The organism is Tsukamurella sp. PLM1, from assembly GCF_023168325.1.
GTDB lineage: Bacteria > Actinomycetota > Actinomycetes > Mycobacteriales > Mycobacteriaceae > Tsukamurella.
This window is the reverse complement of sequence record NZ_AP025688.1, coordinates 3581319-3693674: the sequence shown is the minus strand read 5'-3', so window position 1 is coordinate 3693674 and position 112356 is coordinate 3581319. Positions and strand designations below refer to the sequence as shown.

Below are 112356 nucleotides of genomic sequence, written 5' to 3'. Positions count from 1 at the left end.
CGACACGGGGGGCGCGTTCATGATGAACCACCAGGAGCAGAATCCCGTCTTCGCGTCGATCCCCGCGCGGATGCAGTGGACCTGCGATGACCCGCGCACGCTCGAGGATCTCGGCCTGACGTTGCTCGAGAGCCGGAGCTTCGGGCAGCCGCAGAAGGCCGTCGCCCGAACCTGGCCCTGGAAGTACCGACTTCTCCTGAGGCCGGCCGCTCGCACGCCGATGGTCTCGGGCTACCGCATGAACCTGTTCCAGGCCTGACTGCGCGCACCGTCGATCGACGGTGCTGTCGTCAGAACGTGCGCGTCTCCTCCGCGCCCCACGGGACGAGGTCGGCACCGTCGGGACGCATCTCCGTGAGCCGGCCGAGGTAGACCCCCGCGCCCGCCTCCGCGAGCAGCGCGTCGTGAATGGGTACCGCCGCGCCGGGACGCACCTCCCGGAAGAAGTCGATCGTCTCGCTGATCCGGCACCACGGGGCGCTGACCGGCAGGCCGAGCACGTCGACGGGCTCGTCGGGCACGAACAGCGCGTCCCCGGGATGGTAGAAGCGGCCGATGCGCTCCTCGTCGCCGAGCAGGAACGACGTGTTGTCGATCGTGGGGATGTCCGGATGGATCACGGCGTGCGTGCCGCCGACCGCCCGGGCGATGAGGTTGCCGATGCCGAAGTCGTGCCCCGGTACCGCGGCGATCCAGCGGTCGCCGCGGCGCGAGGCAGTGGTCGGGTCGGCGAACAACTGCGCATCGGGGTTGGCCTCGACGAGGGCGTCGATCCGGTCGGGGTCGATGTGGTCGGGATGCTGGTGGGTGACCACGATCGCGTCGAGGCCCGTGAGCCCCTCGAAGCCGTGGGAGAAGGTACCGGGATCGAACAGGACCCGCGTCTCGGACATCTCCACGAGGACGCAGGAATGGCGGAAGTGGGTGAGTCGCATGCGCCCAGTATGCGCCGGTAAACTGACCCGCGGAGCGCGATCGACACCCGAGCGCGCGGTCGAATCGAGAGGGAGCCGCAACGTGGCACGGATTGTGGTGGACGTGATGCCGAAGGCCGAGATCCTGGACCCCCAGGGGAAGGCGATCGTGGGCGCGCTCGACCGCCTCGGGTTCGCCGGTGTCGCGGATGTGCGGCAGGGCAAGCGGTTCGAGCTCGAGGTCGACGGGGATCTCAGCGACGAGCAGCTGGAGAAGATCGCGGCCGACGTTCTCACGAACACCGTGATCGAGGACTTCACCGTGACGCGGGTGAACGCATGACGCGGGTCGGCGTCATCACTTTCCCCGGCACCCTCGACGACGTCGACGCGGTGCGCGCGGTGCAGCGGGCGGGCGGCGAGGCGGTCGCGCTGTGGCACAAGGACCACGACCTGCAGGGCGTCGACGCGGTGGTCGTGCCCGGCGGTTTCTCCTACGGCGACTACCTGCGCGCCGGCGCCATCGCCTCGCTCGCCCCCGTGATGACCGAGGTCGTCGAGGCCGCGAACAAGGGCATGCCCGTGCTCGGCATCTGCAACGGCTTCCAGATCCTGTGCGAGGCGGGCCTGCTGCCCGGCGCGCTGACGCGCAACGAGGGCCTGCACTTCGTGTGCCGCGACCAGTGGCTGCGCGTCGAGGCCACGAACACCGCCTGGACCTCCCGCTACGAGCCGGGGGCCGAGATCCTGGTCCCCGTGAAGAACGCGGAGGGCCGCTTCCAGGCCTCGGCCCCCGTGCTCGACGAACTCGAGGGCGAGGGCCGCGTCGCCTTCCGGTACGTCGGCGGCAACCCCAACGGCTCGCAGCGCGACATCGCCGGCATCGCCTCGGCGAACGGCCGCGTCGTCGGCCTCATGCCGCACCCGGAGCACGCCACCGAGGCGCTCACCGGCCCGTCGGACGACGGCCTCGGCATCTTCTACTCCGCGCTGGACGCGGTGCTGTCGGCCTGATGGCGGACTCGGCGGCAGCGGCCACTGCGTCTCCGGAGGGCCTGTGCGCGTTCGTCGACGCCTCGCCGTCGCCGTTCCACGTGGTGGAGACGGTGGCCGCGCGGCTGCGCGAGGCAGGGTACACCGAGCTCGCCGAGGGTGACCGGTGGCCGGCCGCAGGGAAGCACTACGTGGTCCGGGGCGGGTCGGTCGTCGCGTTCGACACCTCCGGCGCCGGGAGCGCAGCGAGCGGGCCGAATCGTTCCGGCGCCGGGAGCGCAGCGAGCGGGCCGATTCGTGCAGGGTTCGGGACCGACGGTGCCTTCCGCATCGTCGGCGGGCACACCGACAGCCCCAACCTGCGGGTCAAGCAGCACCCGGACCTCGAGTCCGCGGGCCTGTCCCTCGTCGGGCTCGAGCCGTACGGCGGGGCCTGGCTCAATTCCTGGCTCGACCGCGACCTCGGGATCTCCGGTCGGCTCGCGTACTCGGGGCCCGACGGTGCCGCCACCGTCCTGGTGCGCATCGACGAGCCGATCCTGCGGGTACCGCAGCTGGCCATTCATCTGTCCGAGAACCGCAAGGGCGTGGAGCTGGACCCGCAGCGGCACGTCAACGCGATCCGCGGCGTGGGGTCCGCGGCTCCGTTCCTGGACGTCGTCGCCGAGGCGGCCGGCGTGGATCCGGCGTCGGTGCTCGGCTGGGAGCTGATGACGCACGACCTGGCCCCGTCGCGCGTGGTCGGGGCCGATGGTGACCTGCTGTCCGCGCCCCGGCTGGACAACCAGGGCACCTGCTACGCCGGCACGGAGGCCCTCGTCGCCGCCCCGCCGGTGGACGGCGTCACCCCGGTGCTCGCCCTGTTCGACCATGAGGAGGTCGGCTCGGGCTCGGACCGTGGAGCGGCCTCGGATCTGCTCCTGACGGTGCTCGAGCGCATCGTGCTCGCGGCGGGCGGCGACCGCGAGGACTTCCTGCGCGTGATGAGCCGCTCGGTGTGCGCGTCGGGCGACATGGCCCACGCCACCCACCCGAACTACCCGGACCGGCACGAGGGCGCGCACCGCATCGCGGTGAACGGCGGGCCGGTGCTCAAGGTGAACCAGAACCTGCGCTACGCCTCGGATGCGGTGGGGGAGGCCGTGTTCGCGGTCGCGGCCGAGCAGGCGGGTGTGCCGCTGCAGCGCTACGTGCACCGCGCCGACCTGCCCTGCGGCTCCACGATCGGGCCGATCACCGCGGCCCGCACCGGCCTGAGCACCGTCGACGTGGGCGCGCCGCAGCTCGCGATGCACAGCGCCCGCGAGCTCATGGGCTCCGCCGACGTGGGGATGTACTCCGCGGCGCTCGCCGCCTTCCTGGCCCCGGCGTAGTCCGGCTCAGCCCCGGAAGTCCAACAGCACCTTGCCGGACGCGGCGGAGTCGCGGGCGATCGCGAAGGCGTCGAGGGCATCGGCGGCGGGCAGGACGTGGGTGACCACACCGCGCACGTTCAGGGTGCCGTCGGCGAGGGCGGCGATCACGTCGTCGATCTCGTCGTTGAACCGCAGTGACCCGCGCAGGTCCAGCTCGCGGGTGATGGCCTGCGCGGCGGGGAAGTCGATGTCGCCCGCGCGCTGCAGGCCGAGCATCACCACGACGCCGCCGCGCGCCGCCGCGTCGATCGCGGCGTGCAGCCCGGGCTCCGTGCCGGACGACTCGAGCACGACGTCGGCGTGCAGTGCCGCGATCGCCTCGCCCTCCCGCGCGTCCAGCACGCGGGCGGCGCCGACGGCGAGGGCCCGCTCGCGCGGACCGTCGGCGATGTCGGTGGCGATCACCTCCGCGGCGCCGTGGTGCAGCGCGACGGCCACGGCCAGTAGGCCGATGGGGCCGGCGCCGATCACCGCGACGCGCTTGCCCGCGACGTCGCCGGCCCGGTCCACGCCGTGCCAGGCGACGGCGGCGGGCTCGATGAGCGCCGCGTCGCGCGGGTCGATTCCAGCCGGCAGCACGCGCAGCATCCGGGTGGGCAGCGCGACCCTGCGCGCGAACGCGCCCTCGCAGTGCGGGAAGTGCGCCGCCGAACCGAGATACGTGGACGCGGGCGCCAGGTTCGGCCGGTCCGCGGGGTAGGGCACCCCGTCGACCTCGTGCGGGGTGCCCGGGTGCACGGCGACCGGCGTGCCGGGCGCGGGCCCGGAACCGTCTGCGGCGGAACGGATAACCGTGCCGATCACCTCGTGACCGAGCAACATCGGCGCACGCAGGATCGACGCGCCGGCCGCGCCGTGCAGCCAGTAGTGCAGGTCGGACCCGCAGACGCCCCCGTACTCGATCGCGACCACGGCCTCGTCGACCGCGGGGCTCGGCTCGGGCAGCGCCTCGACGCGCAGATCGTTGGCGGCGTGGGCGACGACGCCCAGGTTCTCGGTCATCGTGACCACCTTTCCTACACGACCGCGGTCATGCCGCCGTCGACGTACAGGATCTGCCCGTTCACGAACGATGAGGCGTCCGAGGCGAGGAACACCAACGGCCCCACCAGATCCGCGACGTCGCCCCAGCGCGCCGCCGGGGTGCGGCCGGCCACCCAGGCCGAGAACTCGGCATCGTCGACCAGCGCCTGCGTGAGCTCCGTCGCGAAGTATCCCGGGGCGATGGCGTTGGCGGTGATGCCGTGCGGGGCGAGCTCGGCGCACAGCCCCTTGGTGAGCATGACGATGCCGCCCTTGGTGGCCGCGTACGGGGTGATGTTCGGCCGGGCGAGCTGCGACTGCACCGACCCGATGTTCACGATCCGCCCGCCGCCCCGCGCGATCATCCCCGCCGCGACTCGCTTGGACACCAGGAACGCACTTGTGAGGTTCGTGGCGATCAGGGTGTTCCAATCGGCCGTGGGGAATTCGGTGAACGGGTGCCGGATCTGCATGCCGGCGTTGTTCACCAGCACGTCGACGGTGCCGGGGCCGGCCTCGATCGCCGCGATCCCGGTGTCGACCGCGGCCTCATCGGTCACGTTGAATGCCGCGGCATGCGCGGGATTACCCGTGGTAGTGCCGATCTCGTCGGCGACGGCGGAGGCGGACGCGGCATCCCGACCGTGCACGATCACCGTCGCACCGGCGGCCGAGAGGCCCTCGGCCAGACGCCGCCCGATGCCTCGGGTGCTGCCGGTCACGAGGGCGAGGCGGCCGGTGAGGTCGAACGCGGAGGTATCGCTGGGCATGACGGCCTTTCAGTGCGCGGCGGGTGCCGCGGGTGCGGCCGCCGGGGTGGCGGAAGGTGCTGCGGGGACGGGGAAGTCGAGCGTGCTGAGTGCCGCCGTCCCGGGCACGGCGTAGCCCTCCCCGGCTTCGGAGTCGGAGACCTTGACCGCGTCGTCGGTGCGGGTGAGATCGCGGCCCACGGTCTCCGGGACGAGGAACGTGCTCGCAGCGGTGATCGTGGCGAGCGTCGCCATGTAGAGGCCGAGGACGAGCCAGTTCCCGTCGGTCACCTTGATCAGGTAGGCGCCGAGCACACCGGCCACGCCGCCGGCGAGGACCGCGGAGATCTCCCGCGCCATCGCCACGCCGAGGTAGCGGTGCCGGGCGCCGAACATCTCGGGGATCATCGCGCACTGCGGTCCGAGCATCGAGTTCACGCCCAGGCCGATGCCGACGGCGATCACCGCGACCGCGATGCCGTGGTTGTGCAGGGTCAGCAGCCACCACGCGGGCAGCGAGTAGGCCAGCAGGAACAGCGCGCCGAGCCGGTAGACGATGCGCCGGCCGTACCGGTCCGACAGGTGGCCGGTGAACGGCACCGAGAACACGCCGATCAGTGAGCCGATGGTGACGCCCCAGGTGAGCACGCCCTTGTCGGCGCCGGGCCCGGTGACACTGACGAAGAACGACAGGGCCAGTGCCTGGAACATGTACGAGCCGCCGTTCTCGGCCATCCGCAGCCCGATGCCCACGAGCACGCCCGGGAAGCCGTGCTTGAACAGCTCGCGCACGGGCTTGTCGGCCACCTGCTCCTGCTTCTCCAGCTCGACGAACGTGGGCGTCTCCTGCAGCTTCATCCGGATGGCCACGGCCAGCAGAATCAGCAGGAACGACGCCAGGAACGGCACCCGCCAGCCCCAGCTGAGCATTGCCTGTTCGGGAAGCAGGCTGATCAGGGTGAACACCAGCGCGGCCAGCAGCGTGCCGGCCTGGATGCCGATGAACGGCAGCGCGGAGAAGAAGCCGCGCCGTTTCACCGGCGCGTACTCGGCCATGAGCACGGTCGATCCCGCCTGCTCCGCGCCGGCCCCGAAGCCCTGCAGCAGCCGCAGGATCACCAGCATGATCGGCGCCCACATTCCGATCGTCTCGTAGGTGGGTAGCAGGCCGATCAGCGTGGAGGCCCCGCCCATCAGCATGATCGTGATCACCAGGACGGCCTTGCGCCCCACCTTGTCGCCGAGGCGGCCGAAGAACAGGCCGCCGAACGGCCGGGCGGCGAAGCCGACGCCGAAGGTGGCGAACGCGGCGACGGTGGCCATCGCCGGATCGCCCTGCGGGAAGAACAGCACGTTGAAGATGAGTGCCGTCGACAGGCCGTACAGCGCGAAGTCGAAGTACTCGAGCGCGCTGCCGATGCTGGATGCCAGGGTGGCGCGCTTGAGGTTCGCGGCGTACTCCGGATCCTGCTCCGCCGCGGTGGTGGGTGTCGTCACGATGTCTCTCCTTCGGCCTCCCGGAGGTGACTCGCGTCACATCCGCTGTGTCGACGGTAACACTGGAGCGAACGCCGTACAACAGGTTGAACGATTCTTGGAGCGGGTCAGTTCGTGGAGACCTGCTGGCGCCACGGGTTGCTCAGCCGGGCGGCCGCCTCCACCAGCGCGGTCCCGACGGTGGCGATGCGCAGGTCATCGGCCTGATCCGCCGGCATTGCCGCGCCGAGGCCGAGCGGCGGATCGCCCGGTGTCCAGGCGGGCAGCGCGACGGCGATCCCGGTGACGCCGAGCGTCCCGTGTCCGCGATCGACCGCGTACCCGCGCTCACGCACCCGGTCCAGCTCCGCCCGCACGTCGGCCTCGGTGACCTCGCTGCCGTCGGCCGCGCTGCGCGCCGGTACCGCGTCCGCGAGGATCTCGTCGAGCTCGTGCGGCGGCAGCGCGGCGAGCAGCGCGTGCCCCGTCGCGGTGAACACGGCGGGCAGTCGCGAGCCGAGCGGGGTGCCGAACCGGTACGGCGCGCGGCCCTCGTGGCGCGCCAGGTAGAGCGTGTGGGCACCGTCGAGCATGGCGATCTGGACCAGCTCACGGTGCAGCGTGGGCGACGCCGCGATCACCGGGAAGAACTCCCGGACCTGGTTGAACTGCAGCGCGTACGCGCCGCCGATCTCCGCGGTGCGGCGGCCCAGCGCGAAGCCGCCGGGGACCCGCCGGATCATGTCGCCGTCCTCGAGCGCCTGGCACAGGTTGGTGCAGGACGATTTGGCGATGCCCAGGCCGCGGGCCAGTTCGCTCAGCGACATCGCCGGCGCCTCCGACTCCGCCAGCAGGGTGAGGATGCCCAGCGCGCGGGTGACCGCGGGGGCCGGGGTGCGCGATCCCTCCGGCTCGGTCATCAGTAGAACTCCACCGTGTCCACGACGTTCGTCAGCGGCGCACCGTCGAGCAGGGCGGTGGCGTTGCGCGCGAACAGCCGCGCGATGCGCGTCGACTCCTGCCGGCTCAGCGCCGCGGTGTGCGGGCTGGCCAGCACCCGCGGGTGGGTCCATAGCGGGCTCGACTGCGGCAGCGGTTCGGTCGCGAACACGTCGAGCGCGGCGAAGCCGATCCGGCCGTCGTCCAGGGCCGTGAGCAGCGCGTCCTCGTCGATGACGGTGCCGCGCCCCACGTTGGTGAGGAGGGTGCCGGGGCGCACGGCCGCGAAGAACTCCGCGCCGAGCAGCTTCTCCGTGGACGCCGTACCCGGCAGGGTCACGACCACGGCGTCCACCTCGGACGCGGCCTCCACGATCTCCTCCAGCGGGACGATGCGGTCCACGTGCTCGACCGGGCGGCCGCTGCGCGAGGTGCCCCACACCGTGGACCCGCACGCGGCGAACCGGGCCGCCGTCGCCGCGCCGATCCCGCCCAGGCCCACGATGAGCACCGTCATCTCGTCCAGGTGTCGCATCTCCCAGCGCTCCGGCCAGACCTTCGCGGCCTGGTCGGCCTCCAGCCGGCGCAGGTCCTTGGCGCCGGCGAGGATGCCGAACAGGGCGAACTCGGCGAGCGTGGAGCCGTGCACCCCCGCGCTGGTGGTGAACGCGACGCGCTCCAGCTCCGCAGCCGTGAGGCCGGCGGCCTTGACCTGGCCGCCGCCGCCGCGGCCGTGGTGTGCACCCAGCGCAGCCCGGGGTTGGCGCGCACCGCCTCGGCGAGCAGCGCGGGCTGCACGTCGGGAATGCCGAACAGGGCGTCGGCCCCGGCGAGGAACTCGGCGTACGCGGCCTGCTGCGCGGGCGTGCGCTCGAAGGTCGGGTCGCCCTCCCAGTCGGCGTTCCAGCGAGCGGGGCGGTAGAGCGAGTGGTCGCGCGCCAGCTCCACGCGGGGCTCGAGACGCTCGATCAGGAGGCAGTCGGATTCGGGCAGGTCGACGGCGAGGGCGACGCGGAGCGTCTTCGATCCGGATGTCATGGCCCCACTCTAGAAGATCGCACAACATATCGAACGCCATTCGTTAGGCTGGACGGATGAATCAGGCTGCGGATCCCGTCGTCGGCGTCATCGGACTGGGCGCGATGGGCGCCCCCATGGCGCGCCACCTCGCGCGAGCACACGGCGCCGTCCACATCACGGCCCGCAGGCCCCGTCCGGACCTCGTCGCCGACGGTGCCGTGTGGCACGCCGACGCCGCGTCCCTCGCGCGCACCGCCGACGTGGTGCTGCTGATGCTGCCCGACCTGCCCGAGATCGAGGAGGTGTTGGCCGACGGCCTGCGCGACGGGGACCGCCCGCTGTTGCTGGTCATCGGGTCCACGTCGTCGGCGCCGGGCGTCCGAGCGCTCGCGGACCGCCTGGACCGCGAGACGTCCGGCCGGATCCGCGTGGTCGACGCGCCCGTGTCCGGCGGCGAGGACGGCGCGATCGCGGGCACCCTGTCGATCATGATGGGCGGCGCGGAAGCCGATTGCGCCGTGGCCGCGCGGGTGCTCGCGCCCTGCGGCACGCCCGTGCGGCTGGGCCCGCTCGGCGCCGGCGAGGTGGCCAAGGCGTGCAACCAGTTGGTGGTCGCGTCCACGATCATGGCGCTGGGCGAGGCGACGGTGCTGGCCGACCGGTCCGGCATCGACGTGCGCGCGATGTGGGAGCTCCTCGGCCACGGCTACGCGTCGTCCCGGTTGCTGGACACGCGCGCCGAGAAGCTGATCACCGGCGACGATGCGCCGTCCGGCATGGCGAAGTACCTGCTCAAGGACCTGCGCTCGGGCAGCGAGGTCGCGGCTGCCACGGGTACCGACGCGGTCCTCGTCCCGGCCCTGCTCGCGGCGTTCGAGGAGCTGGTCGGGGCCGGCCTCGGCGACCGCGACATGGCCGTCACGCGCCGATTCGTGGCCGACCGCGGAGCCCGCGCCGCCGCTCCCGAGTGAATCGAGGCTCACCGAGGTGATTAGTGTCGGAACCCATGACAACGTCACCGGAGGCACCGTCGAACCCGGACGAGGGTGAGCACCTGACCCGCGCCCTGAGCAACCGCCACATCCAGCTCATCGCGATCGGCGGCGCCATCGGCACCGGCTTGTTCATGGGATCCGGCAAGACCATCTCGGTCGCCGGCCCCTCGGTGATCGTGGTCTACATGGTGATCGGCTTCATGCTCTACTTCGTGATGCGCGCGATGGGGGAGCTGCTGCTCAGCCGCACCGGGTACCGCAACTTCTCCGACTTCGCCGGCGACCTGCTGGGGCCCTGGGCCGCGCACTTCACCGGCTGGACCTACTGGTTCTGCTGGGTGGTCACGGCCGTGGCGGACGTGGTGGTGATCGCGTCGGTCTACATCACCTTCTGGGCGAAGGACATCCCGCCCTGGATCCCCGCGGTCGCCGTGATCGTGCTGCTCATCGGCCTGAACCTACCGACCGTCCGGGCGTTCGGCGAGACCGAGTTCTGGTTCGCCATGATCAAGATCGTCGCCATCGTCGCGCTCATCGTGGTGGGCGCGGTCCTCATCCTCACCGGCTTCGAGCACGACGGTGCCCGCGCCTCCCTGGCCAACCTGTGGGAGCACGGCGGCGTCTTCCCGCAGGGCTTCATGGGCTTCGTGGCCGGCTTCCAGATCGCGGTCTTCGCGTTCGTCGGCATCGAGCTCGTGGGCACCGCGGCCGCGGAGACGAAGAACCCGGAGCGGAACCTGCCCCGCGCGATCAACGCCATCCCGATCCGCATCCTCCTGTTCTACGTGGGCTCGCTGATCGTGCTCATGTCGGTCGTGCCGTGGGACCGGTTCAGCAAGGACGAATCGCCGTTCGTCATGCTGTTCACCCTCGCCGGGCTCGGCGCGGCCGCGCACCTGGTGAACGCGGTGGTGCTGACCTCGGCCATGTCGTCGGCGAACTCGGGCATCTACTCCACCTCGCGCATGGTCTACGGCCTCGCCACCGAGGGTGATGCGCCGAAGGTGTTCGCGCAGCTCTCCGGTCGCAAGGTACCGCAGAACGCACTGTTCCTGACCGCGGTGATGCTGCTGTCGTCCGTGGTGCTGCTGGCGTTCGGGCTGGACAAGTCGGCCGGCTTCACCGTGGTGACCACGGTCTCGTCGCTGTGCTTCATGTTCGTGTGGACGATCATCCTGGTGAGCTACCTGGTGTACCGGCGGCGGCGCCCGCAGCTGCACGAGGAGAGCGCCTTCAGGATGCCGCTGGGCCGCGTGATGCCGTGGGTGGTGTTCGCCTTCTTCGCGTTCCTGCTGTGGGCGTTCACCCGCGAGACCGACACCCTGCAGGCCATGCTGGTGACCCCGATCTGGTTCGCGATCGTCGGCATCGCGTACGCGGTACTCCGCCGCACGCCCGAGCACCGGATGGCTCGCGAGGAGTTCGCCGCCAGGCGGGCCGCCGAGCACGACGCCGCCGCGCGGTGGCACCTGTCCCGATAACCCTCCCACTCAATCCTGTTCCGCCAGGATCGGCGCGTCCGGACCCAGCGGGCGGTGCAGGAGCGCGCCCCGCGTCACCGCCGCGCGACCGAAGCGGCCGCGGAGCGCGTCGAGCGCGAGGTCGAGATCGGCGTCGTGCTCGCCACCGTCGAACGGGAGCGTGAGCTGCACCGCGCCGTGGTTCTCCAGGTTCGCCAGCGACAGCCCGATCAGGGTGCAGCCTCGCTCGCGGATCAGCGGCATCGCCTCCTCGAGCAGGGCCCGCGCGGTGGCCAGCACGATCGCGGTGAGGTCGGTGGGCTCGCGCAGTGACCGGGACCGGGTGACGGCCGTGAAGTCGTCGAACCGCAGGCGCAGCTCGACGGTGCGCGCGACCCGCCCGGCGGCCCGCACCCGCTCGCCCAGCCGGTCCACGATCGCCAACAGCACCGCCTCGATCTCGGCCTCGGACCTGACCCGCCGGCCCAGGGCGCGCTGCGCGCCGATCGACTTGCGGCGCCGGCCCGTGTCGACGCGGCGCGGGTCGTGCGCCAGCGCGAGCGCGTACAGGTGCCGCCCGGTGCCGCGGCCCAGGAGTGCGGCCAGACGGTGCTCGCCCAGCTCGGCCATCTGCCCCACCGTGGTGATCCCGGCGTCGTGCAGCCGCGCCTCGGTCTTCGGGCCCACGCCCCACAGGCGGCGGACCGGCAGCGGATGCAGGAACTGCAGCTCCGTGCCGGGCGGGACCTCCAGCAGACCGTCGGGCTTGCCCACCTGGCTGGCCACCTTGGCGAGGAACTTGCTGCGCGCCACGCCGACGGTGATGGGCAGGCCCACCTCGGCCTTGACCCGCTCGCGCAGCCGCTGCGCGATCCGCACCGGGGTGCCGTCGATGTGGCGCAGCCCGCCGACGTCGAGGAACGCCTCGTCCACGGACAGGCCCTCGACCAGCGGGGTGATGTCCCGGAAGATCGCGAAGACCCGCTTGCTGGCCTCCATGTAGGCCTCGAACCGCGGCGGCATGGTGATCGCGAACGGGGCGAGCGCGAGCGCCTCGCGGTGCGGCATGGGGGAGCGGACGCCCTTGGCCTTCGCCTCGTAGCTGGCGGCCAGCACCACGCCGGATCCGACAAGCACCGGGCGGCCCCGCAGCCATGGGTGGTCGCGCTGTTCGACGGAGGCGTAGAACGAGTCCAGGTCGGCATGCAGGATCGACGCCTCGGTGCGCTGCTCCATGCCCATGACCGGAGTATGGACCGCGCGTCCGACAGGTTTTCCGGGCCGGATCCACAGCGCACCGGACGTGTCCCACATCACACCGGGGTGCGGGTAAGTCAACCGCCTTCCAGCGCGGATCCATGAGGGTAAGGGGCCGGTAAAAGCGCTGCTGGACCGACGTACGAAAATCGGTTCCGGAGTGACTCTCAGGGTGTGGTAAGGCGATGTCCAGGAAGATCGATTGACGCCGGGAACGGGCGGCGTTACGTTGCGGCCGTTCCTGATTCGAGCAGCGGAACAGGGGCGTTCACCACAGCCGATCGCGCCGTTCGGGCGCCGGACGTAAGGGGCTTATCCATGGCCGAGATGATTTCCAAGGTGAACCGGAGCGCTGTCCTCGCGGAGATCTCCGCGGACATCGACCGACCCGCGTACCTGGGGGCGACCGCCCCGGTGACCAGCGTGGGATTCGCGGCAGGTGGCGGGGGTGGTGTCGACGTCGCGGGAATGGGCGCCGACGCGAACTTCGCCGCCGCGGCAGGGCCTTCTGATCCGGGAGGCACGGTTGCGGCCCGCGGTCAGTCGTCTCGGCGCCCTCGACGGTGCCGAGCGGCTGGCCGCGGTCTGCCACGCGATCGCGTCCGCCGAGTACCTCGCCCGCGAGATCGACCGCGGTCCAGGAGGATTGGCGGACTGGTCGATCGACCGCGACGAGTTCCTGGCCCGTTCGCCGCGACTCGGCCGCATCGCCAATGCGGTCTCGGGGCGCGGGGCCACCAGGGCGATCCACGTACTGCGGCTCGCCGCCTCCGCAGCGGTGCTCGCCCCGTCGCCGCGCGCCGTGCGCCTGGCCGCCGATGCGGCACTGGCGATCTCGTCCGCGGCACAGCAGCCGCGCAACCGCTTCGGTGCCGACGGTGCCGATCACGTCTCGTTCCTCGTGTCCTCCACGTGCGCGCTGGCCCGGGCGGGGCAGCGCGATCCGCGGCTGGTGGACGCGTGCCTGTGGTATCTCGCCGCGCAGGCGACGCTGTCGTACACGGCCTCGGGCTGGGTGAAGGTCACCAGCCCCGTGTGGCGGTCGGGCCGGGCGGTCCTCGATGTGACCCGCACGCGGACCTACGGTGATCCCTTGGCCTGGAGGATCTTCCACGATCACCCCCGGCTGACCACCGTCCTCGAGCGCGGCGTGCTGGCCTGCGAGTGCCTGTTCCCGGTGAGCCTGTTGTTCGGAGGGCGGCCCGCACCGCTGTTCGCGGCGGCGATGGGCGGCTTCCACCTCGCCAACACCCGGGTGATGGGACTGGGGCGCTTCCTGTGGGCGTTCACCTCGATGTATCCGCCGCTCCTCTACGCGACCGACCCTCGCCGGCGGGCGGGCGTAGACGACGCCGGTGATCCGCCGCGGAGCGGAGCCTTCCCCCGCACTGTGGGCCTGGCCGCCCTCGCCGGCGCGGGCCTGCTCGCGGTCGAGCACCTCCGCCGCCGACGCCGGGTGCGGGCCGGGCGGGGCGATGAACGGACACTGCTCACCCGGGCCGGCGAGATCCGCTACCGCGACCTGGGCGCGGCGTCCGATACCGCTGCGCCCGTGGTGATCCTGGCCGGAGGGCTGGGCGCGGTGCCAGAGGGCTGGGAATGGATCGCGGCGGACCTGGCGGGCGATCACCGCGTCGTCGTGACCGATCGCGCGGCCCGGCCGCCGGACACCGGCGGGCCCGGGCTCGTCGGCGACGTGCAACGGATCGCGGATCTCGCCGCGGCGCTCGGGGGCGGGAATCCCGTGCACGTCGTGGGGCATTCGATCGGCGGCTACCTCGCGCTCCGCGCGGCCGAGGCGCAGCCCGCGATCGCCGGCGTGACCCTTCTGGACGCGAGCCACCCGGGCCAGTTCCGGCGCTCGCAGGTCCAGGCCCGGGGACGGAGCAACTGGGCGCGGCGCTGGCGATCATCGCGTGGTCCATGCGGTGCGGCCTCGGCCCGCTGGCGCAGCGCCCCGCATCGCTCGGCCTCCTGCCGGCGGCGGTCCGGGCGCTGGCCCTGGACCGGTTCCGGGAACCGTCGCTGTGGACGGCGGCCCGGCGGGAGTGGCGCGCGCTCGGGCAGGACGTCGCCGACGGCGGCGGTGTCGCCCCCGCGACGGCCGTCCCCCGCCTGGTGGTCACCGCGTCGGTGAGTGAGGACAACGATCCCGTCCACGGCGAGCTGCAGGACGAGTACGCCGCGGCCGGTGTCCGCGCGCGGCGCGCGGTGATCGACGGCGCGGATCACGACCAGCTGCTGTACGACCGCGAGCACGCCACTCGCGTGGCGGCGCTGATCAGGGAGTTCGTGGCGGCGGAGGCGGCGACGGGAGGCGGGCGTGTCCCCGCGTGAGCGCGCCGCGTGGGCGCGCACCGTCGAGTGGGGGCTCGCGGGCGCTCTGCTCGTGACCGCGGCCGGACAGCACCCGAACCGCATGTTCGATCGCGTCCGGCGCGCCGACCGGCTGGGGATCCTCATTCCCAACTGGCGGTTCTTCGCGCCCGAGCCGGCGCGCCACGACTTCCACGTGGTGCACCGGGTGGTCGCGGCGGACGGGAGCGTCGGGGAGTGGCGGGACACGGCACCGTCGGAGCCCCGGCGGTGGCGGCACGCCGTGTACTTCCCCGAGCGCCGACGCGACAAGGCCCTGTCCGACATCTGTACTGAGGTCGGCGTCCGGGCGTCGCGCGGCGACGTGCGCGACGCGACGGTGTACCGCCTGCTCCGGGAGTTCGTCCGGGCGCAGGTCCGGCGGGACCTCGCGGCGTGGGAGGACGGCGACGGTGCCGTCGGCCTCCAGTTCGCCGTGATCCGGTACGGCGGTTACGACGATTCCGAGGAGCCGCAGCACATCCTGGTCTCGGAGCTCGTCCCGCTGCGGGACGGCGCCGGCGACGCGGATCTGTAGCAGTGGTCATGAAGCGGCTGACGGGAGGGTGCGCCGTCGTTACCATCGGGACATGGAGTCATCAGTTCCATCCGGTGCTCCTGCGACGATGAGGGCCGTCCAGCTCGTCGGGCACGGCGGGCCGGAGAACCTCGTCTACCGCGAGGACGTCCCGGTGCCGGCACCCGCCCCCGGCGAGGTGCTCATCGACGTGCACGCGTGCGGTATGAACAACACCGACGTGTGGGTGCGCGAGGGCGCGTACGGCACCGAGACCGACCCGGGGTCGGTCTCCACCGCGCCGGGGCCGCTCCACGCTGGTCTTCCCGCGGATCCAGGGCGCCGACATCGTCGGCCGGATCGCCGCGGTCGGCGACGGGGTCGACGCCGCCCGCGTCGGCGAGCGGGTCATCGTGGATTTCAGCATCTACAACCGCCCCGAGGGCGACGAGAGCCTCGCGGACATCGACTACATCGGGCACGGCCGCGACGGCGGCTACGCGGAGTACGTCGCCGTTCCGTCGGAGAACGCCCACCGCACAACGGCTTCCATGAGCGACGCCGAGCTGGCCACGTTCTGCTGCGCGTACCTGACCGCCGAGCAGATGCTCGACCGCGCGCGGCTGGCGGGCGGGGAGAACGTCCTGGTGACCGGCGCGTCGGGCGGCGTGGGGTCGGCGATCGTGCAGCTCGCCCGGGTGCGCGGCGCGGTCCCGTACGCGATCTCGAGCCGCGGCAAGGAGGAGGCGCTCCTCGCCATCGGCGCCGAGCGAGTCGTCGTGCGCGGCGGCGATGATCTGGTGCGCGACGTCGAGGCCGCGGTCGACGGCCCCGTCGACGTGGTGGCCGACCTGGTGGCCGGGCCGATGTTCAACGACCTGCTGCGCATCCTGCGCCCGGAGGGGCGCTACACGACCGCGGGCGCGATCGGCGGCGCCGTGGTGCAGCTCGACCTGCGGACGATGTACCTCAAACAGCTCGAGCTGCACGGCTCGTCGCAGGGCACGCGGACGGCGTTCCGCCGCCTGCTCGGCCGCATCGAGAGCGGCGCGGTGCGGCCCCTGCTGCACGGCACCTACCGGCTGTCGGACATCCACGCGGCGCAGCGCGCGTTCGTGGGCAAGACGCACATCGGGAACCTCGTGGTCGTCCCCGACCGGCACTGGGCGGACGTGGGGGCGCCGCATGCTGCGGCGTGAACGGTCGCTCGAGCTGATCGACACCCAGTCCGGCGGCGACGTCAGCCGGATCGTCGTCGCGGGGATCGGCCCGATCCCGGGTTCGACGGTGCGCGAGAAGGCCCGGTACCTGCGCGACGAGGGCGACGGCCTGCGCCGGCTGCTGCTGTCCGAACCGTACGGCGACCCGGCCATGTCGGTGGACCTGATCGTGGAGCCGGGGCGCCCGGAGGCGCAGGCGGGCTACATCATCATGGAGGCGATGGGGTATCCGATGTACTCGGGCTCCAACACGATCTGCACGGCGACCGCGCTGCTGCAGAGCGGCGCGATCGCGATGCGGGAGGGGCGGCAGAACGTGGTGCTGGAGTCGCCCGCGGGGCTCGCGCGGATCGAGGCCGTGGTCGACGACGGGCGGGTGGAGTCGATCACCACCGAGGGCGAGCCCGCCTACGTGGCGCGGGAAGGGCTCACCGTCGAGGTCCCGTACTACGGCCGCGTCCGGTTCGATCTGGTGTGGAGCGGCGCGTATTACGCGGTCATCGACGCCCGCGACCACGACTTCACGCTCGGCCCCGAGGAACAGATCGCGCTGACGGCGTTCGGCGACGGGTTCGTGCGCGCCGCCGGGCCCGACCTGCTCCAGGAGCACCCGGACCTCGGCGACGTCGGGCCGCTGTCGTTCGCGCACTTCACCGGGGCGGTGCGCAGGACCGGCGACGGCCGGTTCGAATCCCGGTCGGCGACGTACGTGCACCCGGGGGTCCTGTGCCGCAGTCCCACGGGGACGGGGACCTCGGCGCGGCTGGCCCTGATGCACCGGCGCGGCGAGATCGCACCGGGGCAATCGCTGGAGACGGTCTCGCCCCGGGGTAACCGGTTCGTCGGCACGGTCCTGGCCGCAGTGCACGTGGGCGAGTACCCCGCCCTGCGGTCCGCGATCACCGGGAGCGCGCGACTGATCGCGCATTCGCGACTGGTGGTGGACCTCGAGGACCCGCTCGTGGACGCGTCGGATCTGGAGGGGCTGCTCACAGCGGTGTGACCGCCCGTTGCGCAGAACTGACTTTGAGTAAGGTTACTGAAAAGTCAGTTGCTGAGAGCCTCACCGAGGAGTCGCACGATGAGTACCTACCTGATCACCGGGGCCACCGGATTCCTGGGCCGCCGGATCGTCCCCGAACTGCTGGAGCGGGACCCGGACGCCGTGGTGCACCTGCTGGTACGCCCGTCGTCGGTGGGCAAGCTGGACGAGTGGCGCGAGCGTTGGGGCGGCCGGGTCGTGCCGCTACCCGGCGACCTGGAAGCCCCGGGCCTGGGCCTCGCCGCCGAACCCCAGGGTGTGGACGCGGTGCTGCACCTTGCCGCCGTGTACGACATGGCGGCGAGCGAGGAGGTGAACGACCGCGTCAACGTGGAGGGGACGCGCGCCGTCATCGCCCTGGCTCGGAGGCTCGGCGCGCAGCTGCACCACGTCTCGTCGATCGCCGTCTCGGGCGACCATCGCGGCACCTTCGCGGAGACCGATTTCGACCTGGGGCAGGGCTTCCCGACGCCCTACCATCGCACCAAGTTCGAGTCGGAGAAGCTCGTGCGCGAGGCGGACGGCCTGCGGTGGCGGGTGTACCGCCCCTCGGTCGTCGTGGGCGATTCGCGGACGGGCGAGATGGACAAGGTGGACGGGCCGTACTACTTCTTCCGCCTGTTCGGGATCATGGCGAAGATGCCGTCGATGCTGCCGGTGCTGATCCCGGACACGGGCGATACCAACGTGGTCCCCGTGGACTACGTGGCGGCCGCGCTCGTCGAGCTCATGCTGCGGCCCGGGAACGACGGTGCCGTGTACCACCTGGGCAACCCCGAACCGCAGAGTGTGCTCGAGCTCTACCGAGCCATCGCGCGACCCGTGGGCGCCCCGATCGCGGTCGGCACCGTGTCGCGCCGGGTGGTCGGCCCCGCGATCCGGCGCAGCGGTCGTGGCCGGGTGAAGGTCCTCCGCGACACGGCCCTCAAGCAGGCCGGCGTGCCGCCCCGGGTCTTCGAGAACCTCGGATTCACCGCGGACTTCACCACGGAGCTGACCCGGAAGGCGCTGCAGGGGACGGGGATCGAGCTGCCCCGGCTGGAGGACTACGGGCCCCGGCTGTACGAGTACTGGCGCACCAACCTCAACCCGGACCGGCTGCGCCGCGGCCATTCGGTCTCGGGGCGCACCGTGGTGATCACAGGCGCCTCATCGGGCATCGGCCGGCAGACGGCGATCACGCTCGGCGAGCTCGGCGCCCGGGTGATCATGCTGGCGCGCAACGCCGCCGAGCTCGAGGCCACGGCCGCGCAGGTCCGCGAGGCCGGCGGCGCGGCGTATCCGTACGTGTGCGACGTGACGGACGCGGACGCCGTCGACGCGGTGGTCGCGCGGATCCTCGCCGAGCACGGTCATGTCGACTATCTGATCAACAACGCCGGCAGGTCGATCCGCCGTTCGGTGAGGGCCTCGACCGGCCGCATGCACGACTTCGAACGGACCATGGAGGTGAACTACTTCGGCGCCGTCCGCATGATCCTCGCGCTGCTGCCGCACATGCGGGAGCGGGGATTCGGGCACATCGTGAACGTCTCGAGCATTGGTGTGCTCGCGCGCGGCCCGCGCTTCTCCGCCTATGTCGCGAGCAAGGCCGCGCTCGACGCGTTCACCGACATCGCGGCCACGGAGACACTCTCGGACCACGTCACGTTCACCAACGTCCACATGCCGCTCGTCCGCACCGACATGATCGCCCCGACCGAGGCGTACGACGACGTCCGTGCGATCAGCCCCGAGCACGCGGCCCGGATCATCGTCCGCGCGCTCCGCGACCGGCCCACGCGGGTGGACACCCCGCTCGGCGCCCTCGGCGCGCTCGGCCGCACCTTCACCCCGCGCATCACCCGTCGGATGCTGCACCAGGACTATCTCGCCTCCGCGGATTCCGCTGCGGCCAAGGGAGTGTCGGCGTGAGTCGCCGGGATCAGAGCCAGCGGTAGCGGATCTCCGGGCGGCCGCGGCCGCCGTACTCGGTGACCCGCTCGCACAACCGGTCGTCCGCCAGGCGTTCGAGATAGCGCCACGCCGTGACCCGCGAGACCCCGGTGCGCGCGGCTACGTCCGCCGCCCCGAGCGGCGAATCCGCATGGCGCAGTGCGGAGGTCACGGCCTCCATCGTCGACGGTGCCATTCCCTTCGGTGCGGAGGTGGCCGACGGTGCCTCGCGGAGCGCGGAGAACGCGGCGTCGACCTCGCGCTGGCCCACCTCGTCGCCGCTGAGCGCCTCCCGGAACGAGCGGTAGCGGGCGAGCCGATCGGCGAAGGCGGCGAACGTGAACGGCTTGATCAGGTACAGGATCGCGCCGCTCGCCATCGCGCCGCGGACGGTGGCGATGTCGCGTGCCGAGGTGATCACCATGACGTCGGGGCGCGGGGTCACGTCCGCGAGGTCCGCGGCCAGGTCGAGGCCGCTGCGGTCGGGCAGGCCCACGTCGGCGAGCACGAGGTCCACCGGGGTGCCGGCGGCGGCGTACCGTCGGACCCGCGACAGGGCGGCTGCGGCCGTACCGGCCACCCCGGTCACCGTGAACCCCGGTATCCGGGTGACGTATTCGGCGTGGGCGCGGGCGATCTGCGGCTCGTCCTCGACCACCAGCACGCGCACCGCGGTCATCGCGCCCCTCCCGTCGTGCCGGTCATGGTCACCGTGACCGTCGACGGTCCGCGGTGCGCGGCGATCGTGCCACCCGCCTGCCGGACCAGCTGGTCCACCAGCGCGAGCCCCAGCCCGCCGCCGTGCGCGCGGTCGCTGCGGTCCTTGGTCGAGTATCCCCGGGTGCGCGCCCGCGCGAACTCCTCGGTCCCCATGCCGGGCCCGCTGTCGGCGACGGCGAGCACCCAGGCACCGTCGGCGATGCCGGCGCTCAGCTCGACCCACCCGCCGGGACCGGCGGCGTCGATCGCGTTGTCCACCAGGTTGCCCACCAGTGTGAGCAGTTGCGCGTCCGGGAGGCCCGACGCGGCGAGGTCGGTGCCGGCGGCGACCGTCAGCTCCACGTCCAGCGCCGCCGCGGCGGCGGTCTTGGCCACCAGCAGCGCGGAGGTCGACGGGGTGGCGTCGCCCGCGAGCCGGTCGATCAGGCCCTGCGACGCGGTGCGGTCGGCCACCGCCAGCTCGGTCGCGGCCGCGCCCTCACCCAGCTCGATCATGGTGATCACCGAATGCAGCCGGTTGGCGTGCTCGTGCGCCTGCGCGCTGAGGGTCTCCGCCAGGGAGCGGGCGGTGTCGAGTTCGCCCAGGACCGTCTGCAGCTCGGTGCGGTCGCGCACCGTGAGGACGGTGCCGAGCGGCCCGGTGGGGCCGGTCACGGGCCGCCGGTTCACCAGGAGCACCCGCGACGCGGTCACGTGCAGTTCGTCGGTGAGGTCGTCCTCGCCCTGCAGCGAGGGCGGCAGATCGGACCGGACCACGGCACCGCCGGGCAGCTCCAACAGGCGGCGGGCCTCGTCGTTGACCACGCGCGCCGGACCGGCGGGCGCGTCGGCGTCGAAGACGACCAGGCCCTCGGACAGTGTGTGCAGCACGGCGTCGTGGTGCTCGTACAGGCCGCGCAGGTCGTCCGAACTGAGGCCGAGGGTCTGCCGGCGAAGGCGGCGTTCGGCGAGGAACGACAGGGCCACGAGCACGACGAGCCCGGCGATCACGACGGCGAGGATGCGGGGGAGGGCGTCGCGCACCTGGTCGCCGAGGCGCGCCCGCGTGACGCCGGCGGACACGAGGCCCACCAGGGTCCCGGACGCGTCGTACACCGGCGTGACGGTGCGGATCGACGGGCCCAGGCTGCCCGCGTAGGTCTCGGTGAAGGTCTCGCCGGCGAGCGCCCGGTCGATCGTGCCGGTGAACTTCCCGCCGATGAGGTCGGGGTTCGCGTGGCTCAGGCGGGTGCGGTCCGGGCGCATGATCACGACGAAGTCGAGTCCGGCCAGCCGCCCGATGCGCTGCGCCACAGGCTGCGCGATCGATGCCCCGTCGGGCGCAGCGAGGGCGGCCACCGTCGAGGGCGACGACGCCAGCGCGACCGCGGCGGCCCGGGTCTGCGCGCGGGCGGTGCGATCCCCGTCGTCGCGCGCCTGCGTGATCACCAGCCACGACGCGCCCGCGGCGATCACCAACAGGACCGCGACCTGGGCGAGGAAGGACTGCGTCGCGACGCTGCGGGTGCGGGTTCTCACGACTAGCAGGTTTACACAATGAACAGAAGTTGTGCCGCAGGTCACAGTTCTCGGAGTATTCAACGTGCAGCTCGGAACCGATCCAAGGAGGAACTCGTGGCGGATATCGCGGCGGCCGCGCCGGCGGCGAAACACAAGCGCGACAAGACCCACTGGCTCTACATCGCCGTGATCATCGCGGTGATCGCGGGCGTCGTGGTGGGCCTCGTCGCCCCCGAGTTCGGCAAGAGCCTCAAGCCGCTCGGTGACATGTTCGTCGACCTGATCAAGATGATGATCAGCCCCGTCATCTTCTGCACCATCGTTCTGGGCATCGGCTCGGTCCGCGCCGCGGCGAGCGTCGGCAGGATCGGCGGGCTCGCGCTCGCGTACTTCATCGGCATGTCGACGTTCGCGCTCGGCATCGGCATCGTGGTGGGCAACCTGCTCAAGCCGGGAACGGGTCTGGGCATCCACCCGGATCCCGCCGTGGCCGCGAAGTACGCCGATCAGGCGCACGCGGCGGGCGGCACGTGGGGCTTCATCCGCGGCATCGTGCCCGAGACGCTGTTCTCGGCCCTGACCGCCGGCAGCGTGCTGCAGGCACTGTTCGTGGCGCTGCTGGTGGGCTTCGCCCTGCAGGCCATGGGCCCGGCCGGTGAGCCCGCGGTGCGGGCGATCGCGGTGCTGCAGAAGCTCGTGTTCCGCGTCCTGGTCATGGTGCTGTGGCTCGCGCCGGTGGGCGCGTTCGGCGCCATCGCCGCCGTGGTCGGGGCGACGGGGTTCGACGCCGTCATCCAGCTGGGCTGGCTGATGCTCGCGTTCTACATCACCTGCGTGCTGTTCGTGTTCGTGGTGCTCGGCACCATCCTACGGCTGGTCACGGGCCTGTCGGTGTTCAAGCTGGCCCGCTACCTGGCCCGCGAGTACCTGCTGATCGTCGCGACGTCGTCCAGCGAGTCGGCGCTGCCGCGGCTGATCGCGAAGATGGAGCACGCGGGCGTCGAGAAGACCACCGTGGGCATCGTGGTGCCCACCGGCTACTCGTTCAACCTGGACGGCACCGCCATCTACCTCACGATGGCGTCGCTGTTCATCGCGGACGCGATGGGCTCGCCGCTGAGTTACGCCGAGCAGTTCTCGCTGCTGCTGTTCATGATGATCGCCTCGAAGGGCGCCGCGGGCGTCACCGGGGCGGGCCTGGCCACCCTGGCGGGCGGCCTGCAGAGCCACCGTCCGGAGCTGCTGGGCGGCGTGAGCGTGATCGTGGGCATCGACCGGTTCATGTCCGAGGCCCGGGCGCTGACCAACTTCTCGGGCAACGCGATCGCCACCCTCCTCGTCGGGAAGTGGACGCACACCGTCGACCTGGCGCAGACCCAGCGCGTCCTCGACCGGCAGGACCCCTTCGACGAGGCGACCATGGTCGACGACCACGTGGAGGCCCCGCCCGCGGAACCCGCAGCGGCGCACTGACGCGCGCCGACGGCTCACGCCGTCCTGACCGCCGCTCGCGGTCAGGACGGCGTGAGCGCTTCGCGAGGTCGCGGGCCTGTTGCTCGGTGAAGTCGGCCGCGAGCTGGATCGCGCCGTTCCTGATCGGGTCCGCGATGATCGGTGCCGAGAGGACCCGCGCGTCGACCACCATCGCGAGCTGCTTGCCGACGTTCCCGGACGTGGCGGTGGCGAGTGCGGCACCGTCCTCGTCGGTGAGCTGGATGTTCACCACCCACCTGCCGCCGCTCTGGTCGGCGCCGGCGGCGCGCACCGGTGCGTGCGCCACCGACCGCCCGAGCCGGAACAGCATCGGGCCGGTGCGCTCACACAGCTCCGCCGGCGCCGACGGTGCGGGGCCGGCCGTGGGGCAGGGCGCTCGCCCACGGGCTCTGCCGACGTCACCAGGCGCAGCTGGAGCACCGGCGCCGCGGGTGCGGGCGAGGCGGGACTCTCCTGCCCGGCGTCGCCGGGCCGGCCGCACGCGGCGGTCACGGCGAGGGTCGCGGTGAGGGCGGCGGCGGTGGTCGCGATCCGGGTTCCTCCTCGATGTGCCATGTCCTCACAGGGTAGGGGCTGTCGACGGTCAGCGGGCGAAGTGCGCGCGGACCGCATCCTCGGCGAGGCCGTAGTCGGCCAGCGAGTACGTGTGGTTGGGGCGGCGGGCGCCGGAGCGGCTGGCGTCGTGCATGGCCGACATCGCCTGCCGCGCATCGTCGGTCAGGTCCAGGCCGAACGATCCGTAGATGGTCCCGACGGTGCCGAGCGGGTCGGCCACCAGGTCGCGGTAGTCCACGTCCACGAACTGGGCACCGCGGCCGGCGGCGGTGTGCCGCGCGCGGGCCTCGTCGAAGGCGGCGAGCCCGCGGGCCCACGTGTCCAGCTGGTCCGCGCCGATGGTCGCGCCGGTGAACGCCGTCGACCAGCCCTCGGTCGCGTGCTGGGCGAGCGAGCAGACCGAGGCGATGATCGTCTCGGCCGGCCGGTGGCACTGCACGACCAGGGCGTCCGGGTACACTTCGAGCACGGCGTCGAGCGCGAACAGGTGGCTGGGATTCTTGAGCACCCACCGCTTCTCGGGCTCGTTCATCCCGATCAGCTGCAGGTTCCGTCTGTGCCGACGGTACGCTGGTGCCCAGTCCTGCGCGGCCAGCCAGGCCGCGTACGACGGGACGTGCGCGAGGCACTCGTAGGACACGGAGTGCACCGACTGTCGCAGCAGTTGCCAGCACTCCTCCACCTCGGACGCCGACATGTAGTGCAGCCCCATGAATTCGGGGTGCTCGGTGTGGTGCTGCGCGTACTGCTCGTCGAGCATCCGGAAGATCGGGTTGTCGGCCCAGCTCGCGCGCGGGGCCGCGGCTGGGGACCTCCGCGAGCCACATCTGCAGCCCCTGGTTGCCGGGGTCGGCGTCGAGGAGGCGGTGCAGCGCAGTGGTTCCCGAGCGGGGAGGCCGGTGACGAAGATCGGCCGTTCGATCGCCACGTCGGCGTGCTGCGGGTTCGCGGCGAACGCGGCCTCGCTGATCAACCGGGCCGACAGCGCGCCGCGCAGGAATACCCGGGAGAGCTTCGAACCGAGCTCGGTGAGCGCCGCCTCGTCGCGGTAGGAGTCCAGCAGGACCTGCAGCCCCTCGCGATAGCCGTCCGACGGGTCGCCGAAGTCGCTGAGGCCGGTGCGGCGCATCGCCGACTCGTGCAGGTCGTCGACGGTTCCCACCCGGGTGCCGGCGAGGTCGTGGCTCTTAGACATGGAACTCTCCGCAGTTGACGTCGAGCGTCTGGCCGGTGATGCCCGACGCGCGGGGTGAGGCGAGGAACAGGACGGCGGAGGCCACCTCGTCCTCGGTGGGCAGGCGCCGCAGGTCCGAGTTCTTCGCCGCGTCGGCGTAGTCCTCCTCCACCGTGACCCCCTTGGTGCTGGCGCGGTACTCGAAATAGGCCTTGAGCGTGTCGCCCCAGATCCAGCCCGGCACCACGGAATTGATCCGGATACCCTCGGGGCCGAGCTCGGTGGCCAGCGACTGCGCGAGCGCGAGCTGTGCCGTCTTCCCGGCCTTGTATCCGCCGTAGCGCAGGTCGGAGTGGCGGATCACCATCGAGTTCACGTTCACCACGGCGCCGCCGCCTTCCGCAGCGGCGAGCGCCTCGCGGAAGGCGAGCACGGTGCGCAGCGCGCCGAGCGCCATGAGGTCGACGCTCTGCAGGATGTGGGCGGGATCGGTCTTCACCAGGCGCTGCATAGACGGATACGTGAACGCGTTGTTCACCACGGCATCGACCCGGCCGAACCGCTCCTGCACCTGCGTCGCCAGGGAGGCGAGCGACGCCTCGTCGGTGATGTCCGCGGGGATCGCGACGGCACCGTCGATCTCGGCGGCCATGGCCTTCAGCCGCTCCGCGTTCCGTGCGACGAGGACGACCCGCGCGGCCTCGTCGGCGAACTGTCGGGCGAGCACCGCGCCGAGGGCCGGCCCGGCCCCCGCGATGACGACGACCCTGCCGTCGAGTCCCAGCCCGGCCATCAGCCGACCATCCTTTCTCCGATGAGCCGCGCCCGCTCCGCGATCCGGGCGCGCCACGCGGCGCCCTCGATGCGGTTGGCCGCATAGTGGGGGAGATGCTGCGCGACGTCCGCGAGCGGGGCCACCTGCGCGGTGGGACCATCGGCGGCCGAAAGCGGAGAAGCGGTGCGCTGCCAGCGGAACTGGAGGTAGCCCCGACGGTGCCCGAGCGTCTCGACCCAGTTGGTGACGCCGGGATCCTTCTCGGACACCACGATCCGGATCATGCCGTCCGGATCCACCTGCGCCTGCGCGCCGTTGAGCGAGGTCTGGTGGTGGATGTAGTCGAGCGAGATGTACCAGAGGCTGCCGAGCTGGAAGCCCAGGTACGGCGCGTCGCCGCGGGGCACGGTGATGATGAGCGCCTGGTCGTCCGCGAGGTCGTAATGGCCGACCGCCGAGTACTGCGTCGCCAGCCCGCCGGGCGTGAGCCGCGGGGCGGTGAGGGTGTTCACCGGCAGCGGGTCGTAGAACCACTTGGGGAACTGCAGCCAGGTCTTCACGCGGTTCACCAGCTGCTTGCCCGCGGCGGCGTAGCGCTTGGCCATGAGCTCGGGTGTGACCGGCGGCGGGGCGGTCCCGGCGGTGTCGGCGCGGGCGATGGCGAAGGTGCTGCGCTGCGCCGCCCAGTCGTCGAAGACCTCGCGGATCACCAACTGCGCCTTGCCCGGTGGCAGCCGGTAATAAGACCCGGGCACCGGTTCGCCGGGGCCGAACCGCACCTCGAAGCGGCCGTCGGAGCCGATCGTGAGCTCGCGGTCGTCGAAGGCGACGGTGCTGGCCGGCACGTTGTCATCGGTGTACTCGCCGCCGCCGAGCACCTGAAAGCTGATGTCGGCCGTGGTGCCGCGGCGGCCGGTGACGACGTACTCGTGCGCGCCGTCGACGCGCGCACCGAAATACAGCGTGTCCGGGTTGTCGAGCCCCATCTTGGTGAACGGCCCGGTGCCGCTGAGCAGGAACGGGTGATCCTTGTCGAACCCGAACGCGCCGTGCACGCAGGCCGCCACTCCCTGCGCGAGGTATTGCAGCCCCTCCAGCAGGTCGGCCTCGGTCTCGATGTGCGGTGCCGCGGCGACGAGGCCCTCGGCCTCGGTGATCGCCGCGACGAGCGGATCGCTGTACATCCCACCTCCGATAGTGGTACAAATATGGACCAATTCGGTAGAACCTGTTCCAGACCGTAGGCGCAGGTGTCGCGGAGTGTCAAGGGAGTGGCGATGACGAATGTGGTGGGGGAGCCCGCGGAGCGGGCGCGATGAGCCGGACCTCGCCCCCGACCGAACGGGTGGTCGCGGTGCTGGAGTTCCTGTCCCGTCACGAGCGCGAGCGGTTCGGCATCTCGGAGCTCGCCCGGCGCGTGGGGCTGAGCAAGCCCACCTGCCTCGGCATCGCCGCCACGCTGGTCGAATCGGGCTACCTGATCCGCGACGACCGGGACAAGACCTACCGCCTCGGCCCCGCCCTGATCCCGCTCGGGCGGGCCGCCCGCACCTCGCTGCGGGCGGATCCCGCGGGCGGTGACATCCTGGCCGGGCTGTGGGAGGCGTTCGGGCATCCGGTCTCGCTGTCCGGCGTGGTCGGCGACCGAGTGACGGTGCTCGACGTGGCCGTCGACCCCGGCCGACCGGCGATGGTCAAGGTGGGCGACAGCTACCCGTTCACGCCCCGATCGGGCTCATGTACGTGCTCTGGGACCGCACCGGGCGGCTCGAGCGCTGGGTCGCACGCGACCGGGTCCGCGCCGACGGGGACCGGCTCGCGCGGGTCATCGAGACCTGCCGCGCCGACGGCTACCTCGTCGAACTCCTGACCCTGCGGGGCAACAGTTGTACCGGCTCATGGCCGGCGTGCCGGGCGACATCCCGGCGGAGCTGCGGGCGCTGCTCGGCGAGGTCGTCGCGGGCATCGGCGACCGGGTTCACCTGCGGGGCGAGACGGACGAGCCCGGTGCGACGCGGAATGTCAGCGTGATCTCCGCACCGGTCTACGACGGCGACGGCGCGCAGGCGATGGTGGCCAGCCTGTACGTCAGCGCCGAGCTCGACGAAGCGGGGATCGCGGAGCGGGCGGCCGCGCTCATCGCCGCGGCCGACCGGGTCACCGTGCGGATCGGGGTCGCAAGCCCGGGCGCTGACGGGCGTCGACGGGCGTTGACACGTGGCGAGAACGCGTTCTAATCTCGGAACAGAAATGGACCAAAGCAGTCCAAATATGAACCGGAGGTTGGAGTGGTGGAGACGACGGTCGCCGCGGATCATCTGCGGGTCCTCGAGGCAGAGGCGGTGTACGTCTTCCGGGAGGTGGCCGCCACCTTCGAGCGGCCCGTGCTGCTGTTCTCGGGCGGCAAGGATTCGGTGGTCATGGTGCACCTCGCTGCTAAGGCCTTCTGGCCCGCCGCGATCCCGTTCCCGGTGCTGCACATCGACACCGGGCACAACTTCGACGAGGTGCTCGCGTTCCGCGACCAACTCGCCTCCGAACGCGGGCTGCGGCTGGTGGTCGGCAGCGTGCAGGACGACATCGACTCGGGTGCCGTCGTCGAGCCCACCGGCCCGGGCGCCACCCGCAACCGCCTGCAGACGGCGACGCTGCTCCGCACGATCGGCGAGCACCGGTTCGACGCCGCCTTCGGCGGGGCGCGCCGCGACGAGGACAAGGCGCGCGCCAAGGAGCGGATCTTCAGCTTCCGCGACCGGTTCGGCCAGTGGGACCCCCGCGCGCAGCGCCCCGAGCTGTGGAACATCTTCAACGGCCTGCGCGGCAAGGACGAGCACATCCGCGTATTCCCGCTCTCCAACTGGACCGAGCTGGACATCTGGCAGTATGTCGTCGCCGAGTCGATCGCCCTGCCGTCGCTGTACTTCGCACACGAGCGCGAGGTGATCGAGCGCGACGGGATGCTGCTGTCCACCGGGCCGCTCGTCGCGCCCATGCCCGCTGAGAGGCCCGAGCGCCGGACCGTGCGGTTCCGCACCGTCGGCGACGCGACGTGCACGGGCGCCGTCGAATCGGACGCCGCCACCCCCGAGGCCGTGGTGGCCGAGGTCGCCACCACCCGGATCACCGAGCGCGGTGCGACCCGCGCCGACGACCGGATCTCGGAGGCCGGCATGGAGGACCGGAAGAAGGAGGGCTACTTCTGATGGAGATCCTGCGCATCGCGACCGCCGGCAGTGTGGACGACGGCAAGTCGACGCTCATCGGACGGCTGCTCTACGAGTCGAAATCCGTGCTGGAGGACCAGCTGAGCGCGGTCGCCGCCACGACCGCCGCCCGCGGCGAGGAGGGCGTAGACCTGGCGCTGCTCACCGACGGCCTGCGCGCCGAGCGGGAACAGGGCATCACGATCGACGTGGCCCACCGTTACTTCGCCACCGCCACTCGTAAGTTCATCCTCGCCGACACCCCCGGGCACGAGCAGTACACCCGGAACATGGTCACGGGGCGTCCACGGCCGACGTCGCGCTGATCCTCGTCGACGCCCGGCACGGCCTCACCCGCCAGTCCCGCCGGCACACCTTCCTGACCTCGCTGCTCGGCGTCGAGCACATCGTGCTGTGCGTCAACAAGATGGACCTCGTGGGCTTCGACCGCGCCCGCTTCGACGCGATCCGCGCCGAGTTCGCCGAGTTCGCCGCGAAGCTCGAAGTGCACGACGTGGAGGCCATCCCGGTCTCCGCGCTGCTCGGAGACAACATCACCGAGCGGTCGGGCAACACGCCCTGGTACGACGGCCCGTCTCTGCTCTACCACTTGGAGAACGTGCACGTGGTGAGCGATAAGAACCTCATCGACGCCCGCCTGCCCGTCCAGTACGTGATCCGCCCCCGCGACAGCGACTTCCGGGGCGTGGCCGGCACCGTCGCCTCCGGGGCGTTCGCGGTCGGCGACGACGTGGTCGCGCTCCCGTCGGGCTTCACGACGACGGTGGCCGAGCTCTACCGGCCCGGGGAGTGAAGGCGGACCGGCTGGAGGCCGGTGAGGCCGCGTGCGTTCGGCTCGCCGACCATCTCGACGTGGGCCGCGGCGACGTGCTGTGCCGGCCGGCAAACCGGCCGCAGTCCGCGACGGACCTCGACACCGTGCTGTGCTGGTTCTCCGGCACCGCGACGCTGACCGCCGGCGCCGAGTACCGGATGCTGCACGCCCACACCGCCGAGCTCGTGCGGGTGGAGGCGCTGGACTACCGGCTGGACACCAGCACGCTGCACCGCGAGCAGGACGCCGCCGAGCTCGGTCTCAACGACATCGGCCGCGTGCAGCTCACCGCGCGCCGCCCGGTCCTGTTCGACCCGTACCGCCGCAACCGCACCACCGGCAGCTTCGTCCTGGTCCACCCACACACCAACGAGACCGTCGCCGCGGGGATGATCACCGGCCCCACCCTGAAGGCCAGCGCGGTGGTGTGGCACGGCGCGGCCGTGCGCCGCGAGGACCGCGCGACCCGCGGCGGCACCGTCTGGCTGACGGGGCTCTCCGCGTCGGGCAAGTCGACGGTGGCGTGCGAGCTCGAGCGCCTGCTGGTGGCCCGGGGGATCCCCGCCTACCGGCTCGACGGCGACAACCTGCGGCACGGCCTCAACGCCGACCTCGGCTTCACGCCGGAGGACCGCGCGGAGAACGTGCGCCGCGTGGGCGCCGTCGCGCAGCTGCTCGCGGATGCGGGGACGGTGGCGATCGCGTCGCTGATCAGTCCGTACCGCGCGGACCGCGACCGGATCCGGGCCGAGCACGAGAAGGCGGGACTGCCCTTCCTCGAGGTCTTCGTCGACACCCCTGTCGAGGTGTGCGAGCAGCGCGACCCCAAGGGCATGTACGCGAAGGCCCGGGCCGGCGAGATCGCGGAGTTCACCGGGATCAGCGCGCCCTACGAGGCGCCGCAGCGGCCCGAGCTCGTGCTGCGGCCGGCCGACGGCGAGCCCGCGGAACAGGCGCTCGTGGTGCTGGACCGCTGGCTGAAAGTCCGCCCGTGAATCCCCCGTCTAAACTGGGCGGGTGCACGTAGACACGGTCTCCCACGCCGCCTCCACGCCCGATGTCGACCAGCCGTTCCGTGAGCTCGGACTTAAGGACGACGAGTACCAGCGGATCCGCGAGATCCTCGGCCGCCGCCCCACCGACGCCGAGCTCGCCATGTACTCGGTGATGTGGTCGGAGCACTGCTCCTACAAGAGCTCGAAGGTGCACCTGCGCTACTTCGGCGAGACCACCACCGACGAGATGCGGTCCACCATGCTGGCGGGCATCGGCGAGAACGCGGGCGTCGTGGACATCGGCGACGGCTGGGCCGTGACCTTCAAGGTCGAATCGCACAACCACCCGTCCTACGTGGAGCCCTATCAGGGCGCGGCCACCGGCGTCGGCGGCATCGTCCGCGACATCATGGCCATGGGCGCCCGCCCGATCGCCGTGATGGACCAGCTGCGCTTCGGCGCGGCCGACGCGCCCGACACCCGCCGCGTGCTCGACGGGGTGGTGCGCGGCGTGGGCGGCTACGGCAACTCGCTCGGCCTGCCCAACATCGGCGGCGAGACCGTCTTCGACGCCTCCTACGCGGGCAACCCGCTGGTCAACGCACTGTGCGCCGGCGTGCTTCGCGCCGAGGACCTGCACCTGGCGTTCGCCTCGGGCAAGGGCAACAAGATCATCCTGTTCGGCGCCCGCACCGGGCTCGACGGCATCGGCGGCGTGTCCGTGCTCGCCTCGGAGACCTTCGAGGAGGGACAGAAGCCCAAGAAGCTGCCCGCCGTGCAGGTGGGCGACCCGTTCACCGAGAAGGTGCTCATCGAGTGCTGCCTCGACCTGTACCGGGAGAAGCTCGTCGTGGGTATCCAGGACCTCGGCGGCGCCGGGCTGTCGTGCGCCACGTCCGAGCTCGCCGCGGCCGGCGACGGCGGGATGCTGATCGACCTCGACCAGGTGGCGTGCCGTGCCGAGGGCATGACCGCGGCGGAGATCCTCTCCTCCGAGTCGCAGGAGCGCATGTGCGCCGTCGTGACCCCGGAGAACGTGGACGAGTTCATGAAGGTCTGCGCCAAGTGGGACGTGCTGGCCACCGTGATCGGCGAGGTCACCGACGGCGAGCACCTCGTCATCACCTGGCACGGTGAGACCGTGGTCGACGCGCCCGCGCGCACCATCGCCCACGACGGCCCTGTCTATGAGCGCCCCGTCGCGCGCCCGGCGTTCATGGACGAACTGATCGCGAACACCACCGCCGGCCTGCGCCGGCCCGCGTCCGACGACGAGCTGCGCGCCACCGCGCTGAAGATGCTCGCGTCGCCCGCGCTGTGCTCGCGCAAGTTCATCACCGAGCAGTACGACCGCTACGTGCGCGGTAACACCGTCCTCGCGGAGAACGCGGACGGTGGCGTCATCCGCATCGACGAGACCACGCAGCGCGGTATCGCCCTGTCCACCGACGCCTCGGGCCGCTACACCTACCTCGACCCGTACACCGGCGGGCAGCTCGCGCTGGCCGAGGCCTACCGGAACGTCGCCGTCACCGGTGCCACCCCGAAGGCCGTCACCGACTGCCTGAACTTCGGCTCGCCGGAGGACCCGGGCGTGATGTGGCAGTTCCAGCAGGCCGTGCACGGCATCGCCGACGGCTGCGTCGAGCTCGGCATCCCCGTGACCGGCGGCAACGTGAGCTTCTACAACCAGACCGGGGCCACCGCCATCCTCCCGACGCCGGTGATCGGCGTGCTCGGCGTCATCGACGACGTGCGGCGTCGTATCCCGACGGGGTTCGGCACCGAGCCCGGCGAGACCCTCTACCTGTTGGGCGAGACCCGCGACGAGTTCGACGGCTCCATCTGGGCGCAGGTCGAGCACGATCACCTCGGCGGTGTGCCGCCGAAGGTCGATCTGCAGCGCGAGAAGCTGCTCGCCGACGTGCTGACCGCCGCCTCGCGCGACGGTCTCGTCTCGGCCGCGCACGACCTGTCCGAGGGCGGCCTGTGGCAGGCCGCCGTCGAGGGCGCCCTGGCCGGCGAGACCGGTCTGCGCCTGCTGCTCCCGGAGGGGGCGGACGCCTTCGTGCAGCTGTTCAGCGAGTCGACGGGCCGCGTGCTCGTCGCCGTGCCGCGCAGCGAGGAGACCCGGTTCGCGGCCATGTGCGCCGCCCGCGAGCTCCCGGCCGTCCGCATCGGCGTGGTCGATCAGGGCAGCGACTCCGTCGAGGTCCAGGGCCGGTTCAGCGTGACGCTGGCCGACCTGCGCGCCGCGCACGAGGGCACGCTGCCCGCGCTGTTCGCCTGATGGCGGCACCGTCGGGCGAGAGCACCGGAGCGGCCGCGGCGTCCGATCCCGGCCTGCACGCGGGGCTCCGCGCCCGGCACCTGATCATGATGAGCCTCGGCTCCGCGATCGGCGCCGGGCTGTTCGTGGGCTCCGGCAAGGGGATCGCGCTGGCCGGGCCGGCGGTGCTCATCGCGTACGCGGTGGCGGGGCTCGTGGTGATCGCCGTGATGCGGATGCTCGGCGAGATGGTGGCCGCGGACCCGAATCCCGGCGCCTTCTCCTACTACGCGGGGCGCGCGCTGGGGCCCGGCGCGGGCTTCGCCGTGGGTTGGCTCTGGTGGGTGCAACTGTGCCTGGTGGTGGCCGCGGAGGCCGTGGCGGCAGCGGCCATCCTGAACGGACTGCTGCCCGGCGGGCCGCCGGTGTGGCTGTGGGCGCTGCTGTTCATGCTGGCGCTGACCGCGCTGAACCTCGCCGGGGTGCGCGGCTTCGGCGAGTTCGAGTTCTGGTTCTCGCTGATCAAGGTCGTGTTCGTCGGGCTCTTCCTGGTCGTGGGCGTGGGCTTCCTGCTCGGCTGGACGAGCGCACCGTCGCCTGGGCTGGGCAACCTGACCGACTTCGCACCCCAGGGGATCAGCGGTGTCGTGGCCGCGCTGCTGGTGGTGGCCTTCGCGTTCGGCGGGATCGAGATCGTCGCCGTCGCGGCGGCCGAGACGAAGGACCCCGAGCGCACCGTCGGGCGTGCGATCCGCGCCACGGTGTGGCGGATCCTGGTCTTCTACGTCGGCAGCGTCGCAGTGATCCTGCTGGCCCTGTCGTGGGACGACCCCGCGGTGGCGCAGGAGCCCTTCGTCGCCGTCCTCAAGGCCGCCGGGCTACCCGCGGTCGGTACCACGCTCGGCGTGGTCATCGTGATCGCGCTGCTGAGCTCGCTCAACGCGAATCTGTACGGCAGCTCGCGGATGCTCTACTCGCTCGCCGAGCGCGGCATGGCGCCCGGGATCTTCGGGCGCGCGAACGCCTCGGGCGTACCCGTGCTCGCCGTGCTCGCCAGCTCCGCCATCGGCTTCCTCGCCGTCCCCGCGACGTACGTGTGGGGTTCCGAGGTCCTGGACCGGCTGCTGGCGGTGGTCGGGTCCACGCTCATCGTGACCTGGCTCGCGACCATCGCGTCGCAGATCGTGCTGCGCCGCCGCGCCGACCGCGACGGCACCCGGCTCCCGCTGAAGATGTGGGCCTACCCGTACCTGTCCTGGGCCGTGCTGGCGCTCCTGCTGGGCATCGTGGCCCTGGCGGTCGCCAACGACGACGTCCGGGACCAGGTGCTCTCGACGGCCGCCGTGGTGCTGCTGCTGTGGGTCGCGGGCACGGTGCACGCGCGGGTGCGGTCGCGGCGTGCCTCCGTGGAGCGGTAGAGCCCGGCGAAGCGTTTCGCCACCGCGAACGACGTGCCGGCGACGATGCGGCTGCCGCACGCCCTACTGCTGCGTGCGGTCACGAAGGCGGAGCAGCGCAAGCGGAAGGAGATACAGGCTTGCGGCGGCGGCCCCCACGACGATCGGGCCGGTGGGACCGAGGGACGATGCGAGGGCGACTCCGGCGATCGCGGATCCGGCAGCGGTTCCGGCGTTGAACGCGGATGTGCTCAGCGCGGAGGCCAGAGTGGGTGCGGCGGACGCGAATCCCACGACCTTGCCGATCAGCACCGGGTTGGTGGACATGCCGAACAGCCCGAGCATCGCGATGAGGATCACTGTCGGGATCGCGAAGTTCGAGAGGAACAACAGCCCGACGAGGACGGCGAAGGTCATCGAGGAGGACACGAACAGCACGCGGTACGGGTGCTCGGCGCCGATCCGTCCGCCGAGGTAGGACCCGGCGAGGGCGCCGAGGCCGTAGACCACCAGCAGTGCGGGGACGGCGCTACTTGGTAGGCCGGTGTTCTCGGTGACGATCGGGGCGATGAAGCTGTAGACCGAGAGGGACGACGCACAGACGATCGCGCATCCGGCGAGGGCGAGCCAGACCCGGGTGTCTTTGAGCGCTGCGAACTCGGTGCGCAGTGAAGGGGTGGACGTCGGGTCGGTGTCGGCGCCGACGGAGCGGAACACGACGGCAGCGCCGACTGCGGCGATGACCGCGAGAACCCAGAAGGGGCCGCGCCAGCCGACTGCCTGGCCGGTGAACGCACCCAGTGGGACGCCGAGGACGTTGGCGAGCATCCCGCCGCCGAGGACGATGCCCAGTGCACGAGAGGCGGCCTGGGGGCCCGCAGCTTGCGCGCCGACGACGGCGGCGACGGCCCAGAACGCTCCGGTGGCCAGGGCGGTGACGAATCGTGCGCCGAGGATCACCGGAAAGCTCGTCGACACCGCCACGATCACGTGGCCGACGGCGAAGATCAGCAGAGAGAGGCTGAGGGTGACTCGTCGCGGCAGGCGGAGCGTGAGCACCGCCATCAATGGTGTTCCGACGATCATTCCGACGGCGAACACGGTGATCATGAGCGCGGCGTGGGAGACGGTGATGCCGAGGTCGGAGGCGATCTCGGGCAGGATGCCGGCGACGACGAACTCGGTGGTTCCCATCAGGAAGGTACCCGCGGCGAGGACGAACACGAGCAGGGGCAGGCGATCAGACGTGCGCTTCTGGGGTTCGGTGGAGATCGACATATCACCTACTAGACCAGCGGTTCCGGCCCCGGACAGTCCCGCTGAATGGAGGTACCGGCAGGGACCCCATCGCGTGGCCGGTTCCACGCTGTCCGGATCGGCTCAGTGATCTGCGCGGCGGTCGGCGCTCTCGGCGGTGCCGTACTCGGATGCGGCCCAGGACGCGAGGAGCTGCATGCGTTCGGCGGACGGGGAACCGGGTTCTGCGGTGTAGATCGTCAGCGTCAGCCCGGGCTCCGCTGCCATCTCGAGGCCCTCGAAGGCGAGCATCATTTCTCCGACGACGGGGTGGCCGAAGGTCTTGAACCCGGTGCCATGGTGGCGTACGTCGTGCCGGCCCCATCGCTCTCGGAAATCCGCCGAGCGGGTCGACAGTTCGCCGATGAGGTCGTGCAGGTCCTTGTTGTGCGGATCGCGGCCGGCCTCGGTCCGCAGGATCGCGACGGTGACGTCGGCGAAGGCCTCCCAGTCCGGGTGGAATTCGGGCGCTCGCTCGTCCAGAAAGACGAACTTGGCCAGGTTCGGCGGCGCGCCGGGCATGTCGTAGACGGGGCTGTAGAAGGCTCGAGCCAGCAGATTGGCTGCGAGCAGATCCATCCGGCCGTTCCGAACGAACGCGGGACCGCCGGTCACCGCGTCCAGGGCCCACTGCAGGCTGGGATGCGCCGCCCATCCTTTCGGACTGCGGCGCCGCGGCGGGCGGGCCACGGGGCTGGCAGCGTGAGCCAGGTCGAAGAGGTGGGCGCGCTCGGCGTCATCGAGCAGGAGCGCCCGGGCGAGCGCACTGAGCACCTCGGGAGAGGCTCCGCTGATCCCGCCCCGCTCGAGCCTCGTGTAGTACTCGACACTGACGCCGGCGAGGGTGGCGACCTCGCTGCGCCGTAGCCCTGCGACCCGGCGGTTGGTGCCCGTGGGCAGTCCCACCTGCTCCGGGGTCACGTTCGCGCGGCGTGACGTCAGGAACTCGCGAACCTGCGCTCGATTGTCCATGGGCCCGAAAATAGTCGGTCGCGCGTCGGAAAGGAGGCACTGCGAGTGCCTCCATCGAGAGGGACTCCCGCACCTGAGCAACGTCGGCGAGCATCGAGAGCAGGACCACCAGTACCGATGGAAGGAGCGCCGAGATGCGCGCTGTGTTCATGGACGCCGCGGGCGAGATCACCGTTGGGGAGCGTGAGGACCCGCGGATCATCGATCCCACCGACGCCGTGATCCGGCTGACCGCCACCTGCATCTGCGGTTCGACCTGTGGCCGTACCGCGGGGTCGAGCCAGTGGACCACACCCCGATGGGGCACGAGTACGTCGGTGTCGTCGAGCAGATCGGCGACGCCGTGACGACGGTGAAGCCGGGCGATTTCGTGGTCGGTTCCTTCGTCATCTCGTGCGGTGAGTGTGCGATCTGCCGGTCTGGCTACCCGTCACGATGCGTGCACGGCCAGTTCGTGGCGCAGACCGTGGGCACGCAGTCCGAACGCGCTCGGATCCCCTACGCCGACGGCACCCTCGTCGCCACCCCCGGCATGCCCGCCGACGATCTCATCCCGTCACTGCTCGCCGCCTCCGACGTACTCGGTACCGGCTGGTTCGCGGCCACGGCCGCCGAAGCCGGCCGGGGAAGACCGTCGCCGTCGTCGGCGACGGCGCGGTCGGCCTGATGGGAGTCCTCGCCGCCAAGCAGCTGGGCGCCGAGAAGATCATCGCGATGTCCCGCCACGCCGACCGGCAGGCACTGGCCCGCGAGTACGGCGCCACCGACATCGTCGCTGAACGCGGCGACGCCGGGATCGCCCGGATCAAGGAGCTCACCGACGGACTCGGGGCGCACTCGGTCATCGAGGCGGTCGGCTCGCAGGAGTCGTTCTTGCAGGCCATCGGCGCCACCCGCCCCGGCGGGCACATCGGCTTCGTCGGTGTTGCCCACGAGGGTGTGGACATCCCCGCTGATCAGCTGTTCTTCTCGCAGGTGCACTTGCACGGCGGCCCGGCACCGGTACGCCGGTTCCTGCCCGACCTGATCCAGCTCATCTGGGACCGGAAGATCAATCCCGGCAAGGTCTTCGACCTCACACTTCCACTCGACGACGCTGCGGAGGGCTACCGCGCCATGGACCAGCGCCGCGCCACCAAAGTGCTCCTGACCCTCTGATGCCCTGCCTGCCCCACCTGACCCGGAACCGACCTCACGAGGACCACTGATGACCCCGACGCCCGACCACTCCTCCGCCGACGACAGTTCTCCGCGTATGAACAGGCGCGGCATTCTCCGCCTCGCAGGCATCGGCGCCGCGAGCGCAGGTCTGGTAGGCGTGGCCGCCTGTTCCTCCGCGGAGCCCACCGGCACCGCCGCCCCGTCGGGCAGAGCGGCGGCGACCAGGGCACCGTCGGGCGACCCGACCTCCGCACCGGCAACACTGCCCCGCCCCGACACGAGCCTCCCCGCCGGTGACACCTCCCGCGGTGCCGACAACTTCTACATCAGCGAGCGGCTCGACGCGCGCGCCGTGACCTTCCGGAATCAGTTCGGCGACCGCGTATCCGGCAACCTGTTCGTGCCCGACGACATGAACCGCGGCACCCGCAACCCGGCCATTGTCGTCAGCCATCCGATGGGCGCCGTCAAGGAGCAGTCGGCCAACTTGTACGCGCAGAAGCTGGCCGAGCAGGGGTTCGTCACCTTGTCGATCGACCTGCCGTACTGGGGCGCCAGCGAAGGTGAGACCCGCAACCTGGTGGCGCCGGACAATTACGCCGAGGGGTTCAACGCCTCGGTCGATTACCTGCGGACCCTGGACTACGTGGATCGGGAACGGATCGGCGCGCTCGGAATCTGCGGCAGCGGCAGCTGGGTGATCAGCGCCGCCAAGATCGATCCTCGGATCAAGGCGGTAGGCACCGTCAGCATGTACGACATGGGAGCGGCCAACCGCTTCGGTCTCGGTCACTCGGTGACTCTCGCCCAGCGTCGACAGATGCTCGACCAGGCCGCCGCCCAGCGCGACGCCGAGTTCGCCGGCGCCGACCTCGAGTACACCAGCGGCACCGTGCACGAGCTCACCGCTTCATCCACTCCCGTTGAACGCGAGTTCTACGATTTCTACCGCACCCGGAGGGGCGCCTTCACGCCGGATGGCGCAACCCCGCGAACCACCACGCACCCCACGCTGACCAGCAATCCGCGGTTTCTCAACTACTTCCCGCTCGAGGAGATCGAGACGATCTCGCCGCGGCCGATGATGATCGTCACGGGCGAGAACGCACACTCACGCGAATTCGCCGAGGACGCCTACCGCCGTGCCGCGGAGCCGAAGGAACTCGTGCTGGTACCCGGTGCAGGCCACGTCGACCTGTACGACAGAGTCGAGCTGATCCCGTTCGACCGGCTCGCCGCCTTCTACCGGCGCATGGCGCGGTGAACCGCGGCGGGTTCACGTCTCCCAGGTGTGCACGGGGTCGCCCTCGTGCATGAGCTGCACGTAGTCGGCCAGCATGCCGCGCAGCGCCTGCGCGCGGGTCTCGCCCGCGGCCTCGCGGTTCGCGACGGCCTGCCGCTGCCACGACGAGCCGGTCTGGCGCTGGACGCACCTGCCCTCGAGCACCTGCATGTAGCGCTCGCGCGATTTCGAGCCCACGCCGTACGCCTTGAGGCCGGAGTCCATCAGCGGCAGCAGGCGGCGCAGCACCAGCTCGTCGGGGCGGATCCAGCCGACGTTCGGCCAGTACAGGCCGGCGTCGAAGGCGTCGCGGGCACCGGAGTGCAGGTTCTCGGTGGCGGCGTCGAAGCTCATCTGCGTCCAGATGGGGCGGTCGGCCTCGACGAGCGCGCGGACCACGCCGTAGTAGAAGGCCGCGTTGGCCATCGTGTCCACCACCGTGGGGCCGGCCGGTAGCACCCGGTTCTCCACCCGCAGGTGGGCGTGCCCGTCGACCACGTCGTAGACGGGGCGGTTCCAGCGGTAGACGGTGCCGTTGTGCATGCGGAGCTCGGGGAGCTCGGGGAGCGGCCCTGCGCCACCTCGTCCAGCGGGTCCACATCGCTGCACACCGGCAGCAGGGCGGGGAAGTAGCGGGTGTTCTCCTCGAACAGGTCGAACGTGGAGGTGATCCACCGCTCGCCGAACCAGACCCGCGGCCGCACGCCCTGGTTGCGCAGCTCGATCGGCCGCGTGTCGGTGGCCTGCTCGAACAGCGGGATCCGGGTCTCGTGCCACAGTGCCCGCCCCGCGAGGAACGGCGAGTTGGCGGCGATCGCCACCTGCACGCCCGCGATGGCCTGGGCCGCGTTCCAGTGCGCCGCGAAGTCCTCGGGCGCCACGCGCAGGTGCAGCTGCAGCGAGGTGCACGCCGCCTCGGGGAGGATCGTGTCCGACGTGATGTCGAGCCGCTCGCCCACCACCGCGCCGGGGAGCGGCGCTCCTCGATGTCGATCTCGATGTCCTCGCCCCGGGCCGCGAAGACCTGCTCGTTGAGCAGGTCGTAGCGCGGGTTCGCGGAGAACCACTGCTTGCCGAAGTGCACCTCCTCGAGGGTCGGGAGCATGCCGATCATCACCAGGCTCGAGCCCGCGGCGCGGGCGCGCTCGTCGGCCCGGTTCAACGACTCGCGCAGCGAATCCTCGAGGTTCTCGGTGCTCTGGTCGACGAACGGCCTTGGCGCAACGTTGATCTCGATGTTGAACTGGCCCAGCTCGGTCTGGAAGTCGGGGTCGGCGATGGCGTCGAGCGCCTCGGCGTTGGCCATCGCCGGCTCCATCTCGTCGCCGACGAGGTTCAGCTCCACCTCCATCCCGAGGAGCGGTTCCGGCGGTGCACCGTCGTCCGTGAACAGCCCCTCGGCCAGCATGCGGGCGATCGCGTCCGTTCCGCGCTGGACCTGGCGCCGGAACCGCATGCGGTCCTCGCGCGTGAACACCCTGGCATCGACATCCGCACCCATACGCCGAAGCCTGACAGAACGGGCGGCCGATGCGCGGCGGAACCGGGCATCTCGTCCGGCGGCTACAGTCGCAGCAGCGGCAGGTACTGGGCGATCTCGCCCGCCCGGGAGCCGCTGGCCGTCAGGTCGGCGGCTTCCGTCGCTTCGGCGACGGTGATCAGGCCCGTCGCCAGCCGTAGCCACACCCGCGGCGCGCACTCCACGACGTTCGGCGGCGTTCCCCGGGTGTGCCGCGGACCGTCGATGCACTGGACGGCGACGAACGGCGGAACCCGCACCTCGACGGACCCGCCGGGCGCGTCGTTGGCGAGGGTGCGCGCCGTCGCCCGGACCGCGTCGGCGACGGTGCGCCGCGGGGGTTCGGGTGCCGCGTCGTCCGTCAGCCACTCGCGGACCGCGAGCACCGCGGCCCGCATCTGCGCCGGATCGATCGACTTCGCCACGGAAGAAACCTACTCGCCGATTCGTTTGAACCGTCGAATCGGTCCTACAATCGGGAACAGGCCCGCCCCCAGCCCCAGGAGTCAGCCGTGCAGCAGCTTCCACTGACCGTCGTCAATTCCGCGAACACGCCCTGGACGACGGTGAGGAGCGCGAGCCCCGCGAGGAGTGCGGCGTCTTCGGCGTCTGGGCCACCGGCGAGGACGTGGCCAAGCTCTCGTACTACGGCCTGTACGCGCTGCAGCACCGCGGCCAGGAGGCCGCCGGCATCGCGGTCGGCGACGGTCAACAGGTGCTGGTGTTCAAGGACCTCGGCCTGGTCAGCCAGGTCTTCGACGAGCAGACCCTGAGCTCCATGCCCGGCCACGTGGCGATCGGTCACTGCCGGTACTCCACGACCGGATCGACCACGTGGGAGAACAGCCAGCCGATCTTCCGCACCACCAGCGCGGGCAACGGCGTGGCGTTGGGCCACAACGGCAACCTGGTCAACACCGCGGAGCTCGCGGACAGGGCCGTCGAGCTCGGCGTGGCGGGCGGCCGCCCGGGGAACGCCGCGACCTCCGACTCGGACATCCTCACGGCGCTGTTGGCCCACGCCGCAGCCGATCGCACGCTGGAGCAGGCGGCGATGGAGCTGCTGCCCACCGTCAAGGGTGCGTTCTGCCTCACGTTCATGGACGAGCACACGCTGTACGCCGCGCGCGATCCGCACGGCGTGCGCCCGCTGTCGCTGGGCCGCCTGGACCGCGGCTGGGTCGTCGCCTCCGAGACCGCCGCGTTCGACATCGTGGGCGCGTCGTTCGTGCGCGACATCGAGCCCGGTGAGCTGCTCGCGATCGACGAGGACGGCGTGCGCTCCACCCGGTTCGCCGAGCCCACCCCGAAGACCTGCATCTTCGAGTACGTCTACCTGGCCCGCCCGGACTCGGTGATCCACGGCCGGTCCGTGCACTCCACCCGTGTCGACATCGGCCGTCGCCTGGCCCGGGAGCACCCGGCCGCGGGCGACCTGGTGATCCCGGTGCCGGAGTCGGGCACCCCCGCGGCAGTCGGCTACGCGCAGGAGTCGGGCATACCCTACGGCCAGGGCCTGATGAAGAACGCCTACGTGGGACGCACGTTCATCCAGCCGTCGCAGACCATCCGCCAGCTGGGAATCCGGCTCAAGCTGAACCCGCTGCGCGAGGTGATCCGCGGCAAGCGGCTTGTGGTGGTGGACGACTCGATCGTCCGCGGCAACACGCAGCGCGCCCTGATCCGGATGCTGCGCGAGGCCGGCGCCGCCGAGATCCACGTGCGCATCGCGTCGTCGCCGGTGAAGTGGCCGTGCTTCTACGGCATCGATTTCGCCTCCCCGGCCGAGCTGATCGCCAACGGCGGCGGCGCCGACTCGATGGAGGCGATGGTCGAGTCCGTGCGCGCCGCGATCGGCGCGGACAGCCTGGGCTACATATCCCTGGACGAGATGACCGCCGCCACCGAGCACGCGGGCGAGAGCATGTGCCGCGCCTGCTTCGACGGCGTCTACCCGATCCCGCTCCCCGAGGCCACCTCGATGGGCAAGGCGGTCCTGGAGAACATGCTCAAGGCGGGCGCACCGTCGGGCGATCCACTGCGCGCCGAGAACGACAACGCCTCCGCGCTGCGCCGCCCCTGACTCGCCGGGCGCAGGTCGACCGCGGGTCCGGTAGCCTATGACCCCGTGACGGATTCCAACACCCAGCCGCCGCAGGGCGCCTCGTACGCCGCAGCAGGAGTCGACATCGAGGCCGGTGACCGGGCCGTCGAGCTCTTCAAGCCGCACGCCAAGCGCGCCACCCGCCCCGAGGTCCTCGGCGGCCTCGGTGGCTTCGCCGGCCTGTTCGCGCTCAAGAAGTACCGCGAGCCGGTGCTGGCGGCGTCCACGGACGGCGTCGGCACGAAGATCGCGGTGGCGCAGGCCCTGGGCAAGCACGACACCGTCGGCATCGACCTGGTCGCCATGGTCGTCGACGATCTCGTGGTCACCGGCGCCGAGCCGCTGTTCCTGCAGGACTACATCGCAGTCGGCAAGGTGGTCCCCGAGACGGTGGCCGAGCTGGTCGGCGGCATCGCCGAAGGCTGTGTGCGCGCCGGCTGCGCCCTGCTCGGCGGCGAGACCGCGGAACACCCCGGGCTCATGGCGGAGGGCGAGTACGACCTGTCCGCGACCGGCGTCGGCGTCGTCGAGGCTGACGAGGTGCTCGGCCCGGACAACGTGCGCGCCGGTGACGTGGTGATCGCCATGAAGAGCTCCGGCCTGCACAGCAACGGCTACAGCCTCGCCCGCAAGGTGCTGCTCGACTGGGGCCACATGGACCTCGGTGGCTACGTCGAGGAGTTCGGCCGGACGCTGGGCGAGGAGCTGCTCGAGCCCACCGCGATCTACGCCCTCGACTGCCTGCGGCTCGCGCAGGAGACGCAGGTGCGCACCTTCTGTCATGTGACCGGCGGCGGCCTGGAGGCCAACCTCGCGCGCGTGATCCCGGACGGCCTCGTCGCCGAGCTGGACCGCGCCACCTGGAGCCCGTCCGCCGTGTTCGCCCTCATCGCGCAGCGCGGCCGGGTCGAGCAGGCCGAGATGGAGAAGACCTTCAACATGGGCGTCGGCATGGTCGCCATCGTCGCGCCCGAGGACGTCGATCGTGCGCTGGCCGTGCTCACGGCACGCCACATCGACAGCTGGGTGCTGGGCACGATCAAGAAGTCCGACGGTGCCTCCGCCGGCGCAGTGCTCAGCGGATCGCACCCGAAGTTCTAGGAACGCCGTAGGCACCGTGACCTTCAGGTCACGGTGCCCATCAGCGGGGTGGTGTCGGAGGTGCCGACCGCGTCAGGCGCGGCGCCACTCATCCTCGCGGTACGGGTCGCCCGCGATGTCGCTCCACTCGGGGTGCGAGGCGAGAGCATCGGCCTCGTCGTTCCCGCCACCCGCCAGCTCGTCCTGCAGCCTTTTCAGGTCAGTGCTGGGCGAGCTGTACTTGAGCTCGCGTGCAACCTTCGTCTGCTTCGCCTTTGCCCGGCCGCGGCCCATGGGGGACCCCCTTGCGCAATGAAGGGGCGGCCAGCTACCGGATTGCCCGGCGGGTGGCGGCCCCTTTCTCCGTTTACTAATTCTTCCTGGTGCCCAGTTTAGCGTGCTCGCGTCGATGGTGCTGCCGCCTGGGTGTCAGTCGGCGCGTTGGAGGGCTCTCGAGGCGTCGCGTTCGACCTTCGGGGGCAGGTCAGCGGTGGTGAGGAGGGCCCGGAGCCGGTCCGGCCGCGTCGCCCGGAACAGGTCGCGCACCGTCGCCCCGTGCGGCGGCTCGTGCACGAGCGTCACGGGGTCGCCCGCCGCGACGGCGCCGGGGGTGAGCACGCGGAAGTAGGCGCCGCTGTCGCCGCGCTCGGTGAAGCGTTTGACCCAGTGGTCCTCGCCCGCCCACAGCGCGAAGGTGCGGCACGGCGTCCGCGGGATGGTCACCTCGAGCTCCAGCCGCTCGCCGACCCGGAGTCGGGTCCCGACCACGAGGTCGGTGGTGTCCCCGTCGATGCGCAGGTTCTCGCCGAACCACCCGATCGGCAGGTCCCGGCCGAGCTCCTCGGCCCAGCGCCGCGCCTCGTGCTCGGAGTAGGCGTAGACGGCCTGCTCCTCGCCGCCGTGGTGCCGGGTGTCGCACACGTGGTCGGTGAGCGCGCCCAGCGGTCCCACCTCGACCGGGCCGCCGGCGGGGCGCTTGTCGATGGCGGTGCGCTGCTCGGGCCTGCGGGGGTCCAGCCGGCGTTCCTCGGCGACCACGCACACGGCGAGCACGCGCCCCACCGGCGTGCCGGCCGGGCCCGTCCGGTGTCCCGTCACCGGCCCCGCAGCCGGTCGACGGCGGACCGTCCGGCCTGCTCGCCCGCGTCGGCGGCCGGGGTGACATCGGCGTCGATCGCGGCGGCCGCGCCCCCGGCGTCGAGCTTCGCGTCGTCCGGGATCGAGCGCTTGATCAGCGCCAGCGCGATCGGCCCGTAGTCGGCGTGCTCGACCACCGTTCCCAGGCGCCCGACGGTGCGCCCGTCCAGGGTCACGGGGTCGCCGGTCGCGGGGCGCGCGTCGGCGGAACCGTCGAGGTGCAGCAGCACCAGCCGGCGCGGGGGCGGCCCAGGTTCTGCACCCGCGCGACAGTTTCCTGCCCGCGATAGCAGCCCTTGTCCAGGTGCACGGCGGTGCGGATCCAGTCGACCTCGTGGGGGATGGTCTTGGCGTCGGTGTCGACGCCCTGCCGGGCGCGGGCGGCGGCGACCCGTCGGGCCTCGTAGGCCCAGGTGCCCGCCGGGCGCGCCCCCCCCGACGAGGGCGTCGAAGGTGGCGCGCAGCCGCTCGCGGGGCACGATCAGGTTGACCTCGCCGGGTTCGCTGCGGCGCACGCCCTCGACGCCCGCGGCGAGCTCCTCCGCATCGCGGCCGAGGAGCGTGAGCACCGCGAGGTCGTCCCGCGCCTGCACCTGGACCTGGGAGCGGAACACCATCCGCTGCAGGTAGGTCGCGAGGTCGGGGCTCAGCGGCGCCTCCTTCGGCGCGAGCGCGGCCGGCTCGGTGTCGAGGTAGACGGTGCCGTCCGCGTCGATCAGGTGGAAGTGGTCGAGCACGCGCCCGCTGCCGTCGAGGTTGAGGTCCTCGGTCGCGGTGCGGTCGGGCAGGTGCGTCAGGTGCTGGCTGGTGATGGAGTGCAGCCACGACAGGCGTTCGGGCCCGGTCAGCGTGATCACCCGGCGGTGCGAGCGATCGATCACCACCGCGCCCCGCTCGGCGGCCCGTTGCTCGGCGAACGGATCCCCGTAGTGCCAGGTCACGCCGGCGTCGGGGCTCCCCTCGGGGTTCATGATGCCGGATGCGGAATGTTCTTCGGGCGCCACGCTTCGAGCCTACGCCGGGCGTCCGGACCGTGCCCGAGCGAGGCGTCCGGGCGTCGAATACTGTTTCCGCCATGGCATCCGTGGTGGTCACCCTGGACGGTTCCGTGCGCGCTCCCGAGACGCCGCTGCTGTACGCGGACGACCTGGGCGCGGTGCGCGGGGACGGGTGCTTCGAGACCGTTCTCGTGCGCGACGGTGTGCCGCTGAAGGGGCGAGCGCACCTGGACCGGTTGGCCCGCTCGGCCGCCGCGCTCGGCCTCCCCGCGCCCAACGACGGTGCCTGGTGGGCGGCGATGCAGCGCGCGGCGATGCTGTACGGCGAGGAGTCCGGTGGGGCGGAGGGCGCGCTGCGGCTCGTCTACACGCGCGGCCGCGAATCGCGGCCGGGCACGCCGACCGCGTACGTCTCGGTTGCGCCGGTGCCGGAGCGCGCGCTGGCGGCGCGGCGCGACGGGATCTCCGCGATCACGCTCGACCGGGGCTATTCGACCGCGCTCGGCGAATCCGCGCCGTGGCTGCTGCTGGGCGCGAAGACGCTCTCCTACGCGGTGAACATGGCCGCCGCCCGGTACGCCGCCGAGCAGGGCGCCGACGATGTGATCTTCACCTCCAGCGAGGGCCGGGTCCTGGAGGCGCCGCGCGCCACCGTCGTCATCGCCCGAGGGCGCACGCTGGTGACGCCGCCGGACGAGCAGGGCATCCTCCCGGGCACCACCGTCCGCGCGCTGTTCGACGCCGCGGACGACAAGGGCGTCACCACCGCGATCGAACCGCTGTTCCCGGCGGACCTGGTGATGAACGACGGGGTGTGGCTGATCTCGTCGATCACGCTGTGTGCGCGGGTGCACACGCTCAACGGGCGTGCGCTGCCCGAGGCTCCGATGGATCCGACGGTGCGCTCGCTGGTGGAAGCCGGGATCGCCAGCACTGAGTGACTTCGGCCGATACGGTGTGACCTGGGACAAGTGTCTTGGCTTCTGGCCTGGACCAACCTACTATCGATGCTAGTACTACAACGTGTAGTAACACCCTCGGCCCAGGGAGTGGTACATGAGCGCACTGGACATCGCGCGCTGGCAGTTCGGAATGACCACGGTGATGCACTTCATCCTGGTTCCCCTGACCATCGGCCTCGCGCCCATGGTCGCCACCATGCAGACCTTGTGGCTGGTCACCGGCAAGAACCTGTGGCTGCGCGCAACGAACTTCTTCGGCAAGCTCTTCCTCATCAACTTCGCCCTGGGCGTCGCCACCGGCATCGTGCAGGAGTTCCAGTTCGGCATGGCCTGGAGCGAGTACAGCAAGTTCGTGGGTGACGTGTTCGGTGCGCCGCTGGCCCTCGAGGGGCTGGTGGCGTTCTTCATGGAGTCCACGTTCCTCGGCCTGTGGATCTTCGGCTGGACCCGGCTGCCCAAACTCGTGCACCTGTCCTGCATCTGGCTGGTGGCGCTGGGCGTGAACGCGTCCGCGTACTTCATCATCGCGGCCAACTCGTGGATGCAGCACCCGGTGGGCGCGACGTACAACCCCGAGAAGGGGCGCGCCGAGCTCACCAGCATCTGGGAAGTGCTCACCAACTCGACGACCCTGGCGGCGTTCCCGCACACGGTGTTCGGCGCCTGGCTCACCGCCGGCACCTTCGTCGCCGCGATCGGCGGCTGGTGGATGGTGCGCGCGATGCGCAAGGGCGACCCGGACGCGGTCGAGCTCGCCCGTTCCTTCCGGCCCGTCACGCGGTTCGGGCTCGGGGTCATGATCGTCTCGGCGGTCGGCCTGGGGATCACGGGCGACGCGCAGGCCAAGCTCATGTTCGAGCAGCAGCCGATGAAGATGGCGTCGGCGGAATCGCTCTGCCACACGGAGACCGGCGCGAGCTTCTCGCTGCTCACGATCGGGACGCACAACAACTGCGAGTCCGTCACGCACGTGCTGTCGATCCCGTACCTGACCTCCTTCCTCGCCAACGGCGATCCCAACTCGACGCTCAAGGGCGTCACCGAACTGCAGGAGGAGTACGTCGAGAAGTTCGGGCCCGGGACTACCGCCCCAACCTGTTCGTCTCGTACTGGGCGTTCCGCTTCATGATGGGCTGGTCAGTCGGCTCCGGCCTGCTCGCCCTCGCCGGGCTGTGGGTCACCCGCCGCGGACGGGTGCCGTCGTCGAAGTGGTTCGGCAGGCTGTGCCTCATCGCGCTGCCCACGCCGTTCCTGGCCAACAGCTCGGGCTGGGTGTTCACCGAGATGGGCCGCCAGCCGTGGGTGGTCGCGCCGAATCCGTCGGGCGATCCGACGATCCGGCTCATGGTCTCGCAGGCCGTCTCCGGCCACTCCACCACCATGATGGCCTTCTCCATCGTGACGTTCGCCGCCGTCTACGGCGTGCTGTACATCCTCTGGTTCCTGCTGCTGCGCCGGTACGTCCTCGAGGGACCCGCGCTGCACAGCCCCGTCGACGACCACGACGACGGTCCGCCCGGCGACGACGCCCCGGACGGGGCGGACCGCGCACCGTCGGACAAGCTCTCGTTCGCGTACTAGGAGGCGATCATGGCACTGCCCGAATACTGGTACCTCGCAATCGGGTTCCTGTTCACCGGCTACTTCGTGCTGGAGGGCTTCGACTTCGGGGTCGGCATGCTGATGCCGATCCTGGGGCGGCGCACGCACGCGGACGCGGAGGAACGGCGGCGCGTGCTGCTCAACACGATCGGCCCCGTGTGGGACGGCAACGAGGTGTGGCTGATCACCGCCGGCGCGGCGATGTTCGCGGCGTTCCCCGTGTGGTACGCGGAGGTGTTCTCCGGCTTCTACCTGGTGCTGCTCGCGATCCTCGTGGGGCTGATCACCCGCGTCTGCGCGATCGAGTGGCGCGGCAAGATCAACGACCCGTGGTGGCGCGGCTGGGCGGACGTCGGCATCGGGCTCGGTTCGTGGATCCCCGCCTTCGCCTGGGGGCTCGTGTTCGCGAACGTGGTGCGCGGCGTGGACATCGACGACCAGGGCGGCATGACGAGCGAGGTCTGGGACCTGCTCAATCCGTACGGGGCGCTCGGCGGGCTGGCCCTGCTGGGCCTGTTCCTCCTGCACGGCGCAATCTTCGTGGCGCTCAAGTCCGACGGTGCCGTCCGGCTCGACGCCCGGCGCCTGGCCGGACGGATCTGGCTGCCCGTCACCGTGATCGGCGCAGTGTTCGCGGTGTGGACCCAGCTCGACCACGGGAAGCCGTGGACGTGGGCGGCGGTCGCGGTCGCGGCGATCTGCCTGCTGGCGGCCGGCCTGCTGATCCGCGCCGACCGCGAGCTCGCGGCGTTCGCGGCGACCTGCCTGGTGGTGGTCTCGGTGAGCGTCCTGCTGTTCGGTTCGCTGTTCCCGAACGTGCTCAACGCCACCGACCCGGCGCGGTCGATCACGATCGAGGCGGCCGCCTCGTCGCACTACACGCTGGTCGTGATGTCCTGGTGCACCGTGGTTCTGCTGCCGCTGGTGATGATCTACCAGGCGTGGACGTACTGGGTGTTCCGCAAGCGGATCGGCGTCGAGCAGATCCCGCCGTCGATCGGACTCACCCCGCGTGCCTGATTCCCGGGCGCCGGTCGACCCCCGGCTGCTCCGGTACGCGCGCAGCTCCCGGGGCTGCTGGTCGCGGTGGTCGGATGCGGCGCGGCGGAGACCGCGGCGATCGTCGTGCTCGCGTACTCCGTCGCGACGGCGTTGTCCCGCATGGTCACCGGCGCCGCGGTGGGTACCGGTGTGCTGGTGGCCGCCGCGGTCGCGGTCGCGGCCCGGGTGCTCACCGTGCTCGTGCGCGCGCGCATCGAGCGCCGCGCGGCCGACCGCGTGGTCTCGGAGCTGCGGTCGGCGGCCCTGGCGGCGGTCGGCCCGGGGCGCCTGCCCACCGACCGGGAGGAACTGCGCACCGCGCTCACCCGCGGCCTCGACGACCTGCCGCCGTACCTCACCGGCTACGTCCCGGCGTTGGCGCTCAGCGTGATCGCCACCCCGGCGCTCGTGATCGCGATGTTCGTCGCCGATCCCGTCTCCGGCGCCATCGCGGCGGGAACGCTGCCGCTGCTGCCGGTGTTCATGATCCTGATCGGGCTGCTCACCCGGGAGCGCACCCGGCGGCGGCTCGCGGCGATGGCGCAGCTGTCCGCCCGCCTGCTCGACCTGGTGGCCGGCCTGCCCACACTGCGCGCGCTGGGCCGGGAACGCGGCCCGGAGAAGACTGTTCGCGACCTCGGCGAGCGCAACGCCGCCGAGACGATGGGCGCACTGCGCATCGCCTTCCTCTCGTCCATGGCGCTGGAGCTGCTCGCGACCCTGTGCGTGGCCCTGGTCGCGGTAAGCATCGGCCTGCGCCTCGTGTTCGGCGAGATGACCTTGTTCGCGGGCGTTTTCGCGCTGATCCTGGCTCCCGAGGTGTACCAGCCGCTGCGCGCGGTCGGGGCGAAGTTCCACGCGGCCGAGCAGGGGGTGGAGGCCACCGCGCGCGTCTTCGCCCTGCTCGACGCCCCGGCCCCGGTGGCGGGCGGCGGCACCGCCGCGCCCGGAACGATCACCGCTCGCGGCGTCACCGTGACGGGCCGGGACGGGGCGGCGCCGTCGGGCTTCGACGGGACGTTCGTGCCCGGCCGCGTCACCGTGCTCACCGGGGCCAACGGCGCCGGCAAATCCACCCTGCTCACCGTGCTGGCCGGGCTGGTCCGGCCGGACGCCGGGCGGGTTACCGTCGGCGCTGCGGGGCAGGCGGATGCGCCGCTGGCCGGCGGCCCGGACTGGTGGTCGCACGTGGCGTGGTGCCCGCAGCACCCGTACCTGGAACCCGGCACGCTGGAACACAACTTCACCCTGCTGGGAGCGCCGGCCCCGGCGACGGTGCCCGAGGCGGTCGCCGCGACTGGACTGGACGAGGTGGTGGCGGAGGCCGGGTGGCGCCGGGAGGTCGGGGTCGGCGGCGCGGGCCTGTCCGCCGGGCAGCGGCAGCGACTGGCGCTGGCCCGCACCCTGGCGCTGGGCCGTGCGGTGCTGCTGTTCGACGAGCCGACCGCCCACCTGGACGCGGACCTCGCGGCGCGGGTCCTGGCCGTGCTGCGCGCCCGCGCGGACGCCGGTGCCGTCGTGGTGATCGCCGCGCACGACCCGCAGGTGCTGGCGGCGGCCGACACGATTCTGGAGGTGCGCCGTGCGTGATCTGCTGATCTGCCTGCGCGCGTTGCGGCCCGGCCGGCGGCCGGGCTGGGCGCCGTCGGCGCGGGCGTGCTCACGGCCGGGAGCGCGCTGGCGCTGGCGGGCCTGTCGGCGTGGCTGATCACCAAGGCGTGGACGATGCCCCCGGTGCTCACGCTGTCGCTGGCCGTGACCGCCGTCCGGGCGCTCGGCATCACGCGCGGGCTGATGCGGTACGTCGAGCGGCTCGCGACGCACCGCGTCGCCCTCGCCGGCCTCACCGAGATCCGGGTGGCGCTGTACCGCAGCCTCTCCCGCGCCGCGCCGTCGGCCTCCGTCCGCCTGTCCGACGGTGAGCTGCTCGCCCGGACCGGCACCGACGTCGACGCGCTCGGGGACTCACTGGTACGCACCGTGATCCCGCGGCGACGGCCGCGGTCGTGTCCGTGGCGGCGGTCGGCTGGATGTGGTTCGTCGACCCGGCGGCGGGTGCGGTGCTCGCGGGCTGCCTGCTGCTGGCCGGCGTCGCGGTGCCGTGGCTCGTGGCCCGCGCGACCCGGGAACGGGCGGCCGCCGAGGCCGCGGGCAGCGAGGATTTCGGGGCGGCCGCGTCGGCAGTGCTGGACCACGCCGGCGAGCTCGCGGTGGCAGGCCGGCTCGACGAGGTGCGGCAGCGCGCCGCCCGCGCCGAGGACGCCAGGCGGTCCGCGGTGGACGGCGCCGCGCGCACCGGCGCGCTCGCGGACGCGGCCGTCCCGCTGGCGGTAGGACTCGCGGTGCTGGCGGCGCTGGTCGTCGCCGGCGTTCGGGCCGGTTCGGGCGGGGTCGACGCGACGACGCTCGGTATCCTGGTCCTGCTGCCGCTCAGTGCGTTCGAGGCGGTCTCGACGCTGCCGGACGCGGCGCGGCAGTACGTCCGCTCCGCCGATGCCGCGTCCCGGATCGCGCCGCTGTTGACCCTGCCCGCCGAGCCGGCCGGCGCGGAGCTGCACCGGCCCATCCCGCCCTGCGGCTCCGGGACGTCGAGATCGCGCCGGGCGAGCGGCTGGTGGTGCGCGGCGAATCCGGGGCGGGCAAGACCACGTTCCTGCTCGCCCTGGCGGGCCTGGACGAGCGCGGCGGCCGCGTGCTCGTCGACGGTGCCCCCGCGGGCGGGTTCGCCGACCTGCCGTCGGTCGTGGGGTTCTTCGGCGAGGCGGGGCACGTGTTCGCCACCTCGGTCGCGGAGAACTGCCGCGTGGCACGGGTTCCGCGACGGATGCCGAGATCGAGGCGGCACTGCGCCGGGTGGGCCTGGGGGAGTGGATCGACTCGCTGCCCGCCGGGATCGACACCGACCTCGACCGCGGCGCCGACTCGCTCTCCGGCGGCCAGCGTCGGCGGCTCCTGCTGGCCCGCGCCCTGGTGAGCGTGGTCACCGTCGTGCTCCTGGACGAGCCGACCGAGCACCTCGACGAGGCCGACGCCGCGCGCCTGCTCGCCGAGATCCTCGATCCGGCCGGGCTGTTCCCCGGGCGCACCGTGGTGGTGGCCGGGCACGCGGACCCGCCCGCAGGGGTGCGTCAGCTCGAGATCGAGCGGCTCAGGTCGGCGTAGCGCTCCGGATCGGTCAGGCGCGCAGGATTCCGGCGATCACGGCGTCGACGGCGGCCTCGGCCAGGGGCCACTGCTGCGCGCCGGGCAGGTGGTGCAGGGCCCGCGCAGCGCCATCTCCGCGAAGCCGTGCACCGTCGACCAGCAGGACCAGGTGGCGGACCGTCGGGCATCCGGGCGGAGCAGGCCCGCATGGACCATGAGGTCGAGGGCGTCCGACAACGCCACGTACGGCGGGATGCCGCTGAGGGATTCGGGATCGGGCACCTCGTCGCCGAAGAAGCACACCGAGAACCACCCGGGCTCGGCGAGAGCGAACGCGATGTAGCCCAGGCCCACGGCGCGCAGGCGCTCGAGGGGGCCCTGGTCGGGGCGGATCGGCATTGCGTCCGCCATGCGCTGTTCGATCGCGGTGCTGACGGCGCGCAGCAGCGCGAGCCGGTCGGGGAAGTGCCGGTACGCCGCGTTGGGGCTCACCCCCACCCGGCGGGTGACCTCGCGGATAGTGAGGGCCGTCGGTCCGCCGGCCCGCGTGACCTCGAGTCCCGCGTCGACGAGTGCCTGCGCGAGGTCGCCGTGGTGATACGCCATGCCCTTGTGTCCCCCGATCGGTAAGTGTACGGTGTGAACATAGCAGATGTGGACGCTGTGAACATCACCTGAAGGAGTCGCCATGACCGCCGTACCGCCCGTCGTCGACCGCGAGACCTGGCAGCAGCAGATCGACGAGCTGCTCGTCCGCGAGAAGGCCGCCACCCGCGAGCTCGACGCCATCGCCGCGCAGCGGCGCCGGCTCCCCGTCGTCGAGCTGCCCGAGTACCGCCTGACCGCGGAGGACGGCACCGTCGTCACTCTGGCGGAGGTGTTCGACGGCAAGAGTCAGCTGATCACCTATCACCACATGTGGACCGACGGGAACGAGTGGCAATGCCCCGGCTGCACTGGCGTGACCGCGCACTACTCGCGCACCGAATTCCTCGCGAACTGGGACGCGCGGATGGTGGTGGTGACCAACGGGCCGATGGACGAGATCCTCGCGTACAAGAAGCGGGTGGGGAATCAGATGACGTGGTACTCCAGTGCCGGTTCGGATTTCGGGGCCGACATGGGCGCCGGCCCGGGGGAGGGATTCGCCTACAACACCTTCATCCGTGACGGCGACACCGTGTACCGCCACTGGCACACCACGTCCCGCGGCGCCGAGCAGGTGTCCTACACGTTCGGCCTGCTCGACGTGCTGCCCTACGGCCGGCAGGAGCAGTGGCAGGACGTGCCCGACGGCTGGCCGCAGGGGCCGACCTACTCGCGCTGGGCGACGTCGAAGCAGTTCGCCGACTGGTACGGCGCCGGAGCAGCCGTCACCGCAGGGTGACGGTCTTGGTGGCGGTGAACGAGCCCCCGCCGTCCTGCGTGACGACGATGGTGAACGTGTACACGCCGCGGTTCTTCAGCTCGAAGTAGGTCCCGGGGTCGTACGAGTCGCAGTTCTCGGTGGTCTTCGTCTTCGACGTTCCCCCGCCCGTGACGGTGATAGTGGACGTGCACCCGCCGCGGACCTGCTTGGTACCCGCGTACGACTTGAACTGGATGTAGACGGTGGCGGGGCCGTTCCTCGGGATCGTGTAGGTGTCGTCGCCGACCTTGTCGTAGGCCCAGGAGAACGCCTCGATCCGGTCGATCGTCGTGGAGCCCTCGGCCGCGGGCCTCGTAGTGGTCGAGGGCGCGACGCTGGTCAGGGCGAAGTTCAGGGTGTCGTCTCCCGTCAGTTCGCCGAGCGCGCCGGTCACGCCGGACGCCAACCGGTCCGGGAGGTCGCCGAGCAGTGTGAGCACGGTGCCGACCGTGCTGATGGCCTGCTTCTTGCTCTCCTCGGCCACGGCCTCCCGGACATCGTTCACGCAGCCGCCGGACGTACTGAGCGTGGACCGCAGCTCGTCGTTCGAGAAGGCCTTGCCGGGGGTGAGACCGATTTCGAGTCCCTGTTGGATACAGGTGATGACCTTGGTGACGGAGGTCGCGAGTTCGAGGCTCTTGGGCACCTGCGTGGTCGTGCCGACCTTCGACGGTCGCATTCCGGTCAACATCTCGAGCCCGGTGACGATGGTCGCCGCTTGGATGGCGGCGGGGTCCATGCGCAGCGTCAGTTCTGCCTGCTTCACGCCAGCACTGAAGGCCACTCGCCCTGTGCCCTTGGCTGCGAGCAGATTCGACGACTTCTGGTTGCCGAGGAGACTGGTGAACCATCCGCCGACGGAGTTCACCGTGGGCCAATCCGTGGTCGACCAGGTTCCCCTCGGCTCCGACGTCACCCGGTAGAACTGCTGGGTGGCGTTCGAGAAGTCGACGGCCACACCTCCTCCGGACTCGCGGAGGCAGCCGGCGACCGGTCCGTGATTCGTCGCCGTGAGGGTGTACCGGGTACCCGATACCGTGATCTCGCTCTTGTCCTTGCACGCGGAGTCCGTAGTGCCGCGGAGTGCACGGTAGGCCGACGCGAGTCCGTCCGCGACCTTCCCCAGGTCGATCGCGCCCAGGCGGAAGTCGCTGAGGTGGGTGGTGGTGGCAGTGACGGACTTCGTGGCGGGATCCCACGTGGCGCGGAGCAGGTCGTGGGCCTCGTCGCCGGTGTCGGAGGCGGATTCGACGACGGGGATCACGGTATCGCTGAACTTCTCGGCGAGCTCGGGCTTACCGGACAGGTCGAAGGTGAGGGCGATCGGCTTCGTCGGCTGCGCCCCGTCGTCGCCGAGGCGCACGCGCGCCGTCTGCGCCGCCGCCACCTGTGCGCCGGCGGCGGGGATCTCGGCGGGCGAGGCCGCGACGGTGAGCGTCTCGCCGGACGGTGCGGCACCGTCCGGCATGCTCGCCTTGACGGTCATGCCGTCGATCTGCGCGGTCGCGGTGTTCGGGTTCGACGGTGCCGCCCCCGACGGTTGCGTCACCGGTGCGGGAGGGCGCGGTGCGCCCGATGTCGGGGGTGGCGGAGCAGCCCGTGACGAGGACGGCTGTGGCTGCGAGGGCCGTGAGGCGCGTGGTCACATCGCACCCAGTACGAAGACGAGTGCCGCGACCGCGACGATCGTGACCGCGAGGCCGATGTAGCCGAGGATCAGCCCGGCGAGCGCCATCCCGCGGCCCTGCTCTCCGGTGCGCTTGATCTGGCTGAGCGCGATGTGGCCGAACACGATGCCCAGGAAGCCACCCATCACTCCGAAGACCAGTGCCAGGACCGCCATGGTGTTGGTTTTCGGATTCTGCTGCGTCGCCATCTGATCGGCGAACACCGGTCGGCCGTCGGCGGTGCGGCCGATCACGACGGGATGAGGTGTGGCAGTGGTTGTGGACGGCATCATGGGTTTCGGTACGCGCCCGACAGGCAGTGCCGCGATGCAGCTGAGAGCGGAGATGACGGCCGCGTAGAACAGGCCGATGATGATCGACAGGATCGCCCCGTAGTGGTACTTCCAGTAACCCAGCGGCGAGTAGATGAGGCCGATCACGAACGGGACAGCGAGCGAGAGAATGATCGCGATGGGCAGGGCGATGAGCCATCCCGGAGCACTCGTTCTGGTGATTGCGAGAGCTCCGGTTGTGAAGAGAAGCGCGGCCAGGAGCAGCGACGTGTCGCCCCGATATCCAGCGGCGTAGATGTCGGGGATCGCGGGTGACAACACCGTCACGGCGAGCCCCATCGCGATGAGGACGCTTCCGATCACTACGCCGGCGATGCTTGATGGAGGCGTTGTCGGCGTCTGGGCGTACGGATTCGAGGGCTGCACCGATCGAAGGTAGTCCCGACCCGCGACGCCCCGCGTCGTCCGTTCGGATTAATTCCTCCGGTTATGCCGCGTGTTTCGGGGCGGTGGATCGGTGGACGTGCCCGGAGGGTGTGGTGGTCTCGACGGTGTGCCGGCCGGATGGGTCGGTGACTTCGCGGGCGTGCCAGCCGAGGCCTTCCTTGGCGTAGTTGCATGCTGCGCAGAGCCCTTGGCCGTTGTCGAACCGGGTGGCGCCGCCGGAGGCGTGGCGGTGCACGTGGTCGATGTGGGCGATCGGGGCGTCGCAGTACGGGGTGCGGCAGTGCTGGTCGCGGCCGGTGAGGCGGGCGAACGCGGTATCTGCCATGAGCTGGCCCAGCGTGCGGACCTCGCCGGCGACACCGCGGGCCGCCGTCGCGGCCGCGCGGAGCGCCGCGTACACGCCGACGCCCTGCGTCAGGGGAAGCAGGAGCGAGACCCTGGTCATCCCCTCGGGCAGGGGCCGGATGCTGACGGTGCGGTCCTTGGCGGCCTTGGCGATGCGGTCGACGGTGCCCTGCTGGTCCAGCTCGTACGCGACCTTCTGCACCAGGTCCTTGAGGCGGCGGAGGCCGACGCCGTCGAGGGTGGTGGGATCGGAGCACAGTGTCGCGTCGGCGCGGCGGCGCAGGTCCTCGTCGAGGTGGGACAGGCCGTGGGTGATGACCGGTACCGCCTCCGGGGAGATGTCGCCGTCGCGGAGCCGTTCGCGGGTGTGCGGCAGGGTGGTGTGCAGTTCGCGGGCCCGGGAGAGCAGGCCCTTGGCGCTGTCGACCGACCGGCGGAGCGCGAGGGCCAGTTCCGCGGCGACTCCGATCTCCCACCTGTCCTGCGTGAGCCCGGCCGCGATCCGCTCGAGCACCCGTTCCCGCAGGAGTTCCACCGCCAGCTCGTACTCTTCGAACACCACGCGACATCGCGCCCGTTCCATCGAACTGAGCCGATCGACGATCGAGGCATCGGGAGGCTCATCGACCTCGCTCATACGCTGTAACACTGGGATGTTCGTCATGAGATCACGCTACTGCCACCCACTGACAAGTTTTCGGTTCGAGTCGGAAAGCCTCGAACATACTGAGGAGTTTTCGCCGCGCGAATAAATCCGTTGCCGAGGCGGAACCGCGGGCGTACCGTCGAACTCGTCAACGAAAGGAGGTGGTCCGAGAAATGGTGAATTTCAAGGCGGGTCGCCGTGACCTGCGAGTAGCGCAGTAGGTGTAGCACCCGGTGCCGCACCACGGCGCATCGCATCAGCTGCGACTCGCCGAGATAGCCGAAAGAGCCCCGGGCGCCACTAGGTCAGTGGCTCTCGGGGCTTTTCGCCATCCGGGGTGCTATGCCGATTCGCGGATCACCCGGCCGCGAGGTCCCGGCGCGCCGCGAGGGCGGGGGCCGCCGCGCCGAGCAGCACGGCCAGCGCTCCGAGCACGACGGTGGCGGTCACGTCCAGCGCGTCGATCGGGAGCGTGCCCACGGCGTGCAACGGCGAGAGGTCGCGCGCCCATCCGGGGAGCCGGAGCGTCTCCGCGAGCATGCCGACGACCCCCGCCCACGCCAGCAGGACCCACCCGAGCCGGACCGGGCGTACCGTCGAAGCCCGTGAGGCGAACCCGACGAGGACGATGACGGCGACGGGGATCAAGTAGCCGGTGCCCGCGGCCAGCGCCGACCCGACCTCGGTGCCGCGGCCGGTCGCGAGTGCGGTGGCGACTCCGAGGACCGCGGCGCCGCCGAGCAGGACCGCCGCCGCGCCCACCAGCGCCACGGCGCCCCACGTCGGCCACCACGTACGCAGCGGAACGCGGGTGGAGGCGGCGAGGCCGAGCCTGCCCTCCGACTCCTCCGCCGAGAGAGTGCCGACGGTGCTGAGCCCCGCCGCGCCCGCACTGAGCGCGATGAACAGGAGCGCGAGGCTGCTGATCAGCTCGGTCCCGGAGGTCACGCCCATCGCCTCCAGCAGGGCGGGGTTCGCGTCGACGAGCCGGGTGAACTCGTGGGACAGCCCCCCGAAGACCGCAGCCCAGACCGCCGCGAAGACCGCCCATCCGACCAGTGTGCCGGAGGCGAGGCGGACGGCCAGCCCCAGCGGCGAGGCGAGCCCCGCCCGGGCCCGCGGCGGGCCGACCCGGGGTGCCACCACGCCCGCGCCGAGGTCGCGGCGCCGCGCGATCGCAACCGCGGCCGCCGTGGTGAGCGCCGCCATCCCGGCGAGTGCGAGTATCGGCCACAGCTGCGGGGAGGCTCCGAAGGGACGGATCTCGGCGGGCCAGCCGAGCGGGCTCAGCCAGGTCTCGTCGAGGCCGCGGCCGTCGACGGTCGCGCGGACCAGGAACGCCGCGAGCAGGAACCCCAGCGCGAGCACCCAGGCGGTGCGGGCCGTCTGGGCGAGTTGGCCGGCGACCAGGCCGACGCCCGCGAACGCGGCCATCAGCAGCCCGATGCCGGCGCCGTACCCCGCGCTCCCCGTGGCGAGGCCGGAGAGCACGCCCGCAGCCGTGCACGCGCCGCCGATGACCACGACCGCGGAGGCGAGCGGCGCGAGTGGGGCGATCCGCGTCGCGGTGATCAGCTCCGTCAGGCCCGCGTCCTCCTCGCGGCGCGTGTGCCGGATCGCCAGGGCGATGCCGCAGACCGCGACCAGGAGCTGGCCGAACAGGCCCACCTCGAGCGCGGTGATGCCGCCGACGGTGTCCAGATCGTATCCCCGGCCGTTGAACGCCGCGCCCGCCGCGGAGTTCCCGATCGAGGCCGCGTAGCCGGCGCGGGACTCCGCCGTGTCGTACAGGCCCGCGATGCTCAGCGCGGAGACCGCGACCAGGGCGCCGATCGCGGCCGGCGCGGCGAGCAGGCCGATCCGGCCCGAGCGCAGGCGCAGCCGGACGAGCCTGCCGAGGCCGTTCATCGCGCGCTCGTCTCGGCAGCGCTGCGGTTCTCGGCTTCGTGGCCCTCGTCCTCGCGGTAGTGCCCCAGGAAGAGCTGCTCCAGGCTCGGCGGGTGCACGGCGAGCTCGGAGGCCCGCGGCCGCCACCGCGGCGACCGCAGCGGCGAGACCCGCGTGCGACGCCGTGAGCCGGGTGCGGACCCCGGCGACGGTGTCGGCCGTCTCGAGGTCGGCGATGCCCGGCAGGTCGTCGAGGCCCACGGGCGTCGACGGGGTGACCGCGTCGATCGCGGTGCGGGTGCCCGCACGCAGTTCCCGGAGCGTGCCGGTGGAGACCGTGGCTCCCGCGCGGACGATGGTCACGCGGTGGCACAACGCGTCGACCTCGGCGAGGATGTGGCTGCTCAACAGGACTGTTCGGCCCTCGGTGTTGCGTTCGCGCACCGCCTGCTGGAAGTGCGCCTCCATCAGCGGGTCGAGCCCGGAGGTGGGTTCGTCGAGGACGTACAGGTCCGCGTCGCAGGCAAGGGCTGCGATGAGTGCCACCTTCTGCCGGTTGCCCTTCGAATAGGTGCGTGCCTTCTTCGAGGGTCCAGTTCGAAGCGCTCGATCAGCTCGTCGCGGCGGCGCGGATCGAGGTGACCCTGCAGCCCGCCGAGGACGTCGATGCACTCTCCGCCGCTGAGGCCGGGCCACAGCGAGACGTCCCCGGGCACGTAGGCGAGCCGGTCGTGCACCGTCGACGCGTCCCGGCGTGGGTCGAGCCCGAAGACCCGGGCCTCGCCGCCGTCGAGCCGCAATTGGCCGAGGAGGGCGCGGATGGTGGTCGACTTGCCCGCCCCGTTCGGGCCGAGGAAGCCGTGCACCTCGCCCTCCTCGACGGCGAGGTCCAGCCCGTCCAGCGCGATGGACCGGCCGAAGCACTTGCGGAGACCTGTCGCAGAAACTGAAAGTGACTTGCTCATGACAGTGACTGTACAACTTTCGGAACCGTGTGGGAAGATGTTTCTGGGAGTCACTGTCAGAATGGGTGGCGACCGAGGGAAGGGGTCCGGTGCCGGAACCGATGAACACCGCTGTGCGCGACGCCGCCGCGCAGATGGCGGACCTGACGCCGCGGCCGACGCTGCGTGAGCGCAAGAAGATGGCCGCCATGGGGCACATCCAGCGGGTGGCGTTGCGGATGATCGACGAGCGGGGATTCGACTGGGTCACGGTCGAGAAGATCGCGGCTGAGGCGGAGGTCTCGCCCAGCACCGTCTATCGGTACTTCGGCACCAAGGAGGGGCTGGTCCTCACGGACGCGTTCGACTCGCGCTCCCTTGCCCAGATGGGACACCTTCTGGCGCAAGGTGTTCCCCGTGGGAAGCGGTGATGACCGCGGTGACCGAGGTGCCGGGGGAGGCCAGGGACGAGCTTGACGAGACGGCCCCGATCCGGGCGCGCCTGTGGTTCGAGATCCCGTCGGTGCGGGCCGCGGCCTTCCTCATGATCGACGAGGCGACGGAGGTGCTGGCCGAGGCCATCGTCATGGGAGGTCTGTACGACCAGTACGAGGCGCGGGTGATCGCGAACGCGATCCTGTGGTCACTGGTCGCGGCGCTGCGGAACTGGCACGAGGCGGGTGGCGACGGAGACTGGAACACCTACATCACCGGCGCGTTCGAGACGCTGCGTCGGTTGGGGCTCCGCCGGAACCGGGCGACGTCGTCGTCGACAGCGGCGGGGCGCTGCGGGCGGGCGATTACCCCGCGTAACGGTTGAGTTTGGCGCTCAGGCGGGGGACGAGCTCACCGTCGGCGTCGACGCGCTCCTCGACGTACGCGAGCGCGCCGCCCTGCTCGACCAGGCCGTAGAGGCGCTTGGCGGCGCCGGCGAGCGGGGAGCTCTTGGCGCGGATCACCACATCCGTCTCGAGCTCCCACGCCGTCTGGGAGACGGGCTTGCCGTAGTACAGCTCGACGATGCCGCTGGCGTGCGTGACGACGAACTCGATCTCGTCGTCCTCGCCGATGCGCCAGAAGCCGGCCTCGCGGAGATCGGGCTCGGCGAACTCGCCCTTCTCGTCCAGCTTCCACGACCGCGCCTCCCAGGAGAGGAAGTTCTGGCCGTCGTGGCTGACGACGATCTGCTGCCCGAAGTGGTAGTCGCCCGATTCGTCGTGGCCTTCGCCCTCGCCGCGCCAGATGCCGACGAGGGGGAGCAGGCCGAGCAGGCCGGAGTGCAGGTCCGGGCCCTGCCGCAGGTTCGCCGTATCGTCGGCGAGCGGTAGCCCGGGGAGGTTCGAGATGTTCCGCGACGACGTGGTCTCGGCGCGCTCGATCGCCGCGTCCAGCGCCTCCTGCCCGCTGCCGGCGGAGGTGTCGGGAGTGGCCTCGTCGTTCACGCCGGCCTACTGGCCGTCGGTGAGGACGCGGTACATCACGAAGATCGCGAACGCGAAAATCGCGACCGACGCCACCGCCATGAGGATCTCGAAGAAGATGACCATGTCCCGATACTAGCGCCCGGCCCGCGGTTGCCCGCAACCGCACCCGACGCGAAGAAGTAGGCTCCGGGCAGTCGGACACCACCGGCTCGATGCCCCGAGGAGGCGTGTTGCCGGACTCCTTCGATGCGCTGGTCGCGTCCGCTGCCGCGCTCGCGGCCCGGCCGGGGCGGGCGCTGCTCGGGATCGCCGGGGCGCCGGCGTCCGGGAAGTCGACGCTGGCGGAGCAGCTGGTGGCCGCGTTGGGGGACGACGCGGTGCTCGTGCCGATGGACGGCTTCCACCTGGACGACGAGGTCCTGCGCCGGCACGGCAGCTGGGAGCGCAAGGGCGCCATCGACACCTTCGACGACGCCGGCTTCGCCGAGCTGCTGCACCGCCTGCGCGCGGCCGGGGGCACCGTCTACGCCCCACGGTTCGATCGTGCGCTCGAGGCGTCCATCGGCGGCGCCATCGAAGTGGCGCCGCACGTTCCTCTCGTGGTCACCGAGGGCAACTACCTGCTCGCCGATACCGGCGCCTGGCCGATCGCGAGGGCGGCGCTCGACGAGGTGTGGTTCCTCCGCATCCACCCGGAGATCCGGCGGAACCGGTTGATCGCCCGGCACATCCGGTTCGGTCGTTCGCCCGCGGAGGCGCGCGCCCGGGCCGACGGCACCGACGAGACCAACGCCCGGCTCATCCAGGCGACGGCGCCGCGTGCCGATCGCGTCGTCGACGGGGCCTAGCCCGGCTCGGCCAGTCAGCGTGTGGCGCTCGTCCGAGCGGACCGGGCGGTCGCTCATGCGTCCGACTCCAGCTTCAGCAGGGCGGCTTTCGCCTCGACGCCGCCCACGTACCGGCCGATCCCGCCGTCGGACTTCACCACCCGGTGGCACGGGACAACCACGGGCAGCGGGTTCGTGGCGCACGCGGTGCCGACCGCGCGGACCGCCGCGGGGCTGCCGACGAGTTCCGCCACCTGCTTGTAGCTGAGCGTGGTGCCGTAGCCGATCTCGGGCAGCCGGCTCTGCACAAGCCGCCGGAAGCCGTGCGAGAGTGCGTGATCGAGCGGAAGGTCGAAGACGGTGCGAGTGCCCTCGAAGTACTCGTCCAGCGCGCGCGCCGCCCGGTCCAGGCGGCCCGGGGATCGGAGGATGCGCGGGCTCAGCTTATGCGCCAACGTGTCCAGCACGGCGTCGTGATCCTCACGGGCGTACGCCACGCGGACCAGGCCGCGTTCGGTCGCGGCGAGCAACAGGCTGCCGACGGGGGAGTCGACTGTGGTGTAGGCGATGTCGAGAAGGCCCTCCGTCTCGACGCGGGCGGTGAGCGCGTCGCGGAGCCGGGCGAGGGTCCCGGAATCCGCGGGGGCGGAGAGCAGCCCGGTGATGTTCTCGCTCATGAGAGGTCCTCCCTCGAGTGCGTCGTGCGGAGCTTCTTCAGTCCGTCGGCGGCCGCGCGGCGCGCGGCCTCGACGGTGCCGCCGAGGATCTCGGCGATCTCGGCGTAGGGGAGGTCCGCCGCGTAGCGGTACGCGACGGCCTGCCGCTGCTTGTCCGGCAGGGCCGCCACGGCGACCCAGAGGTCACCGTCGGGCAGCGCGGTGGTGACGGGCCGCTCGGGCACGCTGTCGACGGGGACGGCCCGTCGCCCGGCCGCCCGCACCTGGTCGATCGCCCTGCGGTGCGCGATGGTCACCAGCCAGGCCTCGACGTTGGCGGATTCGGGTAGGTCGGGGTAGCCGCGCAGCGCGGAGAGGAAGGTCTCCGACCACGCGTCCTCGGCGTCGTGCGGGCCGAGGATCGCGCGGCAGACACGCAGCACCGTGCCGGCGTGCTCGTCGACGATGCGCTCGAACGGTGGTTTCACGCGGCCTCTCCTTCGTCCTCGTCTCGATCCTGCCCTGTAGACGTCGCGGAGGAGCGGAACGTGAGATCCCTATCCGGTGTATCCGGGGCGGGAGAGCAGTTCCCGCAGGCCGGCGTCGATGAACGCGGTGTCGACGGGGTTGGCGCCGCCGCCCGCGAAGTGCCCCCAGACGCCGGGGATCACCCGCACCTCGCCGTGCTCGATGAACTGCGAGGCCCACTCCTCGTCCTCGGGCGGGAAGTAGAGGTCCTTCTCCGCGGGCATCGCCAGCAGCGGGCACGTGATCGAGCGCAGCGCGGCCTCGTGGTCACCGTCGAAACCGGGGGTGTTGCCGACGTTCCCTGCGTGCCACGTGCCGATCATCGCGATGAGGTTGTTGGGGTCGCGGCCGTCCCGGAAGAACTGCTCCCAGAAGCCGTAGAGGAAGTCGTCGAGCGAGGTGAAGCCCAGCTCGCGCCACGTCTCGTGCCAGTAGAAGGCCTGGGAGAAGCCCCATCCCGAGTAGATCCGCGCGAAGGCGCGCAGGCCCTTGATCGGCGGGCGCGCGGGGTCGTAGTCGCCGTCGGCCCACGCCGCGTCGGCTCGCAGCGCCTCGCGGAGCGACTCCAGGAACACCTGGTTGTGCGGCGCGGTCCGGCTGGAGCCGCAGAACGGTGCCGCGCGCTGCACCATCTCGGGGTGGCTCACCGCCCACTGGTAGGTCTGGCCCGCGCCCATCGACCAGCCGGTGACCAGCGCGATCGTCGAGATGCCCCACTTCTCGGTGAGCAGCCGGTACTGGGCCTCGACCTGGTCGTAGAAGGTGACGAGGGGGAACCGGGCGTGGTCGTACGGCGAGGCCGCGTTCGACGGGGACGTCGACAGCCCGTTGCCGAGCATGTTCGGGATGACGATGAAGTACTCGTCCGGGTTCAGGGTCTTGTCGGTGCCCACGAGCCACTCGTTGTCGGTGTGCCAGCCGGAGTACCAGGTGGGGTAGACGATCACGTTGGACTTGTCGGCGTTGAGGGTGCCGAAGGTCTTGTACGCGAGGCGGGCCCCGCGCAGGGTGTGGCCGGACTGCAGCGTGACATCGCCGAGCTCGAAGAACTCGGCGTCGGAGGGAGCGGGCACGGTGGACTCCTCGGGTAGCGGGTGCGCACAGAAAGTACCGATCCGGTACTGATGTCGACGCTACCCGTCCGATTTCCGCCGGGCGGCGGAAACGGAAGGGCGCGCACCCGGGATCCGGATGCGCGCCCCTCACGTGACGGGGTCTACTTCGAGACGGTGATGTCCTGGTTGTAGACGCCGTTGGCCTCGGGCGAGACCTGGATGTCGCCGTTGCCCACGGAGGACAGGGCGCGCAGCGTCCAGGTGCCCGGCGCCGCGAAGAAGCGGTAGTCGCCGGTGCCGGAGGCGACGACCTCGGCGGTGAACTCGCCGGTGCCGTCGAGCAGGCGCACGAACGCGCCGGCCACGGGGTTACCGGCACCGTCGAGGACCTGACCGGTCAGCACGGTCTCCTTCTCGACGTCGACGCCGGCGGGCAGGACCTGACCCTGCTTCGGTGCTCCACACATATCGGTGTTCCTTACTTCTCGATCGGGGCGCCGACGAGGGAGCCGTACTCCACCCACGAGCCGTCGTAGTTCTTGACGTTCTTCTTGCCGAGGATCTCCTGCAGCACGAACCAGGTGTGCGAGCTGCGCTCCCCGATGCGGCAGTAGGCGATGGTCTCCTTGGCGTCGTCGAAGCCCTTCTCCGCGTAGAGGGCCGAGAGGTCCTCGTCCGACTTGAAGGTGCCGTCCTCGTTGGCGGTGGTCGACCACGGGATGTTGATCGCACCGGGGACGTGGCCGCGCTGCTGCGCCTGCTCCTGCGGCAGGTGTGCCGGAGCCGAGATCTTGCCGGAGAACTCGTCGGGCGAACGCACGTCGATGAGGTTCTTCTTGCCGATCGAGTCGATCACCTCGTCGCGGAACGCGCGCAGCGACAGGTCGACGGGCTTGGCCTGGTAGTTCGTGGCCGGGCGGGAGACCGCGTCGGTCGACAGCGGGCGGGCGTCGAGCTCCCACTTCTTGCGGCCGCCGTCGAGCAGCTTCACGTCCTGGTGGCCGTACAGCTTGAAGTACCAGTAGGCGTACGCCGCGAACCAGTTGTTGTTGCCGCCGTAGAGCACCACGGTGTCGTCGTTACCGATGCCGCGCTCGGAGAGCAGCTTCGAGAAGCCCTCCTGGTCGAGGAAGTCGCGGCGGATCGGGTCCTGCAGGTCCTTGCGCCAGTCGAGGCGGACGGCGCCCTTGATGTGGTTGTCGTCGTAGATCGACGTGTCCTCGTCGACCTCGACGAAGACGACACCGGGGGTGTCGAGATTCTGCTCAGCCCAGTCTGCGGAGACCAGGACGTCGGAGCGAGCCATGAGGATCCCTTTCGTTGATACCTATGGACGTGCGATGAAGGCGCGAACGCTACTTCGAGGGGATGCGCGGATGCGCTGGGAGGGCGGAATGGGTACGTCGCACCACGGCGAGTGGGCACCCGGCCCGGGGATTGCGGGACTAGCCCAGACAGCGACAACCGGCCATACGGCACAGATCGACCGCCAGACGGCGGGTGAGCAGCAGCTCACAGCGGTTGCGCATGGCATCCAGGATACGCGAGCCGCGGCGCGCCCGTCACGGGAGGGGCCGGTAGAAGGCGCCGGGCGTCACCGTCACACCGTCGGCCTCGCCGAGCAGCACCACATCGGCGTTCTCGCCCCGCGCGCCCGTCGGCCGGACTCCGAACGGCAAGGCCATGGTGGGGAGGACCTTGGTGAACGCCTGCAGCACCGCCGGCTCCTCGCCGGGCTGCAGCTCCGCCTTCAGGTGGTCCTCGGGGCCGGTATAGATCCCGGTGGCGCGAATGGCGATGGCGTCGCCCTGGGCGGAGAAGTCCGCCGCCACCGAGACCGCGACGGTGCGCTTCGGATCGGCCGCGGTCGGGAGCGGCACGGTGCCGGTGAGCACGATCCCCGTCGACGCCTTGACGTACCCGTCGGCGGGGCTCCCGGCCCCGGGCTTCTTGGGCGCCGGGGTGTGCACCTGCAGGTCGACGATGCCCATGAACCGCCCGACCGCCTTCTGGTCCAGGCGCACGCGCGATTCGATGTGCCCGGCGCGGATCGGGGTGCCGGGCCCGAACGAGGGGACCAGACCGCCGGGGATGCGGACCCCGGTCAGCTCCGCCTCCAGCCGCGCGGACTTGTCGCGCACCTGCGCCGGCACGGCGATCGTGAGTTTCGCGTGGTCACCGCCCGAGGTGAGGTACGGGAACCCGCCGATCGTGACCTCGGGATCGTTCGCGAGTCCGGCGGCGGCCCGCAACTCGCGCGAGAGGCGGTACTCCGCGGCCGCGGCGGTGCCGAGTTCGGCGAGGAAAGCGATCGTCAGCAGTGCCGCGACGGCCAGCAGGCACCGCCTGATCCACGCCCGTCCCCGCCCCTGCGTCACACCGATCCCTCTCGTTCGCACCCGCGCCGACACGCACCGCGTCCTGACCACCGCTATTCTGACATTCGTCGTTCTGCCGCCGATCGTCGCGCACAGGGGAGGGTACGTGGATCTGATACTGCTCACCTCCGACCCGAAGCCGGACACCGTCCTGCCGTCCCTGTCGCTGCTGGCGCACGCCGTGCGGCCGCTGCCGGCCGACGTGTCGTCGCTGCTCGAGATCGGTGCCGCCGACGTCGCGCTGGTCGACGCGCGCACCGATCTCGTCGCCGCGCGCGGGCTGTGCCGGTTGCTCGGTACCACCGGCGGAGGCACGGTGCCGGTGGTCGCGGTGCTGACCGAGGGCGGGCTCGTCGCGGCGAACGCCGACTGGGGGCTGGACGACTTCCTGCTGCCCTCCATCGGCCCGGCCGAGATCGACGCGCGGCTGCGGCTGGTCGTCGCTCGCCGTGCCGGCTCCGGCGAGGACGAGGTCGCGGACAAGATCGCACTGGGAGAGCTGCTCATCGACGAGGGCACCTACACGGCGCGCCTGCGCGGCAAGCCACTGGACCTGACCTACAAGGAGTTCGAGCTCCTCAAGTTCCTCGCGCAGAACGTGGGCCGCGTCTTCACCCGTGCGCAGCTCCTGCAGGAGGTCTGGGGCTACGACTTCTTCGGGGGCACGCGCACCGTCGACGTGCACGTCCGGCGCCTGCGCGCCAAGCTCGGCGCCGAGCACGAGGGCATGATCGGCACGGTCCGTAACGTGGGCTACAAGGCCGTGCGGCCCGTGCGCGGCAAGAACGAACGTCCCGTCGAGGACATGGAACCGACGGACGAGGACCTCGAGGAGGCCTGACATGACGGCAGTGCAGCGCGGGCCCGTCGCCGACCCGGACGCCGTGCGGGCCATCGCCGCCGAGGCCGAGGCCGCCGACGGCGTCGCCCCGCTGTCCGAGCAGTTCCTCCTGGGGATCGAGGGCGACGGTCCGCATCTGGTCGCGCCCGCCGGGTACGCCGGTGTCGTGGTGCCGCCCGCAGGCGGCCCCGGTGCGGCGGAGGTGGTCGTGGCACCGTCGGGGCGCCGACGGGGCCTGGGCCGCGCTCTGGTGACCGGGGCCCTCGAGCTCGTGGGCGACGGCGGCACGGTGTGGGCGCACGGTGACCTCCCGGCCGCGCGCGCCGTCGCCGCCGGCCTGGGCCTGACGGCCGTGCGCATCCTGCTGAACCTGCGCCGGCCGCTCACCGGGGCGGAGCCGGCACCGTCGAACCCCCGGGCGTGCGCGTGCGCACCTACGCCGGCCCCGCGGACGATGCGGCGATCCTCGCCGTGAACAACGCGGCGTTCGCGTGGCACCCCGAGCAGGGCGGCTGGGGACAGGAGCAGATCGACGAGCGGACCGGCGCCGACTGGTTCGACCCGGCGGGGCTGTTCCTGGCGGTCGGTGACGAGGGTGAGCTCCTGGGGTTCCACTGGACGAAGGTCGCGGACCCGGAGACCGGGCTGGGCGAGGTCTACGTCGTGGCGGTCGCCCCGGAGGGGCAGGGACGGGGCCTGGGAAGCTGCTGACCGCCGTCGGAATTCATTACCTGGCCGAACGAGGGTTGCGGGAAGTGGAGCTGTACGTCGAGGGCGACAACACCGCAGCGCTGCGCACATACGCCGGAACGGGGTTCGTCGAGCACGTTCGACACGTGGCGTACGCGTTACGGTAATGCACTTGACCTGGGGTGTTTGCCTGCGGTTCACCCGGGACACCCGATTCGGACACCAAGCCTCCTTAGGTTGCTGGGTGACACCCGTACACCGGTGTGAACAGTCCTGACCCGACCCGGAGGAATCTCGGTGAACTTCAAGCGTGGATCGTCTGTGGCCGTCGCCGCAGTAGCAGCCCTGTCCCTGACCCTCTCGGCCTGTGGCAGCGAGGAGTCGGCCGACGCGTCGTCGAGCGGTGCCGCCGGCGGCTCGGGCGTGCAGTGCGACGGCAAGCTGCAGCTCAAGGGGAGCGGCTCGACGGCGCAGGCCAACGCCATGACGGTGTTCAAGAACGCCTTCGCGCAGGACTGCGACGGCGCGAACGTCGACTACAGCGGTAACGGCTCGGGCCAGGGCATCACCGAGTTCACCTCGGGCCTGACCAACTTCGGCGGCTCGGACTCGCCGCTGAACGCCGACCAGGCGAAGAAGGCCGAGGAGGAGTGCGGCGCCCCCGCCCTGAACCTGCCGCTCGTCTTCGGTCCGATCGCGGTCTCCTACAAGCTCGGCGACCTCTCCCTGAACCTCTCCGCCCCGACCCTGGCGAAGATCTTCAGCGGCGTGGTCACCAAGTGGAACGCCCCTGAGATCGCGGCGGAGAACCCGGGCACCGCGCTGCCCGATACGGCGATCACCGTCGTCTTCCGCTCCGACGAGTCCGGCACGACCGAGAACTTCCAGAAGTACCTCGCGTCCGCTGCGCCGGCCGAGTGGTCCGCCGACAAGAAGGGCAAGTCCTTCAAGGGCGGCACCGGCCAGGGCGCGAGCGGCAACGCCGCCGTCGCCGCGACCGTGAACAAGGCCGAGGGCACCATCACCTACGCCGAGTGGAGCTTCGCCAAGGCGCAGAAGCTGCAGGTCGCAAACATCATCACCTCCGCCGGCCCCGAGGCCGTGAAGCTCTCGAACGAGTCGGTCGGCAAGACCATCGAGTCGGCGAAGTTCAAGACCCCGGGCAGCAAGGACCTGGTCATCGACACCGAGGGCTTCTACAAGCCGACGGCCACGGGCGCCTACCCGATCGTGCTCGCGACCTACGAGATCGTGTGCTCGAAGTACTCGGACGCCGAGGTCGGGAAGGGTCTGAAGACCTTCCTCAAGGTCGCGGCCAGCAAGCCGGCGCAGGACCAGCTCGCGGGCCAGGGCTACGCCCCGATCCCCGAGTCCTTCCGCACGACGCTGAACGCGTCGATCGATTCCATCCAGTAACACGACGCACCTGCTGGACCGGGCGTTCGTGCGCGACGATGGAGCGCACGACGCCCGGCGCGGCCGGAAGGACAGCCACGCGATGGCCGAACAACGGGGATTCATGACCGCAGAGGATTCGACGAGACCGGAGGCGGACGGCGTACCGTCGACCCTCCCGGCGGACGGTGACGGTCCGACCACCTTCGAGGGCGGCACCGGCCGCATGGAGAAGGTCTTCAAGTGGGCGGCGTACGGTTCCGGGATCCTGCTCGTCGTGATCATCGCGCTGATCTTCCTGCAGCTCGTGGTGCAGGCGATCCCGGCGCTGTCGAAGAACAACGCCAACTTCCTCACCAGCTCCGAGTGGCAGACGAACCCGTCGAACATGCGGTTCGGCATCCTCGAGATGCTCAAGATCACGGTGCTCTCGTCGGTGATGGCGCTGATCCTCGCCGTGCCGGTGGCCGTGGGGATCGCGACCTTCCTCGTGCAGTACGTCCCGCAGCGGCTCTCGCGGCCGCTCAGCGCCGTGATCGACCTGCTGGCCGCGGTCCCGTCGATCATCTACGGCCTGTGGGGCATCTTCGTGCTCGCGCCGTTCCTGGTGCCGCTGCAGCGCTGGCTCAACGAGAACCTCGGCTGGTTCTTCCTGTTCAAGACCGGCAACGTGGAGCTCTCGCTCGGTTCGACGGTGTTCACTGCGGGCATCGTGCTCGCGATCATGATCCTGCCGATCATCACCTCGATCACCCGCGAGTCGCTGCGGCAGACCCCGGTCGCGCACCAGGAGGCCGCGCTGGCGCTCGGCGCCACCAAGTGGGAGGTCATCCGGCTCACGGTGTTCCCGTACGGCCGGTCCGGCATCGTCGCCGGCTCCATGCTGGCGCTGGGCCGCGCGCTGGGCGAGACCATCGCGGTGCTGATCATCCTGTTCGCCGCCACCAAGACCTCCATCTGGTCGCTGTTCGACAGCGGCTACACCTTCGCTTCGAAGATCGCCTCCGCCGCCGCTGAGTTCGACAACGTCGACCAGCGCGGCGCCTACATCGCCGCCGGCCTCGTGCTGTTCGTGCTCACCTTCGTGGTGAACGCGGTCGCCCGCTGGATCGGCGGGGACGGGTGAACGGATGACCGCCGCAGATCTGGACAGCGTCGCCAAGAGCGGCACCGTCTTCCACCGCACCTCGACCGCGCGCCGGATCAAGAACAACGCCGCCGCCATCGTCTTCGGTGCCTGCTTCCTGCTGGCCCTGGCGCCGCTGGTCTCGCTGCTCTACATGGTGATCGCGAACGGCGTCCCGGCGATCGTCGACCCCGAGTGGTGGAGCAAGTCGATGGTCCGCGTGGCGCCCGACTCGTACGCGGGCGGCATCCGGCACGCCCTGTACGGCACGCTCGTCCAGGCCGGCATCGCGACTCTGTTCTCGGTCCCGATCGGCGTGATGGTGGGCATCTACCTCGTCGAGTACGCCGAGGGCACGCGCCTGGGCAGGATCACGACCTTCATGGTCGACGTGCTCGCCGGCATCCCGTCGATCGTCGCGACGCTGTTCGTGTTCGGCGTGTGGATCACGACCTTCGGCATGCCGCAGTCGGCCTTCGCGGTGAGCCTTGCGTTGATCCTGCTCATGGTCCCCGTCGTGGTGCGCTCCACCGAGGAGATGCTCAAGCTGGTGCCGAACGAGCTCCGCGAGGCCTCGTACGCGCTCGGCGTCCCCAAGTGGAAGACCATCCTGCGCATCGTGCTGCCGACCGCCGCGTCGGGCATGGTGTCCGGCGTCTTCCTCGCCATCGCCCGCGTGGTCGGCGAGACCGCGCCCGTGCTGCTGCTCGTGGGCATCAGCGACCGGATGAACTACGACGTCTTCAACGGCAACATGTCGTCGCTGCCGCTGTTCATCTACGACCAGTACCGCAACAACCCGGGCGCCGTCGGCGAGTACCGGGCCTGGGGCGCCGCCCTGACCCTGGTGATCCTGGTGGGCATCGCGAGCGGCCTGGCCGCGCTGATGTCCCGCCTGCTCGCGCCGAAGACGAAATAACTCCGGGTAAGGAAGAGAGAACTGTCATGGCCAAGCGCCTCGACATCAAGGATCTGAACATCTATTACGGCGCGTTCCACGCGGTCAAGGACGTGACCCTGACGGTGCCGCCGAACTCCGTCACGGCGTTCATCGGGCCGTCGGGCTGCGGCAAGTCGACCGTGCTGCGGTCGATCAACCGCATGCACGAGGTGACCCCGGGCGCGCGCGTCGACGGGCACATCACCCTCGACGGCACCGACATCTACGGGCCCGGCGTCGACCCGGTGGGCGTGCGCAAGACCATCGGCATGGTGTTCCAGCGCCCGAACCCGTTCCCCACGATGTCGATCCGCGACAACGTGGTGGCCGGGCTGAAGCTGCAGGGCATCCGCAGCAAGGCGAAGCTGGACGAGATCGCCGAGTCGTCGCTGCGCGGCGCGAACCTGTGGGACGAGGTCAAGGACCGGCTGAACAAGCCCGGCGGCGGCCTGTCCGGCGGCCAGCAGCAGCGGCTGTGCATCGCCCGCGCGATCGCCGTGAGCCCCGACGTGCTGCTCATGGACGAGCCCTGCTCGGCCCTCGACCCGATCTCGACGCTGGCCATCGAGGACCTGATCGGCGAGCTCAAGCAGCAGTACACGATCGTGATCGTCACGCACAACATGCAGCAGGCCGCGCGCGTGTCCGACCAGACCGCGTTCTTCAACCTCGAGGCCACGGGCAAGCCCGGCCAGCTCATCGAGATCAACCCGACCGAGAAGATGTTCTCGAACCCGGACGAGCAGGCCACCGAGGACTACATCTCCGGGCGCTTCGGCTGACCGGATCCCGCGGCCCGTCACATCGTTCGGGCCCGTCGGACCCCGGCGGTAAGCTCGCACCGTGACCGCGCAGTACTCGACCGTGCTCCCGGGCGACCGCGTGGTCGCCCGGGTGCGCGAGGCGGTCCTCGTTGTCGACGCGCCCGCACTCGGCGCCTCCGCGGAGGCCTCGGCCCTCGCCGCGGCCATCGACGTCGACGGCGCGCTAGCCCCCGTCCTCGAACCCCTCACGGGAGTGCCGTACGCGGTGGTCCAGGTCGCGGGGTCCGAGGTGCGCGCCCTCCTGCGCGGCGCGCCCGACACGGCGCCGGAGCGGCTGCTGACCGTCGCGATCTTCACCTCGGCGTCCGCGGCCACTCCCGCGCACGTCCTGCACGCCGAGGCCGAGTTCGTCGAGCGCGTGGCGCCGCTGGGGCCGGGCGCGGTGGTCACGGTCACCGTCGGGCCGCCCCCGTCCCCGGGCCCCGTCTGCGGGCCCACGGCCCTGCACCTGCTGCGCGGGGCGGTGCCGGGCGCCGGCGCGGTCCTCTGGTCCGACGAGTCGCTGCAGCCCGAGGGCGACGCCGACATCGTGACCGACGCCTTCCCCGCCGACGCGCCGACCAACGAGGAGCCCACGGGCGTGAGCCCGCTGTTCGCGGCCACCGAGTACGACGTGGAGGTGCGGGGCCCGGAGGAGGTTCCCGCCGCCGGCCCCCTGGTCGAGGGCCGACGGTGCGCCTTCGGTCACCTCAACGCTCCGCACGCGGGCTACTGCTCGCGGTGCGGCGCGCTGGTGGACCGGCGCGCCCCGCTCGAGGCCGGCCCGCGGCCGCCGCTCGGCCTCCTGGTCGCGGACGACGGGACGGCGTTCGTCGTGGAGACCGACATGGTGATCGGCCGCGACCCGTCGGCCTACACGGCGCAGCGCGGGGGCCGGGCGTTCGACGGTGCCGGGCGGCTCGCGCCGATCGTCCTGCAGGACCGCACCGGCGCGCTCTCGCGCGCCCACCTGGAGATCCGGATCGACGGCTGGCAGCTGCTCGCGGTGGACGTCGGCTCGGCGAACGGCACCTGGGTACGCCCGCCGGCCGCGGCCGCGCCGCTCCGCCTGCCCCCGGGCCAGCCGGTGCCGCTGGCCATGGGCTCCGACATCCACCTGGGCGGGCGGATCCTGCAGCTGCAGGAGGTGGTTACGGCGTGACGTCGGCGGTGGGCTCGGCCTGGCCGGTGGCCTGGAAGATCACCCGGCGGCCGATCTCGACCGCGTGGTCCGCGAAGCGCTCGTAGTAGCGGCCCAGCAGCGTCACGTCGACCGCCGCGGCCACGCCGTGCTTCCAGTCCCGGTCCATGAGCACCGTGAACAGGTGCCGGTGCAGGTCGTCCATCGCGTCGTCCTGCTCCTCGATCTCCGACGCCTGCTTCGGGTCCTGCGTGACGAGGACCTCGCGGGCGGAGTTGGCGAGTTCGACGGCGAGGCGGCCCATCTCGGCGAAGTAGCCGTTGACCTCCTCGGGGAGGGTCTTGTTCGGGAACCGGCGGCGGGTGACCTTCGCGACGTGCAGCGCCGGGCTCCCATGCGGTCGACGTCGGCGACGATCTGGAAGCCGGAGACCACGATCCGCAGATCGCCGGCGACGGGGGCTTGGAGGGCCAGCAGGGAGAAGGCCTCCTCCTCGGCGCGGCGGCTCAGGCGGACGATCTCGTCGTGCTCGGTGATGACCTCCTCGGCGAGGGCGAGGTCGGCCTGCAGCAGCGAGTTGGTGGCCTTCTCCATGGCCACACCCGACTTGCCGCAGATGTCACCGAGGATGTCGTTGAACGCAGCCATCTGCTGCGTGTACGCGGTACGCATGGGCGCAGTATATCGGGCGTTTCTTACGCGACTGCAGCGTCAGGTGAACACGGGGTGAACGACCGTCAACCGCCGTTGTTCTCGGTCTCGGCGCCCGGCATCGCGGCCGCGTCGGCCTCCCACGGGTCGTCCAGCCAGCCCTCGGGGAGCACGACCTTGCCGGGTGTGCCCTGCCGGCCCCGCGGGCCCTCCGCGTCCTTGGGGAACGGCACGTCCTGCGGCAGCGTGTCGAGCAGGGCACGCAGGTCGGCGAGGGTCTTGACGGTGGCCAGCCGGGTGCGGAGCTCGCCGCCGGCGGGGAAGCCGCGCAGGTACCAGGCGACGTGCTTGCGGATCTCCCGCATGCCCTTGTCCTCGCCGTGGTGCGCGGCCAGCAGCTCGCCGTGCCGGTACATGATGTCGGTGACCTCGCCGAGGTGCGGCGGCGTCGGCATCGGGGTGCCGTTGATGGCGGCCGAGAGTTCGGAGAACAGCCACGGCCGGCCCAGGCAGCCGCGGCCCACCACGACGCCGTCGCAGCCGGTGCGGTCCATCATGGTGACCGCGTCCTCCGCGGCGAAGACATCGCCGTTGCCCAGCACCGGGACGGCGTCCCCGAAGTGGTGGTGCACGTGTTCCTTGAGCCGCGCGATCTGCTCCCAGTCGGCCTGTCCCGAGTAGCGCTGCGCGGCGGTGCGGGCGTGCAGCGCGACGGCGACCGCGCCCTGTTCGGCCGCGATCCGGCCGGCGTCGAGGTGGGTGTGGTGCTCGTCGTCGATGCCGATGCGGAACTTCACGGTCACGGGGATCTCGGGCGCACCGGCGGGGCGGCCGTCGGCGACGCCGCGCACCGCGGCGTCGACGATGCTCGCGAAGAGGTTCCGCTTGTACGGCAGGGCGGAGCCGCCGCCGCGGCGGGTGACCTTGGGGACGGGGCAGCCGAAGTTCATGTCCAGGTGGTCGGCGAGATCCTCCTCGGCGATCATTCGCGCCGCCTCGTAGGTCCACTTCGCGTCGACGGTGTAGAGCTGCAGGCTGCGCGGGTCCTCGTCGGCCGCGAACGTGGTCATGTGCAGCGTGACGGGGTGCCGCTCGACGAGGGCGCGCGCCGTCACCATCTCGCACACGTACAGCCCGGCGACGGTGCCGGTGCGTGCGCGTTCCAGTTCGCGGCACAGGCTGCGGAACGCCACATTCGTGACCCCGGCCATCGGCGCGAGCACGACGGGGGAGTCGAGCTCGAACCGCCCGATGCGCAGCTTGGGCTGCGTCGCGGCTGTGGTCATCAGTGCTCTCCCGAGGTCGTGCGGCGGTCGCTCGCCGTTCTCCATGATCGCTGCGCCGCGGTGCCGGGGCAAACCGGTTGCGGCGGGAAACGACGAACCCGCCGTGCCTCGCGAGGCACGGCGGGTTCGTCGATGTCGGTGCTAGACGGCCAGACCGGCCTTCTCGCGCTTCGCGGCCTCGCGGGCCAGCGAGCGGTCGCGCATCTCCTCGAACTTCACGGCGGAGGCCTCGAGCTCGTCGAGGAAGGCGGCGAGCTCCTCGCGGGTGCGCTCGCCCTCGGGGCCGAAGTCCTCGCGCTCGAAGATCTTCCACTTGCGCAGGACGGGCATGACGACCTCGTCCTTGTGCTGGCGCAGGTCGTAGATGCCGTGCTTGGCCATGAGGACGCCGTTGCGGCGGAAGTCCGGCATGCCGGCGCCGGGCATCTCGAAGTGCTTGATCGTGTCGGTGATCGACCGGATCGCCTGGTCCGGGACCAGGTCCAGGCCGGCCGCCGAGATGTTGCGGTAGAAGATCATGTGCAGGTTCTCGTCCGCCGCGATGCGCTGCAGCATCTTGTCGGCGATCGGGTCCGCGCACACCTTGCCGGTGTTGCGGTGGCTCACGCGGGTGGCCAGCTCCTGGAAGGTCACGTACGCCACCGAGTGGAGCATCGTCATCTTCTCTTCGGTGTGCGCCGCCACCTTGCCCTGCGGGTCCCACCCGTTGGTCATGTGGATCATGCGGGCCTGCTCGAGCTTGACCGGGTCCACGCCGCGGGTGACGACGAGGTAGTCGCGCATCGCGATGCCGTGGCGGTTCTCCTCCGAGGTCCAGCGGCCGACCCAGTGGCCCCAGGCGTCGTCCATGGAGAAGTTCGCGGCGATCTCCCGGTGGTACGTCGGGAGGTTGTCCTCGGTGAGGAGGTTCGTGATCATGGCCGCCTTGGCCACCTCGTCGAGCCGACTCTCCTCGGGGTCGTAGTCGTGACCACCGAGGGCGGCGAAGTTCTTGCCGTCATCCCAGGGGATGTAGTCGTGCGGGCTCCAGTCCTTCGTCATCGAGAGATGGCGATTGACGTTGTCCTCGGCGACGCCAGAGAGCTCCTTCAGGAGCTCGAGCTGGGTGAGTTGGCGGGTCGACATCGTTCCTCTTTCGACGTTTGGACTTGTTCCAGATTATCAGCTGAGTCTACGCACTTCGCGGCGCGGACTCAACGTGCGCGGGCCGAAAGTGACGGCCCGGGAGTTCCGGGCCGACGTGATGCGGCCCCGTCGTACATCGGGCGGGACCGCGACGACGTTACGGATCCCGCGCGGCGAACGGCCTGGAACAGACGAGGTGTGGCAGAGGTAACGCTCTACAGGATCCAGCCGCGGTCGCGTGCCCTGACCGCCGCCTCGTAGCGGTTCGAGACCCCCAGTTTCGCCATCGCCGAGGACAGGTAGTTCCTGGTGGTCCGGGGCTCAGGTGCGCCCGGGTGGCGATCTCGTCGATGGAGGCGCCGTCGACGGCGAACTCCAGCACATCGGCCTCCCGGGCCGTGAGCGGCGAGTCGCCCGCGCTGATCGCCTCGGCGGCCAACTCCGGATCGACGTACCGTCCACCCGCGGCGACGGTGCGGATCACCTCCGCCAGCGTCGCCGCCGGCGCGGTCTTGGGCAGGAAGCCGCGGACCCCGGTGGCCAGCGCCCGCTTGAGGTATCCGGGCCGGCCGTGACTGGTCACGATCAGCGTCGCGGCCCCCGGCGTGCGCCGCAGCAACTCGGCGGCCGTGTCGATGCCGTCGGGCCCGGGCATCTGCAGGTCGATCACCGCGACCGCGGGCGGCAGCCCGGCAGCGATCCGGCGCTCCCACACCGCGATCAGCTCGGTGCCGGACGCGGCCTCGGCGGCCACGCTGATGTCCTCCTCCAGCTCCAGCAGCGCGGCGACGGCCGTCCGGATCAGATGCTCGTCGTCGGCCAGCAGTACCTCGATCGTCATGCCCGTCCCCATTCCACGGTCAGTGTGAACTCGTCGCCGTCGCGGCTGGTTCCGAGGTCGGCCCCCACGGCCCGGAGCCGTGCGCGCAGGCCCTCCAGGCCCGACGGTGCGCCGCCCGCCCGGCTGGGCGGGAGCGCACCGTCGTTGGTGAGTACGAGACCCGACGGGCCCAGCGTGAGCACCGCCTGCGTGGCGGCGGAGTGCTTGACGATGTTGGTGGTGCCCTCGCGGACCACCCACGCCGCGGCCTCGTGCAGGCTCGTCGGCACGTCCTGCGGGTCGCCGACCACGCGCATGCCGCAGCCCGCCGCCGAGAGCAGCGACTTCGCCCCGGCGACCTCGGTGGCGAGGCTGATGTTGCGGTACCCGCGGACGAGCGCGCGGGCGTCCTCGAGCGAGGTGACCGCGAGCGTCTTGACCTCGTCCATCTCGGCGGCGGCGCGATCGGCGGCGCCGGCCCGCGCCAGGGTGGCCGCGAGCTCGCTCTTCACGGCGACGGCGGAGAACGCGCGGCCCACCACGTCGTGCAGGTCGCGGGAGAAGCGCAGCCGCTCCTCGGCGACCTCGAGTTCGGCGGCCAGCCGCTTGCCGTCCTCGAGTTCGGTGAGGATCTGCAGGCTCCAGACCGTGGTCCGCGACGTCCACATGAGCGCGACGCCGACCGCCACGAGCAGGGCGAAGAAGGCGGGCGCGTTCTCGGGGCGCAGGAGCAGTGCGGTCACGGCGGCGGCCAGGATCAGCAGGCCCCAGCGGCGGCGCAGGAACGGCAGCACCGCGCACGTCGCCATCGCGTACGCGACGGAGGCGAGGACGCGCCCGTCGGCGAGCGAGACGTGGGGGAGCGGCCCGAGCTGCACCGCGATCACCGCGGCCAGCCAGACCGCGGCGAGGCCGGCCACCGCGAACCGCCAGGCGATGCGGCGCTGCCGCTCGGTGGCGCGGATCGCGAGGTCGGGTTGGGCCTCGATGCCCGCGATCGCGGCGAGGCCAGCCACCACGATGCCGACCACGGGCACCGTCGAGGCGCCCGACACGGCCATCATGATCACGAACGTGACCAGGACCACCTGCAGGACCAGCCGGGTGTACAGGCGGAACCGGTCCGCGCTGGACAGGCCGTGCCACCGGTCGGCGGCGCGGCCGAGCGGGCCGGGCATCAGCCGCGGTCGTCCCAGCGGAACCACTTCTTCGCGAGGATCACTGCGATGACGGTCCATAGGGCCAGTGTGGCAAGCGGGCGGCCCGTCTCGCCGAAGGTGGCCATGAGGTCGAGCGGCGCGGCGTCGTCCGGGGCGCCCAGAGCGAGGCCGGTCTGGCCGAGCCGCAGCAGGTCCGAGATCGCGGCGAACGGGGTCCAGTCGGCGATCATGCCGAGCCGGTCGGGGAGGATCGGCCGGATCGACGACATGCCGAGCATCGCGATCATCATCACGGGGATCGAGGTGATCTGCGCGGCCTCCGCGTTCTTGGTCATCGCGCTGGTGGCGAGCGCGAGCAGCGTGAAGATCACCACGCCGGCGGCGAGCGCGAGGAGCATCAGGAACGGGTTGACGGGCAGGGGCGCGCCGGCGCCGTACACCGCGGCGGCCACGACGACGGTGCCGAGCAGCGTCAGGAGCGCCCCGGGGATGGCCGGCGCAGTGAGGATCTGCAGGTCGCTCGCCTCGCCGGTGCGGAGGCGCTTGAGCACGCCCTCGGAGCGCCGGGTCGTGACCATCGACAGCACCGAGTAGTACTGGACGAACAGCAGGGCGCACAGCACGAACAGCTCGAACGTGATGAAGGTGCCCATCGGCTTCGGCGGCTGCCCGCCGCGCGCGAGGAAGAACAGCAGCAGCGGCATGCCGATGGGGAACACGGTGCCCATGAACAGCAGTGTCTTGTTGCGGCGGAACTGTAGGTACTCGGCGGTGGCGAGGGCGCGCAGCGGGTGGCGGCCGTAGCCGGCCGCGGGTGCCGGGGCGGTGGTGGTCATGACTGTGCTCCGATCGGTTCGGCGGCGGATTCGGCCTCGTCGGCGACGGACAGGAAGACCGATTCCAGCGAGGGGTGGCGGGCGCTCAGGCCCGTGAGGTCGAGATCGCGGCCGGCGGCCCAGTCGAGCAGCCGGTGCAGGTCCTCCTGCAGCCGGTGCGTGCGCAGGGTGACGCGGCCGGCACCGTCGGATGAGGCGCTCCACGCGCCCGAGAGGCCGGGGAGGGGCACGGCCGGATCGTCGACGGTGATCTCGGCGGGGTGGCCCTCGACGATCTCGCGAAGCGTCCCGAGCCGCGCGATCGCGCCGCGGTGCATGATCGCGATTCGGTCGGCGAGCGCCTCGGCCTCGTCGAGGTAGTGCGTGGTGAGCACCATCGTGACGCCGGAGGCCTTGAGGTCGGCGAGCAGGCGCCAGGTGGCGCGGCGGCTCTCGGGGTCGAGTCCGGTGGTGGGCTCGTCGAGGAACAGCAGCCGGGGCTGCCCGATGAGGGCGCACGCGAGGTCGACGCGGCGCTGCTCCCCGCCGGAGAGAGCCCGCACGCGCACGTCGGCCCGGTCGGCGAGGTTGACCCGCTCGAGGACTGCGTCAGCGGTGGTCGGGTCGCTGCAGGTGCCGCGCCACATCTCGAGCGTCTCGCGCACGGTGAGCTCGGCGGGCAGGCCGCCGGACTGCAGCATGATTCCGCAGAGCGGGCGGACCCGCTTGCGGTCGCGGAGCGGGTCGAGGCCGAACACGCTCAGCTCACCGGCGCTGGGCGCGGCCAGTCCCTCGAGCAGGTCGAGCGTGGACGTCTTGCCGGCGCCGTTGGTGCCGAGGAGGGCGAACACCTCGCCGGGCCGGACGTCGAGGTCGATGCCGCGGACGGCTTCGAAGGCGGCGTCCCCGGTGCCGTAGGTGCGGCGCAGGCCGGTCGCCGCGATGACGGGGCCGCTCATCGCCGCGCCCACTTCCGGGTGCCGAGGACCCACCGGACGGCGAGGTGCAGCGCGACGACGGCGGTGACGATCGCCGCGGCCACGACCGGCGGCTGCAACAGCACGACGACGGCTGCGATGAGGAGGACGGTGGCGACGACGACGGCGCCCTCCCGGGCGCGGGTCGGGGCGGGACCGAGACGGCACGAGTCGACGAACAGGTCGTGCAGCGGGCTGTTCGACGGTGCCGGCTGCGAGTCGGAGTGGGAGCGATGGGCGGTGTGGAGGTCGTTGGCGTTCATGTATTCAGCGTGGCCGCGATCCGGGGTGCCCAGTAGTGCGCCTTGTCAGAGGTTTTCCGCAGCTTGTCATCGGATCCCGGTGACATCTGTCATGCCCGGGGCGCGGCACGGGCACCGTGCAATCACGAATTCGTTACCGAATCTTTTCCCGGTTTTCGTCCGCCGGACGCGAAAGTGCAGCACGCTACGGCGGTGACCGCCACGACCGAACGGGTGGAGCCCTCACCCAAGACGGGGCCGGCCGCCAACCTGGTGCCCAAGGACAATCTGTTGTTCCTGCTGTTCGTGGTGCCGAACCTGGCGTTGCTGGCCGTCTTCACGTATCGACCGCTCATCGACAACGTCCGGCTGAGCTTCCACGAATGGTCGCTCGGCAGTGTGGATCCGGCCAAATGGATCGGGCTCGACAACTACCGCGAGTTCTTCACCAAGGCCGAGAGCTGGCAGGTCGTCACCGTCACGCTGATCTTCACCGTGGGCGCGGTGGTCTTCTCAATGGTGCTGGGTCTCGCGCTGGCCATGCTGCTGGATCAGAATCTCAAGGGCCGTAACCTGGTGCGCTCGGCGGTGTTCGCGCCGTTCGTGATCTCCGGCGCCGCGATCGGTGCGGCCTTCTACTTCGTGTTCAACCCGCAGTTCGGCGCCGTCGCGTCGATCCTGAGTTGGTTCGGCATCGAGAGTCCCGACTTCTACCAGAACCCGCACTGGGCGCTGTTCCTCGTGACGTTCACCTACATCTGGAAGAACCTGGGCTACACCTTCGTCATCTACCTCGCGGCGCTGCAGGGCCTGAACAAGGACCTCGACGAGGCGGCCGCGATCGACGGGACGCCGGCGTGGCGCAAGTTCTGGCGGGTCACGCCGCCGCAGCTGCGCCCGGCCACGTACTTCCTCTCGATCACGGTGCTGCTCAACAGCCTTCAGGTGTTCGACATCATCAACATCATGTTCCCGGCCGGCGGGCCGCAGAACGGGACCACGACGATGGTCTTCGACATCTACTGGCAGACCTTCCGGAACCAGCGCGCGGGCTACGGCGCCACGATCGCGACGATCATGTTCCTGGTGCTCCTGGTCGTGACCGTGGTGCAGGTGCGGATGATGGATCGGGGGGACGACAAGTGAGCGCGCTGCTCGAATCCGGACCCAAGGGGAGCGTCGCCATGAAGGTCCTCGGGTACGTGGGGATGGCGGCCACGCTGCTGCTGGTCGCGGTGCCGGTGTACTTCATCGTCATCACCTCGTTCAAGGAGCGGTCGGACATCTTCGTCTCGCCCGCCACGTGGTGGCCACCGACCTGGTATCCGGCCAACTACAGCTATGTGACGCAGGAGATCCCGTACTGGGACTACCTGCGGAACTCGGCGATCATCACCCTGGTCACCGGGACGATCAAGTTCGTCCTGGGCGTGAGCACCGCGTACGCGCTCGTGTTCCTGCGATTCCCGTTCAAGAAGGCGCTGTTCCTGGTGGTGATCGCGGCGCTGATGGTGCCCAACCAGATCACCGTGATCTCGAACTACGCCCTCATGGCCGACTACCGGAACACGTTCTTCGGCATCATCGTCCCGCTCGCTGGGGTGGCCTTCGGCACGTTCCTCATGCGCAACCACTTCCTCTCGCTACCCAAGGAGATCATCGAAGCCGCGCGCATGGACGGGGCCGGGCACCTGCGTCTGCTGTTCCGGGTGATCCTGCCGGTTTCGATCCCCACGATGGTCGCGTTCGCGGTGATCACGCTGGTGAACGAGTGGAACGAGTACCTCTGGCCGTTCCTGATGTCCGACAACGCGGCCGTCGCCCCGCTCCCCGTGGGGCTGACGCTGCTGCAGAACACCGAGCAGGGCGTGAACTGGGGGCCGGTCATGGCGGCCACGCTGCTCACCGCGCTGCCGATGCTCATCGTCTTCCTGATCCTGCAGCGGCAGATGATCAAGGGCCTGACCTCCGGCGCAGTCAAGGGCTGACCGGTCCGCACCACCCCACTTCAAACACCAAGGAGAAACTCATGGGCGACTTCACCAGGCGCGGCTTCCTCGCGACCGGACTCGCGGCCACCGCGGCCGTCGCGGCGGCGTGCGCGGGTTCGGGATCCGGCGGCGGCGGGTCGAACGACGGTGGCGGCAGCGGCGGCGACATCACGCTGCGCTTCCTGACCAACCACCCCGGCAGCTCGAAGGCCACCGAGCAGGAGCTGATCGACGCGTTCCAGAAGGCCAACGCGGGCATCAAGGTGGAGCTGCTGGACGGCGGCAAGAACTACGAGCAGGTGGCGCAGAAGTTCCAGACGTCGCTGTCCGGCGGGACGAAGCCCGACATCGTCGTGGTCTCGGACGTGACGTGGTTCAACTTCGCGCTCAACAAGCAGATCGCGCCCCTGGACGACCTGTTCGACGGTGCCGGCCTCAAGCCCGGCGACTACGTCGACTCGCTGCTGGCCGATACGAAGTTCGACGGCAAGCACTACGCCGTGCCGTACTCCCGCTCGACGCCGCTGTTCTACTACAACAAGGACGTCTGGAAGAAGGCCGGCCTCGAGGACCGCGGCCCCAAGGACTGGGACGAGTTCGTCCAGTGGGCCCCGCGGATCCAGGACGCCATCGGCGGCGACAAGAAGGCGATCGTGCTCGCCGACTCGGAGAACTACATCGACTGGGTCTTCGAGGGCTGGAACTGGTCCAAGGGCGGCGCGTACTCGGACGAGTGGGACCTGAAGTTCACCACGCCCGAGTCGATCGCGGCCGCGAACCAGCTCAAGGAGGTCATCGGCAACTGGGGTCGCCTGGTGACCACGCCGGAGAACGACTTCGGTGCGGGCATCGCGGCGTGCACGCTGCAGTCCACCGGCTCGCTGAAGACCATCACCACGTCGGCCAAGTTCGACGTCGGCACCGCGTTCCTGCCGGGCCCGGCGGGCGAGTCGTGCCCCACCGGCGGTGCGGGCGTCGCCGTGGCCGAGGGCATCTCGGACGAGCGCAAGAAGGCCGCGATGAAGTTCATCGAGTTCCTCACGAACGCGGCGAACACCGCGAAGTTCTCGCAGGCCACCGGCTACATGCCCGTGCGCAAGGCGGCCGTCGACGAGCCGGCGATGAAGGAGTTCATCGAGAAGAACCCGAACTTCGGCACGGCCGTCAAGCAGCTCCCGCTGACCCGGGTGCAGGACAACGCGCGCGTGTTCGTGCCGGGCGGCGGCGAGGACATCGGCAAGGCGCTGCAGCAGATCGCGACCGGCGGCGACACCGCGGCCGTGCTCGGTGCGCTGCAGAAGACCATCCAGGGCAAGATCGACTCGCAGATCAAGCCCAAGCTGCCGAAGTAGGTCCGCGGCACACGGTTTCGTAGGAACTAGGAGTCAAAGGAACACCATGGCAACGGTGCGTTTCGACGGTGCGACCGTCCAGTATCCGGGCGCCGAGCGGCCCTCGGTGAGCTCGCTCGACCTGGACATCGCCGACGGCGAGTTCGTCGTGCTGGTCGGCCCGTCCGGCTGCGGCAAGTCCACCAGCCTGCGGGCGCTGGCGGGGCTCGAGGCCGTGACGGACGGCAGCATCCTCATCGACGATGTGGACGTCACATCGGTCTCGCCGAAGAAGCGCGACGTGGCCATGGTGTTCCAGAACTACGCGCTGTACCCGAACATGACGGTGGCGCAGAACATGGGCTTCGCGCTGCGCAACGCCGGTGTGTCCAAGGAGGATACGGCCAAGCAGGTGGCGGAGGCCGCCGCGATGCTGGAGCTGGAGCCGCTGCTCGACCGCAAGCCCGCGCGGCTCTCGGGCGGGCAGCGTCAGCGCGTCGCGATGGGCCGCGCCATCGTGCGCCACCCCAAGGTGTTCGCGATGGACGAGCCGCTGTCCAATCTCGATGCGCGCCTGCGGGTCTCCACCCGGTCGCAGATCTCCGCGCTGCAGCGCCGGCTCGGGGTCACCACGCTGTACGTGACGCACGACCAGGTCGAGGCCATGACGATGGGCGATCGCGTGGCGGTGCTCAAAGACGGTCTGCTGCAACAGGTCGCGCCGCCGCGCGAGCTGTACGACGATCCGGTCAACACCTTCGTGGCCGGCTTCCTCGGCTCGCCGGGCATGAACCTGCTGACGGTGCCCCGCTCGGACGTCGGCGCCGATCTGGCCGGCGCGGTCGTGCCGGTGCCGCGCACCGTCGAATCGGGGGAGACGGTGACCGTCGGCCTCCGCCCCGAGGCCCTCGAGGTCGTGTCCCCGGACGCCGCCGGGGCCGCGCGGGGCACCGTCGCCCTCGTGGAGGAGCTGGGCGCCGAGGCGCTCGTCTACGTGACCGTGCAGGGGCAGGACAAGCCGGTGGTGGCGCGGGTCGACCGCGCGACCACCCTGCGGGCCGGTGAGAAGGCCGGGCTGATCCCCGCCGCCGAGCAGGCGCTGTTCTTCCACGCGGAGTCGGGGGACCGGCTGCGCTGATCCCGGGCGTCAGCGCGCCCGCTCGCGGCGGCCCGCCGGCGAACCCGCGCCCGCCGCCGCAGCCGCCGATCGCCGGGAGCGGGGCGGCAGGACGAGGGGAGCGCCGCGGGACGGTCGCGGAGGAACCGCCGACGGTCCGCCGTCGCGCGGTGCAGGCCGAGCATGGTCTCGACGGCGCGGTCCCACGTGTACTGCTCGGCGCACGCCCGCGCCGCCGCGGCGTAGTCGCCGCGGGCCAGGACCGCGCGGACGGCGGCCGTGAACGCGGCGCCCGTATCGGCGGCGGGGAGGCCGCAGTCCGCCCGCGTCACCTCGGCGAGGGCGCTGTTGCGCGACACCACGATCGGCGTCCCCGACGCGAGCGCCTCCATCGCGCTGAGACCGAAGGTCTCGTGCGGGCCGGGACAGATCGCGACGTCGGCGCAGGCCAGCAGGTCGGCGAGGGCGTCCCGGTCGGCGAGGTGGCCGGTGAAGGTGACGGGCAGCCCGCGCGCCTGGCGGCGCAGCTCCGTCTCCATCGCGCCGCCGCCGGCGATCACGAGCCGCGCGTCGACACCGTCGGCCACGAGGGCGCGCACCACCTCGATGCCCCGCGCCGGGTGCTTCTCCATCGACAGCCGGCAGGACTGCACGAGGAGGACCTCGGCAGCGGGATCACGCGGCCCGCTCGCCCCGCTCCCGGCGCCGGTGGCCCACCGGGCGCGCGCCTGCGGCGTGGCGCGGGCGGGCCGGAAGGTGTCGAGGTCGACTCCGAGCGGCACCGTCTCGACGTTGGGCGCCTCGATGCGGGCGAACTCCTCGCCGGCGAACGCGGTGGTGCAGACGACCGTGTCGTAGCTGCGGGCCGTGCCGAGGTTCGCGACGTCGGACGCCCACTGCGCCGCGCGGGGGACGCCGAGGGCGATCATGCGGTCGAGGCGCTCGTGGCTGATCATGATCGAGCCGATGCCGCGCGCCTTGGCCCACGGCCCCATGCCGCGCAGGGTGAGGCGGTCGGAGACCTCGAGACTGTCGGCGCCGAGCGTCGGAAGCAGGCGGCGGATGCGGACGGGACTCGCGGCCCGGTAGCCCTCCACGCGGAAGAACTTCCGGCCGGGCACCGTGATCCGGCGGACGCCCGAATCGAGGACCTCGTCGCCCGACGCCCGGCCGGCGACGATGAGGGTGACCGCGTGGCCGCGCGCCACGTATCCGGCGCCCAGCTGGTCGACCGCGGTGCGCAGCCCGCCCGAGCGGGGGCCGTAGAAGTTCGCGAGCTGGACGATGTGCATCCCGCCAGGCTGCCTGCGGGGCGGTCCGGCCGGTGAACGCGCGGGGGCATGTGAGCGAACTGTGCGAACCTGTCGGTGGATCGGCGCACAATCGAATCATGACTGTCATCCTGAACCCGTACATCAGCTTCTCCGACAACGCCCGCGAGGCGCTCGAGTTCTACCGCGACGTGTTCGGCGGCGAGCTCGAGATCAGCACGTTCGAGGGCATGCCGCCCGAGATGGGGGTGGATCCGTCGTTCGTGAACAACGTGATGCACGGCCAGCTCACCACGCCCGACGGCTTCACCCTGATGTGTGCCGACACCCCGCCCGGCATGTCCCGCACCAAGGGCGACGACGTGTCGGTGTCCCTGTCCGGCGACGATCTGCCCAAGCTCACCGGCTGGTGGGAGAAGCTGTCCGCCGGCGGCACCGTGGTGGCGCCGTTCCTCCAGGCGCCCTGGGGCGCGACCTTCGGGATGTGCGTCGACCGGTTCGGCGTGCACTGGATGGTCAACGCCGCGGCGTCCTGAGGCGCGGGCCCAATCCGGCTGTGGTGTGATGGAACGGCCACTTGTCCGCTTTGCGGGAGTTGCACGATCTGCAGGCGGGTCGCAGGTTCGCGAGTATGTCCGCCCCGCCTTTGGACAGCGGTTTCACATGGTCGACGGTGCGGGAGCGACGGTCGGTGAACGGCCGGCCACATAGCCAACATCCGGACCACAGGGACATCCGTGCGCCCAGCATCTCGCTCGTGAAGGGAAGCGCCGGCGCCGCCCGTAACCGTGCGGCCCGGCGGTGCCGCTCGCGCCGGCGATTCTCGGGGTGCTCCCGGTACCACGCGCGCTTACGCGCGTCGAGCGTCGCGCGGAGTACAGGATCATCACGGTAAGCCCGGTGCAGCGCCAGCACCCGTTCCCGGTTCGCTGCGTACCACGTCTTGTAGTAGGCGGACTGGGCCGCTGCACGTCGCTTGCGCTGCTGCTTGAAACGCTCGGTCTGGGCGCGGCGCCGGTCGCGTTCGGCGTAGCGCTCGGGATTGCGCTCGCGCGAGCGCCGAGCTCGTTCCGCTGCGCCGGTGTCGGGATGGTGCACACGGTACGCTCGCGACCGAGCCGTTTGGCAGCGGCGGCAATAGCGATACGGTCGTGCCCGACCGGGGCGCCGGTAGTAGTCGGACAGAGGTAGCTCCTGCCCGCAATCGGTGCAAATCTGTGTCTGTTCCACCCCGAACTCGAATTCCGAATCGTCGAGCCGGCACTGGTACTCTTCCATCGCGCCCCCTAGCTCAATTGGCAGAGCATCCGACTTTTAATCGGCTGGTTGTGGGTTCGAGTCCCACGGGGGGCACTCGCACTTATCCTCATTGTCACCGACCCCACCGACAGGTTTCGCGGTCAGCGCCCGCGCCGTGGGCTCCGGAGACCCGAAGGGGAGACTCGTATGGACGTCCTCGAATTCGCCACCGTCGACGAGTGGGAGCGCTGGCTCGAGGATCACCACGCGGATGCCGGGGAGGCGTGGCTGCGGATCGCGCGACGGAACTCGAGGGTTCCGGGCCTGACGATCGAGGATGCGCTCGACGGGGCGTTGTGCTTCGGCTGGATCGACGGCCAGCGCAAGTCGAACGACGCGGACTCCTTCTTGCAGCGGTACTCGCCGCGCCGCCGCACCAGCTCGTGGTCTGCGATCAACGTGGCGAAGTTCGAGGCGCTCGAGGCCGCGGGGCGGGTCCGGCCGGCGGGTTTCGCGCAACGCGACGCCGCGGTGGCGGACGGCCGCTGGGACGCCGCCTACGAGTCGCAGCGCACCGCGGAGACCCCGCCCGATCTCGCGGCGGCGCTTGCCGAGAACGCCGGGGCGGCAACGGCGTTCGAGGCGTTGAGTCGGTCGGATCGCTACGCGGTGATCCTGAAGGTCCTGAAGGCTCGCACGCCCAGGCGCCGGGCAGATCTCGTGGCTCGCGCTGTCGCGGATCTGGCCGCCTCAGGAATTCGGGTTCAGGAGCGGTAGGCGTGCGCGCGAGCGCCTCTATGGCCTGAGAACCCGACATCCTGAAGCGCCGGCCGCCTACTGCGTGGCGGTGCCCTCGGCGGCGGTGCGGAAGCGGTCCAGGTAGAGCGGCCAGCCGGTGCTCCCGCCGATTCCGGCGGCGGCCTGCTCCCAACCCTCGCCGTGGCGCTCGAGGTGGCGGTGCTCGATCTCGACCCGGGTGCGCGACGGCGTCTCCGCCACGAACCGGATCTCCACCTCGCTGGACTGCGCCGGGTCGGTCTCGATCCACCACTGCGGGCTGATGTCCCACGTGAACGTCAGCGAGTTCGGCGGATCGCACGCGAGCACTCGCGCCCACGTGCAGACGCTGCCGTCGGTCCCCACGTCGTAGATCGTGCCGCCCGCGCGCGGTTCGAGCACGGTCTTCTCGATCGGCACGGCGAGCAGGTTGTGCTCGCGCGGCTTGATCTCGTCGAAGCGTTCGGTGAAGACGCGATAGGCGAAGTCGACCGGCACGTCGACGGTGATGCCGACCCGGATCGAGCCGGTGTGGGAAGTGGTGGTGGTCATGGCGAGGGTGTCCCTTCTTCGGCGTAGGCCTGTTCGGCCAGGTGCTTGAACGTGGTCAGCGTCTGCGTCCAGTAACTCTCGAGCTCCGTCCGCATCGCGGCCAGGCCGTCGGGGCGGGGCCGGTACAGGCGTTCGCGTCCCTGCTTGCGCACGTCGACGAGATGCGCGTCGAGGAGGACGCGCAGGTGCTGCGACACCGCGGGCCGGCTGACCGGCAGCTCCCGTGCGATCTCCGTGACCGAACACGGGCCCGCCGCGACGCGGGCGAAGACGGTTCGCCGAGTGGGATCGGCGAGCGCGGACCAGGGATCGGCTGCGACGGACACAATGCGTAAGTTATCACTTACGCATTGTGGGGTCAATGGCTCATCCGCCGTACGGGGCGAGGTCGAAACGGCCCCAGGCGACGAAGGCGAACAGTGCGATGAACACCACGTCGCCGGCCATCGCACCCCATTCGCGCCGCCGGAAACGAGTGGTCGCGGCACCGGACATGAACAGCGCGAGCCCGCACGCGGCGAGCGGGGAGAGCACCGTCGCCACCCCGGTGATCGCGGGCAGGATGAGTCCCAGCGCGCCGATCAGTTTGATCGCGCCGATGGCCTTCAGCTGCCCCGCGTCGAAGTCGTCGGCCCAGTGCTGGCTCGCGGCGATGTTCCGGTAGCGGTCCTTGGGCATCGTGAGCTGCGCGAGCGCGCCCACGGTGAACGCGACGGCCAGGATCGCGGTGATGATCCACAGTGCGGTGTTCATGGCGGATGTCCTCTCTTGTTACCTCTGCCCGTTCGGGCTCGTCACTGTCATGACGGATCACCGCGTGGAAAGGTAACGACCGATGGATCGCACGGAGCAGTTCGAACAGCACAGGGCCCGCCTGATCGCCGTCGCGACCCGCGCGCTCGGCTCGCGCGCCGACGCCGAGGACGCGGTCCAGGAGGCTTGGTTGCGGCTCGACCGGTACGACGGTGCGCCGATCGACAACCTGGGCGGCTGGCTCACCCGCGTGGTGGGCCGGATCTGCATCGACGTGCTGCGGACCCGCGCGGCGCACCCCGAGGACGACTTCGACGACGCCGACCCGGTGGTGACCGAGGACGACGGGCCGGAGGACGCGGCGATCGCGGCGGACACCGTCGGGTTGGCTCTGATGGTGGTCCTCGACTTCCTGAAGCCGGAGGAGCGGTTGGCGTTCGTCCTGCACGACCTGTTCGCGGTTCCCTTCGCCGAGATCGGGGCGATCGTGGGTCGTTCGCCCGACGCCGCCAAGATGGCTGCGAGCCGGGCCCGGCGCCGCGTGCAGGGCGGGCCCCGCCCGGTCGCGGAGCGGCAGGAGCAGCGGGCGGTGGTGGACGCCTTCCTCGCCGCGGCGCGCGGCGGCGACTTCGAGGCGCTGCTCACCGTGCTGGACCCGGACCTCACCTGGACCTTGCGCACGCCCCGCGGGGAGCGGGTGATGATCGGCGCGAACGCGGTGCTCGACGCCGTTCGGCGGGGCGATCCCGCCCGGATCGAGGCGCGGCGGGTCAGCGTGAACGGGGCGCCCGGCGTCCTGGTCTGGGGGCCCACGGGGAAGCCGGTCGCGCTCATGGCGTGCACGGTGGTGGGCGGCCGGATCGTGGACGTGGTCTCGACCCTCGATCCCGCGCGGCTGGCGCGGATGGACCTGCCCGCCCGATAGTCACGGTTTTTCGTACGCTGACCAGGCGATTTGGGAACTTGCTAGGATGTGCCATAAGCTATCCCAGCTCCCAACGGAACGCGGAAGCGGTGCAGAGAGTGGCTTTCGGGTCATTCGACGCGAGCCCCCTTCGTTTAGTGGCCTAGGACGCCGCCCTTTCAAGGCGGTAGCGCGGGTTCGAATCCCGTAGGGGGTACGTCGCAAGACGAAAAATTGCATATGGCCCTGTGGCGCAGTTGGTTAGCGCGCCGCCCTGTCACGGCGGAGGTCGCGGGTTCGAGTCCCGTCAGGGTCGCCATCCGAGTTCTAGGACTCGGCGGTGACGGTACAGCCGGCACCGGACGGCCAGGTAGCTCAGTTGGTACGAGCGTCCGCCTGAAAAGCGGAAGGTCGCCGGTTCGATCCCGGCCCTGGCCACAAGATGAACCACCTGGTAACAGGTGGTTTTCTGCTTCTGGGGCCGGTGCTGGTAGGGAACCTATGACCCACGTTGACCCTTTCCGGATCCAATTTGCCGACGCGGTGGCCCAATGTTCCTCGGCTCGACCTGGCATCTGACGCGCTGTGGGAACACTCGGCCTCGGCGACTGCCCGGGCAACGTCTGCCGCGGGTGAACTCCGGCGCACACGGTCCGGGTGCGTGGCATCAGGTAACGTCGTTCGCGGCCGTGACTGGCGCTGAGCAGGTGCACCTGCGGGGAGCGGCCCACCGGAGCATCCGAGCCGCGCGCCTGGGCGATCACCGTCCAGGAGGCCGCCATGTCCAGCCCCACCACCTTGTCCGGCACCGAACTCGCCGCCGAGCTGAATACGGCGAGCGCTGTCCGCGCAGCAGCGCTGCCCTTCACCCCGACCCTCGCCACCGTGCTCGTCGGCGACGACCCCGGCTCTGCCAAGTACGTGCAGATGAAGCAGCGCCGATGCGCTCAGTACGGCCTGAGGTCGCGCCACATTCACCTGCCGCCTGACACGACGACTGCAGAGCTCGTCGTCGCGTTGACCGACCTCGGCCGCGATCCCGAGGTGCAGGGCATCCTTCTACAGCATCCGCTCCCGCCGCAGATAGACGAGCGTGCCGCCTTCGACGCGATCCCGCTCCGGAAAGACGTGGACGGGACATCGAGCGCAGCGTTCGCCGCGGCGGCGCTCGGGCAGCCCGGCCACCGCAGCTGCACCCCGGCGGGGATCGTCCGACTCCTCGACCACTACGGCGCCGAGCTTGCTGGTGCAGACGTGGTGATCGTCGGCCGGAGCGCGATCCTCGGCAAGCCTCTGGCAGCGATGCTCACCGCGCGCGACGCCACCGTCACGGTATGTCACTCCCGGACCGCGAGCCTCGCTGCGCACACCAGTCGTGCCGACATTCTGATCGCGGCGGCTGGACGGCCGGGCTTGATCACCACCGACATGATCAGACCAGGCGCAGTCGTCGTCGACGCCGGATTCACACCAGGTGATGTGGTGCCGGACGCAGCCGAGGTGGCCAGCGCGATCACCCCTGTACCGGGCGGCGTCGGGCCGATGACGGTCGCGATGCTGCTGAGTCAGACAGTGGATGCGGCGGAGGCGGTGGTGGGCACCCGGTAGGTCGTTGGGCTCCATCTGCCGCCGGTGCGCCGCGGCGGTCGGTGACCGTCCTCCAGCATGCTGCGCAGGCCGCGCATCCACGTGGCCTCGTCCTGGGCCTACGTGGTGCCCGTGCGATAGCCGGAGGGGGTCACCCCGGTGTGGCGCCGGAAGGTGGTGGCGAAGTGGCTGGGGCTGGAGAAGCCCGCAGCGGCGCTGATCTCGGTGATCGGCATCGTCGTGGTCGACAGTAGGTAGCGCGCTCGGCTCAGCTTCCGCTCCAGCAGGTACCGATGCGGCGTGACATGGAACGTCGCCGCGAACGCCCGACCGAACTGATCCACGGTCAGCTCGGCGATCTCGGCCAGTTCTCGCAGGGTCACGTCCGGATCCCAGCCATCGTGGAGGCGCTCGAGGACGAGCGCCTGAGATTCGGGGCGCAGAGTCGTCGGGGCGTTCCGCGTCTCCGGAGACTTCAGGCTGTAGATGTCGAGGATGTGCAGGTGGGCGGCGTCCAGCAGGGATTCGTGAAGGAGCCTGCCGACGGCGTCGGTGCGTGTCGCCGTGCTCGCCATGCGCTCCACCAGGTAGTGCAGGAGCCGGTCCTCGGTTCCCGCGGCCGGGCGCAGTTCCGCTGATCGAGCCATCGGCGGGGGCAGGGTGATGCGGGCGATGTCACAGGCGCAGTGCTGCGCGACCGCTGCGCTCCGCGTACCGGCCGGGATCACCCAGACGCTGCCGCGGACGGGAGCGAGCGCGCCCCGCGGTCCGCGCTCGAACTCGAACTCCTTGGCCTGGGCGGTTCCGCGCCGCCACACGAGGACCTCATGGTTGGGATCGGTGAACTCCCATTCCAGCGAGTCGGTGTGTTCGTGACGCACGAACGACACTGCCGCGACGGTATGCACCACGCAATGCTAGCGCCGGCTCTGTCTGCGAGCCGCGCGACGTCGGCGCCCGGCAGGCGAATTGATTAGGTACATCAACTGATTCGCGTTTGCGTCAGCACTGCCGCCGTGTTGGCCGGTGCGGCGCGAAGCGCCGGGTTACCGTGATGTCCGGAAAGGGGAGTATGCGCAAATGTCTGGGAAGTGAGGGGCGCACGGGATGAGCGGTGCGAACGTCAGCCACCGACCGAAGGGCGGATCGCTCAGCCCGCGGCGATGGGTGGGTGTCATCGTCGTGACCGCGCTCCTCGTCGTCGGCGCTGCGGTGGTGGTGTGGGGGCGAGCCGGTGACGCGGACCCTCCCGGCGTCTCCGACCCCGCCGGCGTGTCGGCGCACCAGTACCTGGACGTGCCGGGAGTCGACCCGGAGACGTTGAGCGGCTTCCTGTTCCGGCCTCAGGCGCAGGACGCGAACGCAACCAGACCGACGATCGTCCTGATCCACGGCGGCGGTTGGATGAAGGGCGCCACCGCCGAGTACGTCCGCCCCGCCGCGCAGGCACTGGCCGCCCGCGGGTTCGTCGTATGGAGCCTGAACTACCGACGCAGTGGTGACGGGGGCGGCTGGCCCACCACGTTCACCGATCTCGCTGCGGGCGTCGACCACCTCGTCCGCCTGAAGGAGTCGGTGCCGGAGATCGACCTCGGCCGCGTGACGGTCGTGGGGCACTCCGCGGGAGGCCAACTCGCGGCGTGGACGGCGGGCCGGGGCACCCTTCCCGACGGTGCGCCGGGGGCGCATCCGGCGGTGCGACCGCACGCGGTCGTCTCTCTGGCGGGCGTCCTCGACATGCGGCTCTCGCTGACCAAGAACGATCACGTCCTGCGGGTCATGGGAGGCACGCCCGAGCAATTCCCCGATCGCTATCGGCTCGTCGATCCGCTCGAGCGGATGGATCCGCGGGTCCCGGTCGTGGCGATCACCGGCACCGACGACACCGTCGTACCGCCCCGCGAAGCCGCCGAGTACGTCGAGGCCCTCCGCCGGAAGGGCGGCAGCACCGCGCTCATCGAGATCCCCCAGACCGGCCACGGCGAGGTCATCGACGTCCACAACGCGTGGTGGCCCATGATCGCGAGCGCGATCGCCACCGTTGCCGAGCACGGGCCGCGGGCGGTGCCCGCCGGGGCGGGCGCCTGAGCGGGCGAGCAGGTCGACACCCGATCACGAACCGACAGCACAGATCCGAACCACGAAAGGAAACATCATGGTGCGCAAGCATTCCACCGCGATGATCGCGAGCATCGCCGCGGTCGTCCTCCTCGGCGCGGGCTGCTCGGACGATTCCGAGCCCGCCTCGACGACATCCTCGTCGGCGCCTCCGAGTTCCGCCGCTGCGACGCATCACCAGGCGCCCGCCGCGGGGCAGCCCGGCAAGCCCGCGACCGGAAACGGCGGCCACGCCGGACCGACGAAGACCGTCACCCAGCACCCCGGGGCGACGCGCACCGTCACCAAGCCGGCCCCGACTCCGGCGCCGGACAACGGTGGCACGTACAACGTTCCGTGCACCGGGCCCGATCAGGGCAGCGTCTGCACCAACCCGAACCACGGCGCCGGCGACGACCCCGACGAGAACGGCGGCGCGGTGATGCCGAACCCGAACGGCGACGGATCGGACGTGCCCTGCGAGGGCACCATCTGCACCAACCCGAACCACGGCGCGGGCACCGACCCGGACGAGAACGGCGGCGACAGCAGCGCCGAGGACGAGTAGCGCGGTGCTTGGCGCGCCCGTACCGGCTTCGACCGGCACGGGCGCGCCCTGCTATCACCCCGCGCCGAGACTCACAGCAGCTGCTCCGGCAGCGGGCCGCAGGCCTCGACCAACGGGCGCATGACTCGTTCGAAGACCGTGGCGTCGACGTCGCCCGGACTCAGGTCGCGCATCAGGGCGGCCACCCCGAGGGTCCAGAACGGTTGCCGCTTGATACCGGGGCCCTGGGGAGCGACGTCGTACAGATGCGACAGGAACGCCCCGACGCGCGTGCGCAGATCGTCGGGGATGCTCGGCCCCCACGAGTACAGGTGCGCCTCGGCGCGGTCCCATGCATTGCCGTCGCGCCGGATGCCGTCCAGGACGGCGTGCGCTTCGAGGGTGGTCATCAGTCCGAGCCGGTAACAGACTGCGTCCCAGGCCGGATGGGCCGCCGACGCGGTCGGCGCCATCAGGTGCGCCAGTTCGGCGGCGGAGGGCGGCGGGTACCGCGCCGCGAGGGCGCTCGTGCGCAGGTCTCGGGCGTCCCGGATCGCCTGCAACTCGTCCGGTACGAGCGGCAGATCCGGGCCGCACGGCGGCTCGAGCAGGAACACGCGTCGCGGATCGGCTCCGTCGACGAGTGCCGGCACGTGCCACCGCACGACCAGTCCGCTGAAGCCGGTGGGGTCGGTGCCGCTGCGCAGCTCCGTCCGGAAGGCGGCCCGGTCCGGCGGCTGGACCTCGACCGTCGCCGCGGCGCCGTCGACCTCGAGCACCAGCGCACGCGCATGGACGGGATCCGCCAGGTCCGGGACACCGACATCCGCCGATTCCGGGGCGTCGGTGGCGGGCCGTTGACGTCCGCGCAGTCGGTCCATCCACCCCATGGGCGCCCCACTCCAACCACCCACGGCGTTCCCCGTCCCTCGCGATCAGTACTGCGTCCACTGTATCCAGCTCCGGGACCGGCGGTGGCAGTGGACATGGAGGGTGATACGGCGGATTGCAGTTGTACCACGGGTGTAACGTCGGAGGCATGGGTCGGATCACGGTGCGTCGTGCGGTGGCCAAGGTCACCGTCGGCCAGGAGCCGCTGCGCCGGATCGACACCCTCGCCGTGGAGGAGCCGCTGGAGATCCGGGTCGCGGGAACGCCGCTCGCCGTCACCATGCGCACCCCGGGGCACGACGTGGAGCTGGCCGCCGGATTCCTGGTCTCCGAGGGCGTGATCGGCGTCGCCGAGGAGTTCCGGTCCGCGATCCACTGCGGCGGCCCCGGCACCGGCGGCGAGGTCAACGAGTACAACGTGCTCGACGTCGCCCTCGCGCCGGGCGTCGTGCCGCCGTCGCCGGACGTGACGCGCAACTTCTACACCACCAGCTCGTGCGGCATGTGCGGCAAGGCCAGCATCGACGCGGTGCGGACCGTCTCCCGGTTCGACGTGGCCGCGGATCCGGTCGCCGTCGGGGCCGAGGACGTGACGTCGTACCCCGACCGGCTCCGTGCCGAGCAGGCCGTGTTCGACAAGACGGGCGGCCTGCACGCCGCGGCGCTGTTCGACGTCGCGAGCGGCGAACTGCTCGTGCTCCGCGAGGACGTGGGCCGGCACAACGCCGTCGACAAGGTGATCGGCTGGGCGCTCCTGCACGGTCGCCTGCCGCTGCGCGGCGTCGTCCTGCAGGTGTCCGGCCGCGCCAGCTTCGAGCTGGTGCAGAAGGCCGTGATGGCCGGAATCCCGATCCTCTCCGCGGTATCGGCACCGTCGTCGCTCGCAGCCGAGCTCGCCGACGATGCCGGCCTCACCCTCATCGGCTTCGTGCGCGGTGACCACATGAACGTCTACAGCCAGCCCCAGCGAGTTCGACAGGAAGTCCGGGTATGACCACCGACAACCAGCCGCAGACCGCCCACGTGCCCGGGCTCCTGCCCGACGTCCCCCGCCAGGGCGGATTCGGTCCGGTGACCGACGCCCCCTGGTACAGCAAGCCGTACCACCACGCCGCGGCCTCGTGGGGCGCGGCGCAGTCGGTGGGCACCATCCTGGTCAAGCAGCGCGAGCTCATCCGCGGCACGCACTCGATGTTCGTGATGAACCATCCCACCGGGTACGACTGCCCCGGCTGCGCGTGGCCGGACGACAAGAAGCTCACGCTGGACTTCTGCGAGAACGGCGTCAAGCACGTCACCTGGGAGATGACGCCCAAGCGGGTGAAGCGGGACTTCTTCGAACAGCACACCGTGACCGAGCTGGCCGGCTGGACCGATTTCGACCTCGAGAACGAGGGCCGGCTGATCGAGCCGATGGTCTACGACGAGGCGAGCGACAAGTACGTCCCGATCGGCTGGGACGCGGCGTTCGCGCTGGTCGGCGACGCGCTGCGCGGCCTCAAGAGCCCGAACGAGGCGTCGTTCTACACGTCCGGGCGGCTCAGCAACGAGGCCACCTTCCTGTACCAGCTGATGGCCCGCGAGTTCGGCACGAACAACCTGCCGGACTGCTCCAACATGTGCCACGAGGCGTCGGGTCGCGCGCTGCAGGCCGCCATCGGCACCGGCAAGGGCACCTGTGACCTGCAGGACTGGGAGGAGGCGGACCTCCTGATCGTCATGGGCGTCAACGCCGCGTCGAACGCGCCGCGGATGCTCACCGCCCTCGCCGACGCCACGCGGCGCGGCGCGCAGGTCGTGCACATCAACCCGCTCGTGGAGGCGGGCGCGACGAAGACGATCGTCCCGCACGAGATGGTCGACATGGCGCTGTTCAAGGCGACGTCGGTCTCGGACCTGAACATGCAGGTGCGCCCGGGCGGCGACCTCGCGCTGATGCGCGGCATCGCCAAGGTCGTCTTCGAGGCCGCGGAAGCGGACCCGACGGTGCTCGACCGCGCCTTCCTCGAGGCGAGCACCGCCGACTTCGACGCCTACCGCGATCTGGTCGCGGCGACCGACTGGGCCGAGATCACCGCGCAGGCCGGCCTGCCCGAGGTCGAGATCCGCCGCGTGGGCGAGATGTACCTGCGCGCCGAGCGCGCGATCATCTCGTGGTGCCTCGGCGTCACGCAGCACGAGCACGGCGTCGACACCGTCCGCGAGATCACCAACCTGCTGCTGCTCCGCGGCAACATCGGCCGCCCCGGCGCCGGCCCCTCGCCCGTGCGCGGCCACAGCAACGTGCAGGGCAACCGCACCTGCGGCATCGACCACCGGCCGCCGCCGTGGACCGACAAGCTCGACGAAGTGTGCGGCATCGTCTCCCCGCGCGAGCACGGCCTCGACACGGTGACCACGATCGAGGCGATGCACGCAGGCACCGTCAAGGTGTTCGTCGGCATGGGCGGCAACTTCGTGCTCGCCGCGCCGGACACCGCGTACACCGCCGCCGGGTTGCGCAAGACCGACCTCACCGTGCAGGTGAGCACGAAGCTCAACCGCAGCCACCTGGTGCACGGCCGCACCGCGCTGATCCTGCCCTGCCTCGGCCGCACCGAGAAGGACGAGCAGGTCGCCGGGTTACAGGGCGTCACCGTCGAGGACGCGATGAGCATGGTGCACATCTCCCGCGGCAAGCGGCGCGCGGCGTCGAAGGACCTCAAGTCCGAGGTGGCGATCATCGCCGGCATGGCGAAGGCGACGCTGCCGGACAGCCGCACGCCCTGGCAGTCGTACGTCGACGACTACGACCGCATCCGCGACGTGATGGCGAAGGTGCTGCCGGGCTTCGAGGGCTTCAACGAACTGATCAAGAACCCGGGCGGGTTCCGGATCCCGCAGCCCGCGCGCGAGCGGGTCTTCAAGACCCCGTCCGGGAAGGCGAACTTCTCGCTTGCGCCGATGCCGAACGTGATCCCGGCCGACGACGACGTCCTCATCCTGGGGACCATGCGCTCGCACGACCAGTGGAACACCACCATCTACTCGGCCAACGACCGGTACCGCGGCATCAAGAACCTGCGCGAGCTGATCTTCCTGAACGAGGAGGACATGCGTGCCCGGGGACTCACCGAGGGCGAGTTCGTGGACATCACCGCCACCTCGCGCGACGGCTCCCAGCGCACGCTGCGCCGGTTCCGGGCGCTGCGGTACGACCTGCCCGTGGGCGCCGCCGCCGGCTACATGCCGGAGATGAACGCGCTCATCGGCATCGCCGACTACAGCACCCAGTCCGACCAGCCGCTCATGAAGAACGTGGTCGTGCGGGTCACCAAGTCGGCGTAGCTCAGGCCTTCCAGTCGATCCGCTCCACCTGCTCCGGCGGCCACTGCGCCGCCGGAGCGAACGGCTCGCCGGGGAGCGGCACGATCGAGACGGCCGAGGCGGGCTTGGCCGCGGGCGTACCGTCCTCGTCCAGGAGGAACAGCCACTGCCGGTAGCCGGCCTCGTCGCGCACGAACCGCACCTGGACGCTGGAGCCCAGCGGGATCGGCGCGAGGTACTCGATGATCGCGCGGTGCGGTGCGGCGAGCAGCGGGTCGCCGTTCAGGTCGTCCTCCACCAGCTGCCAGTACGCGGCGTTGTTGAAGTGCTGGTACGGGTCGAAGTCGGTGGCGCGCAGCGTCACCGTGTAGTCCCGCTCCGACGGCTCGGGCGCCTTCTCGGTATTGAGCGCCTTCCACCGCAGCCGCGTCTCGGCGACGTACTGCTGCAGGTACTCCATTCCGCCGTCGCTGATGTGGGTGGGCATGCCCGTCTCGGCGCTGAACCGGATCCAGAAGGCCTCGGTCTCGATGTGGCCGCCGGTGCTGCCGCGCAGCGTGATCCGCATGTTGCACCAGCGTGAGCTGGTGGACTCGCACCAGCGCAGCAGGTGCACGTCTGACGGCCAGTGCAGCGGCTCGAGCACGTCGATGATCGAGCGGCGCACCAGCCAGTACGGGTCCGTGGCGTCGAAGCCGCGGTGGAACATCTCGTCGTTCGCCATGTCCTGCAGGTACCGCGCGATGCCGTCGAGCCGGACCCGGCGTTCGGGATTCACATCACCGGTGCGCACCGGCCACGAGCGCTCGAACGACGGCCCTGGGGCGCGGCCTGCAGGAACTCGTAGGTGGTCGGGGTCGCTGCTGGCGTCGTCACGGCCCCGACCCTAGTACTGAAAGACTGTTCGGTGTGGCTGAGGTGACGATCGTCGGTGCCGGTGTGATCGGGATGTCGTGCGCGGTGCGCCTGCTGGAGGCGGGGCACGCGGTGCGGGTGTACGGGCGGGAGCTCGCGCCCCCGGCGCCGGGGCGGGCGGGCCCCGTCGGCACCGTGACCTCCGCGGTGGCCGCCGCGGTCTGGTATCCGTACCTCGCCGAGCCCCGCGACCGGGTGACCGGCTGGTCCGCCGCAGCGCTCGCGGAGTTCACGCGGCTGGCGGAGGCGGGGGTCGACGGTGTCGTCATGACGCCGGGCACCGAGATCTTCCGCGAGCCGGTGGACGAGCCGTGGTGGACCTCCGCGGTGCCGTCGGTGCAGCGCGTCGCCGAGCCGCGGCCCGGCTACGCTGAGGGCTGGAGTTTCGTCTCGCCCGTGATCGAGATGCCGCTCTACCTGCCGTGGCTCGCCGCCCGCGTGGCAGAGCTGGGCGGCACCGTCGAACAGCGGGACGTGGGCTCGCTCGCGGAGCTGGACGGGGCCGTGGTGAACGCGACCGGGCTGGGCGCGCGCGAACTGGTGGGCGACGCGTCGATGGAACCCGTGCGCGGGCAGGTCGTGTACCTCGAGCAGGTGGGCGTTCACCGGTGGTGGATCGACGATTCCGCGTTGGACCTGGGCGTGACCACCTACGTGGTGCCGCGCTCGCGCGACGTCGTCGTCGGCGGTACCGAGGACCACGGCGCGGAGGAGCTCGTCGCCGATCCCGCGACGGCCGACGCGATCGTCGCTCGGGCCCGCGCCCTGGTGCCGGAGCTGGCGGGCGCCCGGGTGCTCGGCCACAACGTCGGGGTGCGGCCCGCTCGCCCGACGGTGCGCCTCGAGCGGGTCGGTGACGTCGTCCACTGCTACGGCCACGGGGGCGCCGGCGTCACCCTGAGTTGGGGGTGCGCGGACGAGGTCGCGGCCCTGGTCGGGTGACGCCGAGGCGACTACCGTTGGAGTATGTGCCGGAACATCACTGAACTGCGGGGGCTCGAGCCCGCCGCCACCGACGAGGAGATCGAGGCCGCTGCGCGGCAGTACGTGCGCAAGGTCTCGGGCGTGCAGAAGACCAGCGACGCGAACCGCGACGCGTTCGAGCTCGCCGTCGCGAAGGTGACCGCCGCGACGGAGGAACTGCTCGACGCGCTGCCCGCGCGCCGGCAGCCGCCGAAGACGGTGCCGCCGCTGCGCCGCCCGGAGGTCCGGGCCCGCATCGCCGCGCAGGCGGCGCGCGCGGGCGCCTGAGCCGCGGGTCTCTCCACCCGTTCTCCACCCCGTGATCCACCCGCGGGTGGATCCGATCCGCGCAGGTCGCGGGCAGTGTCGAGGCATGGCACCGGCACTGGAACTCAGATCGCTCACCAAGCGCTACCGGACCTCGGCGGGGGAGGTGTTCACCGCCGTCGACGGCATCGACCTCACCGTCGCGCCCGGCGAGGTGGTGGCCTTCCTCGGCCCCAACGGCGCGGGCAAGAGCACCACCATCGACATGATCCTCGGGCTCGTCGCCCCGGATGCCGGCACCACGACGCACACCGGCACCGTCGCCGCCGTGCAGCAGTCGGGCGGGCTCCTGCCCGCCCTCACCGTGCAGGACACGGTCGAGCTGGTCGCGGCGCTGCACCCCGGATCCGATCCCGACGCCGCGATCGCGCGCGCCGGCCTCGGCGAGCTGCGGCGGCGCACCGTCGGGAAGTGCTCGGGCGGGCAGCAGCAGGCCCTGCGGTTCGCGCTGGCCCTGCTCGCCGAACCCGATCTCCTGATCCTCGACGAGCCCACCGCCGGCATGGACGTGGACGCGCGACGCCGGTTCTGGGCGACGGTCCGCGCCGACGCGCGCCGCGGCACCACTGTTCTGATCGCCACTCACTACCTCGAGGAGGCAGACCAGTTCGCCGACCGCGTCGTGATGATCGCCGGCGGGCGGATCGTGGCCGACGGCGCGACCGCGGACATCCGCGCCGCGACCGCGGGCCGGCGGGTCAGCGCCGTCATCGATCCCGACGGTGCCGCCGCCCTCGTCGCCGCCGTGCCCGGCCTCCGCGTCGCCGTGGTGCGCGGAGACACCACCGTGTTCGCCGTGGACGGCGGACTGGAAGAAGCGTTCCTGCAGCTCACCGAGGAGAAGCGATGACCACCGCGACCACCACCGCACCCTGGGGCCTCACGCCCCGCTTCCTGCTGCTCGACGTGCGGCGGCAGCTGCGCAACCGACAGACCCTGATCATCACCACGGTGCTGCCCGTGGTCCTGTACCTGGCGCTGCACGCCCAGACGGGGCCCGACGCGCGGTTCGCGCACGGCGACTTCGCCGCCTGGATGATGATCGGCCTCGCGCTGTACGGCGCGGCCGCGGCCGCGACCACGACCGCCGCGCAGGTCGCCGCCGAACGATCGACGGGGTGGGTCCGCACGCTGCGGCTGACCCCGCTGCGCCCGCCCGGCTACATCGCCTCCAAGGTGGTGAGCGCCCTGACGATGTCGGCGTTACCGGTGGTAGTGCTCGCCGTGCTGTCGGCCGTCACGGGCGCCGATGCGGAGCCGCAGGTGTGGGTGCTCTCTCTGCTGATCGCGTGGCTCGGCTCGGCGGTGTTCGGTGCGCTCGGCCTGGCGCTGGGGCTCGCGCTGCGGCCCGAGATCGTGCTGCACGTGCCCGGCCTGCTGCTCACCGTGCTCGCCTTCGGCGGCAATGTGTTCTTCCCACTCTCGGGCGGGATGCTGACGGCCTCGCAGTTCACCCCGATGTACGGGATCACGGCGTTGGCCCGCTACCCGCTGACCAGCGGCGAACTGCTCACCGGCGGGCACACCTCCCTGGTGGTGGCGGTGGTGAACACGGTCGCCTGGTTCGCGATCTTCGCCGGCGCCGCAGCCGTCGCTTACCGGCGCAGCGCGCAACGGTGACCGGTTTCGATGCGATTGTGAGCGGTATCACACCGGCGTAGCCTGAGGGCATGTCCACGACACGAACCACACCGAACCTGATCGAGCGGGTGAAGTACCTCCTGGGTATGCGCCTTCCCGATTCCATGCGTGACTGGGTGATCAACGACGCCACCGGCCCCGGCCACAACCGTCGCTTCTTCATTCGCGGGGCACTGATGTTCGTGCCCTTCCTGGTGGTGGCACTGGTCCTGCCCTCGCCCGGATGGGTCAAGGTGGCCCTCATCGCGATGATGCTGCTCCCGGCGATCGTCTTCGTCGGCGGCCTTCGCACCATCTACTTGCAGGAGCTGCTGGCCGACAACGGGATCGACCCGCACACCGAGAGCGGCAGCCAGCTCGAGGAGCACCGCCGCCGCGCCCGGGTCTACGAGGAGAAGTACCGGCGCCGGGCGGCGTAGCCTCGGCCGGGTGACGGTCGAGCGCGCATGGCAACCGGGGCACCTCCTGGACCTGCACGGCACCGTCGGGGTGGTGCGGCGCGGGGCCGGCGATCCCGCGTACGCGCGCACGCCCGACGGTGCGCTGTGGCGCGCGGTGCACACCCCGGACGGGCCGGGCACCCTGCGGCTCCGGGCGGCCGGCGGCACCGTCGTCGCGCAGGCCTGGGGGCGCGGCGCGCACTGGCTCGTGGAACACGCCCCGGCCCTGACCGGCGCGGAGGACGACCCGTCGGCCCTGGTCCCCCGGCACGCCGTCGTCGAGCGGGCGATCGCGGCGTCGCCCGGCCTGCGCCTGGCCCGGACCGGCCGGGTGTGGGAGGCGCTGGTGCCCGCGGTGCTCGAGCAGAAGGTCGTGGGCGCGGAGGCGTGGCGGGCGTGGCGCTACCTCGTCCGGCGGTACGGCACCGTCGCGCCCGGGCCGGACGCGATGCCCGAGCTGCGGGTGCCGCCGCCGCGCGCGGACTGGGCCGCCATCCCGAGCTGGGAGTGGCACCGGGCGGGTGTCGAGCCGGTCCGGATGCGGACGATCGTCGGGGCGAGCGCGGTGGAGGTGGAGCACCGGGCGCAGCGGCTGGCGGCGCTCCCGGGTGTGGGCCCCTGGACGGTGGCGGAGGTGACCGGGCGGGCGCTCGGCGATCCGGACGCCGTGCCGGTGGGCGACTACCACTTGCCACGGATCGTGGGAACAGCGCTGGTCGGCGCGGCGTTGGACGACGCGGGAATGCTCGAGGTGCTGGAACCCTACGCGGGCCAGCGCGGACGCGTGATCCGCCTGCTCAGCCGTGCCGGCGTGGACCGGGAGCGTCGCGGGCCGCGGGTGTCGGTGCGGGACTACCGGAGGCTGTAGGAGATCGATTTTGACCAGCGTGAGTTCAGGCGGGTAAGCTAGGTCGCCGTGCCTGGGTAACCAGGACGATTCTCACGTGCCCATGGTCAGGCCGGACATCCGGAACCACCCACAGGTGCGCGACACGCCCGACCTCGGGGTACGAGCGAGGCGGGCAGCTAGTTCCCGGAAACGGGGCTGACCAGCGGAAACGGCGCCAGCCGAGAACGTTGGTGGGGCCGCGCTGCGGAGTCCTCGCTCTCTTCTCGAGCGCGCGGGTTGCCCGGAGCTACAACCGCAGCAGAGAACCAAGCCGAACAGAAGAAGGAAACAGCGCTTCTATGCCGACTATCAACCAGCTGGTCCGTAAGGGCCGCCAGGACAAGAGGGCCAAGGTCAAGACGGCCGCCCTCAAGGGCTCGCCGCAGCGTCGTGGCGTGTGCACCCGCGTCTACACCACCACTCCCAAGAAGCCGAACTCCGCGCTTCGTAAGGTCGCCCGCGTGCGCCTGACGAGCTCGGTCGAGGTCACCGCGTACATCCCCGGCGAAGGCCACAACCTTCAGGAGCACTCGATGGTGCTCGTCCGCGGCGGTCGTGTGAAGGACCTCCCGGGTGTTCGTTACAAGATCATCCGCGGTTCGCTCGACACCCAGGGCGTCAAGAACCGCAAGCAGGCGCGGAGCCGCTACGGCGCGAAGAAGGAGAAGGGCTGATGCCTCGTAAGGGACCGGCGCCCAAGCGCCCTGTCGTCAACGACCCCGTCTACGGCTCGCCCGTGGTCACCCAGCTGGTGAACAAGGTGCTGCTGGACGGCAAGAAGTCCACCGCCGAGCGTATCGTCTACGGCGCGCTCGAGGCGACCCGTGAGAAGACCGGCACCGATCCGGTTCTCACCCTCAAGAAGGCGCTGGACAACGTCCGCCCGTCGCTCGAGGTGAAGAGCCGCCGCGTCGGTGGCGCCACGTACCAGGTGCCCGTCGAGGTGAAGGCCGGTCGTGCCAACACCCTCGCGCTGCGTTGGCTGGTGACCTTCACGCGGCAGCGTCGCGAGAAGACCATGGTCGAGCGGCTCGCGAACGAGATCCTCGACGCGAGCAACGGTCTGGGCGCTTCGGTGAAGCGTCGCGAGGACACCCACAAGATGGCCGAGGCCAACCGGGCGTTCGCGCACTACCGCTGGTGATCTGATTCCGGTCCGGCCGCTCGCGCGGCCGGCCGGATCACCGGAAGTACATCCATCCTCTTAAGAGAACGAGGCTTACCACCGTGGCACAGGAAGTGCTTACCGACCTCACGAAGGTCCGCAACATCGGCATCATGGCGCATATCGATGCCGGTAAGACCACCACGACCGAGCGCATCCTCTTCTACACCGGTGTGAACTACAAGATCGGTGAGACCCACGACGGTGCCTCGACGACCGACTGGATGGAGCAGGAGAAGGAGCGGGGTATCACCATCACCTCCGCCGCCGTGACCTGCTTCTGGAAGAACAACCAGATCAACGTCATCGACACCCCCGGCCACGTCGACTTCACGGTCGAGGTGGAGCGCTCGCTCCGCGTGCTCGACGGTGCCGTCGCCGTTTTCGACGGCAAGGAGGGCGTCGAGCCCCAGTCCGAGCAGGTCTGGCGCCAGGCCAGCAAGTACGATGTCCCCCGCATCTGCTTCGTCAACAAGATGGACAAGATGGGCGCGGACTTCTACTTCACCGTGCAGACCATCATCGACCGTCTCGGCGCGAAGCCGCTGGTCATGCAGCTGCCGATCGGTGCTGAGGACGCGTTCGACGGCGTGGTCGACCTGCTCGAGATGAAGGCCATCACCTGGCGCGGCACCGTCGCGATCGGTGCCGAGCCCACCATCGAGGAGATCCCCGCCGACCTCGCCGACAAGGCCGCCGAGTACCGCGAGAAGCTGCTCGAGACCGTGGCGGAGTCCGACGAGGCCCTCATGGAGAAGTACTTCGCCGGCGAGGAGCTCTCGATCGACGAGATCAAGGCCGCCATCCGCAAGATGACGATCGCCTCGGAGATCTACCCCGTGCTGTGCGGCTCGGCGTTCAAGAACAAGGGTGTGCAGCCCATGCTCGACGCCGTGATCGACTACCTGCCGAACCCGCTGGACATCGGCGAGATCCACGGCCACGCCGTGGGCGACGAGGAGAAGGAACTCTCCCGCAAGCCCAGCAAGGACGAGCCGTTCTCGGCCCTGGCCTTCAAGATCGCCGCGCACCCGTTCTTCGGCAAGCTCACCTTCGTCCGCGTGTACTCGGGTCACATCGACTCGGGTACGCAGGTCCTCAACGCGACCAAGGGCAAGAAGGAGCGCGTCGGCAAGCTCTTCCAGATGCATGCCAACAAGGAGAACCCGGTCGAGGACGCCGCCGCGGGCCACATCTACGCGATGATCGGCCTCAAGGACACCACCACCGGTGACACCCTCTGCGACATCGCGAACCCGATCGTCCTCGAGTCGATGACGTTCCCGGACCCGGTCATCAACGTCTCCATCGAGCCGAAGACCAAGTCGGACCAGGAGAAGCTGGGCGTCGCGATCCAGAAGCTCGCCGAGGAGGACCCCACCTTCTCCGTCGAGCTCGACGACCAGACCGGCCAGACCGTCATCGGCGGCATGGGCGAGCTGCACCTCGACATCCTCGTCGACCGTATGCGCCGCGAGTTCAAGGTCGAGGCCAACGTCGGCAAGCCGCAGGTCGCGTACCGCGAGACGATCCGCAAGGCGGTCGAGAAGCACGAGTACACCCACAAGAAGCAGACGGGTGGCTCCGGCCAGTTCGCGCGCGTCATCATCAAGCTCGAGCCGCTCGAGGAGACCGAGGACGGCGCGACCTACGAGTTCGTCAACGCCGTGACCGGCGGCCGCGTGCCGAAGGAGTACATCCCTTCGGTCGACGCCGGCGCGCAGGACGCGATGCAGTACGGCGTGCTCGCGGGCTACCCGCTGGTCAATGTCAAGGTCACGCTGCTCGACGGTGCGTACCACGACGTGGACTCGTCCGAGATGGCGTTCAAGATCGCCGGCGCGCAGGCCTTCAAGGAGGCCGCACGCCAGGCCGGTCCCGCCATCCTCGAGCCCATCATGGCTGTCGAGGTCACGACCCCCGAGGACTACATGGGTGAAGTGATCGGCGACCTCAACTCCCGCCGTGGCCAGATCCAGGCCATGGAGGAACGCAGTGGTGCCCGCGTCGTCAAGGCGCAGGTTCCGCTGTCGGAGATGTTCGGCTACATCGGCGACCTCCGGTCGAAGACCCAGGGCCGGGCGAACTACTCCATGGTCTTCGATTCGTACGCCGAGGTTCCGGCGAACGTGTCGAAGGAGATCATCGCGAAGGTGAACGGGGAGTAGTTCTCCCCGCTCTCCGGAGCGTGGCGCTCAGGCGCTGGCGCCTCGGCGTCGAACAACAACAGTAAGTAATCACCCTTGCGGGGCAACCGGCCCGGCAAGCACTCAAGTCCAGGAGGACACCAAGTGGCGAAGGCGAAGTTCGAGCGGACCAAGCCGCACGTGAACATCGGCACCATCGGTCACGTCGACCACGGCAAGACCACCCTGACGGCTGCCATCACCAAGGTTCTGGCCGACGCGTACCCGGATATCAACGAGGCCTCGGCGTTCGATCAGATCGACAAGGCGCCCGAGGAGAAGGCTCGTGGCATCACGATCAACATCTCGCACGTCGAGTACCAGACCGAGAAGCGCCACTACGCTCACGTCGATGCGCCGGGTCACGCCGACTACATCAAGAACATGATCACCGGTGCTGCCCAGATGGACGGCGCGATCCTGGTCGTGGCCGCCACCGACGGCCCGATGCCGCAGACCCGCGAGCACGTGCTGCTCGCGCGCCAGGTCGGCGTGCCGTACATCCTGGTCGCCCTGAACAAGTGCGACATGGTCGACGACGAGGAGATCCTCGAGCTCGTCGAGATGGAGGTCCGCGAGCTGCTGGCCTCGCAGGAGTTCGACGAGGACGCCCCCGTCGTCCGCGTCTCGGGCTTCCAGGCCCTGCAGGGTGAGCAGAAGTGGGTCGACTCGGTCCTCGAGCTCATGAAGGCCGTCGACGAGTCCATCCCGGACCCGGAGCGCGCCACCGATCAGCCCTTCCTCATGCCCGTCGAGGACGTCTTCACGATCACCGGTCGTGGCACCGTCGTCACCGGTCGTGTCGAGCGCGGCGTGATCAACGTGAACGAGGAGGTCGAGATCGTCGGCATCCGCGAGAAGTCGACCAAGACCACCGTCACGGGCATCGAGATGTTCCGCAAGCTGCTGGACTCGGGCCAGGCCGGCGACAACGTGGGCCTGCTGGTCCGTGGCCTCAAGCGTGAGGACGTCGAGCGCGGCCAGGTCGTCGTGAAGCCGGGCACCACCACCCCGCACACTGAGTTCGAGGGCCAGGCGTACATCCTGTCGAAGGACGAGGGCGGCCGCCACACCCCGTTCTTCAACAACTACCGTCCGCAGTTCTACTTCCGTACCACGGACGTGACCGGCGTCGTGACCCTCCCCGAGGGCACCGAGATGGTCATGCCCGGCGACAACACCGAGATGAGCGTCAAGCTCATCCAGCCGGTCGCCATGGACGAGGGCCTGCGCTTCGCGATCCGCGAGGGTGGCCGCACCGTCGGTGCCGGCCGCGTCACCAAGATCATCGCCTGATCTTCGGTACCAGCTGAAGCGGCGCTCCACCCCACACGGGGAGGGGCGCCGCTTTCGTCTGTTCGGGATGGGTACGTACTTTCGCAGCGGACTCCGCCCGGTGGCGGCGGCAGTCGGCGATAATCCGTCTACACGTGAGGCGGGGCCTCACCGGACGTGAGGAGACGACGATGCGGAAGCCGACGAAAGCGCTGGTCGCGGGAATCATGGCGGTGGGATTCGCCACGGCGGCCCAGGCTCCGGCGCATGCGGACGGGCGCCTCGACGAGGGGCGGTTCATGGTGGTCACGAGCAACAGTCCCGATTCCGCGAAGCCTTTCGGCGCGCGCACCACGGGGCCCCAGATGCTGCGGTTCGGGTACCGGGCCTGCGCGGAACTCGACCGGCACCCCGCGAGTGCCGTAGCGGCGACGCAGGCGCTGTACGGCCAGCGGACGAACCCGGAGTGGGCTCGGCAGCAGGTGGTGTTCTACGCCGCCCAGTACCTGTGCGAACGGCACTGGGACCGGTACAAGAGCACCGTGTAAGCCGTCCGCAGCCCACCGGAGGCGGGCGGTCGACCGGCCTCGATCGACCGCCCGACCTGCTATCCGCTCTTGCGGCGGAACTGCTGCTGGTGGCTCTCCGAGCCGTGCGTGTGCTGCGGCTTGGCGGATCCGTCCAGATGAGCGGACCCCTGGCGATTCGACGCGTTCTTGCGTTCGAGTGCTTCCTTGAACTTGTCGGCGATACCGTCGGCGGGCATGGTGTCTCCTCTCTCGCGTGGGTTCACGCTAAACCGGACAGGGGCGGATGTCATCCTGGTTTCGGCCAAGGAGGTAGGACATGGGTACGTACGTCATCACCGGAGCGGCGTCGGGGCTGGGGGCCGCCACCGCCGAGCGGCTGCACGCGGACGGGCACGGTGTGATCGGCGTCGACCGCGCCGGAGCGGGGGCCGATGTCGAGGTGGATCTGGGGACGCCCGCCGGACGGTTCGAGGCGGTCGCCCGGGTCGGCGAACTGGTGGGTTCCGCCCCGCTCGACGGGTTCGCGGCGTTCGCAGGGCTCGGGCCGGCAACGGGCCGTGCCGGCGCGGAGCTCGTCGCGGTGAACTACTTCGGGTCGGTGGACCTGCTGGTGGGGCTGCGGCCGCTGCTGGCGCGGGGACCGTCGGCGGCGCTGCTGGTGAGCTCGAACTCGACGACCACCCAACCGGGTTGGCCCGTCGAGCTCGCGCAGACGTGCCTGGCCGGTGACGAGCACGCCGCCTGCGACCTCGCCGACTCCTACGGCGAGTTCGGCTCCGTGCTCGCCTACCCGGCCACCAAGGCGGCGCTGGCGTACTTCGTGCGCAGCCACGCAGCGGAGTACGTGCGGCAGGGCGTCCGGCTCAACGCCATCGCGCCCGGGCTCATCGACACGCCGATGACGCAGGCCGGCCGCAGCGACCCGTCGCTCGGGGCGGCGATGGACGCGTTCCTCGAGCTCATCCCCGCCGGCCGCGCCGGGAAGCCCGACGAGATCGCCGAACTGGCGGCGTTCCTTCTCGGGCCGCGGTCCGGCTACTGCGTGGGCTCCGTCGTCTTCGCCGACGGTGGCCTCGACGCCCAGCAGCGCCCCACCGACTGGCCCCGCCCGGCGCCGCTGCCGGAGCAGGAGTAGGTCAGAACCGGATCACCTGGCGGACGGCGGCACCGTCGGCCAGGGAGTCCATGCCCTCGTTGATCTGCTCCAGCGTGATCACGCCGCTGATCAGCTTCTCCACCGGCAACCGGCCGGCCCGCCACAGCTCCACGTACCGGGGGATGTCGCGCTGCGGCACCGCGGAACCGAGGTAGCTGCCGATGATCGTGCGGGCCTCGGCGGTGAGCACGAGGGGCTGATCTCGGATCGCGCCGCGGGGTTCGGCAGCCCGACGGTGACCGTCCGCCCGCCCACGGCGGTGGCCGCGACGGCGGCTTCGAACGCGCGCGGGTGCCCGGCCGCCTCGATCACCACGGGCGCGCGCACGCCCTCGGCCGCCAATTCCTCTGGCGTGTAGGCGAGATCGGCCCCTAGCTCGCGCACCGCGTTCAGCTTCGCGGGCTGCGCGTCGACGCCGATCACGCGGCCGACGGCACCGTCGGCCTGCAGGGACAGGGCGGTGAGGACGGCGGCCATGCCGACCCCACCCAGGCCGATGACGATGACATCCGCGCCGTCCGTGGGCATTCCGGCGTTGAGCACCGCGCCGCCGCCGGTGAGCACCGCGCAGCCGAGCACGGCGGCGATCTCGGGCGGCACGTCGGCATCCACGCGCGTCACCGACCGGACGTCGACCACGGCGTGCGTGGCGAACCCGCTCACGCCCAGGTGATGGTGCACGGCCTCGCCGCCGCGGGTGAGGCGCCGGCCGCCGCCCAGCAGCTCGCCGGCGTTGTTGGCGACGCTGCCCGGCGTGCACGGGAGCTGGCCGTCGGTACGGCAATTGGCGCACTCGCCGCAGCGGGGAAGGAACGCCATCACCACGCGGTCGCCGATCGCGAGCCCCTCGGGCTCGGCGCCCGGGCCGAACGCCTCGATGATCCCCGCGGCCTCGTGACCCAGCAGCATCGGCACGGGCCGCACGCGGTTCCCGTCGACCACCGACAGGTCCGAATGACACAGTCCCGCGGCCTCGATGCGGACCAGGAGCTCGCCCGGCCCGGGCTCGGCGAGCTCGAGCTCGGCCACCGAGATCGGCGTCGACTCGGCGTACGGACGCGCGCGCCCGATCTCCTCCAGCACCGCTCCGCGGATCCGCATCAGTACTCGACCTCCAACTCCGGCGACGTCGGTTTCGCCTGGCACCCCAGAATGTAGCCGTCCTCGGCATCGTCGGGGTCGAGACCGTCGGTCACGGCCATCTCGACGGTGCCCTTGGTCAGCTTGCACAGGCACGTGGCGCACTCGCCCGACTGGCACGAATACGGCACGTCGTGGCCGTTGTTGATGAGCACGTCCACCAGCGACTCGTCCTTCGGCCACGGGACCGTGAACGTCGCCCCCAGGTTGTGGACGGTGACCTCCGGCGCGTCGTCCTCGATCACCACCTCGTGCGGCACGATATCGGCGAAGGCGTCGCCGGTGAGCGAGGCGTAGATCTCCTGGTGCACCAGCTGGCGCGGC

103 protein-coding genes, 4 tRNA genes and 14 pseudogenes (2 of these 121 running past the window's edge) are annotated in these 112356 nt (G+C 71.0%); 68 read left to right on the top strand and 53 right to left on the bottom strand.

Annotation, left to right across the window (positions count from 1 at the left end; translation table 11 throughout):
- Nucleotides 1-259, top strand: partial view of a class I SAM-dependent methyltransferase gene (locus MTP03_RS19040; protein WP_248489540.1) — the final stretch only. It extends 545 nt beyond the left edge of the window; 259 of the gene's 804 nt are visible here — the last part of the coding sequence; the start codon falls outside the window, past its left edge; it ends in the stop codon at nt 257-259.
- Between the two features lie 31 nt (nt 260-290).
- Here MTP03_RS19040 and MTP03_RS19035 read toward each other — a convergent pair whose 3' ends face one another.
- Nucleotides 291-935, bottom strand: coding sequence for an MBL fold metallo-hydrolase (locus MTP03_RS19035; protein ID WP_248489539.1), 645 nt, complete (start codon nt 933-935; stop codon nt 291-293).
- Nucleotides 936-1017: 82 nt separating this feature from the next.
- On the opposite strand from MTP03_RS19035, the gene purS reads away from it, so the two are divergent.
- The 3 genes from purS to MTP03_RS19020 are packed head-to-tail and all read left to right on the top strand — an operon-like array spanning nt 1018 to nt 3280.
- Entirely contained in the window at nt 1018-1257 is a 240-nt protein-coding gene (purS, locus tag MTP03_RS19030; protein ID WP_248489538.1) for a phosphoribosylformylglycinamidine synthase subunit PurS, read from the top strand.
- Nucleotides 1254-1928, top strand: coding sequence for a phosphoribosylformylglycinamidine synthase subunit PurQ (gene purQ / locus MTP03_RS19025; RefSeq protein WP_248489537.1), 675 nt, complete (start codon nt 1254-1256; stop codon nt 1926-1928). The genes purS and purQ overlap by 4 nt, the downstream gene beginning before the upstream one ends.
- A complete protein-coding gene (locus MTP03_RS19020; RefSeq protein WP_248489536.1) occupies nt 1928-3280 on the top strand; it encodes a M18 family aminopeptidase in 1353 nt (450 codons plus the stop codon). Before purQ ends, MTP03_RS19020 begins: the two co-directional genes overlap by 1 nt.
- A gap of 6 nt (nt 3281-3286) precedes the next feature.
- On the opposite strand, the gene MTP03_RS19015 is transcribed toward MTP03_RS19020, so the two are convergent.
- From MTP03_RS19015 to MTP03_RS18990, 6 genes are all read right to left on the bottom strand, one after another.
- Nucleotides 3287-4324: a zinc-binding dehydrogenase gene (locus MTP03_RS19015; protein ID WP_248489535.1), complete on the bottom strand. Its 1038-nt coding sequence runs from the start codon at nt 4322-4324 to the stop codon at nt 3287-3289.
- 14 nt (nt 4325-4338) lie between these two features.
- Nucleotides 4339-5115: an SDR family oxidoreductase gene (locus MTP03_RS19010; protein WP_248489534.1), complete on the bottom strand. Its 777-nt coding sequence runs from the start codon at nt 5113-5115 to the stop codon at nt 4339-4341.
- Between the two features lie 9 nt (nt 5116-5124).
- Complete coding sequence (locus MTP03_RS19005) at nt 5125-6591, bottom strand: MFS transporter (protein ID WP_248489533.1); 1467 nt, start codon at nt 6589-6591, stop codon at nt 5125-5127.
- A 107-nt stretch (nt 6592-6698) separates the two neighbouring features.
- The gene (locus MTP03_RS19000; RefSeq protein ID WP_248489532.1) at nt 6699-7490 is read right to left on the bottom strand and encodes an IclR family transcriptional regulator; all 792 of its coding nucleotides are present in this window, start codon (nt 7488-7490) and stop codon (nt 6699-6701) included.
- Complete coding sequence (locus MTP03_RS18995) at nt 7490-8089, bottom strand: NAD(P)-dependent oxidoreductase (RefSeq protein ID WP_248492294.1); 600 nt, start codon at nt 8087-8089, stop codon at nt 7490-7492. Before MTP03_RS18995 ends, MTP03_RS19000 begins: the two co-directional genes overlap by 1 nt.
- Entirely contained in the window at nt 8023-8547 is a 525-nt protein-coding gene (locus MTP03_RS18990) for a hypothetical protein (protein WP_248489531.1), read from the bottom strand. Before MTP03_RS18990 ends, MTP03_RS18995 begins: the two co-directional genes overlap by 67 nt.
- A 56-nt stretch (nt 8548-8603) precedes the next feature.
- Between MTP03_RS18990 and MTP03_RS18985 the strand changes: the two genes are divergently transcribed.
- Together MTP03_RS18985 and MTP03_RS18980 are read left to right on the top strand one after the other, a co-directional pair.
- A complete protein-coding gene (locus MTP03_RS18985) occupies nt 8604-9500 on the top strand; it encodes an NAD(P)-dependent oxidoreductase (protein WP_248489530.1) in 897 nt (298 codons plus the stop codon).
- A 35-nt stretch (nt 9501-9535) separates the two neighbouring features.
- Nucleotides 9536-11005, top strand: coding sequence for an amino acid permease (locus MTP03_RS18980; protein ID WP_248489529.1), 1470 nt, complete (start codon nt 9536-9538; stop codon nt 11003-11005).
- 9 nt (nt 11006-11014) lie between these two features.
- Here the strand turns inward: MTP03_RS18980 and dinB are convergent, their stop codons facing one another.
- Entirely contained in the window at nt 11015-12226 is a 1212-nt protein-coding gene (gene dinB, locus MTP03_RS18975) for a DNA polymerase IV (RefSeq protein ID WP_248489528.1), read from the bottom strand.
- A gap of 463 nt (nt 12227-12689) precedes the next feature.
- Between dinB and MTP03_RS18970 the strand changes: the two genes are divergently transcribed.
- From MTP03_RS18970 to MTP03_RS18945, 6 genes are all read left to right on the top strand, one after another.
- On the top strand, nt 12690-14378 hold the full coding sequence (locus MTP03_RS18970; RefSeq protein WP_248489527.1) for an alpha/beta fold hydrolase: 1689 nt from the start codon (nt 12690-12692) through the stop codon (nt 14376-14378).
- Nucleotides 14375-14578 carry a hypothetical protein gene (locus MTP03_RS18965; RefSeq protein ID WP_248489526.1) on the top strand — a complete coding sequence of 68 codons (204 nt, stop codon included), beginning with the start codon at nt 14375-14377 and terminating at the stop codon, nt 14576-14578. Before MTP03_RS18970 ends, MTP03_RS18965 begins: the two co-directional genes overlap by 4 nt.
- The gene (locus MTP03_RS18960) at nt 14565-15134 is read left to right on the top strand and encodes a hypothetical protein (RefSeq protein ID WP_248489525.1); all 570 of its coding nucleotides are present in this window, start codon (nt 14565-14567) and stop codon (nt 15132-15134) included. Before MTP03_RS18965 ends, MTP03_RS18960 begins: the two co-directional genes overlap by 14 nt.
- Nucleotides 15135-15430: 296 nt before the next feature.
- Nucleotides 15431-16312 (top strand): zinc-binding dehydrogenase, encoded by an 882-nt coding sequence (locus tag MTP03_RS18955; RefSeq protein WP_371820992.1) that lies wholly within the window; start codon nt 15431-15433, stop codon nt 16310-16312.
- Nucleotides 16299-17336 (top strand): proline racemase family protein, encoded by a 1038-nt coding sequence (locus MTP03_RS18950; protein ID WP_248489524.1) that lies wholly within the window; start codon nt 16299-16301, stop codon nt 17334-17336. The genes MTP03_RS18955 and MTP03_RS18950 overlap by 14 nt, the downstream gene beginning before the upstream one ends.
- A 78-nt stretch (nt 17337-17414) precedes the next feature.
- The gene (locus tag MTP03_RS18945; RefSeq protein ID WP_248489523.1) at nt 17415-19289 is read left to right on the top strand and encodes an SDR family oxidoreductase; all 1875 of its coding nucleotides are present in this window, start codon (nt 17415-17417) and stop codon (nt 19287-19289) included.
- A 10-nt stretch (nt 19290-19299) separates the two neighbouring features.
- Here MTP03_RS18945 and MTP03_RS18940 read toward each other — a convergent pair whose 3' ends face one another.
- Nucleotides 19300-19989, bottom strand: coding sequence for a response regulator (locus MTP03_RS18940; protein WP_248489522.1), 690 nt, complete (start codon nt 19987-19989; stop codon nt 19300-19302).
- Nucleotides 19986-21548, bottom strand: a complete 1563-nt coding sequence (locus tag MTP03_RS18935; protein ID WP_248489521.1) for an ATP-binding protein — start codon at nt 21546-21548, stop codon at nt 19986-19988. The genes MTP03_RS18940 and MTP03_RS18935 overlap by 4 nt, the downstream gene beginning before the upstream one ends.
- Nucleotides 21549-21644: 96 nt before the next feature.
- Here MTP03_RS18935 and MTP03_RS18930 point away from each other — a divergent pair, with 96 nt between their 5' ends.
- Nucleotides 21645-23003 carry a cation:dicarboxylate symporter family transporter gene (locus MTP03_RS18930; RefSeq protein ID WP_248489520.1) on the top strand — a complete coding sequence of 453 codons (1359 nt, stop codon included), beginning with the start codon at nt 21645-21647 and terminating at the stop codon, nt 23001-23003.
- 121 nt (nt 23004-23124) lie between these two features.
- Here the strand turns inward: MTP03_RS18930 and MTP03_RS24005 are convergent.
- From MTP03_RS24005 to MTP03_RS18915, 4 genes and pseudogenes are all read right to left on the bottom strand, one after another.
- Nucleotides 23125-23334, bottom strand: a pseudogene (locus MTP03_RS24005) (hypothetical protein); the annotation flags it as partial.
- Between the two features lie 273 nt (nt 23335-23607).
- A pseudogene (locus tag MTP03_RS18925) lies at nt 23608-24774 on the bottom strand (sulfotransferase).
- Nucleotides 24767-25546 (bottom strand): SDR family oxidoreductase, encoded by a 780-nt coding sequence (locus MTP03_RS18920; RefSeq protein ID WP_248489519.1) that lies wholly within the window; start codon nt 25544-25546, stop codon nt 24767-24769. The pseudogene MTP03_RS18925 and the gene MTP03_RS18920 overlap by 8 nt, the downstream one beginning before the upstream one ends.
- Nucleotides 25546-26712: a hypothetical protein gene (locus MTP03_RS18915; RefSeq protein ID WP_248489518.1), complete on the bottom strand. Its 1167-nt coding sequence runs from the start codon at nt 26710-26712 to the stop codon at nt 25546-25548. The genes MTP03_RS18920 and MTP03_RS18915 overlap by 1 nt, the downstream gene beginning before the upstream one ends.
- 131 nt (nt 26713-26843) lie before the next feature.
- On the opposite strand from MTP03_RS18915, the pseudogene MTP03_RS18910 reads away from it, so the two are divergent.
- The 5 genes and pseudogenes from MTP03_RS18910 (at nt 26844) to MTP03_RS18890 (ending at nt 34248) form a co-directional block, all read left to right on the top strand.
- Nucleotides 26844-27765: pseudogene (locus MTP03_RS18910) on the top strand (helix-turn-helix domain-containing protein).
- Nucleotides 27766-27816: 51 nt separating this feature from the next.
- On the top strand, nt 27817-28731 hold the full coding sequence (gene cysD, locus MTP03_RS18905) for a sulfate adenylyltransferase subunit CysD (protein WP_371820808.1): 915 nt from the start codon (nt 27817-27819) through the stop codon (nt 28729-28731).
- A pseudogene (gene cysC, locus MTP03_RS18900) lies at nt 28731-30561 on the top strand (adenylyl-sulfate kinase). Before cysD ends, cysC begins: the two are co-directional and overlap by 1 nt.
- Nucleotides 30562-30583: 22 nt before the next feature.
- Nucleotides 30584-32851 carry a phosphoribosylformylglycinamidine synthase subunit PurL gene (gene purL / locus MTP03_RS18895; protein ID WP_248489516.1) on the top strand — a complete coding sequence of 756 codons (2268 nt, stop codon included), beginning with the start codon at nt 30584-30586 and terminating at the stop codon, nt 32849-32851.
- Nucleotides 32851-34248, top strand: a complete 1398-nt coding sequence (locus MTP03_RS18890) for an amino acid permease (RefSeq protein ID WP_248489515.1) — start codon at nt 32851-32853, stop codon at nt 34246-34248. The genes purL and MTP03_RS18890 overlap by 1 nt, the downstream gene beginning before the upstream one ends.
- A 63-nt stretch (nt 34249-34311) precedes the next feature.
- Here the strand turns inward: MTP03_RS18890 and MTP03_RS18885 are convergent, their stop codons facing one another.
- Both MTP03_RS18885 and MTP03_RS18880 read right to left on the bottom strand, forming a co-directional pair.
- Nucleotides 34312-35505 carry an MFS transporter gene (locus tag MTP03_RS18885; RefSeq protein WP_248489514.1) on the bottom strand — a complete coding sequence of 398 codons (1194 nt, stop codon included), beginning with the start codon at nt 35503-35505 and terminating at the stop codon, nt 34312-34314.
- Between the two features lie 102 nt (nt 35506-35607).
- A complete protein-coding gene (locus tag MTP03_RS18880; protein WP_248489513.1) occupies nt 35608-36495 on the bottom strand; it encodes a helix-turn-helix domain-containing protein in 888 nt (295 codons plus the stop codon).
- Nucleotides 36496-36629: 134 nt separating this feature from the next.
- Between MTP03_RS18880 and MTP03_RS18875 the strand changes: the two are divergent.
- Together MTP03_RS18875 and MTP03_RS18870 are read left to right on the top strand one after the other, a co-directional pair.
- Nucleotides 36630-37653, top strand: a pseudogene (locus MTP03_RS18875) (zinc-dependent alcohol dehydrogenase family protein).
- A gap of 49 nt (nt 37654-37702) precedes the next feature.
- Nucleotides 37703-38920: an alpha/beta hydrolase gene (locus tag MTP03_RS18870; protein WP_248489512.1), complete on the top strand. Its 1218-nt coding sequence runs from the start codon at nt 37703-37705 to the stop codon at nt 38918-38920.
- Between the two features lie 12 nt (nt 38921-38932).
- On the opposite strand, the pseudogene MTP03_RS18865 reads toward MTP03_RS18870, so the two are convergent.
- Nucleotides 38933-40439 (bottom strand): annotated as a pseudogene (locus tag MTP03_RS18865) (glutamate-cysteine ligase family protein).
- A gap of 62 nt (nt 40440-40501) precedes the next feature.
- The gene (locus MTP03_RS18860; RefSeq protein WP_248492292.1) at nt 40502-40855 is read right to left on the bottom strand and encodes a sterol carrier family protein; all 354 of its coding nucleotides are present in this window, start codon (nt 40853-40855) and stop codon (nt 40502-40504) included.
- Between the two features lie 158 nt (nt 40856-41013).
- Here MTP03_RS18860 and purF point away from each other — a divergent pair, with 158 nt between their 5' ends.
- Nucleotides 41014-42540 (top strand): amidophosphoribosyltransferase, encoded by a 1527-nt coding sequence (purF, locus tag MTP03_RS18855; protein ID WP_248492291.1) that lies wholly within the window; start codon nt 41014-41016, stop codon nt 42538-42540.
- Nucleotides 42541-42585: 45 nt separating this feature from the next.
- Entirely contained in the window at nt 42586-43662 is a 1077-nt protein-coding gene (purM, locus tag MTP03_RS18850) for a phosphoribosylformylglycinamidine cyclo-ligase (protein WP_248489511.1), read from the top strand.
- Nucleotides 43663-43734: 72 nt separating this feature from the next.
- On the opposite strand, the gene MTP03_RS18845 is transcribed toward purM, so the two are convergent.
- The 3 genes and pseudogenes from MTP03_RS18845 to MTP03_RS18835 all read right to left on the bottom strand — a co-directional run bounded on the left by MTP03_RS18845 (nt 43735) and on the right by MTP03_RS18835 (nt 45749).
- Nucleotides 43735-43935 (bottom strand): DUF3073 domain-containing protein, encoded by a 201-nt coding sequence (locus MTP03_RS18845; RefSeq protein ID WP_126196349.1) that lies wholly within the window; start codon nt 43933-43935, stop codon nt 43735-43737.
- 135 nt (nt 43936-44070) lie between these two features.
- Nucleotides 44071-44739 carry an MOSC domain-containing protein gene (locus MTP03_RS18840; protein WP_248489510.1) on the bottom strand — a complete coding sequence of 223 codons (669 nt, stop codon included), beginning with the start codon at nt 44737-44739 and terminating at the stop codon, nt 44071-44073.
- A pseudogene (locus tag MTP03_RS18835) lies at nt 44736-45749 on the bottom strand (folate-binding protein YgfZ). Before MTP03_RS18835 ends, MTP03_RS18840 begins: the two are co-directional and overlap by 4 nt.
- A gap of 104 nt (nt 45750-45853) precedes the next feature.
- Here MTP03_RS18835 and MTP03_RS18830 point away from each other — a divergent pair.
- From MTP03_RS18830 to MTP03_RS22905, 7 genes and pseudogenes are all read left to right on the top strand, one after another.
- Nucleotides 45854-46717: an aminodeoxychorismate lyase gene (locus MTP03_RS18830; protein WP_248489509.1), complete on the top strand. Its 864-nt coding sequence runs from the start codon at nt 45854-45856 to the stop codon at nt 46715-46717.
- A 115-nt stretch (nt 46718-46832) separates the two neighbouring features.
- A pseudogene (locus MTP03_RS18825) lies at nt 46833-48319 on the top strand (cytochrome ubiquinol oxidase subunit I).
- A gap of 9 nt (nt 48320-48328) precedes the next feature.
- Nucleotides 48329-49360 (top strand): cytochrome d ubiquinol oxidase subunit II, encoded by a 1032-nt coding sequence (cydB, locus tag MTP03_RS18820; RefSeq protein ID WP_248489508.1) that lies wholly within the window; start codon nt 48329-48331, stop codon nt 49358-49360.
- 66 nt (nt 49361-49426) lie between these two features.
- Nucleotides 49427-50971 (top strand): thiol reductant ABC exporter subunit CydD, encoded by a 1545-nt coding sequence (cydD, locus tag MTP03_RS18815; RefSeq protein WP_371820807.1) that lies wholly within the window; start codon nt 49427-49429, stop codon nt 50969-50971.
- Nucleotides 50972-51037: 66 nt separating this feature from the next.
- Nucleotides 51038-51715, top strand: coding sequence for a hypothetical protein (locus MTP03_RS18810; RefSeq protein ID WP_248489507.1), 678 nt, complete (start codon nt 51038-51040; stop codon nt 51713-51715).
- Nucleotides 51716-51995: 280 nt separating this feature from the next.
- Complete coding sequence (locus MTP03_RS18805; RefSeq protein ID WP_371820806.1) at nt 51996-52355, top strand: hypothetical protein; 360 nt, start codon at nt 51996-51998, stop codon at nt 52353-52355.
- Nucleotides 52241-52543 carry an ATP-binding cassette domain-containing protein gene (locus tag MTP03_RS22905; RefSeq protein WP_256465292.1) on the top strand — a complete coding sequence of 101 codons (303 nt, stop codon included), beginning with the start codon at nt 52241-52243 and terminating at the stop codon, nt 52541-52543. The genes MTP03_RS18805 and MTP03_RS22905 overlap by 115 nt, the downstream gene beginning before the upstream one ends.
- 36 nt (nt 52544-52579) lie before the next feature.
- On the opposite strand, the gene MTP03_RS18800 is transcribed toward MTP03_RS22905, so the two are convergent.
- Nucleotides 52580-53131 (bottom strand): TetR/AcrR family transcriptional regulator, encoded by a 552-nt coding sequence (locus MTP03_RS18800; protein WP_248489506.1) that lies wholly within the window; start codon nt 53129-53131, stop codon nt 52580-52582.
- A gap of 82 nt (nt 53132-53213) precedes the next feature.
- Here MTP03_RS18800 and MTP03_RS18795 point away from each other — a divergent pair, with 82 nt between their 5' ends.
- Nucleotides 53214-53912 carry a DUF899 family protein gene (locus MTP03_RS18795; protein WP_248489505.1) on the top strand — a complete coding sequence of 233 codons (699 nt, stop codon included), beginning with the start codon at nt 53214-53216 and terminating at the stop codon, nt 53910-53912.
- On the opposite strand, the gene MTP03_RS18790 is transcribed toward MTP03_RS18795, so the two are convergent.
- The 5 genes and pseudogenes from MTP03_RS18790 to MTP03_RS18770 all read right to left on the bottom strand — a co-directional run bounded on the left by MTP03_RS18790 (nt 53899) and on the right by MTP03_RS18770 (nt 60183).
- A complete protein-coding gene (locus tag MTP03_RS18790) occupies nt 53899-55482 on the bottom strand; it encodes a hypothetical protein (protein WP_248489504.1) in 1584 nt (527 codons plus the stop codon). The genes MTP03_RS18795 and MTP03_RS18790 overlap by 14 nt on opposite strands.
- Nucleotides 55483-55575: 93 nt before the next feature.
- Nucleotides 55576-56319, bottom strand: a complete 744-nt coding sequence (locus MTP03_RS18785; RefSeq protein ID WP_248489503.1) for a DUF4190 domain-containing protein — start codon at nt 56317-56319, stop codon at nt 55576-55578.
- A 61-nt stretch (nt 56320-56380) separates the two neighbouring features.
- The gene (locus MTP03_RS18780; RefSeq protein ID WP_371820805.1) at nt 56381-57247 is read right to left on the bottom strand and encodes a DUF222 domain-containing protein; all 867 of its coding nucleotides are present in this window, start codon (nt 57245-57247) and stop codon (nt 56381-56383) included.
- A 441-nt stretch (nt 57248-57688) separates the two neighbouring features.
- On the bottom strand, nt 57689-59239 hold the full coding sequence (locus tag MTP03_RS18775) for a hypothetical protein (RefSeq protein ID WP_248489502.1): 1551 nt from the start codon (nt 59237-59239) through the stop codon (nt 57689-57691).
- Nucleotides 59236-60183, bottom strand: a pseudogene (locus MTP03_RS18770) (ABC transporter ATP-binding protein). The gene MTP03_RS18775 and the pseudogene MTP03_RS18770 overlap by 4 nt, the downstream one beginning before the upstream one ends.
- Nucleotides 60184-60284: 101 nt before the next feature.
- Here MTP03_RS18770 and MTP03_RS18765 point away from each other — a divergent pair.
- Complete coding sequence (locus MTP03_RS18765) at nt 60285-60593, top strand: helix-turn-helix domain-containing protein (protein ID WP_248489501.1); 309 nt, start codon at nt 60285-60287, stop codon at nt 60591-60593.
- Nucleotides 60593-60982 carry a hypothetical protein gene (locus tag MTP03_RS18760; RefSeq protein ID WP_248489500.1) on the top strand — a complete coding sequence of 130 codons (390 nt, stop codon included), beginning with the start codon at nt 60593-60595 and terminating at the stop codon, nt 60980-60982. Before MTP03_RS18765 ends, MTP03_RS18760 begins: the two co-directional genes overlap by 1 nt.
- Here the strand turns inward: MTP03_RS18760 and MTP03_RS18755 are convergent.
- A complete protein-coding gene (locus MTP03_RS18755) occupies nt 60963-61604 on the bottom strand; it encodes an FABP family protein (protein ID WP_248489499.1) in 642 nt (213 codons plus the stop codon). The two genes, MTP03_RS18760 and MTP03_RS18755, sit on opposite strands and share 20 nt — an antisense overlap.
- 194 nt (nt 61605-61798) lie before the next feature.
- Between MTP03_RS18755 and MTP03_RS18750 the strand changes: the two genes are divergently transcribed.
- On the top strand, nt 61799-62434 hold the full coding sequence (locus tag MTP03_RS18750) for a nucleoside/nucleotide kinase family protein (RefSeq protein WP_371820804.1): 636 nt from the start codon (nt 61799-61801) through the stop codon (nt 62432-62434).
- Between the two features lie 53 nt (nt 62435-62487).
- Here the strand turns inward: MTP03_RS18750 and MTP03_RS18745 are convergent, their stop codons facing one another.
- The 6 genes from MTP03_RS18745 to MTP03_RS18720 form a co-directional block, all read right to left on the bottom strand.
- Nucleotides 62488-63090, bottom strand: a complete 603-nt coding sequence (locus MTP03_RS18745) for a methylated-DNA--[protein]-cysteine S-methyltransferase (protein WP_248489497.1) — start codon at nt 63088-63090, stop codon at nt 62488-62490.
- Entirely contained in the window at nt 63087-63557 is a 471-nt protein-coding gene (locus MTP03_RS18740; protein ID WP_248489496.1) for an RNA polymerase sigma factor, read from the bottom strand. Before MTP03_RS18740 ends, MTP03_RS18745 begins: the two co-directional genes overlap by 4 nt.
- Before the next feature lie 69 nt (nt 63558-63626).
- On the bottom strand, nt 63627-64670 hold the full coding sequence (locus tag MTP03_RS18735; RefSeq protein WP_248489495.1) for an alpha/beta fold hydrolase: 1044 nt from the start codon (nt 64668-64670) through the stop codon (nt 63627-63629).
- 143 nt (nt 64671-64813) lie between these two features.
- Complete coding sequence (locus tag MTP03_RS18730) at nt 64814-65119, bottom strand: DUF1416 domain-containing protein (protein WP_248489494.1); 306 nt, start codon at nt 65117-65119, stop codon at nt 64814-64816.
- 11 nt (nt 65120-65130) lie between these two features.
- The gene (locus MTP03_RS18725) at nt 65131-65958 is read right to left on the bottom strand and encodes a sulfurtransferase (protein WP_248489493.1); all 828 of its coding nucleotides are present in this window, start codon (nt 65956-65958) and stop codon (nt 65131-65133) included.
- 256 nt (nt 65959-66214) lie between these two features.
- Nucleotides 66215-67030 carry an LmeA family phospholipid-binding protein gene (locus tag MTP03_RS18720; RefSeq protein ID WP_248489492.1) on the bottom strand — a complete coding sequence of 272 codons (816 nt, stop codon included), beginning with the start codon at nt 67028-67030 and terminating at the stop codon, nt 66215-66217.
- Nucleotides 67031-67136: 106 nt separating this feature from the next.
- Between MTP03_RS18720 and MTP03_RS18715 the strand changes: the two genes are divergently transcribed.
- The 7 genes and pseudogenes from MTP03_RS18715 to MTP03_RS18685 all read left to right on the top strand — a co-directional run bounded on the left by MTP03_RS18715 (nt 67137) and on the right by MTP03_RS18685 (nt 73987).
- Nucleotides 67137-67871, top strand: a complete 735-nt coding sequence (locus tag MTP03_RS18715) for a response regulator transcription factor (protein WP_248489491.1) — start codon at nt 67137-67139, stop codon at nt 67869-67871.
- Between the two features lies 1 nt (nt 67872).
- Nucleotides 67873-68728 (top strand): annotated as a pseudogene (mshD, locus tag MTP03_RS18710) (mycothiol synthase).
- 130 nt (nt 68729-68858) lie between these two features.
- Nucleotides 68859-69977 (top strand): phosphate ABC transporter substrate-binding protein PstS, encoded by a 1119-nt coding sequence (gene pstS, locus MTP03_RS18705; protein ID WP_248489490.1) that lies wholly within the window; start codon nt 68859-68861, stop codon nt 69975-69977.
- A gap of 103 nt (nt 69978-70080) precedes the next feature.
- Entirely contained in the window at nt 70081-71082 is a 1002-nt protein-coding gene (gene pstC, locus MTP03_RS18700; protein WP_371820803.1) for a phosphate ABC transporter permease subunit PstC, read from the top strand.
- 4 nt (nt 71083-71086) lie between these two features.
- Complete coding sequence (pstA, locus tag MTP03_RS18695) at nt 71087-72001, top strand: phosphate ABC transporter permease PstA (RefSeq protein ID WP_248489489.1); 915 nt, start codon at nt 71087-71089, stop codon at nt 71999-72001.
- A 26-nt stretch (nt 72002-72027) separates the two neighbouring features.
- A complete protein-coding gene (gene pstB / locus MTP03_RS18690) occupies nt 72028-72804 on the top strand; it encodes a phosphate ABC transporter ATP-binding protein PstB (protein WP_248489488.1) in 777 nt (258 codons plus the stop codon).
- Between the two features lie 61 nt (nt 72805-72865).
- Nucleotides 72866-73987 (top strand): FHA domain-containing protein, encoded by a 1122-nt coding sequence (locus MTP03_RS18685; RefSeq protein ID WP_248489487.1) that lies wholly within the window; start codon nt 72866-72868, stop codon nt 73985-73987.
- Here MTP03_RS18685 and phoU read toward each other — a convergent pair.
- The 8 genes and pseudogenes from phoU to MTP03_RS18645 form a co-directional block, all read right to left on the bottom strand.
- Nucleotides 73977-74638: pseudogene (gene phoU, locus MTP03_RS18680) on the bottom strand (phosphate signaling complex protein PhoU). The gene MTP03_RS18685 and the pseudogene phoU overlap by 11 nt on opposite strands.
- Before the next feature lie 65 nt (nt 74639-74703).
- On the bottom strand, nt 74704-75903 hold the full coding sequence (gene dusB / locus MTP03_RS18675) for a tRNA dihydrouridine synthase DusB (RefSeq protein WP_248489486.1): 1200 nt from the start codon (nt 75901-75903) through the stop codon (nt 74704-74706).
- A 141-nt stretch (nt 75904-76044) separates the two neighbouring features.
- A complete protein-coding gene (locus tag MTP03_RS18670; RefSeq protein WP_248489485.1) occupies nt 76045-77028 on the bottom strand; it encodes an acyl-ACP desaturase in 984 nt (327 codons plus the stop codon).
- Nucleotides 77029-77243: 215 nt separating this feature from the next.
- A pseudogene (locus tag MTP03_RS18665) lies at nt 77244-77881 on the bottom strand (response regulator).
- Nucleotides 77866-79026, bottom strand: coding sequence for a sensor histidine kinase (locus MTP03_RS18660; protein ID WP_248489484.1), 1161 nt, complete (start codon nt 79024-79026; stop codon nt 77866-77868). The pseudogene MTP03_RS18665 and the gene MTP03_RS18660 overlap by 16 nt, the downstream one beginning before the upstream one ends.
- On the bottom strand, nt 79026-79844 hold the full coding sequence (locus MTP03_RS18655) for an ABC transporter permease (RefSeq protein ID WP_248489483.1): 819 nt from the start codon (nt 79842-79844) through the stop codon (nt 79026-79028). Before MTP03_RS18655 ends, MTP03_RS18660 begins: the two co-directional genes overlap by 1 nt.
- Nucleotides 79841-80782 carry an ABC transporter ATP-binding protein gene (locus tag MTP03_RS18650; RefSeq protein ID WP_248489482.1) on the bottom strand — a complete coding sequence of 314 codons (942 nt, stop codon included), beginning with the start codon at nt 80780-80782 and terminating at the stop codon, nt 79841-79843. Before MTP03_RS18650 ends, MTP03_RS18655 begins: the two co-directional genes overlap by 4 nt.
- Nucleotides 80779-81063 carry a hypothetical protein gene (locus tag MTP03_RS18645; RefSeq protein WP_248489481.1) on the bottom strand — a complete coding sequence of 95 codons (285 nt, stop codon included), beginning with the start codon at nt 81061-81063 and terminating at the stop codon, nt 80779-80781. The genes MTP03_RS18650 and MTP03_RS18645 overlap by 4 nt, the downstream gene beginning before the upstream one ends.
- Nucleotides 81064-81255: 192 nt before the next feature.
- Here MTP03_RS18645 and MTP03_RS18640 point away from each other — a divergent pair, with 192 nt between their 5' ends.
- The 4 genes from MTP03_RS18640 to MTP03_RS18625 are packed head-to-tail and all read left to right on the top strand — an operon-like array spanning nt 81256 to nt 85502.
- Nucleotides 81256-82188, top strand: a complete 933-nt coding sequence (locus MTP03_RS18640) for a carbohydrate ABC transporter permease (protein WP_371820802.1) — start codon at nt 81256-81258, stop codon at nt 82186-82188.
- A gap of 38 nt (nt 82189-82226) precedes the next feature.
- Nucleotides 82227-83030 (top strand): carbohydrate ABC transporter permease, encoded by an 804-nt coding sequence (locus tag MTP03_RS18635; RefSeq protein WP_248492287.1) that lies wholly within the window; start codon nt 82227-82229, stop codon nt 83028-83030.
- A gap of 41 nt (nt 83031-83071) precedes the next feature.
- Complete coding sequence (locus tag MTP03_RS18630; RefSeq protein ID WP_248489480.1) at nt 83072-84385, top strand: ABC transporter substrate-binding protein; 1314 nt, start codon at nt 83072-83074, stop codon at nt 84383-84385.
- A 46-nt stretch (nt 84386-84431) separates the two neighbouring features.
- Nucleotides 84432-85502 carry an ABC transporter ATP-binding protein gene (locus MTP03_RS18625; protein WP_248489479.1) on the top strand — a complete coding sequence of 357 codons (1071 nt, stop codon included), beginning with the start codon at nt 84432-84434 and terminating at the stop codon, nt 85500-85502.
- A 137-nt stretch (nt 85503-85639) separates the two neighbouring features.
- Here the strand turns inward: MTP03_RS18625 and MTP03_RS18620 are convergent.
- Nucleotides 85640-86773 (bottom strand): annotated as a pseudogene (locus MTP03_RS18620) (glycosyltransferase); the annotation flags it as partial.
- Nucleotides 86774-86871: 98 nt separating this feature from the next.
- On the opposite strand from MTP03_RS18620, the gene MTP03_RS18615 reads away from it, so the two are divergent.
- Complete coding sequence (locus tag MTP03_RS18615; protein ID WP_248489478.1) at nt 86872-87288, top strand: VOC family protein; 417 nt, start codon at nt 86872-86874, stop codon at nt 87286-87288.
- On the opposite strand, the gene MTP03_RS18610 is transcribed toward MTP03_RS18615, so the two are convergent.
- The gene (locus MTP03_RS18610) at nt 87269-88030 is read right to left on the bottom strand and encodes an HNH endonuclease signature motif containing protein (RefSeq protein ID WP_248489477.1); all 762 of its coding nucleotides are present in this window, start codon (nt 88028-88030) and stop codon (nt 87269-87271) included. The genes MTP03_RS18615 and MTP03_RS18610 overlap by 20 nt on opposite strands.
- Nucleotide 88031: 1 nt before the next feature.
- On the opposite strand from MTP03_RS18610, the gene MTP03_RS18605 reads away from it, so the two are divergent.
- Both MTP03_RS18605 and MTP03_RS18600 read left to right on the top strand, forming a co-directional pair.
- Nucleotides 88032-88105 (top strand) — tRNA-Lys (locus MTP03_RS18605).
- 93 nt (nt 88106-88198) lie between these two features.
- A complete protein-coding gene (locus MTP03_RS18600) occupies nt 88199-88768 on the top strand; it encodes a YdeI family protein (RefSeq protein ID WP_248489476.1) in 570 nt (189 codons plus the stop codon).
- A gap of 57 nt (nt 88769-88825) precedes the next feature.
- Here the strand turns inward: MTP03_RS18600 and MTP03_RS18595 are convergent, their stop codons facing one another.
- Genes MTP03_RS18595 through MTP03_RS18585 form a run of 3 tightly spaced genes read right to left on the bottom strand, consistent with a single transcriptional unit; the run spans nt 88826 to nt 90073 of the window.
- Complete coding sequence (locus tag MTP03_RS18595; protein WP_248489475.1) at nt 88826-89320, bottom strand: SRPBCC family protein; 495 nt, start codon at nt 89318-89320, stop codon at nt 88826-88828.
- Nucleotides 89317-89646 (bottom strand): helix-turn-helix transcriptional regulator, encoded by a 330-nt coding sequence (locus MTP03_RS18590; protein ID WP_248489474.1) that lies wholly within the window; start codon nt 89644-89646, stop codon nt 89317-89319. Before MTP03_RS18590 ends, MTP03_RS18595 begins: the two co-directional genes overlap by 4 nt.
- 40 nt (nt 89647-89686) lie before the next feature.
- Complete coding sequence (locus MTP03_RS18585) at nt 89687-90073, bottom strand: DoxX family protein (protein ID WP_248489473.1); 387 nt, start codon at nt 90071-90073, stop codon at nt 89687-89689.
- An 82-nt stretch (nt 90074-90155) separates the two neighbouring features.
- Between MTP03_RS18585 and MTP03_RS18580 the strand changes: the two genes are divergently transcribed.
- The 5 genes from MTP03_RS18580 to MTP03_RS18560 all read left to right on the top strand — a co-directional run bounded on the left by MTP03_RS18580 (nt 90156) and on the right by MTP03_RS18560 (nt 92585).
- Nucleotides 90156-90998, top strand: coding sequence for a sigma-70 family RNA polymerase sigma factor (locus MTP03_RS18580; protein WP_248489472.1), 843 nt, complete (start codon nt 90156-90158; stop codon nt 90996-90998).
- 123 nt (nt 90999-91121) lie between these two features.
- A tRNA-Glu gene (locus MTP03_RS18575) sits at nt 91122-91194 on the top strand.
- A 25-nt stretch (nt 91195-91219) separates the two neighbouring features.
- Nucleotides 91220-91296, top strand: a tRNA-Asp gene (locus MTP03_RS18570).
- 45 nt (nt 91297-91341) lie between these two features.
- Nucleotides 91342-91415 (top strand) — tRNA-Phe (locus MTP03_RS18565).
- Nucleotides 91416-91757: 342 nt separating this feature from the next.
- The gene (locus tag MTP03_RS18560) at nt 91758-92585 is read left to right on the top strand and encodes a bifunctional 5,10-methylenetetrahydrofolate dehydrogenase/5,10-methenyltetrahydrofolate cyclohydrolase (RefSeq protein WP_248489471.1); all 828 of its coding nucleotides are present in this window, start codon (nt 91758-91760) and stop codon (nt 92583-92585) included.
- A 98-nt stretch (nt 92586-92683) separates the two neighbouring features.
- On the opposite strand, the gene MTP03_RS18555 is transcribed toward MTP03_RS18560, so the two are convergent.
- Complete coding sequence (locus MTP03_RS18555; RefSeq protein ID WP_248489470.1) at nt 92684-93472, bottom strand: helix-turn-helix transcriptional regulator; 789 nt, start codon at nt 93470-93472, stop codon at nt 92684-92686.
- A gap of 199 nt (nt 93473-93671) precedes the next feature.
- Here MTP03_RS18555 and MTP03_RS18550 point away from each other — a divergent pair, with 199 nt between their 5' ends.
- On the top strand, nt 93672-94652 hold the full coding sequence (locus MTP03_RS18550; protein WP_248489469.1) for a S9 family peptidase: 981 nt from the start codon (nt 93672-93674) through the stop codon (nt 94650-94652).
- A 67-nt stretch (nt 94653-94719) separates the two neighbouring features.
- Nucleotides 94720-95229: a hypothetical protein gene (locus tag MTP03_RS18545; protein ID WP_248489468.1), complete on the top strand. Its 510-nt coding sequence runs from the start codon at nt 94720-94722 to the stop codon at nt 95227-95229.
- A gap of 71 nt (nt 95230-95300) precedes the next feature.
- Here MTP03_RS18545 and MTP03_RS18540 read toward each other — a convergent pair whose 3' ends face one another.
- A complete protein-coding gene (locus MTP03_RS18540; protein ID WP_248489467.1) occupies nt 95301-96098 on the bottom strand; it encodes a hypothetical protein in 798 nt (265 codons plus the stop codon).
- A 149-nt stretch (nt 96099-96247) separates the two neighbouring features.
- On the opposite strand from MTP03_RS18540, the gene fdhD reads away from it, so the two are divergent.
- Together fdhD and MTP03_RS18530 are read left to right on the top strand one after the other, a co-directional pair.
- A complete protein-coding gene (gene fdhD / locus MTP03_RS18535; RefSeq protein ID WP_248489466.1) occupies nt 96248-97093 on the top strand; it encodes a formate dehydrogenase accessory sulfurtransferase FdhD in 846 nt (281 codons plus the stop codon).
- On the top strand, nt 97090-99426 hold the full coding sequence (locus tag MTP03_RS18530; protein ID WP_248489465.1) for an FdhF/YdeP family oxidoreductase: 2337 nt from the start codon (nt 97090-97092) through the stop codon (nt 99424-99426). The genes fdhD and MTP03_RS18530 overlap by 4 nt, the downstream gene beginning before the upstream one ends.
- 1 nt (nt 99427) lies before the next feature.
- On the opposite strand, the gene MTP03_RS18525 is transcribed toward MTP03_RS18530, so the two are convergent.
- The gene (locus tag MTP03_RS18525) at nt 99428-100198 is read right to left on the bottom strand and encodes an acyl-[acyl-carrier-protein] thioesterase (protein ID WP_248489464.1); all 771 of its coding nucleotides are present in this window, start codon (nt 100196-100198) and stop codon (nt 99428-99430) included.
- A 116-nt stretch (nt 100199-100314) separates the two neighbouring features.
- On the opposite strand from MTP03_RS18525, the gene MTP03_RS18520 reads away from it, so the two are divergent.
- From MTP03_RS18520 to MTP03_RS18470, 11 genes are all read left to right on the top strand, one after another.
- Nucleotides 100315-101262: an FAD-dependent oxidoreductase gene (locus MTP03_RS18520; protein ID WP_248489463.1), complete on the top strand. Its 948-nt coding sequence runs from the start codon at nt 100315-100317 to the stop codon at nt 101260-101262.
- Nucleotides 101263-101286: 24 nt separating this feature from the next.
- Nucleotides 101287-101571 (top strand): DUF2277 domain-containing protein, encoded by a 285-nt coding sequence (locus MTP03_RS18515; RefSeq protein ID WP_248489462.1) that lies wholly within the window; start codon nt 101287-101289, stop codon nt 101569-101571.
- Between the two features lie 85 nt (nt 101572-101656).
- Entirely contained in the window at nt 101657-102460 is an 804-nt protein-coding gene (locus tag MTP03_RS18510) for an ABC transporter ATP-binding protein (protein ID WP_248489461.1), read from the top strand.
- On the top strand, nt 102457-103230 hold the full coding sequence (locus tag MTP03_RS18505) for an ABC transporter permease (RefSeq protein WP_248489460.1): 774 nt from the start codon (nt 102457-102459) through the stop codon (nt 103228-103230). Before MTP03_RS18510 ends, MTP03_RS18505 begins: the two co-directional genes overlap by 4 nt.
- Nucleotides 103231-103280: 50 nt before the next feature.
- Nucleotides 103281-103670 carry a DUF5313 family protein gene (locus MTP03_RS18500; protein ID WP_248489459.1) on the top strand — a complete coding sequence of 130 codons (390 nt, stop codon included), beginning with the start codon at nt 103281-103283 and terminating at the stop codon, nt 103668-103670.
- A gap of 10 nt (nt 103671-103680) precedes the next feature.
- Complete coding sequence (locus MTP03_RS18495) at nt 103681-104559, top strand: DNA-3-methyladenine glycosylase (RefSeq protein ID WP_248489458.1); 879 nt, start codon at nt 103681-103683, stop codon at nt 104557-104559.
- A gap of 320 nt (nt 104560-104879) precedes the next feature.
- Nucleotides 104880-105254, top strand: a complete 375-nt coding sequence (rpsL, locus tag MTP03_RS18490; protein WP_248489457.1) for a 30S ribosomal protein S12 — start codon at nt 104880-104882, stop codon at nt 105252-105254.
- The gene (gene rpsG / locus MTP03_RS18485; RefSeq protein ID WP_248489456.1) at nt 105254-105724 is read left to right on the top strand and encodes a 30S ribosomal protein S7; all 471 of its coding nucleotides are present in this window, start codon (nt 105254-105256) and stop codon (nt 105722-105724) included. The genes rpsL and rpsG overlap by 1 nt, the downstream gene beginning before the upstream one ends.
- Before the next feature lie 83 nt (nt 105725-105807).
- Nucleotides 105808-107913 carry an elongation factor G gene (fusA, locus tag MTP03_RS18480; protein WP_248489455.1) on the top strand — a complete coding sequence of 702 codons (2106 nt, stop codon included), beginning with the start codon at nt 105808-105810 and terminating at the stop codon, nt 107911-107913.
- Nucleotides 107914-108036: 123 nt separating this feature from the next.
- Nucleotides 108037-109227, top strand: coding sequence for an elongation factor Tu (gene tuf / locus MTP03_RS18475; protein ID WP_248489454.1), 1191 nt, complete (start codon nt 108037-108039; stop codon nt 109225-109227).
- 170 nt (nt 109228-109397) lie between these two features.
- On the top strand, nt 109398-109754 hold the full coding sequence (locus tag MTP03_RS18470; RefSeq protein ID WP_248489453.1) for a DUF732 domain-containing protein: 357 nt from the start codon (nt 109398-109400) through the stop codon (nt 109752-109754).
- A 59-nt stretch (nt 109755-109813) separates the two neighbouring features.
- Here MTP03_RS18470 and MTP03_RS18465 read toward each other — a convergent pair whose 3' ends face one another.
- Nucleotides 109814-109972 (bottom strand): DUF5302 domain-containing protein, encoded by a 159-nt coding sequence (locus MTP03_RS18465; RefSeq protein ID WP_248489452.1) that lies wholly within the window; start codon nt 109970-109972, stop codon nt 109814-109816.
- A gap of 80 nt (nt 109973-110052) precedes the next feature.
- Between MTP03_RS18465 and MTP03_RS18460 the strand changes: the two genes are divergently transcribed.
- On the top strand, nt 110053-110871 hold the full coding sequence (locus tag MTP03_RS18460) for an SDR family oxidoreductase (protein WP_248489451.1): 819 nt from the start codon (nt 110053-110055) through the stop codon (nt 110869-110871).
- Between the two features lies 1 nt (nt 110872).
- Here the strand turns inward: MTP03_RS18460 and MTP03_RS18455 are convergent.
- Both MTP03_RS18455 and MTP03_RS18450 read right to left on the bottom strand, forming a co-directional pair.
- Nucleotides 110873-111993 (bottom strand): annotated as a pseudogene (locus MTP03_RS18455) (alcohol dehydrogenase catalytic domain-containing protein).
- Nucleotides 111993-112356, bottom strand: the final stretch of a protein-coding gene (locus tag MTP03_RS18450; RefSeq protein ID WP_248489450.1) for a ferredoxin--NADP reductase. It continues 659 nt past the right edge of the window; only the last 364 of its 1023 coding nucleotides appear in the window; the start codon falls outside the window, past its right edge — the gene reads right to left on this strand; its stop codon occupies nt 111993-111995. The pseudogene MTP03_RS18455 and the gene MTP03_RS18450 overlap by 1 nt, the downstream one beginning before the upstream one ends.

Bases quoted from the DNA above. Each gene is read 5' to 3' on its own strand.
- MTP03_RS18945 (WP_248489523.1), top strand. From the start codon at position 17,415: ATGAGTACCTACCTGATCACCGGGGCCACCGGATTCCTGGGCCGCCGG.
- MTP03_RS19020 (WP_248489536.1), top strand. From the start codon at position 1,928: ATGGCGGACTCGGCGGCAGCGGCCACTGCGTCTCCGGAGGGCCTGTGC.
- MTP03_RS18505 (WP_248489460.1), top strand. From the start codon at position 102,457: ATGACCACCGCGACCACCACCGCACCCTGGGGCCTCACGCCCCGCTTC.
- MTP03_RS18660 (WP_248489484.1), bottom strand. From the start codon at position 79,026: ATGCCCGGCCCGCTCGGCCGCGCCGCCGACCGGTGGCACGGCCTGTCC.
- MTP03_RS18515 (WP_248489462.1), top strand. From the start codon at position 101,287: ATGTGCCGGAACATCACTGAACTGCGGGGGCTCGAGCCCGCCGCCACC.
- MTP03_RS18750 (WP_371820804.1), top strand. From the start codon at position 61,799: ATGCCCCGAGGAGGCGTGTTGCCGGACTCCTTCGATGCGCTGGTCGCG.
- MTP03_RS18890 (WP_248489515.1), top strand. From the start codon at position 32,851: ATGGCGGCACCGTCGGGCGAGAGCACCGGAGCGGCCGCGGCGTCCGAT.
- MTP03_RS18950 (WP_248489524.1), top strand. From the start codon at position 16,299: ATGCTGCGGCGTGAACGGTCGCTCGAGCTGATCGACACCCAGTCCGGC.
- MTP03_RS18585 (WP_248489473.1), bottom strand. From the start codon at position 90,073: ATGAACACCGCACTGTGGATCATCACCGCGATCCTGGCCGTCGCGTTC.
- pstC (WP_371820803.1), top strand. From the start codon at position 70,081: ATGACCGCAGAGGATTCGACGAGACCGGAGGCGGACGGCGTACCGTCG.
- MTP03_RS18870 (WP_248489512.1), top strand. From the start codon at position 37,703: ATGACCCCGACGCCCGACCACTCCTCCGCCGACGACAGTTCTCCGCGT.
- MTP03_RS18630 (WP_248489480.1), top strand. From the start codon at position 83,072: ATGGGCGACTTCACCAGGCGCGGCTTCCTCGCGACCGGACTCGCGGCC.
- MTP03_RS18775 (WP_248489502.1), bottom strand. From the start codon at position 59,239: ATGAACGGCCTCGGCAGGCTCGTCCGGCTGCGCCTGCGCTCGGGCCGG.
- rpsG (WP_248489456.1), top strand. From the start codon at position 105,254: ATGCCTCGTAAGGGACCGGCGCCCAAGCGCCCTGTCGTCAACGACCCC.
- MTP03_RS18560 (WP_248489471.1), top strand. From the start codon at position 91,758: ATGTCCAGCCCCACCACCTTGTCCGGCACCGAACTCGCCGCCGAGCTG.
- MTP03_RS18655 (WP_248489483.1), bottom strand. From the start codon at position 79,844: ATGACCACCACCGCCCCGGCACCCGCGGCCGGCTACGGCCGCCACCCG.
- MTP03_RS18885 (WP_248489514.1), bottom strand. From the start codon at position 35,505: ATGTCGATCTCCACCGAACCCCAGAAGCGCACGTCTGATCGCCTGCCC.
- MTP03_RS18540 (WP_248489467.1), bottom strand. From the start codon at position 96,098: ATGGGGTGGATGGACCGACTGCGCGGACGTCAACGGCCCGCCACCGAC.
- MTP03_RS18765 (WP_248489501.1), top strand. From the start codon at position 60,285: ATGAACACCGCTGTGCGCGACGCCGCCGCGCAGATGGCGGACCTGACG.
- MTP03_RS18725 (WP_248489493.1), bottom strand. From the start codon at position 65,958: ATGGCTCGCTCCGACGTCCTGGTCTCCGCAGACTGGGCTGAGCAGAAT.
- MTP03_RS19035 (WP_248489539.1), bottom strand. From the start codon at position 935: ATGCGACTCACCCACTTCCGCCATTCCTGCGTCCTCGTGGAGATGTCC.
- MTP03_RS18625 (WP_248489479.1), top strand. From the start codon at position 84,432: ATGGCAACGGTGCGTTTCGACGGTGCGACCGTCCAGTATCCGGGCGCC.
- MTP03_RS18745 (WP_248489497.1), bottom strand. From the start codon at position 63,090: ATGAGCGAGAACATCACCGGGCTGCTCTCCGCCCCCGCGGATTCCGGG.
- fdhD (WP_248489466.1), top strand. From the start codon at position 96,248: ATGGGTCGGATCACGGTGCGTCGTGCGGTGGCCAAGGTCACCGTCGGC.
- MTP03_RS18915 (WP_248489518.1), bottom strand. From the start codon at position 26,712: ATGTACAGCGATCCGCTCGTCGCGGCGATCACCGAGGCCGAGGGCCTC.
- rpsL (WP_248489457.1), top strand. From the start codon at position 104,880: ATGCCGACTATCAACCAGCTGGTCCGTAAGGGCCGCCAGGACAAGAGG.
- MTP03_RS18530 (WP_248489465.1), top strand. From the start codon at position 97,090: ATGACCACCGACAACCAGCCGCAGACCGCCCACGTGCCCGGGCTCCTG.
- MTP03_RS18545 (WP_248489468.1), top strand. From the start codon at position 94,720: ATGGTGCGCAAGCATTCCACCGCGATGATCGCGAGCATCGCCGCGGTC.
- MTP03_RS18980 (WP_248489529.1), top strand. From the start codon at position 9,536: ATGACAACGTCACCGGAGGCACCGTCGAACCCGGACGAGGGTGAGCAC.
- MTP03_RS19015 (WP_248489535.1), bottom strand. From the start codon at position 4,324: ATGACCGAGAACCTGGGCGTCGTCGCCCACGCCGCCAACGATCTGCGC.
- MTP03_RS18940 (WP_248489522.1), bottom strand. From the start codon at position 19,989: ATGACCGCGGTGCGCGTGCTGGTGGTCGAGGACGAGCCGCAGATCGCC.
- MTP03_RS18650 (WP_248489482.1), bottom strand. From the start codon at position 80,782: ATGAGCGGCCCCGTCATCGCGGCGACCGGCCTGCGCCGCACCTACGGC.
- MTP03_RS18500 (WP_248489459.1), top strand. From the start codon at position 103,281: ATGTCCACGACACGAACCACACCGAACCTGATCGAGCGGGTGAAGTAC.
- MTP03_RS18730 (WP_248489494.1), bottom strand. From the start codon at position 65,119: ATGTGTGGAGCACCGAAGCAGGGTCAGGTCCTGCCCGCCGGCGTCGAC.
- MTP03_RS18460 (WP_248489451.1), top strand. From the start codon at position 110,053: ATGGGTACGTACGTCATCACCGGAGCGGCGTCGGGGCTGGGGGCCGCC.
- MTP03_RS18600 (WP_248489476.1), top strand. From the start codon at position 88,199: ATGGACGTCCTCGAATTCGCCACCGTCGACGAGTGGGAGCGCTGGCTC.
- MTP03_RS18510 (WP_248489461.1), top strand. From the start codon at position 101,657: ATGGCACCGGCACTGGAACTCAGATCGCTCACCAAGCGCTACCGGACC.
- MTP03_RS18645 (WP_248489481.1), bottom strand. From the start codon at position 81,063: ATGAACGCCAACGACCTCCACACCGCCCATCGCTCCCACTCCGACTCG.
- MTP03_RS18830 (WP_248489509.1), top strand. From the start codon at position 45,854: ATGGCATCCGTGGTGGTCACCCTGGACGGTTCCGTGCGCGCTCCCGAG.
- purQ (WP_248489537.1), top strand. From the start codon at position 1,254: ATGACGCGGGTCGGCGTCATCACTTTCCCCGGCACCCTCGACGACGTC.
- MTP03_RS18635 (WP_248492287.1), top strand. From the start codon at position 82,227: ATGAAGGTCCTCGGGTACGTGGGGATGGCGGCCACGCTGCTGCTGGTC.
- pstA (WP_248489489.1), top strand. From the start codon at position 71,087: ATGACCGCCGCAGATCTGGACAGCGTCGCCAAGAGCGGCACCGTCTTC.
- MTP03_RS18670 (WP_248489485.1), bottom strand. From the start codon at position 77,028: ATGTCGACCCGCCAACTCACCCAGCTCGAGCTCCTGAAGGAGCTCTCT.
- MTP03_RS18760 (WP_248489500.1), top strand. From the start codon at position 60,593: ATGACCGCGGTGACCGAGGTGCCGGGGGAGGCCAGGGACGAGCTTGAC.
- dinB (WP_248489528.1), bottom strand. From the start codon at position 12,226: ATGGGCATGGAGCAGCGCACCGAGGCGTCGATCCTGCATGCCGACCTG.
- MTP03_RS18860 (WP_248492292.1), bottom strand. From the start codon at position 40,855: ATGCGGGCCGCGGTGCTCGCGGTCCGCGAGTGGCTGACGGACGACGCG.
- MTP03_RS18990 (WP_248489531.1), bottom strand. From the start codon at position 8,547: ATGACATCCGGATCGAAGACGCTCCGCGTCGCCCTCGCCGTCGACCTG.
- pstB (WP_248489488.1), top strand. From the start codon at position 72,028: ATGGCCAAGCGCCTCGACATCAAGGATCTGAACATCTATTACGGCGCG.
- MTP03_RS18985 (WP_248489530.1), top strand. From the start codon at position 8,604: ATGAATCAGGCTGCGGATCCCGTCGTCGGCGTCATCGGACTGGGCGCG.
- MTP03_RS18550 (WP_248489469.1), top strand. From the start codon at position 93,672: ATGAGCGGTGCGAACGTCAGCCACCGACCGAAGGGCGGATCGCTCAGC.
- MTP03_RS18845 (WP_126196349.1), bottom strand. From the start codon at position 43,935: ATGGGCCGCGGCCGGGCAAAGGCGAAGCAGACGAAGGTTGCACGCGAG.
- MTP03_RS18595 (WP_248489475.1), bottom strand. From the start codon at position 89,320: ATGACCACCACCACTTCCCACACCGGCTCGATCCGGGTCGGCATCACC.
- MTP03_RS18615 (WP_248489478.1), top strand. From the start codon at position 86,872: ATGACTGTCATCCTGAACCCGTACATCAGCTTCTCCGACAACGCCCGC.
- MTP03_RS18470 (WP_248489453.1), top strand. From the start codon at position 109,398: ATGCGGAAGCCGACGAAAGCGCTGGTCGCGGGAATCATGGCGGTGGGA.
- MTP03_RS18800 (WP_248489506.1), bottom strand. From the start codon at position 53,131: ATGGCGTATCACCACGGCGACCTCGCGCAGGCACTCGTCGACGCGGGA.
- MTP03_RS18795 (WP_248489505.1), top strand. From the start codon at position 53,214: ATGACCGCCGTACCGCCCGTCGTCGACCGCGAGACCTGGCAGCAGCAG.
- dusB (WP_248489486.1), bottom strand. From the start codon at position 75,903: ATGACCACAGCCGCGACGCAGCCCAAGCTGCGCATCGGGCGGTTCGAG.
- MTP03_RS18580 (WP_248489472.1), top strand. From the start codon at position 90,156: ATGGATCGCACGGAGCAGTTCGAACAGCACAGGGCCCGCCTGATCGCC.
- MTP03_RS18465 (WP_248489452.1), bottom strand. From the start codon at position 109,972: ATGCCCGCCGACGGTATCGCCGACAAGTTCAAGGAAGCACTCGAACGC.
- MTP03_RS18920 (WP_248489519.1), bottom strand. From the start codon at position 25,546: ATGGCCGGGCTGGGACTCGACGGCAGGGTCGTCGTCATCGCGGGGGCC.
- MTP03_RS18610 (WP_248489477.1), bottom strand. From the start codon at position 88,030: ATGGAAGAGTACCAGTGCCGGCTCGACGATTCGGAATTCGAGTTCGGG.
- MTP03_RS19000 (WP_248489532.1), bottom strand. From the start codon at position 7,490: ATGACCGAGCCGGAGGGATCGCGCACCCCGGCCCCCGCGGTCACCCGC.
- MTP03_RS19010 (WP_248489534.1), bottom strand. From the start codon at position 5,115: ATGCCCAGCGATACCTCCGCGTTCGACCTCACCGGCCGCCTCGCCCTC.
- MTP03_RS18880 (WP_248489513.1), bottom strand. From the start codon at position 36,495: ATGGACAATCGAGCGCAGGTTCGCGAGTTCCTGACGTCACGCCGCGCG.
- cydB (WP_248489508.1), top strand. From the start codon at position 48,329: ATGGCACTGCCCGAATACTGGTACCTCGCAATCGGGTTCCTGTTCACC.